Below are 101,892 nucleotides of genomic sequence, written 5' to 3'. Positions count from 1 at the left end.
GAGGGAGATGTGACCGTTGCTCCAGCGGTATGCGGGCGGTCTTGTTCTGTGGCGGGAGGGTCGGTGGCCTCCGGGCTCACCTCCTCACGGACGGCAGAAGTGGGGGTCTTCTTTAGGAGACCCGTCTCTTATCCGCCGCCCTCCCCCAAAGCTGCCTTTGGGGGGACCCCCAGGGGGCGACCCTGCACCCCCCGACCACGCCGACCGCACCTGCCCCCTGGGGCTGGAGCCCGTCCCGGGGGAGGGGAGGGTGCCACCTGGTGTCGGTGGTCCACCCGCTGGTCGCGCAGTTTCCCGTGCCCCTGACGGGGCCCGTCCTCCTTTACGAGGTCGGTGAGAGGGAGAGCATTTAGGGGCGCGGGGAACTGCGCGAACGGCCCACTACGGCCCGCGGTCGCCCGACGGCACACGCCCCGCAGGGCGGAAGGCGCGGGCCTCACCCGAAGGGCCGGTCCCCCATCGCCGAAGGCACAGGCGGGCCGCGGGCCGCCGACAACGCCCGGTCGCCGGGCGCCGCCCGGGGAGTGAGGCGGCGACCCGGTGGCCCTCCGGCGCGGCGCTCCCCGCAGCGGCGAAGCCACGTCAGCGGTCGCGCTCCAGGGCCAGGAGGCCGAAGGCCGTTCGGCCGTCGAGGGATTCGCGGATGATGTCCGCATGGCCCGCGTGCCGGGCCAGCTCCTCCACCAGGTGGATCAGGAACCACCGCATCGACACCTCCTCGCCCTGCGGGAACCACGGCGCGTCCGGGAGCGGGAAGGTGTCGTCCATCGAGTCGACGGACGCGATGAACTCCGCCGTCTGGGCCGATACGTCCGCCCAGAACTTCAGCGTCTCGTCGACGGTCTCGCCGTCCTGGAGGCGGAAGGCGTCGCCCCAGGTCTCCTGGGTGCGGGCGCGTTCGTTCTCCCGCTGTTGGGCCAGCCGGAGCCAGTTCAGTTCGACCTCGGCGACATGCTTGAGGAGTCCGCCGAGGGTCAGCTCACTGGCGCTGGGGCGGCTGGTCGCCTGCTCGTGGGTGAGGCCGATGACCGAGCGGCGGATCGCGCCCCGCTGGGCCTCGACGAAGGCGAGGAGGGCGCCGCGCTCGTCGCCGCGGGCTTCCGAGGGGACGTGAGTGACCATGGTCTTCGCCTTCCGGACGGTTCCAAGGAGAGGCTCGCCCCCTCCTTCCGACACCGCAAACGCTACGGGCCCTTGCGGACAGATGCTGTCCGCAAGGGCCCGAGGGGCGGCCTCAGAACGGGAAGCGTGAGCGGCCGTGCTGGACGGAGATCCACTTCTGGGTGGTGAACGCCTCGATCATCGACTCGCCGTTCAGCCGTCCGCTGCCGGAGTGCTTCTCCCCGCCGAACGGCACGATCGGCTCGTCGTGGACCGTGGAGTCATTGATGTGGATCATTCCGGTGTTGATCCGCTTGGCGATCGCCACGCCGCGTTCCACATCGGCGGTGTGGACGGCGCCGCTGAGGCCGTAGGGCGTGTCGTTGGCGATGCGTACCGCCTCCTCCTCGCCGTCGAAGGGGACGATCAGCGCCACCGGGCCGAAGATCTCCTGGCCCAGGACCGGGGAGTCGACGGCGAGTCCGGTGAGGACGGAGGGCTCGACCAGATTGCCGTCCGAGCCGCCGCGCAGCAGGGCCGTGGCGCCCGCCTCGACGGTCTGCTCGACCAGGGTCGTGACGGCGTCCGCCTGCCGGGAGTTGATCAGCGGGCCGATATGGGTGGCCGGGTCGGCGGGGTCGCCCACCTTGAGGGTGCGGACCTTGGCCACGAACTTCTCGGTGAACTCCTTCTCCACCTTGCGGTCGACCAGTACCCGGTTGGCGGCCATACAGACCTGGCCCTGGTGGACGTAGCGGCTGAAGACCGCCGCGTCGACCGCGTAGTCGATATCGGCGTCGTCCAGCACGATCAGCGCGCTGTTGCCGCCGAGTTCCAGGATGGCCCGCTTGAAGTTGGCCGCGCAGACGGTGGCCACATGCTGGCCGACCTTGTCGGAGCCGGTGAAGGAGATCGCCTTGGGTACCGGGTGTTCGATGAGCGCGTCGCCGATCTCGGCGATATCGGTGATCACGACATTGAGCAGGCCCGGCGGCAGTCCGGCGTCCTCGAAGACCTTGCCGACCAGGGAGCCGCCGCAGATCGGGGTGTTCTGGTGCGGCTTGAGGACGACGGCGTTGCCGAGCGCGAGGGAGGGCGCGACGGATTTGATGGAGAGGAGGAAGGGGAAGTTGAAGGGACTGATCACCCCGACGACCCCGACCGGGAGTCGGTAGACGCGGTTCTCCTTGCCGTCCACCGGGGAGGGCAGGATTCGCCCTTCGGGCCGGAGGGACAGCTGGATCGCCTCGCGCAGGAACTCCTTGGCGAGATGGAGTTCGAATCCGGCCTTGATGTGCGTACCGCCGAGCTCGGCGATGATGGCCTCGGTGATCTCGGCCTCACGGTCCTCGATGATGCGCAGGGCATTCTCGAAGACCTGGCGGCGCGCGTAGGGATTGGTCTCCGCCCACGCGGGCTGGGCCCGTTCGGCGGCCCGGTACGCCTGGTCCACCTCGGCGGCGGTGGCGACCGGAATGGAGGCCAGCTTCTCCCCGTTGAACGGGTTGAAATCGATGATGTCCCAGGAGCCGCTCCCGGGCCTCCACTCGCCGTCGATGTACTGGTGGGCCAGCTCGGTGAACAAGGACATGTTGATCCGATTCCTTACCCTCAGATACCCCGGGAGCGCATGACTGGTCGTGATGCTGATGTCACGTCACTATACGGTCGTGTTAATGGAGTTGGTGTAGACCACGATAATAAAAACCGCGGCGGGTCGGGGTTCGGACACCTCGGTACGCGGCGGTGCGCGGCCCCGGCGGACGGTGCCCGGCCGGCGCCTCGGGGCGTACGGAACCACCGCCCGGCGGCACGGCGGGCGGAGACGGGGCGGCGGGCCGGGCCGGGGAGCCTCGGCGCCCGCCCGGCGGATGCGAACCGCCGGTCGAATGGCCGGGCGGCCGTCAGGTGAGCTGGAGGAGTCCCCGCAGGATGTCCCGGCTCTCGGCCGGGTCCGGGCTGTCCTCCTGGAGGCGCTTCATCGCCTTCTCGTACTGAAGTACCTCGTCGCCCTTGTCGATGTAGAGCGCGCTGGTGAGCTGCTCCAGATAGACGATGTCGGAGAGGTCGGACTCCGGGAAGCGGAGCATGGTGAAGGCGCCGCTCTCGCCGGAGTGGCCGCCGAAGCTGAAGGGCATCACCTGGAGGGTGACGTTCGGCATCTCGGAGATCTCGATCAGATGCCTCAACTGGCCCTGCATCACGCCCCGGTCGCCGTAGGGGCGGCGGAGCGCGGCCTCGTCGAGTACGGCGTGGAGGTGCGGGGCGCGCTCGGAGACCAGCACCTTCTGGCGTTCGAGCCGCAGGGCGACCCGGCGGTCCACGTCGGCCGGGGTCGCGTTGGGGGTGCCTCGTATGACGACGGCGTGGGCGTACGCCTCCGTCTGGAGCAGTCCGTGGACGAACTGCACCTCGTAGATGCGGATCAGGGAGGCCGCCGCCTCCAGACCGATATATGTCTGGAACCAGCCGGGCAGTACATCGCCGTACCGCTGCCACCAGCCCGCGATATTGGCCTCCTTGACCAGGCCGAGCAGCGCCTCCCGCTCGGTCTCGTCGGCTACTCCGTAGAGCGTCAGCAGGTCCTCGACGTCCCTCGCCTTGAAACTCACACGACCCAACTCCATGCGGCTGATCTTCGACTCCGACGCACGGATCGAGTAGCCGGCCGCCTCCCGGGTGATGCCGCGCGACTCCCGCAGCCGCCGCAGCTGTGAACCCAGCAGGATGCGCCGCACCACGGATCCGCCACCCGGGCCCTGAGCCCAGGACTCGCCTGCGGTCACGACTCGACCCTCCCCATCCCTCTGTCCGTCCTGTCGCCCGACTGCCGGGAGCCGTTGGCTCCTCGGTTCCGGTGCTCCGGGCTGATCCCCGTAGCTCCATCTCTACAGGTTCTTCACCACAGCGTGGAGTACCCCCGGACTCCAAGTGCCGGATTCTGCCACCAAAACACTCCGGGCCGTACTCACCCGGTTACTTAAATAGGAAGCACTTGGGGAGACCATGGAACAGGCCGGAGGAAGATATCCCCCTCAATACCTACAAGAACGGACAGGGAGCCCGCGTGCACGTGCATCTGCCCTTGCATCTGCCCTACGCATTGGGAACCATGGTTCTCGCGCACCTGCGTGCCCGTTCGTGTTGAAACGTCACTGAAGCGTCACAGCCGCGATTCCCGGGAGTGCCTCGCATGGGGACGAATGGATCGACCATGCTCGAGCCTTTGAGGCAGGGGCCGCCACCCGTGGATCCCGCGAGCGCCCTCGGCTCGGCCGCCTGCTCGCTCTCCGCCCGCTACGAGGCGGTGCGCGGGGCGCGGGGGTTCACCCGGGCGACCCTCAAGGACTGGGATCTCTACGACCACTTCGACGACATCGCCCTGGTCGTCTCGGAGTTGGTGACCAACGCGCTGCGGCACGCCCTGCCGGACGAGCCCGCCCGGGAAAGCTTTCTGCCCCCGGTCCGGCTGCATCTGATGCGCTGGCCCGGCCGGCTGGTGGTGGCGGTACGCGACCCCAGCGCGGAGGGCCCCGGCACGGGCGCCGTCGCACGCCGTAATCCCGCTCGCGCCTCGCGCGCCCTCGGCGCACCCCGCCACGGAGTGAGCCCGCTGAACGGAGTGGACGCCCTGGACCGGAGCGGCTCCCGCGAACCCCTGGGCGCCGTCGAGGGGTTCGACGGCAAGGGCTTCGGCGGCGAGAGATTCGAGACCGACGGATTCGGCACCGAGGGGTTCGAGCAGTCCTTTCCCGATCCTGACGGCACCGCCGAATCCGGCCGGGGGCTCTTCCTGGTCGACGCCTACGCCGACAGCTGGGGATGGCACCCGCTCGCCGGGGCGCTGCACGGCAAGGTCGTGTGGGCGTTGTTCAGGCTGGCTTGAGCGGCGCGGGGCCGGAGGCGGGCGCGTCGGGGGCGCGCCGTCCCGGCCGGGGAACGGGTCCGCCCACGGGCGGACCCGTTCCCATGATCCGGCGGCCCGCGTCGTCATGGCCCGGCCCGTAACGGTACGGGCCCGTAACGCCCTTCGGCCCGTACGGCGCTGACCCGGGCCGCCGTCGGCGCCCGGGTCGGTGAGAGGTCGGGTCCCGGGGCCCGCGGCGTTTCGCCGTCGCGGTCCGGGACGCGCGGAATCAGTTCTCGGCGATCAGATGGTCGAACTCGCCGTCCTTCACACCCAGGAGCATCGCCTCGATCTCCGCCGGGGTGTAGACGAGTGCCGGTCCGTCCGGAAAACGGGAATTGCGGACCGCCACCCTCCCTCCCGGCAGCTTGGCGAATTCCACGCAGGAACCCTGGGAGTTGCTGTGCCTGCTCTTCTGCCAGACGACCCCGTGAAGCTCCGCGGCCGCCATGCCGTTGTACGCGTGGTGCACGAGTAGCTCCCGAAGTACAAGGTGCATGTGTCAACAGTCGGGGATCATAGCTGTGTTTCACGTGCGAATGCATGAGCGTTCGCACGGGCATATGCACGTGCACGCGGGGTGGCGTTCCGGTTACGCAGGTGAAGGGCGCTCAGGTCACGGCCGGCCGTCCCACGGCCGCGGCCCCGATGCGTGGCGGATCGAATCCCTCGTACACAGGGAGAGACGCGTAAGGGGGCTGCAAGGCTCCCGAATTCAGGTAACAGTCCGGGCAGCCGCCCGCCCCGGGCCGGAGTGTTCATCGCGACCGGTCCCCCTTCGGCGGCAGCGCGTCGGAGAGTTCGGTGAGGGCCGTGCCGATCAGGGCGGCCCCGGGTTCGAGTACGTCGTGCGAGTCCTCCCAGCGCGCCAGCGCCTCCTTGACCCGCCCCCATTCGGGGCGCCGCCGCTCCCGGACCGCCCGGGCCGCGCGTTCGGCGTCCGTCCGCAGGGCTTCGGCGAGTTTCGCGGCGCCCGGCACCGGCGTGTCCCCGTGCGCGGGCAGATGAGCCTCCATCAGCATCGCGCCGCGCCCGATCCCGCCGAGCGCCTCCCCGGCGGCGTCCGCCGCCGCGTGGGACAGCCCCCGGCTGCGTACCGGCTCGTCGGCGGCCCTGGCCAGCGCGTCCCGCCAGGCGATCCGGGCGTCCCGGGCGGCCAGCAGCGCGGCCCGGATCTCCCGTTCGGCGGCCTCGGAGGCGTCGGGGGCGGCGTAGTGGTCGACCACGGCCGCCGCGTAACGGCAGTCGGCGAGCAGCCAGTCCGCCAGCCGGTTCCGCAGCCGGGGTGTCTCCCAGGCCGGGTAGAGCGCGTACGAGAGCATCGCCAGCAGCCCGCCGATCAGGGTGAGCAGAATGCGTTCCGGCACGGTCTGGCCGGCCTCCTCGCCGCCCATCCAGAGCAGACAGACGACATAGGCGGAGATGCCGACATTGGCCGCCGCGTACCCGGTGCGCAGCACGAGATACGTACCGAAGGCGCAGAGCACCGAGAGCGCCGCCGCCGCGTAGACGCCCGGGTCCGCGGTCTCCACCAGGGCCGTCGCGACCCCGACGCCGATCAGGGTGCCGCCGAAGCGGGCCACGGAACGGGCGTACGTCTGCGAGAAGTCGGGCCGCATCACCATCACGGCGGTCATCGGCGCCCAGTAGCCGTGGCCGAGCGGCAGGGCCGCGCCCGCCAGATAGCCGGCGACGACGACCGCGGCGACCCGGATCCCGTGCCGCAGTACGGGTGAGCCGCGCCGCAGTTCGGCCCGTACGGTACGGATCGCGCCGGGCAGCAGCCGCAGCAGCGACGGCCGGTCCCGGAAGCCGGTGCCGCCGCCCTCGCCGCGGGCGGTCTCGGTGACATCGGCGAGCAGCGCGGCCAGCCGGACGGCGGCCCGGCGGGGCGGCCCGGTGAGGATCGCGCCGGTGTCGGGGGTGCGGAGGGCGGCGAGGGCGGGCGCGGAGAGCCGGGGCGGTTCGCCGTGCCGGACGGCCTGCGCCGCCGCGTCCAGTACGGATGCGGCGGCGGCCAGCAGTTCCCGTACCCGCTCCCGGCCCGGCCCTTCCTCCGGTACGCCGAACGCCGGGTCGGCCAGCGACGCCAGTACGGGCCGCAGCCGCTCGGCGATGCCCCGGGCGCCGTGCAACTCGGCCGGGCGGCGGCGGGCCTGGCGGGGGCTGACGGCCGCGGCGCTGCGGGCCAGCATCAGGGGCGCGGGGTCGAAGGCGGCGGTCGGGTCGCGCCGCAGCTTGCGGGCGTACTGCGCCTCGGCGGCGAGCGCGTCGGCCAGGGCGTCGCGCTGGGCGCCCCAGCGGCGGATCGGCAGCAGCACGATCAGCGCGGCCTGGACGATCCCGCCCGCCGCGATCACCGCGGCGTGTCCGGCGGCGGTCGCCACCGAGGTCGGCAGGGTGATCGTGACCAGCATGATCGCCACATTGGACGAGGCGATGATGCCGACGGTCGGCCCGAGCGCCCAGGCCAGCCCGGAGGCCAGCGCCCAGACCGCCAGCAGCACGGTGAAAAGCGGGAGACGGCCGACCGTGAGATAGCCGACGAAGGTGGAGACGGCGAGCGAGCCGCCGGAGGCCAGGGCCAGTACGGGCCGGGGCCGCCAGCTCCGCTGGAAGGTCGCGATCACGGCCTGGAACGCCCCGAAGGCCGAACTGACGGCGGCCAGCGGGCCGAAGAGGGCGAGGGTGGAGCCGACGACGAGGGCGAGGCCGAGGGCCCCCCGGAGGGCGAGGAGGGGTTCGAGTCCGGAGCGGTCGACGGCGAGCCCGGAGCGCGCGGTCTCCCTCAGCGCGCGGAACCAGGTCATGGCGGTGAGGTTATCTGCCCGAGTTTGTATGGTTATGACGCGGCGCGCGGTTCCGGGGTTCTCAACGGCGGGCCCGGGGTTCCCGGCGACACCCCCCAACCTCCAAATAATTGTTTGACGGTGAGGCGGAGGCGGTCGGAGACTGCTCGCCATGGTCGAAGCCGAGCCCCGCAGAGCCACCGAGCTGCGTTCCTATCGCGCCCTGGCGCACCCCTTGCGCCTCAGACTCCTCTCGCTGCTCACCGGCGCCCCGCTGAGCAGCGCCGAAGCGGCCCGCGAACTGGGTGAGACCCAGGCGAACATCAGCTACCACATACGGCTGCTGTACGACGCCGGGCTCCTCGAACTGGCCGAGGAGACCACCGTCCGGGGCGGACGCGCCAAGCGCTACCGCCATCCCGTCGACGGCCCCACCCTCCCGGCGGGCAGCCCGGAGGACCATGTCGCGGTGGCGTCCGCCCTCGCCTCGGAGATGGTCCGGCGCAGCGGTCACCGCGTCCCCGGGCTGCCCGGCGACCTCACCGACGCCGAGCTGACCGTACGCCCCGAGACCTGGGAACGGGCCCGCGCGCTCGCGGCCGAACTCGGCCGGATCGTGCACGAGGAGGCGCTGCCGCCGGGGACGGAGGGGGCGGTACGGATGAGCGCGACGGTATTGCTGTTCCGGATGGCGGACGAGGAGCGGGGCGCGGACCCCGGCGGGGAACCGGGTACGGACCCGGGCGCGAGTGCTTCCGGCGGCGCTGCCCGGGAGGCCCGGTGAGCGACGGGCGCGCGATCGCCAAAGGTGCCCTGTTCGCCCCGCTGCGGCACCCCTCGTTCCGCCGTCTCGTCATCGGCCGGACCACGACCCAGCTGGCCAACGCCATGGCCCCGGTCCTGCTCGCCTTCGCCGTACTCGACCTCACGGGCTCCGCCGTGATGCTGGGTCTGGTGGTCGGCGCCCGGTCGATCGCCAACGTACTGCTGGTCCTCTTCGGCGGGCTGCTCGCCGACCGGCTCCCGAGGGCCGTGATCCTCCAGGGCGCGAGCGTCGGCGCGGCCCTCGCCCAGGCGGGCGTCGCGGCCGGGCTGCTGCTCGATCTGTCGTCGATGACGCTGCTGGTGTTGCTGAGCGTGATCAACGGCGCGCTGTCGGCGGTCTCGCTGCCCGCGACGTCGGCGCTGATTCCGCAGGTCGCGCCGGAGGGCATGCTGCGCGGCTCGAACGCGGTGATGCGGATGGGCGCCAATCTCGGCGTGATCACCGGCGCGTCCCTCGGCGGGCTGCTGGCGTCGGCGCTCGGCTCCGGCTGGGGCATGGCGCTCAACGCGCTGGTGTTCCTGGGCGCGGCGGTGGCGTACCAGGGCGTCCGGGTCCCCCCGGCGCCGGGCGACGCCGCTCCCCCGCCCCGGGCCCGGCCGCTGAGAGAACTGCGCGAGGGCTGGACCGAGTTCACGTCCCGGGCCTGGGTGTGGGTGGTGGTCTGTCAGTTCTTCGTGGTCAACGCGGTGATGTCCGGCGGGATCCAGGTCCTCGGCCCGGCGATCGCGGACGACACCTTCGGCCGTACGGCCTGGGGTCTGGTGCTGGCCACCCAGATGGCCGGGGCGTTCGTCGGCGGCTTCCTGGTGGCCCGGTCGCGCTCCCGCCATATGCTGCGGATCGGGGTCGCGGTGGTCGCCCTCGACGCCCTGCCGCTGATCGCGCTGGCGGAGGCGGCCCCGGTGGCGCTGCTGATGGCGGCGATGTTCGTGAACGGGATGGCGATCGAGCAGTTCGGGGTGGCCTGGGACCTCTCCCTCCAGGAGAACGTGCCGCAGGACCGGCTGGCCCGGGTCTATTCGTACGACATCCTCGGCTCCCTGCTCGCCCTGCCGGTCGGCGAGATGGTCGCGGGCCCGCTGGCGGAGCAGTACGGCACCCGGGCGACGCTGCTGGGCGGGGTGGCGCTCACCACGGCGGCGACGGCGGCGGCCCTGTGCAGCCGCCAGGTCCGGTCGCTGACGGTCCGGGGCGCGGGGGCGGAGACCCCGGTGGCGGCGGGCGGTCCCGGAACGGGGACGGAGACGGAGAAGGTGGCCGGGAAGCCGGGCGCCCTCCCGGAGAGCACGCCCTAGACCTGCGGGTCCCGCGCCGGGCCGCCCTCCCGCAGCAGGACCACGTCCCGGTCGACCGCGACCGCCAGCAGCCCCGGGGAGGCCCAGACGAGGTCGTTCGCGCCGTCGGGCAGGTCGATCAGGGCGAGGGGCCGGCCGGTGGGCCGGTGGTGGACGCGGAGCGTGTGGTCGCGCCCGAGGGAGAACACGGCGGGCTCCCCCGCGTGCCGGCCGGTGACGAGCTGCCGGAGCGCGCCCCGGTGCCCCCGCGTCGGTGCCCCCGACGCCTCTCCGGTGAGCGCGTCCCAGGTCCGGATCTCGCCGGTGCCGTCGCCCGTGAGGACCAGCGGCCCGCCCGGCCCCTCGGTGACGGTGGCACAGGTGACGGGCGCGGGGGCCGTGCCGACGGCGAGGAGGGTGAGGGCGTCGTCCGTGAGCTGCCAGAAGCGGACGGCGCCGTCCCAGCCGGTGGAGACGAGCCTTGGCGTCCCGGGGACGAACGCGAGTCCGGCGACCATCTCCCGGTGCGCGGACGGATGTTCCCCGATGAGCCTGCCGGTCGCGGCGTCCCAGAAGGCGATCGTCTCGTGGCTGCCCGCCGCGACGACGGTCCGTCCGTCGAGCCGTCCGGTGGCGAGCGCCGTGACCCGGCCCGCGTCGAAGGTCAGGGGGCGGCCCACCGGGGTGCCGTGTTCGAGGTCCCAGAGCAGGATCTCCCAGCTCGCGCCCGCCGTCACGACGACCGGCCGCCGCCCCAGCCGGGTGACGGCCAGGGCGGAGAGCCCGACCTGCCCGGTCGCCAGCCGCCGCAGGGTGCGGCCGGTCGCCAGCTCCCGTATCCACACCTCGCCCGCTACGCCGCAGACGACGACCCGCCGCCCCCGGACCGTGCCGGTCGCGAGGGCCGTGACCGGGCCGGGGTGGCGTACCCCGGAGTCGGGGGCGGGCGGGGTGTCGAGATCCCAGACCCGTACGGCCCCGTCGGCGGCGCCGCCCGCCAGCAGCCGACGCCCGCCGGAGCGGGCGAAGGTGAGGGCGCTGACCGAACGGGCGCCGCCGCCGAGTACGCGTACGGGCCCATCGGTGTCCCGCAGGGAGTGGAGGGTGACGGAGGGGCCCCGGGCGACGGCGAGCATCGGCTCGCCGAGCGGGTCCGGCAGCAGGGCCGGCGGACCGGAGTCGTCGTGCTCACCGTCCGGGTCGGGGATCGTGGTCAGTTCGTCGTACGGCAGGTCACCGGTGGTGTCGACGGTCCAGACGACGGTTCCGGCGGGGGCCCGGGCGGCGACGACCGTCCGGCCGGGCCGGACCGCGTAGACGACCATGGACCGGACCGGGCCTCTGATCCAGTTGCTGCTCGTCGCCACCAGCAGTTCATCGGTGTCCAGGTCGAGCAGGTGGAGACGGGGGCGCAGCGGTGAGCCGGACGCGATGGCGACGACGGGGGTCCCGTGTCCCCCGTACGCGAAACGGTAGGCACGCTCCACCAACGGAATCGGCTCCGACCCGTCGAGTTGAAACCGGACCGTCTCGCCCGGGCCGGGGTGCCACATTCTCAGCCGTCGCCCGTCGGGCCGGAGGTATCCCGTTTCGGTCCTCAGCCCCAGCTCCGCCTCCGTCATGGGCACCGACTCCATCAGCGTCGTCATCCGCCAGGGCAGCCGGAACGAGCGCTCTTCTGCCGGAAGCCGCTGCCCACTGGCCAGGTCCCAGCGGGCCTCGACACCACTGAGAACATTCGTACCCGAGGAGATCTCCGTACGTCCCGACCCCTCCGCCTGACTGACACTCAGCCACTTCACCGGCCCCGGGCCGCCCCGCAGGACCGTCGCCGCCGCCTCCTCGCCGGCCGAACCGGATGCCCACAGCGGGGTCCAGCCCCCGGCGGGCGGCCGACCGTCGGCGAGCAGGGGCAGGAGACCGCCCCGGCCGGACCGTACGGCGTCGATGGCGAGCAGGGACCGGCGTCCGGTGGCATCGACGGCCGAGTGCCGGACGCCTGACTTCCGGTAGACGGCGGCCAGTTCCCGGGCCGTGCCGTCCCCCGCGTACTCCATGGTCACGAACGGCGGGCCCGTGTGGATCAGGAACCCGGGGTCGGCGATGAGTTCATCGGCCCGCCGGGCGTCGACGGCGTGTTCGAGGGCGTGGCGGGCGTGGTACGGCAGGGCGAGATCCCAGCGGAGTGGTGCGCCGGGCGTGGTACGCAGCGGATTGAGCAGCCCGTCGAGGACGGTGACGGCGGTCCGGTAGTGGCGGCCCGCGAGCTGGTCGACCAACTGCTGATGGAACAGCCGGTAGAGGGTCGGGCCTTCGGGATCGGCGGTCCGGCGCAGATAGAAGGTGAGCCGGTCCAGGGTGGCGGCGGTCTGCTCGGCCGTGGGTCCGTCCGGCAGGGGCTGCCGGGCCGCCTCGGGTTCGGTCAGCGGTCCGTCCGGCGGCGTACGGTCCCGCCATGCCCTGGCCTGAATGAACTCCGTGGCGACCGCGCGGATCAGCGCGGCGGGCATCCCCGGGTGCTTCGCGTACGCCAGCGCCTTCAGCAGCGGCCGGGCGAACGGGTCCTTCAGTCGTACGAGTTCCAGCTCCAGCATGTCCATGACGGTGCGCGGCGCCCGGGCGACGACCGCCGTGATCTGGTCGGGTGCGACGGGCGCGGTGGCGGCGAGGAGTTGGTGGAGGTAGAGCCGGGCCAGGAGGTACGGGCCGGGGGCGGCGCCGTCCTCCGGGGGATCGTCGGGGACGAGGGCGGCGGCCAGTTCGGTCGCCAGCCGTTCCCGTACAACCGCTTGCCCCTTGGCGTCGTACAGCGGCGACAAATCCAGATGGCGGCGGACGAACCCGGCGACGTCGGTCCGGAGGACGCCCGGGTCGGCGTCGTCGAGGTCGACGAGGAGCCCGACCGTCCGCGCCTCGGCCACGATCCGGGACATGGTGTCCGTGGTCCGGGTCCCGACGAGCAGCCGGCAGACGGGCCGGGGGCCGCTCCTGCTGTGCTGGTCGACCCGGGTCAGCGCCAGCGGCAGCAGCAGTACCTCGACCAGTTCGCCCGGGTCCAGCGCCTCGTCCAGGGCGTCCACGACGACGGTCGGGACCGGGCCGCGTCTGCGTTCCGCCGTCCCGGTCAGGCGCCGGACCAGTTCGGCCGGGGTCAGCCCCCGCGGCGGGAGTGAGGAGAGCCGGAGCTGTTTGCCGATGGAGGTGGCGAGCTGTCCGGCGTCCCGGCCCCGGGCGTGGACAGCGGCGAAGGTGTCGTCGCGGCCGGGGAGCGCGACCGGCGGCAGCCGCTGGAACAGGGCCTCCCTGAGCTGGGGCTGGGCCGCGCAGACCAGCAGCCCGAGCAGGGCCGACTTGCCGGTACCGGGGCCGCCGGTGACCACGGCGAGGCTGTCCGTACCGGCCCCGTCGACCCACGGCGTCAGGATGTCCAGCTCCGCCGTCCGACCGCTGAACAGGCAGGTCGTGGTGGCCGTCGCCGACGACGTCCCGCCGAACGCCCGGGTGATGTAGTGGTGGGCGTCCAGGACCGGGTCGAGTTCGGCGAGGATGCTGCGCAGCGACTCCTCGGCCGACTGACGGAGCCGGGCGAGCGGCGTGGGCGCGTACCGGGGATTGCGGAACAACCGCAGCGACGGCTCGTCGCCGAGGGCGATCGGGGTGCTGTCGAGATGCTGCGCGTAGCTCTGCGCCTCCTGCCAGAGCGTATGGAGGGTCGTCCGTATCTCCCGGGTGACCAGGGACAGCGGTACGTACTCCAGCGACGCGTCGGTGTCGAGGCCGTTGACGCTCAATCGGTCCAGGACGAGGGCGACGGCCTGGCTGAACCGGCCGTCGTACGCCTTCTCGTCCGGCGCGGCGGCCGCCAGCACCCAGGCCCGGCGGGCGGCTGCGCCCCGGGCTCCGGCGCGCAGCCCGGCGGACCAGGTCTGCCAGTTCTGCCACTGCCAGCGGACGGCGGCGCCCGCGTGGCAGACGTCGAGCAGGACGAGCGCGGCGGACTGCTTCGAGTTCTCCAGGTCCCGCAGCAGCGACTCGATGTCGAGGCCCTGGTTCGGCTCGCTGTCCGCGAGGGCGATCCGGAGGGCGCCGGTGGAGTCCGTCCAGCCGTGGCTGATGACATGGAGGACGAGCCCGCCGTCGGGGCGTTTGTCGGCGATGACGTCGTCGAGGGTCGCGCGGGCGACGGTCCGGGTGGGGTCGGCGAGGACGCCGTCGCCGTGGAGCCGGTAGCCGAGGCCGGTGAGGGAGGCGCCGACGGCCTCGGCCCGGGAGCGGGCGAAGCCGAGCCGGGCGTAGCCGGTGGTGTCGGTGAGCGGCGGGGCCTCGGCGTGCGGATCGACGACGGAGGCGTGCAGGAAGTCGCCGACGGAGAGGACGAGGGCGGTGCCGGGACCGGGACCGGTATCGGGGGCGGTCGCGGGGGCCGTGGCGGTCGTCGGGGCCGCCGGGGCCGCCGCGAGGACGGGTTCGGCTGATTCAACCGGTTCTGCCGGGTCGACGGGGGTACGGGGGCCGGGCGGGGTCCCCCCGTACGTCCTGTGGCGCTCCGGCGGCGCCGCGTCGGGCGTGGCGGTCATGGGAGCGGGGCCCTCGGGTCAGTGGTCCTCGCGGTGGCTGCCCAACAGCCGCTCCAGCTCGCGAATCCGGTGTACGAGACGCCGTTGATCCACGCGCTCCCGCTCCTGCTCGGCCATCAACTCCGCCAGGACGTCGTCGTCCGCCCTGCGTGCGATACGGGCCCCTTCCTCCGCCCGGGACTCGGAGTCCCAGGTGGCCTTGATCCGGAAGTGCCCATTGGCCGCGTCGGAGACGACCGTGGCGCCCGCCTCCGCGCTCAGCCGGACGTTGAACTCGATGGAGAGTTCGCGTGGCCGCCGCCCCGGCCCATGGCTCTCGATCAGGCTCTCCACGGCCTCGGAGACCGCTTGGCCGATGGTGCGCATGGTGTGTGAGAACGGCGCCCTGGCCTCGTATCCGGCCGGGCCCCGGTAGGCGAGGTCGACCGAGTCGTCGGCGTCGACCTCCATATTGACGACACCGCCGTCCGACAGCCGGAAGCGGGAGACCTCGCGCATCGTTCTCCGTAAGTCGTCGGTCGGCGAGTGGCGGCACGTACCGCCCCAACATAGCCGTGCGAACCGGACTTTGGGCAGCGGATCCGCCCCTTGAACGGCCGGAAGGCCAGCCCCCGAGCGACCACTGGACAGCGGGGTGGCGCCCCGGCATGCTCACCGCCGGGCCGTGAACGGTCCGGCCCGAGCTGGAACACCGTACGACCGTACGAGGGGGGCGGATCCGGGATGCGGATTCTTGGTGTGCACGGGATCGGCAACTACTGGGAGGGCCTGGACCCGGGCCCGGCGGCCGAGCGGATGGCCGGGGTCTGGCGGCGCAATCTGGCGCGCGGCCCGCTGGGCGAGGCGGCGGAGTCGTACGACCTGACGGTCGCCTACTACGCCCATCTGCTCCAGGAGGCGGGCGGTCAGAGCGTCGGCGGCGGGGTGCCGCTGGCCGCTCTCAGCCCCGATGAGGAACAGGCCCTGCGCTACTGGCTGGACGAGCTGGAACTGCCCGCCGAACCGCCGCAAGGGCTGCTGACCTGGCCTTTCCGTCAAGCCTTGAGCTTTGTCGCGAACCGGGAGAAGCTCGATCCGGAGCGGGTGGAGGCGTTCGCGGACCGCCATGTCAAAGAGGTCGCCGCCTACTTCTCGACGGCGAACGGGTCCCGGCGCCGGACGCGGGCCCGCGATGTGGTCCTGGACGCGCTGCGGGACCGGTCGCCGCGGGTGGTGATCGCCCACTCGCTCGGTTCGGTGGTGGCGTACGAGGCCCTGTGGCGGTACGGCGACGAGGGCGGGGCGCCGGTCGATCTGCTGATCACCCTGGGGTCGCCGCTGGCCATCCCGCACGCGGTCTTCCACCGGCTCGACCCGGCGCCCTCCGCCGACGGCCTGGGCGCCCGGCCGCCCGTCGTCCGCCGCTGGGTGAACATCGCCGACACCGGGGACGTGGTGGCGGTGCCGAAGGGCGGGGTGGCCCGGCGGTTCCTCGGGGTGACGGAGGACATCACCCAGCGGATCCACGCCTTCGACTTCCACCTCGTGGCGAACTACCTGGCGACGGGGGCGGTGGCGCGGACGCTGGACGCGGTCTCGGTGGCCGGGGAACCGGCGGGCTCGTAGGCTCGTGGACCGGTGACGGCGGCCGGGTGGCTATCCGGCCGCCGCCGCGTCTTCTTTGAGGGTGTACGCGACCAGGGCGTTGGCGTGGCCGTGCCCCAGCCCGTGCTCGGATTTCAGCCAGGCCACCAGCTCCATGTGCTTGGTCAGCGGCGACGAACGGATCAGCTCCTGCCATTCGGCGACGGGCCGTCCGTACTTCTCCTCGATCGCGGGGAAGTAGGACGCGGGGCCCTTGGGCTGGGCGTTCTCGGCCATGGAAACCTCCGTACGGGTCATGCGACATCGTGGCGACCCGATGGCCGCAGCACTCATCATGACCGGCGGCGGCCCGGAAACTCATCGGCTTTCCCGGAGTCGCCGTGGAAGACTTCGCGCCATGTCACATGATCACCACGGCGCGGTCCTCAGCGTCGGCCACCGCGACACCGAGCTGAGCAAGGCCCTGTCGGACGGTCTGGACGAGGTCAACTTCCCCGCCACGGGCACCACGGCCGCCGACCAGACCAGTCTGTCGGTGAAGATCGTCGGCGACGACGGCGAACTGATCGGCGGGCTGACCGGCTGGACGTGGGGCGGGCTGTTCGGGATCGAGATGCTGTGGATCCGCGCCGCCAGCCGCCGCGACGGCTGGGGCGGCCGGCTGCTGCTCGCCGCCGAGGAGGAGGCCAGGGCGCGCGGCTGCGACCGGGCGTGCGTCTCGTCGTTCACCTTCCAGGCCCCCGGCTTCTACCAGCGCCACGGCTACCGGGAGACGGGCCGCACCCTGGGCTTCCCGGGCGGGGCGGAGGACGTGCATATGTTCAAGCGGCTGGTACCGGAGGCGGATTCGGAGTCACAGTCCGTCGGCTGATGCCGTACGCCCGTACGCGCCCCGGCCGCGTGGCCGCGAAAACCCGGCTGCGCGGATCGACAAAGTCATTGCGCGTACGGACAAGGCGGCGGACCCCGGCGCCGGTGAGGATGAGGTCGTACGCCGGTGCCGTCACCGCCGGGTCGCGCGGGATCGACGGTGACAACGACCCCCGTCTCCGCGTGGGAGCCGGGGGCCGAGGAGGACGGCCGGACCGTACGACGAACGCCGGGCGGCTGGGGAACGGGGGACGCCGGGGCGCGGTCGAACGGTCCGGCTCCCCCGCCGGCGCACCCCGGCGCGCCGCCGACCCCGGCAGCCCGCCGTCACGGCCCGGCCGGGAATCCCTTCCGGCCGGGCCGGTCCACGGGCGCCGGATCCCGCAGTCCCGCGTTCCCCGGAAGCCGGGTCACCCCACGGGCTGTCGCACGGACGCGGGCGGCGCCGTGAAGTCGATCCCGTCGGCGGGCAGCACCCGGATGGCGCGCCCCGGATAACGGATCGTCTTGAAGATCTCGTTGTGGTGGGCGACGGCGGCGTCCGGGGCTGCGTACGGGGAACCCTCGGGACGTACGGACGTCATATGGCCGTCCGCGACGAGCAGGACGTCATAGCCGTGGCTGAGGGCCTGCCGGGCGGCGGTGTCGACACAGATCTCCGTGGCGAAGCCGGTGACGACGACCTCCGTGACACCCGACTCCTTCAGTACGGCGTCGAGTTCGGTGCCGAGGAAGCTGTCGGCGCTGGTCTTGTGGACGACGGTCTCCCCGTCCCCGGGGGCGACGGCGGGGGCGATTCGCCACGGTTCGGTCCCGGGTTCGAGCCCGCCGCCGCCGTGCTGCACGGTCACCACCGGCACCCCGGCGGCGAGGGCCCGCTCACGGAGCCCGGCGATCGCGGCGAGGACCGGGGCGGGGCGGTGGGCGATCTCCACCACGGCGTTCTGGACGTCGATGACGAGAAGCGCTGCTCGGTGCGACATGGCCCCACCGTAGGGCCCGCCCCGGCGGCGGACGAAGACGTTTTCCCGCCGGGGCGCGGCGCCGGGCCGGCCACGGTAACCGGCTGGGCGGCGCCGGGCCCGGGACCGGGCGGTCAGTCGTGGTTGTGGGTGGAGGTGGTGTCCGCCGGGGGCTCCTCGCGGCCGCCGTCCCGGCCGGAGACGACGACGGCCAGGATGACGGCGATGATCGCCACCGCCGCGAGCCGGCCGGTCACCCGCAGCGTCCACAGGGGGCGGGCGGCGGGCTCGGTCGCGGTGAGCGCCGGGAGGCGTTCGGAGCGGCGGGCCGGGCTGAGGAGGCGGACCAGGAAGAGCAGCGCGATCGGGAGCTGGAGCAGCCAGACCGTGGTCCGGAACCAGCCGTCGTACCAGACGTTCGTCCCGTAGAGCAGGGTGTGCCAGACGCTCAGCACATAGACGGCGATGACGAAGCGGTGCATCACCCGCCAGGTCTTGGGGCCGATCCGCTGGCGGACGTAGAAGAGCAGTCCGAGCGGGATCGCGAGATAGAGCGCGGCCTGGCCGATCGGGATGGCGATCCGGCCGGTGCCGCTCTCGTACCCGCCGGGTACGAACGACTCCACGAAGGCCGTCCAGGTCGCCCCGTACCAGCTGTCGGTGTCGTGCCGGATCAACTCGGCGGCGAAGAGCAGGGCGTGGGCCGCGATGAGGGCGATGGTGTTGAGGCTGGTGGTGCGGTGGAGGCGGGTCAGGCGCGGCCCGCTGAGCGGGAACCAGTCGGGCCGGGAGCCGGAGACGAGCAGCCCGAGGATCACGGTCACCCAGGCCCACAGCAGCGCCGACCAGCCGAACGCCTGGCTGAGGAAGTAGAGCCAGAAGGCGCCGGGGTCCTCGCCCATGAAGGGCATCACGGTCGTGGTGGACGAGGCGCCGGACTTTATCCGGGCCCAGATCAGGACGAAGAGCCCGGCCGTGATGACGAGGGCGATCAGTCCGTCGAGCCAGGCGGCGCGGAGGTCGGAGCGGAGGGTGATCTTGTTGGAGCCGGGGGCCGGTCCGGAGCCGCCGCCCGAACAGGGGGTGCCGTTGGCGGCGTTGGGGCAGGAGTCGCCGGACCCGGCAGGTGGTGCGGGTTCCGGTGCGGGGTCCGGTGCGGCGCCGGGGCACGTATCGCCGGATGCCGTACGGGGCTCGGGCGCCTTGCCGCTGCCGCCGCAGGCGGGCGGCTCCGGCACCTGGTCCGGCTCGGGCGCCGGGCGGGACGCGGGCACGGTACGGTCGCCGGAGGCTCCGGGTCCCGTACCGCCGCAGGGGGTTCTGTCCCCGTCCGGCGCGGCCCCGCCCGCCGGGTCCGAGGACACTCCGGACTCCGTCGCGGCGTCTCCCGGCCCCGGCTCGGGAATCCGTACCAGCTCGGGGGCGGAGTCGGGGGCCGTGCGCTCCTTGGGGGGCTGCATCGCGTCCGCTCCTTACTGGTGGCTGACCAAGAACTGTCCACCAGTGGTCGTCCGGCGGACGGAATGAGTTCCCCCACCATCTTTGTGACGTGCGTCACAGGCCGTGAAGTCATGGCAAAGCATCCGATGCCCCGACATCCTCGGATCGGCCGGTACTCCCTCAGCCGCCCGGCGCGCTGGCACCATGAGCCGCATGGGAGCCGGATCCGCACTCCGCCTCACCCACACCGCGGCACTCGCCGCGGTGTGCGTCGTGGTGTCCGGAGCCGGGCACACGCTCGCCTCCGGCACATCCCCACCCCCCACCTCCTACGCCGTCGCCGTCCCCCCGGTCTGTCTGCTGGCCTGGCGCCTCACCCGAAAGGAACGTTCCGCCGGGGCCGTTGTCACCATCAGCGCGCTCGTCCAGGCCGCACTCCATCTCCTCTTCGGACTCTTCCCCCACGAGGGGTCCGGAGGGCCGGGCGGCCCGGCGACCGCCCATCACGCGGCACCCGGCCCGGCGTCCGGGGCCGTCGACCCCGCCGTACTGCTGCCCGGACTGTTCTCGGGAATGACCGCCGCGCACGCCGTCGCGGGCGCGGTCTGCGGCTGGTGGCTCTGGCGCGGTGAGCGCGCGCTGGCCCAACTAGCCCTGGCACTGGCCCTCTTCGCCGGGGGTCGGCTGCGGTTCGCGTACGCCGTACTGCGCGGCGCGTACGCCGCCCCCGCGCCCCGGGCCGTACGCCCGCGGCGCGCCCCGGAGCGGCACGTACGGCTGCCCGCGTCCCTGTTACTCCTGCGGGCCGTCACCCGCCGCGGCCCCCCTCTCCTTCCGTCCTGACGCACCACCCCCTTCCCCAACCCCCGCACCGCCGGGGACTGCTCGGACGCGAAGGACCTTTTTGTCATGCTCTATTCACCCCCCCACGCCCCGGTACGTACGCCCGCCCGCGCCGCGACTCCAGCGACCGCAGCGCCCGCCCCCACGGTCCCTGCCGCCCCCACGAGACCCTCGCGGCACGGCACCGGCCGCCGGGACGCCCAGATCACCGGCTGGGCCCTGGCCGCCGGGTCCGGCGACCGCCGGGCCACCGAACTCTTCGTCGAGGCGACCTACGAAGACGTCCGCCGCTTCGTCACCCACCTCACCCTCGGCTCCCGCGGCTCGTTCGACGCGCCCGGCGGCGCGGACGACCTCGCCCAGGAGACCTACGCCCGCGCCCTGACCAGCCTCAGCGGCTTCGCGGGCCGGTCGTCGGCCCGGACCTGGCTGCTGACGATCGCCCGCCGGGTGGTGGTCGACGGCATCCGCAGGGCCGCCGTACGCCCCCGGATCGCCGACACCGCCGACGACTGGCTCGACGCGGCGGAACGCGCCCACCACCGCCACCAGGCCCCGGGCTTCGAGGAGTCCATCGCCTTCCAGGACGCCCTCGACGCGCTGGAGGAGGGCCGCCGGGAGGCGTTCCTGCTCACCCAGATCCTGGGCCTCTCCTACGCGGAGGCGGCCGAGGCGCTCGACTGCCCGGTCGGCACGATCCGCTCCCGCGTGGCCCGCGCCCGCCGCGACCTGGCCTGCGCCTGGCTCCCCCAGGAAGCGGAAGGAGTCCTCGCGGCGGCCTGACCCTCACGCGGCGCCCCGTCAGCCCGTCAGCCCGGCGGGGCGCCGCGCCCTCCTGTCGGCCGCCGGTGCTCCGGGCACCGGCGGCCGACGGGGTTTCAGACGGGTGGGGTGCCCGGTGGGGACTTCGGGGTCGGTTTCGGCGGGTGAGGCCCCGGGTCCGGGGGAAGTTGCGGTTTCGGCTTGCCGTGCTTGCCCATGTCGATTCTCCGGTGGGTGAGTCGGTAGATGCCGAGGGGCGGGAAGAGGATGGTGCGGGGCGGGGCATCGGTGTGGACACAGGGCGCGCAGAGCAGATCCCGCCCGGTGTCCGTGATGCGTGCGGTGGTGACGGGGTTACGCCAGCAGGCTTCGCAGGTGGTGACGTCGGTGGCGGTACGGGGGAAGTGGGGGGCGAGTATCACGCGGGTGCTCCGGGGGGAGTCAGGGCGTCGAGGATGTGCTCGGGGCAGGTCACGCGCCCCGGGTGGACTTCGACGGGTGCGGTGGTGGTTCTCCGGCAGAGCCCGCATTGGGCGGTGTCGGGCGCGGGTTGTAGCTCGGTGAGGAGGCCGTCGCGGGTCACCGGATCCATGTCCAGGCGGGTCCGGGGCGGGCGGCGCGTACGGCGACGGGTTGTTCGAAGTGGAGCCCGTTGCGGGCGATGATCAGCCTTCGGGCACCGGGCGGTGCGGTGGTTCCGGTGATGGTGGCGGTGGCCCGCTGCCGGAGGATGACCTGGGCTTCGGCCCGGGTGGGGCTGGCCCAGGGTCGGGCCCACGGATCGGCCGAGGGCCGGATCACCACGATGACGGTGGGTCGGCTTCGGCGCGGCTTGAGTAAAGCCCGTACGAGGGTGATGAGGCTGGGGATAAGGTCACGCATACGACAGGTCAGCTCCTCTGAAGCTGGTCGGTTGAGCCCCGAGTGACCGCTGCATACGGTCGGTCGGGGCGTCTTTGGTTTCTGAGGGTGGTCCCGGCTCCGCGCCGCAGGGGATGTTGTACGGAGCCGGGACCCGTTCCCGGGCCCGGGGCGTAGACCACCGAGCCCGGGAGGCTTTCACACGTGCCGTGGCCGGGCCGGGGCCCGCTTACGCGGCTTGGGACACTCCGGATGCGCGTACAACGACGGTCGAGCGCCGGAGGCGGAGAACCCGAGCATCAACAAGGTCTCCTCGGTCCGCTCCACCAACCGCTCGCAGTACACGCAGTACTCCGGAAACCCGCCCAACACCGGGGTAGGGCTATCGGTCATCTTGCGCCGTCACTTCAGCCATGTGCCCTCCTTGCATGGGCTGGTTACATCAATGCTCCGGCCGGACGGGTGCCCGCCGAGCGGAGAGGATGATCAACAGGTCCGGCCGTCAGGCTGACGACTGTCGACCGCTCGTATAGATGTATCCGTGCCAACTTGATTACGGAGGGGCACCGAGAGGGGCATCATCTCCCGCATGCCGATCGGACAGCTCATCCGCGACTTACGCGGGGCAAGAGGCTGGACTCAGGCCCAGCTCGCCGACCAACTCACTCTCTCTGCCGAAGAACCCAACGGAGCACCAGGGCGTGATGCCGTAAAGCGCTGGGAGAGCGGGAAAGTGGTCCCTGGAGGTTTCTGGCTGGATCACTTGGCCAAGGTCTTCGACGTCCCTTTCGATCCGCTGAAGGGTGAAGCTACGCTCGACCGCGTGAATCGACGATCCTTATCGGCCTGTCAGCTCTCGTCGCGGCGCACGGACATCTCGCTTCACAACTGGTGACAAGTATCGCCGGGCGCGATTCGGCGCCCCTGGCGACAGCCCAGACCACACACGGCACTGACGTCGTCATCGCCTCCATGGTCGACAGAGCGTCAGCGTCACACCTCATCCGATGGATGCAGGATGAGGCGACCCCGGTGTTACGCGTGAACGCCGCCGGGATCGTGGCGAAACTGCCAGGCTACGACCATGCTTCCAGAGTCGCGCAGGTCCTCACCCACGACGCCGAGGTGCGGCACCTTTATATGACCGCTGTGACCTCGCGCGTATGCGCCGTCGACTGGACAACGGCCGGGCGTATCGTCACCAATCCCGGGGCCTACCAGCCCAGGGCCCAGTTCCTCGCGTCCAGATTCGCACACGAGTCCACCAACGCCCGTGATACTGGCGCCCGTTGGTGCTCATCCGTCATGCTGCGTGAACTCTCGCCCATGATCGGATGGAGCTGACCGTGCTGGTCTTCGAAGTGAAGAACGACGAACTCATGGACTCCGTGAACCAACAGGCAGCCAAGGCAGGAATCACGGACGCCGCGATCGTCTCCCTGATCGGGGCCGTGGACCGGTTCACCATCTCCACCATGCCCGAGGGCGACGCCCTCAAGGACGACATCAGCTCCTACGAACTACCGGCCGAGATGTCCGGCACCGGAGAGATCCGAAACGGATTCGCCCACATCCACGCAGTCATGGGCGTGGAAGGCGACCGAGCAGTCACGGGTCATCTCCACGAAGCACACGTAGGGGTCCACTTCGCCCGCGTCTACCTCATTCCCTGCCCCTGAAGCCAAGGCAACAGCCGACCTGAGGCAGACGGAGGACATGTTCGGCCGTCTCACATCGGAAGACCGGAAGTACAGAAGAGGAGGCGTACCGGATCGCGGGCGAGGCGGTCACATCCCTGCCCGCGGGGCACCGTACCGGCATGGTCATGCGCTATGCCGGTGACTTCGCGGCGGTCGCGGGGCACCCGGAGCTGCCTGCCGGAAGGCAGTTCGCCGAGCTACTCCGTGCCTGAGGTGACCGTGTTTCTGATGGTGCCGATGTGTTCGATGAAGACGGAGACCCAGTCGCCCGGTCGGACGGGGCCCACTCCGGCGGGGGTTCCGGTGAGGATGATGTCGCCGGGTTCTAGGGTGACGGCCGTGGTGATGTACTCGATGAGGTCCGGGACCGGGGTGAGCATATGGCTCGTACGCGACCGCTGGCGGTACTCGCCGTTGACCATGGCGCCGATGGCGAGGTTCCCGGGGTCGATCCCGGTCACGATCCAGGGGCCCAGCGGGCAGAACGTGTCGAACGCCTTGGCCCAGGAGGGCTGGCCGTCGGCCTGCTGGATGTCCCGGGCGGTGACGTCGTTGGCGCAGGTGTAGCCGAAGACGTACGCCGCCGCGTCCGCCGCCTTCACCTTCCGGGCGGTCCGGCCCATCACCACGGCCAGCTCGGCCTCGTGCTCCACCCGGCGCGACTGCTCGGGATAGACGATGTCCGTATCCGGTCCGGTGACGGCCGACGGGGGCTTGAAGAACAGCCGTGGCACCGGCGGCGCCCCCAGACCGGTTTCCGCGATGTGGTCCGCGTAGTTGCGGCCCACCGCGACGATCTTCCCCGGGACCACCGGGGCCAGCATCCGCATGACCTCCATGGGCAGGAGTTCACCCGTGGCCACCACGTCAATACGGGCCGGATCGCCGGTCAGGACCTCCACCGGGGTGTGATCGTCCACGGTCGGCGCGACCCGGCCGAACCGCACCCGGCCCTCGTACTCGAACCTGACGTACCGCCGCCGCTCCACCATGACCGTCCCGCCGATCGTCTCCGTCGCCGCACTGCCGGACGACAGCATCCCAGCAGCACGCCGACAACACCCCACCACCCCCTGACGGCGGCAAGTCCACCCCGCGACCCACGACACCATGTGCCGGTGAGCGACCCGCTTTCGCACCGGACTCCCGCCAGGAGGTTTGCTGTGATGACCGTGGCTGTTCTTCATCCCGGTGCCATGGGTGCCGCTGTCGCCGGGCAGGCGGTGGGGGCGGGGCACCGGGTGGTGTGGGTGTCCACCGGGCGGGGTGAGGCGACCCGGGGGCGGGCCGGGGCGGCCGGGCTGACCGAGTGCGCTTCGCTGTCCGAGGCTCTGGCCGTGTCGGGCATCGTGCTGTCGGTGTGCCCGCCGCAGGCGGCCGAGGAGGTCGCGGCGGCCGTGGCCGGGCACGGATACGGCGGTGTGTACGTGGAGGGCAACGCGATCAGCCCCCAGCGGATGCGGTCCATCGCCGACCGGATGCCACCCGCGTGCACCGTGCTCGACGGCATGCTCAGCGGCCCTCCCCCGGCCGCGTCCCGCCCGGTCCGGTGCTATCTGGCGGGCGATCCCGACGCCCGGCGCGAGGTGGAGCGCGTCTTCGCCGGTACGCAGGTGCTCGTACGGGCCACGGAAGGCGATATCGGGTCCGCCTCCGCCCTCAAACTCGCCATCACCGGCTACCAGAAGATCTCCCGGGTGCTGGCAGGTGTCGCCTACGCGCTCGCCACCGACCACGGCGTCGCCGACCTGCTGCGGACGGAGGCCGGGCTGATGCACAAGGACATCCTCGACGACCCCAACTACCTGCCCAGCGTCGCCGCCCGCGCCTGGCGCTGGGGCCCCGAGATGGAGGAGATCGCGGACACCCTCCGGGCCACCGGCCTCCCGCCCGACCTCGCCGAAGCCGCCGCCCACGTCTACACCCGCTGGGCCCCGTTCAAAGATCAGGACCCGCCACTGGGCCCACTCCTCGACCACCTCCACGACACCCACCCCACCACCGACACCGACACCCGGGGCCGCAACGGGTAACCCGCATGAAGACGATGTACCTGTTCGGCCGTGAGCCGTCCTTTGGCGTCGACGGGGACCGGCCGGTCCGGGAGTAGGTTCGGCCTATGCCGGAGAACGAGCACGAGCAGCGTATGGCGCGACCCCGGGTCGCGGCGGGTGTCCTTTTCTTCGACGGTGTGGGGCGGGTGCTGTTGGTGCGGCCTTCCTACAAGCCGGGGTGGGAGATTCCCGGGGGCTATGTGGAGACCGGTGAGTCTCCGCTGGCGGCCTGTCGGCGTGAGGTGGCCGAGGAGTTGGGGATCAAGCCGGTCATCGGGTCGCTGCTCGTGGTCGACTGGGCGCCCGCGTCCGCCGAGGGGGACAAGATCCTCTACGTCTTCGACGGCGGCGAACTCGCCCCGGACCTGGCAGCGTCGGTCCGGCTCGCCCCCGATGAACTACTCGCAGCCGACTTCCACCCGGTGGCCACCCTCCACGAACTGCTCGTACCCCGGCTCGCCCGCCGGGTCGAACAGGCCCTCGCCGCCCGCCAGGAGCAGCGCACCCGCTACCTCGAACACGGCACACCACCAGAAGGATGACGGTCCTCTGATCAAGGCCGAGTTGCAGTAAACCGTTCACGGTGGTGCAGGGTCCCTGATCGGGCCTCCCTCGGATCGAATCGGTCCCCTGCGGCACCCGACCGGCTGCGGGTCTTCACCGTGACAGTTGCAGCGTCGCGAGCAGGTCCTCGTGGAGTTCGAACCAGACCCGGTGGCAGGAGTCGCGGTCCGTGCCCGTGATCCATTTGGGGTCGGAGGTCGCGCGGTGCAGCGCCGCCGTGAAGCGGTGGTGGTAGCCCGTGAACCGGGGGAGGCGGGCCGTCAGGCGGGATTCCAGGCGGGCCAGGACGCGGGCGTGCCGGTCCAGGGCGGTGATCGTGGCGGAGAGGGTGACCCGTTGCGCGCCGATCGACATCTCCGTGAGCTGCCAGGCCGTGCAGGCCGCCGCCACCTGGTCGTTGAGGGGGAGGAAGTCCCGGTAGACCTGCTCCACCTCGGTACGGGCTCCCGCCGCGTCGAGTTCGGCGGCCAGCAGGCCCTCGCCGTGGCGGATGCCGGATTCGGTCAGGGACCAGCCGTTGTCGCCGCCGAAGCCGGTGTAGGCCGCCCAGCCCCGGGCCTCCGCGTCCAGCAGGTGTTCCTCGGTTTCGGCCGGGGTGAGTCCGGCCCGTTCCGCCAGTCGGGCGGCGGTGGCGTGGCCGAGGGTGCGGGTGGCCTGGAGGACCAGGAGTTCGGCGGGGGTGGTCCGGTTCGTCATCGGTCCGTCCGTTCGTCTGCGGCGGTCACGGTGCCTCGGGTGCCGTCCACGGTCACGGGCCGCCCATGGGCGATGAGGGTCATGGCGTCGTCGGCCGCGAGGACGGCGGGGATGCCGAACTCGCGGGCCACGATCGCGGCATGGGCGAGCATGCCGCCGGTCTCGGTGACCACCGCCGCCGCGCGGGCCAGCAGCGGGGTCCAGACCGGTGAGGTCGTACGGCAGACCAGCACACCGCCGGGGGTGAACCGGTCGAAGTCGTCGGGGCCGGTGATGACCCGGGCGGGGCCGGACGCGATGCCGGGTCCGGCCGGTGTGCCGGTGACCAGCGGCTGCCCGGCCGGGACCGCCGGTGGTGGCACAGTTCCGGGCACCGTGGTGACGGGGCGGGCCTGGAGGATCCAGGTCCGGCCGTCCGCTACGGCCCATTCGACGTCCTGCGGGCAGCCGAACAGGTCCTCGATCCGCCGCGCGGTCCCGGCGAGTTCGGCCACCTCCCCGGCCGTGAGGACGCCGTCGGCATCAGGGCCCGTACGCGCCCCGGCGCCGACGATCCAGCGCTCCGGGGTGACGGCGCCCGACACCAGACCCTCCCCCGGCCCGGCGACCGCCTCGATCACCGTTTCGTCGGCGCCGGTGACCGGGTGCCGGGTGAAGATCACCCCGGCGGTCTCGGCGGCCACCATGAGCTGTACGAGCACCCTCGGTTCCGGTGCCGGGCCGCCCGTTCTGGCGGCGTAGGCGGCGGCCCGGTCGCCGTCGGCCGACTCCGAGCAGCGGCGTACCGCGTCGGCGACCTCGGCCGGGCCGGTGGCGTCGAGGGTGGTGTGGAGCTGGCCCGCGTACGACGCCGCCGCCCCGTCCTCGCCGAGCGCGGAGGACCGTACGGCGTACGGCCCCGGGCCCAGGGCCCGCAGGGCGGCGGCGAGTTCCCGCTCCCAGCCGGGATCGCGGGGGTCGGTGATCACGAATCCGGCCGGGACCGCGAAGCCCGCCCGCAGCAGCCGGGCGAGGTGGGCGGCCTTGGTGCCGCAGTGCGCGGTGGCGTCGGAGAGGGCGACGAACACCGGTCAGCCCTGCTCGATCGGGCCGGTGATACGGGCCTGCAACCGGTTCAGGCGCTGCTGGGCGGCCTGCGGGGAGTCCAGGCCGAACGCGCCCGCGATCCGCGGCCAGGTCATTCCCTCGGCCCGGGCGGCGAAGAGCAGTCCCGTCTCGATCTGGTCGAGTTCGGAGCGTGCCGACGCCAGCAGCTTCAGCCCCGCAGCCAGCACCTCGGGTCCGGCGTCGGGTTCGCGCGCGAGCCAGGCCGCGAACCGTACGAGATCGGTATCGGCGGCCGGGCGGCCCGGGGGCTGCCACGGCCTGCGCGCCAGCTCCTCCGCTCCGGCGGCGTTGAGGACCGCGCGGGCCCGGTCGAGTTCGGCGGCGTGGTCGCGGTCGGCGCTGCTGCTCATGCGCCCATTGCAGAGCATCAACATCGCATTGTCAACGTGATGTTGAGACGACAGATGGCGGCCGGGGCGCTCTCGTCACAGGCGCCGGCGCTGATGCCGGTGGGGGTACCGGAGCCGGAGGGGGACGTACCGGGGCATCACACCGTGATCGTCCGCGCCCGCCCCCAGCGGCTCACTTCGCGTCCGCGTAGCACTCCACGACCGCCGTCGTGAACGGGAATCGGACCGGTGTCTCACCGAACGCGATCCGGCCCGCCAGCGCGCCCGCGTCCCGGACCGCCGCCGCGACGGCGTCCGTCTCGTCCGCCGGGCAGTGGACGATCACCTCGTCGTGAAGGAAGAACACCAGTTCGGCACGCATTCCCGTGAGGGCTTTGCGCAGGGCCGCGAGCAGCAGCAGGGACCAGTCCGCCGCCGCGCCCTGGACCACGAAGTTACGGGTGAACCGGCCCCGGGCCCGCGCGCCGGAGAGGTCGGACGGCGACACCGTCTCGTCGTCCTGCGGCAGCCCCGCCTCTTCGCTCTCCGCCGCGCCCGACACCGGGGGGCAGGTCCGGCCGAGCCAGGTACGCACCAGCCGGCCCTCCTCGCCCGCGCGGGCCGCGTCGTCGACATAGGCGACCGCCGCCGGGAAGCGGCGGCGCAGCGCCGCCAGGTTCTTCAGGCCGTCGCCGGACGTCTGCCCGTAGACCGCGCCGAGCAGCGCCAGCTTGGCGTCCTCGCGGTCGCCGGAGAAGCCGCGCGCGGCCAGGGTCGTATACAGATCGCCGTCATGGCCCGCGACCTCCATCAGACCGGGGTCGCGGGAGACCGCGGCCAGCACCCGGGGCTCCATCTGGTCGGCGTCGGCGACGACCAGCCGCCAGCCGTCGTCCGCGACGACGGCCCGGCGGATCACCTTCGGTATCTGGAGCGCGCCGCCGCCGTTGGTGGTCCAGCGGCCGGAGACCGAACCGCCGGGCAGATAGCCGGGCCGGAACCGGCCGTCCCGCACCCAGTCGTTCAGCCACGACCAGCCGTGCGCCACCCAGATCCGGTAGAGCTTCTTGTACTCCACCAGGGGGGCGACCGCCGGATGGTCGATCTCCTCCAGCTCCCAGCGGCGGGTCGACCGCAGCCGGATCCCCGCCTCCCCGAACGCCTTCACCACATCGGCCGGGAGATCCGGCCGCACCCGCCGCCCGAAGGCCGCCGACACCTCGTCCGTCAGCTCCGCCAGCCGCCGCGGCTCGCCGCCGCCCGCGTACCGCTCGCCGAGCAGGTCCGCCAGCACCTGCCGGTGGACATCGGCCCGCCACGGCAGCCCGGTGCGGTTCATCTCCGCCGCGACCAGCATTCCCGCCGACTCGGCCGCCGTCAGCAGCCGCAGCCGCCCGGGGTGCGCCGAGGCGTCGTGCCGCCGCTGCTGCTCCGCGTAGACCTCCAGCAGGGACTCCAGCGACAGCGGGACCGGTCTCGGCTCGAAGAGCGACGACTGCGCGCCGGGCTCGGCGGCCCTCGGCGGCGGATCCGGCGGCACGGGTCCCTTCCGCAGCCGGGCGAGCGCCGCCGCCGCGGACCGGGGCTCCCCGGATCTGCCCTCGTGGCCGAGGAGCAGTTGCTCGGCCACCTCCATGTCGTAACACCGCTCGACGCGGACCCCGGCCGCCAGCAGCCGGGGGTAGCTGTCGAAGGTGGACCGCCATACCCAGCGGTCCACCTCCGGACGGGACCGGACCGCCGTCACGAGATCCCGCTCCTCGACCACGGGCCCGGCGGGCAGCCCGTCGGGGCGGAGGGGGACGAGTCGCGCCCCGTCGCCCTCCGCCGCGGTCGCCACCGCCCATCGCTCCGCCATACCGGAAGTCTTCCACCCGGGTCTGACAACGACCGGTCGACAAGCCCGTGACCTGCGGAAAGTTCATCGGAGGCGGGCCGTCAGCAGGCTTGTGCCCGAGGATCCGGGCGACGGGGTACGGAACCGGCCACCGCCCACGGGAATGGCGCCCCGGCTGTCGGGCCCGACCCCCTATGATGACCCGTTCACACGGCGGCGCAGGGGGCGCCGACCGTCCGTCCCCGGTGGTCTCACCCGGGGGCCTCGCGTGGGGGGATACCTGAATATGGCACGGCACGGCATGCGTCACGGCGTACGGACGGCTCTCACGGGCGGGACGGCGGTCATCGCCCTCCTCGCCACCGGATGCTCCGGCTCCGACGAGGACTCGAAGGCCAAGCCCGCGTACGACACCAAGACGAAAACCCAGCGGATCGGCGCGGCCGGGAGCACCTGCGCGCTGCCCGTCACCTTCGAGATCCCGGCCGACTGGAAGACCGCCGCAGCCCCTTCCGAGGCACAGCACCTGCTGACTGTGGGTCTGTCCGAGATCGTCTGCGAACTGGACGCCCGGCACGGCGGCACCACCGGCTTCGTCCGGGTCTACCTCGACCGGTCGCGGTCCTCGACTCCTCGGTTCGCCGTGGAGCGCTTCGTGACCGAGAACAAGCTCGCCCAGCGGAAGAACGTCGAGTACCGCGACACGAAGGTGGGCCCGTACGAGGCGGTCGAGGTCTCCTACGAGGGCCACAACGAGACCTGGGACGCCCGCCAGAAGGAGACCCACATCGGTTTCAGGACCCCGAAGGGCCTGCTGGTGCTGGACGTCGACGCCCAGGACCCGATCGACCACGATGCCCTCCTCCCCGAGCTGGACCGCATCAAGGACAGCCTCAAGGGGGCGTGACGGGCCCCGGGGACGGGTGTAAATCACGTCGTCACCCGCCGACCGACCGCCTACGATGACGCGTTCACGTCGTGGCGCAGGGGGCGCCGGGCGCCCGTTCCCGGCGGGTTCACCCGGGGTCTCATCGACAAGAGGACGACAGAACATGGCCCAGCGCGGCATCGGAACGGGGATCACGGTCGGCGCGGCGGTCATGGCACTGCTCGCCACCGGCTGCTCCGGCTCCGACAAGGACTCGAAGACCGAGGCCGAGCCCTCGTACGACACCAAGGTCAAAACCCAGCGGATCGGGGCGAAGGGGAGCACCTGCGCGCTGCCGTTCACCTTCGACACCCCGGCCTCATGGAAGGTCACCGCGGCCAACGCCGCCCTCCAGGAAGTGATGACCATGGGCATGGCCGAGATCCTCTGCGAACTGGACGCCCGACATGGCGGCACCTCGGGGTTCATCCGGATCTACCACGACCCTTCGCAGTCCACGACGGCCCGGCTCGTCGCGGAACGCGCCGTCGACGACAGCAAGCTGACGAAGCGGAAGAACGTCGTCTACCGCGATACGAAGGTGGGCCCGTACGAGGCGGTCGAGGTCTCCTACGAGGGCTACAACGAATTCTGGGAGTCCCGCCAGAAGGACACCCAGATCGCCTTCAGGACCCCGACGGGCTTCATGGTGCTCGACATCGGCGCCATGGACCCGATCGACCACGACGCCCTCCTCCCCGAGCTGGACCGGATCAAGGACACGATCGAGGAGTCGTGACGGGCCCCGCCAGCGGGCGGGACGGGCGGGCGGGGCCGGGGTGTAGGGCCGCGCACCGCATGATGGGGGGATGAGCAGCACAGCCCCACCCGGCCCCGGGCCCGGCGATCAGCCCCGGACCACCGTCGAGCGCGCCCTGGCGACGGCTCTGTACGCCGAGGGCGCCGGGGCGCGGGCCGACGGAAGAGGCGGGAAGACCGGGAAGGCCGGGGCGCGGAAGGCGGGGTCGTCCGCCGTCGACGCCGCGATCGATACCGCCGCGTCCCTGCTCGCCGCCGATCCGGGCGCCGACGCGGAGCTGTCGCGGCGCGGTGAGGAGTTCGTCCGGCGGGCCTGGGAGCGGGGGTGGCAGCCGGCCGACGTCGTCCGGCTGGTCCGGCGCGATCTCGGCGATCAGCATGTGCGGATCGTGGCGGAGCTGGTCCGTACGGAGGCCCGGCGCTATCCGGCCGCCGGGCTGCCGCCCCGCTGGGCCGCGCAGCTCGGCGACCTCGCGGCCGGGGCCGTACCGCCGTGGCGGGCGCCGGACCGGTTCTCGTACGGCACCGCCGTCCTGGAGCTGTACCGGCTGCTGCTGCGGCTGCCCTCGATCGAGCCCGTCGGACCCGTGCCGGGGACCGTATCGGGCGGCCTACGGGGAGCCGCGGTGACCGCCGCCGCGGCCGTACCGCCGTCCGCGTACGAGCCGAAGGCGCTGACCCGGATACGTGCCCTGCTCGCCAAGGCCGAGGCGACCGACTATCCGGAGGAGGCCGAGGCTCTTTCGGCGAAGGCGCAGGAGCTGGCGGCCCGCTACAGCGTCGACGCCGCCGCCCTGAGCGGCGCGGGCGGGGACGCGGCCGGGCGGGCGGTGCCCGGGGCGTGCCGGATCGGCGTGGAGCCGCCGTACGAGACGGCGAAGGCGATCCTGCTCGACGCCGTGGCCGGGGCGAACCGCTGCCGCGCCGTCTGGAACGGGGAGTTCGACTTCTCCACGGTCGTCGGATACACCGCCGACCTCGACGCCGTCGAGCTGCTGTACACATCCCTGCTGGTCCAGGGGACCGCCGCGATGACCCGGGCGGAGGCGGCGCAGCGCGCGGGCGGACGGCGGCGGACGAAGACGTTCCGGCAGTCGTTCCTGATGGCGTACGCGGCCCGGGTCGGCGAGCGGCTCACGGCGGCGGCCGACGCGGTCACCGGGGCCGCGCCCGCCGATCTGCTGCCCGTGCTGGCGACCCGCGAGGTCGCGGTGGCGGCCCGGGCGGACGAGCTGTTCCCCCGGACCACGACGACCCGGGTCCGGGGCGTGGACGACACGGCGGGCTGGAACGAGGGCCGGGCGGCGGCGGACTCCGCCCGCGTCGGCCCGGACCGGCCCCCGCTGCGGGGACCCGACCGGGAGCGGGAGTGAGCGTACGGCGGCTCCGAACGGCCGCTCCGTGTGTTCCGTGTGCCGGGGCCGTACGCGGGACAGCGGGGCGCAGCGGGGGCGCTGCGGCCGGGGGCGACTTCCGGCCGCCGGACCGGTCCATCCGGCGGGAACTCGACGCCCGGACCGGCCGACCACTGTCGGGACGGACACGTTTCACCGGACACGTTTCACCGGACACGGCGGACCCGCCCCGGCGGCCGGGGCCATGTCACCGCCTCTGCCTCTACCCGTGCCCGCGTCCGTGTCCATGTCCGCGTCCGTGCCGGACCACGACAGCGGGAGGCCACCGCGATGGAGCAGAAACCCCGGGCCCGGGCAGCCCGGGAGAGCCATGAGCCATGGGGGACCCCGGAGGGCCCCGGTGTACCGCGGGCGGTGCGGGAGGCCCCGCCCGGCGGCCCCGACCCGGCCCCCTGGTACGCGGACGACGCGCTCTGGGTCGACTTCGCGCCCGCCATGTTCTCCGACCGGCGGGCGGGTGCCGTCGCCGGTCTCGTCCGTGACTCCCCGCTGCTCGACTTCCCCGCCGGGACCCGCGTCCTCGACCTCTGCTGCGGGCCCGGCCTCTTCCTCGGGCCACTGGCCCGGCGCGGCTACCGGGTCACCGGCGTCGATCTGAGCGCGCCGATGCTGGCCCGGGCCCGTACCGCCTGCGCCACCGGGACCGGTCCCGGGACCGCGACCGCGGGACCCGGTGAGGAAGTCGAGCTGGTCAGGGCCGACATGCTCGACTTCGTCCGGCCCGGCGCGTACGACGTCGTCCTCAGCCTCTTCACCTCCTTCGGCTACTTCGCCGACCCCGCCGACAACCTCCGCGTCCTGCGCAACGCCCGCCGCTCCCTCGCCCCCGGCGGGCGGCTGCTGGTCGACGTCATGGGCAAGGAGGTGCTGGCGGGCTGGATCGGCCGGCCGCAGGTGGTCGACCTGCCCGACGGGTCGTACGTCGTCCAGCGGGACACCGTCCTCGACGGCTGGCGGCGGCTGCGCACCGACTGGACGCTGGTCCGCGGCGATACCGCCCGTACCGCCGCCCTCCACTCCTTCCTCTACAGCGGCGCCGAACTCCACGACCTCTTTATGACGGCCGGGTTCACCGGTGTGGAGTGTTACGGCGGTTTCGACGGCGGCCCGTACGACCAGCACGCCCGGCGGCTGATCGTCGTCGGCCACGCGCCACCCGCGTAACGCGGCCCGCGTAGCGCCGGACGGGCTGCGTCGCGTCCGGACGGGCGCCCCCTCCCCGCCACTCCCGTAGAAGGAGCCCCACGCCATGCCCGCATCCGCATCCGCACCTGTGAGAGCACCCGCAACACCCACAACATCCGCCCCCGCTCACACAACCGTCCACGAGCACATCACCGACGCCCTGAAGGACCCCGCCTTCGTCCGGCTCAGCCCGACGACCGTCCTCGCCAGGTTCGAGACGATGAAGGTCTACGCGGCCCTGGGCGCCGTCCGGTCCCTGCTGGAGTCCGGCCGGATCGCCCCCGGTCAGACCGTGGTCGACAGCTCCAGCGGGATCTACGCCCTGGCCCTCGCCCTGGCCTGTCACCGCTACGGGCTGCGCTGTCACATCGTCGCCTCCACCACCGTGGACGCCGCCCTCCGCGCCCAGCTCGACGTCCTCGGCGCGACCGTGGACCGGATGCCCCCGTCGCGCAGTCTGCGGCTGGACCAGGAACGGCGGGTACGGCGCGTCCGCGCGCTGCTCGCGGAGCGGCCGGGGTTCCACTGGATGCGGCAGTACCACGACCGGATCCACCACGCGGGCTACCGCGACTTCGCCGGGCTGGTGGCGGCCGCGCTGCCGCCGGGGCCGCTGACCGTGGTCGGCGCGGTCGGCACCGGCGCGTCCAGCGGCGGGCTGACGGCGGCGCTCCGCGAGGGCGGGCGGGCGGTACGGCTGGTCGGCGTCCAGCCCTTCGGCAGTGTGACGTTCGGCAGCGACCGGTTCAGCGACCCGGAGGCCATCATCGCCGGGATCGGCAGCTCGATCCCGTTCGGGAACGTCCGGCACGAGCTGTACGACACCCTGCACTGGCTCGACTTCCGGCATGCGATGGCGGGCGCGGTCGCCCTGCTCCGGCGGCACGCCGTCTTCGCGGGGCTCTCCACGGGCGCCGCGTACCTGGCCGCAGACTGGGAGGCCCGGGACACCAGAGGTGTGGGAGATGTCAGGGGTATAGGAGACGTCAGTGACGCAAGGGGCGATCAAAACCCTCAGGGGATGACATATCTCGTGCTCGGCGCCGACACCGGACACCGGTACACGGACCGGGTATTCGCCCGGCACGCCGAGGCCCCCGACCCGGCCGGACTGCGTCCGGAGGTGATCACCGGTCTGGAAGCACTGCGTCCGCCGTGGGCGGTGCTGGAATGGGCCGGGCGCCCCGCACCCCCGGGAGCCCGTACGGACGGAACGGCGGCCGACCCCGCGTCCCGTACCGAACCGGTCGCGGAAGCCCCCGTGTCCCGTACCGAACCGGTCGGGGACGGCACCGGCCCCCGCGCCGAGCCGTTCGGGACCGGGGCCGGGACCCGTACCGGACCGGCCGGCGCGGGGGCCGGGACCCGTACGACCGGTGCGGGGCCCGGACCTCGTACGACCGGTGCGGAGGCCGGACCTCGTACGACCGGTGCGGAGGCCGGGACCCGTACGGCCGGGGACACCCGCGCACCCGGCGCGGCCCCGGCGGCGGCCGGACCCCGGGCCGCGAACGGCCGTTCTCCCTCCCGAGCCCTCCGAGCCCCCCACACCACCCCAGGAGCCCCCCGGTGACCATCGCAGCCCTCGAATCCCTCTCCTTCGGACTCGAACGTCTCGCGCTCTCCGCCGCCGTCGCCGGGCACCGGCTGGCGCTGCTCACCGGCGACCGGAGCTACTACCGCCACGAGCTGGCCACCATGCCCGAGGGAGTCCTCGACATCGTGGACGTCGACACGGCTGACCCGGTCGCGGTCCGCCGCGCCCTGGCCGGACTGCCCGACCTGGCCGGGCTGGTGAACATCACCGACACCTGGAGCGTCCCGGCCGCCGATCTCGCCGCCGAACTGGGGCTGCCGGGGCCCGATCCGGCGGACGTACGGGTACTCCGCGACAAGTCCGTCGTCCGGCGGCGGCTGCACGCCGCCGGGCTGAGCCGGATCCTGCCCGCCGCGCATCCGGCGCTGGTCCGGCTGCCCGCCGTGCTCAAGGACTCGGCGGGCACCTCGTCCCAGGGTGTGTGGATCGTCCACGACGAGACCGAGTTGCGGGCGGCGCTGGCCGAGGCCGCGGCGGGCGGCACCAGCTTGAAAGGACGGCTGTTCGCCGAACCGTTCCTCCCGGGGCCCCTGTACAGCGCCGAGACCCTCAGTTGGAAGGGCGAGACCCGGCTGCTGGGCGTCTCCAGCCGGTATACGTCCCGGACGCCCGCCGTCCGGGAGGAGAGCGCCGCCTTCCCGGTCGGGCTGCCGCCGGGCCGGCACGAGACCCTGGCCCGCTGGGTCGCCGACGTACTCGCCGCCGCCGGACACGACCAGGGGTTCGCCCATGTCGAGTTCGTCGACACCGCCCACGGCCCCGAACTCGTCGAGATCAACCGGCGGATCGGCGGCGCGCTGATCGCCGAGGCGCTCTGCCGGGCGCTGGGGACGGATGTCTACGACGCGGTGATCGAGGGCGCCCTGGGGCTGCGGCCGACCCTGATGGACGGCCCCCTGGTGGCGCCCTTCACCGGACCGGCCGTCGCGTTCGTCCTGGTCTACCCGGACCGGCCGGGCACGCTGACGGGATGGCGCGGGCTGGAGCACCTGGCCGCGTTCCCCGGGAACGTGGAGTGGTTCCCGGTCCGCGCGCCCGGTGAGGCCGTCCACGACATCGGCGACCAGCGCGGCTGCACGGGCATGGTGCTGGCGGAGGCCGAGACCGCGGAGCTGGCCCAGCACCGGGCGTGGAGCGCGGCGACGACCGTACGACCCCTGATGGGGCCGCTGCCCGCGGACGGCTGACCGCCGCCGACGCCCGACCGCCCGCGCCGGGCGGCAAGGCCGTCGCCCCGCCGGGCCGTGGAAGCGTCGCCCCGCCGGCCGGCGAGCGGATCAGCGCCGCGCCCGGTGGCCGGGGCGGCCTGCGCCAGGAGCGGCCCGACGGCCGTGAGCAGTCCCCCTGATGTTCCAGACCGGCGGCGGGCGCACCCCGGCCGTACCGCTCGACGCGGCGGCCGGTCTCACGGCCGAGCGCCCGGACCGACCGTGAGTACGTCCCCCACCGGCCTGCGCCGGGTGACCGGGCCCGGGGGGCCGTAGCCGAGCCGGATGACCATGTGGACATGGCCCATCGCGGACGCCGGGTCGCGGACCGCCCAGCGCAGATCGCTCCACTCCAGCGCCTGGGAGGCGACGGAGGTGGCGAGGCCGTCGAGGGTGGCTTCGAGGAGGACGCGTTCCATGGCCTGGCCCGCGCGCAGCCAGTCCGCCGGATGGTCGCGGACCGTGCCGAGCAGGGCCAGCTGGGGGGAGTCCTCGAAGACGGCGGACTCCCGGACGAAACCGGGATCCGGGCCGGGGGCCTCCGCCGACCCGGCCACGGCGGCGGGCGGCGGCCCGGGGTCGGCGATCCGGTCGCCGGGGGCCGGGGGACGCGGATCGGCCGCCGACGGGCCGGGCGCGAAGTCGCGGACCGGGGCCCCGCCGCCCCGGCGCCGGGGGCCCAGGGCGTACCGGGGAATGCCGTCGTCCGCCACGCCGCCCTCCGCCGGGTCGCCGATCCAGTGGGCGATCTCGGCCCGGTGCGCCGGATCCTCCTGTTCGCGGGCGAGCGCCTCGCCGCTGAGTTCGAGGATGGTCCGCCGGTGGAAGGCGTCGGGGAAGGCGAGTCTGGCGCCCTCCATCAGGGCCGCCCGGCCCAGCACGTCGAGCAGCGACGACTCGATCCGCTCGGCGTCGAAGGGGGCGCGGCTGGTGTGGCGGCGGCGCAGCGCCGGATACAGCTCGGCGAGTTCGTCGTACGACTCCGGGCGCCGGGCGACCAGGGAGACCTCGGCCAGCAGATCGGGGTCCTCGGGGTCCGGCAGCAGTTCGGTGACCGCCTGCCACCCGGCGTGCGCGGCGGCGACCCGCAGATTGAGCACGGCGGCGGCACAGCTGATGTGCAGGGCGCGGCGCTCGGGGTCGGTCGACGGCAGTTCGCGGGCCGGATCGGCGCGGATCGTGAACGTCCGGCCTCCGGGGTCGTAGCGGAAGAGCCACGGCTGGGCGTTGTGCAGGGAGGGGGCGAGGGTGGCGTCCTCGACGAGCGACGCGATCAGCGCGTCGTCGAGGGGCAGGGCCTCGGCGGGTGCCGCGGGGGTCGGGGACACGGGTATCGGCTTCCTGCTGGGGGCCCCGCCCGGGTCGCGGCGGGGTCCTTCCAGCGTCGCCGGGGGCCTGCCGGAGCGAAAGGCCAAAAGTCTTATATGGTAAATAAACCAATAGAACTGGATTTTTACCCGGCTTTTTATCGGCGCCGGGTCTCCGGTGCCGATCCGGTGCCGGGGCGGGGGCGGTCGTGAGGACAGCGGCACGTTCCCCGGGGAGACTGGTCCGGACGACCAGCCCGTGAGCGACGTCCCTCTCCGTGAGGAGGTGGCGGCAGATGACGGCCGAGGAGTACGGCAGGAGTACGGAAACGGACCCGGGGACGGCCCCCGGAACGAATCCGGACCCGGGAGCGGCAACGGACGCGAGCCCCGGGGCCGGATCCGGAACCGAGGCCGGGGCCGGGGCCGGGGCCGGGGGCTGGGCGAACCGGCTGCTGACCGCCCCGGACCCGGCCGCCCTGCTGACCCGCGCGCTCACCGACGGCCTGGCCGGTCTGGGCGCGTACGGCGGCTCCGTCTTCCTGCTCGACGGGGACGGCTGGCTGCGGCTCACGGTCCACGAGGGCACCGACGAGGAGAGCATCCGGCGGTTCCCGGTGGTCGCCCCGGACTCCCCGCTGCCCGCCGCCGTCGCCGTACGGGAGCTGCGAACGGTCTACGGGGTCTCCGACGAGCTGGTGGAGCGCTATCCCGATCTCTCGGCGATGCGGACCTCGGTACGGTTCGCGGTCGTACCGCTGACCGCCGACGGCCGGACCTTCGGGGTGCTGGTGGTCCAGTACGACGGGCCGGTACCGCTGCCGCCCGGGGACGACGCCCTGCTGACCGCCGTGGCCGAGGTGTACGCGCACCGGCTGGAACGGCTCCTCCTACGGGACCGGGACCGGGACCGGGACCACGGCCACCGGGACCACGACCGGGACCATGACCGGGGCCTGGACCACGACCGGGCCGGGGAGTCCTCGGGGCAGCCGGAGCCCGGCCCGGGCACCGTCCCCGGACCGTCGTCGTCGGCAGCGGCAGCGGCAGCGGCAGCGGCGATGAAGGCGGCGCCTCACAAGAGGACCGGGAGAACCGGGAGGACCGGGGGATCCGGCAGCCCGGAGCGGCCCACCGGCCGTACCCGGCTCGAACTCGCCATGTCCAGCGGCAATATCGGCTCCTTCGAGTGGGACATCCCCTCCGGTACCGTCATCGCCGACGAACGCGCCATCCGGCTCTTCGGCCTCGACCCCGACCGCTTCGACTCCCTCGCCGAGTCGTTTCTCCGCACCATCCACCCCGACGATGTCGACCGGATCCGCGATGTCATCGCCGACAGCCTCCAGACGGGCGAACACCACGCCGCGCACCGGGTCGTCTGGCCCGACGGCTCCGTCCACTGGCTGGAGTCGAAGGGCGCGGTGGAGCGCGACCCCCACGGCGGGCCCCGGCTGATGATCGGGGTCGTCTGGGACGCCACCGACGAGCGGGAGCGGGCGAAACGGCGGGAGACCCGGCGGGAGTTCGTCCTCAAGGTGACCAACTCCTTCGCCTCCGCGCTCTCCACCGAGGACGTGGTCGACACCATGACCGGCACGGTCCTGCCCGAGCTGGGCGCGAGCGCGCTGGCCATCCATATCGAGCACGAGGGGCGGCTGCTGCTCGCGGGCGCCGTCGGCTATCCCCGCGAGACGCTGGACCGGCTGCGGGTGATGGGAACAGTGGACGACAACCCGCTGGCGGAGGCCCTGCGCGCCGGACACCCCCTCTTCTTCCGGAACCGCGCGGAGTACGTCCGGCGCTTCCCCGACCCCCGGGTCCGGCCGTCCGAGGAGCACGGCGCGTACGTCCTGATCCCGTTGACCTCCGCCGACGGCACGGTCGGCAGCTGTCTCATCTCCTACGAACACCCCCGGGAGTTCGGCGCCGACGAGCAGATCGTGACCGCCGCCATCGCGGGCATCCTCACCCAGTCACTGGCCCGCGCCCGGCTCTCCGACCTGTTCCGGCGGCGGATGACCGAACTCCAGGAGCTGATGATGCCGCGCGCGCTGCCCCGGCTGCCCGGCTTCGAGATCGCCGCGCGATATGTTCCGGCGGCCGAGGGCATGCAGGTCGGCGGGGACTGGTTCGATCTGCTGCCGCGCGAGGACGGCGGCGCGTCCCTGGTGATCGGGGACGTGGAGGGGCACAGCGCGCAGGCGGCGGGCGTGATGGGCCAGCTGCGGACGGCGCTGCGGGCCCACGCCGACGACGGCTACCGGGCCGAACGGCTGATGGCCCGGGGCAATCGCACCCTCTGGGGCCTCGATACGGACCGCTTCGCCACCTGCTGCATCGTGGACGTCTCCCCCCGCTCCGGACACCTCCAGATCGTCCGGGCCGGACACCCGTCGCCGCTGCTCGCCGAACCCGACGGCACGGTCCGGGAGCTGGAGGTCCCCGGCGCGCTGCCGCTCGGCTACACCCCGGCCGACCGCTACCCCGTCTACCACGGGCGGCTCGCGCCCGGGGCGGCGCTGCTGCTCTTCACCGACGGGCTGGTGGACACGCCCGACCGGCCCTACGAGGACGCGGTGGCCGCGGTCTCCCGGCGGCTCTCGGCCTGGATGACCCGCCCGCAGCACGGCGGTACGGACCGGACGGCGGATCTGGAGGCGCTGGTGGAGAGTCTGGTCTCGGACGGACCGGCGCATCCCGGCTACGACGACGTGGCGGTGCTGGTGGTCCGCCGGACGTCGTGGGAGTCGGGCCCGGTGAAGCTGGCGGGCTGACCGGCCCCGCGCCACCCGGAACCCGGCCGGCCCTCGCGCCCGCCGCCCGGACACCCGCCGCTCGGCCACCCTTCGCCCCGTTGCCCGCTAGATATGCCCGGCGCCCATGCCCCATGGCACAAGCGCCGCCGTCCCGGGGTGGAAACGGCCCTTTCCGTCCGATGAGTTCACCCGCCGGAGGAGTGTGGCGGACGGGGGGACGTACCCACTGACCGAGACGGGTGGCTCGTATGACACAGCGGGATACCGGCGCAACAGAGACCACGCAGACACCAGGTACGCGGACCCGGCGGACGGGGACGAAGGCCGGGGACACCATGGGACGGGCCGCACGGGACGCCCGTAAGGAGGCCACGGCGACACCGTTCGCCCAGGACGGGACGACCGGACCGGAGACCGCGTCGCGGAACCGGACCGCGAAGGACGACTCGCCCCCGGGGGGCAAGGGGGGCAAGGCGGCGACCGCCCCCGGCGGACACGTCAACGGCGGCCCCGGCCCCCGTACGAAGGAAGCGGGCGGCCCCGGCCCCCGTACGGACAAGGCGGGCGGCCCGGCGAAGGACTCCGCCGGGCCCGGCCCGGCCGACGCGAAGTCGTCCCGCGAGAAGACCGGCCGGACACCCGGCGAAACCCCCGAATCCCCTGAAACCCCCGAGGCCCCCGAATCACCCGATCCCCCCGAGGAGGTATCCGAGTCCGAACGACTCCTCTTCGGCGGCCCCCTGCGCTACGAGGCGGGCTGGAGCACCCATGACGGATCGTTCCTCGAACTGAACCTCCGGGCCATGATCGTCCGGATGCCGGGGCTGATCGCCGCCACGATCGGACTGGCCAACCGGGCCGATCCGCGCGCCCTGCGCCGGGTCGCGGGCGCCGAACTCGGCGGCGGCATCGCCCAGGCCGTCGGTCTGATCGCGGTCAACCAGGTCCTGGTCCATCTCCTCGGCGGCGGCGCGACCGTCGACCGGCTGATGGCCGCCGTCCCGGCGCTGATCGCGGTCGCGCTCACCGCGGTCGTCGGCGCGCTGCTGCGGTCGGTCTCCACCGCCGGTACCGGCCGGCTCGAACCCAAGGTGTTCCGGGTCGCGACCGAGGAGTATCTGGAGCGGGTCGCCCGGGTCGAGCTCTCGGCGGTCGAGGACGAGCAGTTCCACAAGCTGCTGGACTCGGCCCAGTGGGGCGCGGAGTCCGCCCGCCGGATGATCCGCTTCTCCACCTCGGTGGTGAACGCGGGCATCTCCCTCGTCGCGGCGGCCGGGGTACTGACCGTGCTCCATCCGGCGCTGCTGCCGCTGCTGATGCTGATGACGATGCCCAGCGCGTGGAGTTCCCTCACCATCGCCCGCCGCCGCTATGTCTCCTTCCATACCTGGGTGCAGCACGCCCGGGCCGGTCAGCTCCTCGGCCGGCTGCTGATCGACGCCCAGGCGGCGCCGGAGGTACGGGTCCACAACATCGGCCCGTTCCTGCTGCGGCACTTCCGGATGATGGCCGAGACCGGGGAGCGCGAGCAGACCCGGCTGGCCGGACTCGCCGCCCGTACCGGACTGGTCGCCTCCGGCTGGACGGGGCTGGCGACGGCCGGCACGTACACCACCCTCGGACTGCTGCTCTGGACCGGCACGATGGATCTGGCGGTCGCCGGGACGGCCGTCATCGCGATCCGTACCGGCTCCGCCAACCTGGAGTCGCTGGTGGTCCAGCTCAACCTCCTCTACGAGGAGAGCCTCTTCGTCTCCGACCTCGACACCCTCTGCAAGGAGGCCGACCGGCGGCTGATCCCCGTCACCGGCCGCCCGCTGCCCGAACACGTCGGCGCCGTCCGGTTCGAGAACGTCAGCTTCACCTACCCCGGCGACCACGGCACCCCCGCCCTCGACCGGGTCGACGTCACCATCCCCGCCGGGCGGATCGTCGCCCTCGTCGGCAACAACGGCTCCGGCAAGTCGACCCTCGCCAAACTGCTCTGCGGGCTCTATCCGCCCGACACGGGCCGGGTGATGTGGGACGACGTGGACGCCACCGAGGCCGACCGGGCCCAGCTCTTCGACCGGGTCGCGGTCGTCGCCCAGGACTTCTTCCGCTGGCCCTTCACCGCCCGGGTCAATGTCGCCATCGGCCGCCCCGACGCCCCCCACGACGAACCGCTGCTGGACGCGGCGGCGGCCTACGCGGGAGCCGACGAGACGGTCGCCTCGCTCCCCCGCGGCTGGGACACCCTGCTGGCCCGCGGCTACCGGGGCGGCCACCAGATCTCCGGCGGCCAGTGGCAGCGCCTCGGCATCGCCCGCGCCCGCCACCGCGACGCCCGGATCCTGGTCGTCGACGAACCCACCAGCGCCCTGGACGCGGAGGCCGAACAGCGCGTCTTCGACCAGATCCGCGACATGGCGGCGGACGGCCAGACGATCGTCCTGATCACCCACCGTCTGCACAGTGTCCGCCATGCCGATGTGATCTACGTCCTCGACCAGGGCCGGGTCGTCGAACACGGTTCGTTCGGCGAACTGATGTCCCCCGAGGCGACCGGCGCCTTCCGCCGGATGTACACGGTCCAGTCCCGCCAGTACGCCTACGAGGAGGAACCGGCCCTGGACTGACCCGTACCGCCCCCTGATCCGTACGCCCCGTACCGCCTCCCGCCCCCGGCCCGGTCCCCTGCCCCGGCCGGGGGCGCGTACGGCCGAGGCGGCACCCGTTACGACCAGCCCTCCTTGTTCGTATACGACTCGTAGGAGTAGCGGGTCGCCCGGTCCCACTGCTCGCCCGTGAGGTGTTCATGGGCCCGGTCCGGGACGTAGAGCAGGGCTTCGGCCCAGACGAGGTCCCCGGCGTACGGGGCGAAGAGGGCCGGATCGGCGAGGACCCTCTCGTAGACGGCGCGGCCCTCGGCGACCACCGCCGCGCGGGTGTAGAGGAAGGCGTCGCCCGAGAGGTCGGCGCCGAACTCCCGGCGGTCCAGCCGGTACAGCGCGTGCGAGAGTATCTCCGCGAAGCCGGTGATCTCCGACAGATGCCCCCGCGAGAGCCGGGCCGTCAGGGCGTCGGCCAGCAGGTCGGCGTCCGGGTCGTCGCCCACGGGGCGGCATTCCTCGATGAGCTGCCAGAAAGAGTCCTCGTCCATGGAAACGAGGATGCACCGGACCACTGACAACGGGGCCGTACCCGGATGAATCCGCTTCCGGGCCGCCCCATCCGCCGCTTCCCGGCCAGCCGGTGGCGGGGTGGTGACGGCCGGGTGACGTCCGGAGTGACAGAGCCCTCGGCGGTTCGGTGACAGTCGAGGTAGTGGGGGTTACGGACCGCGTCACACCCCGGTGACACGGGGCGTCCCGGCCGGTGTCGGGGGCGGGTTCACGGTCCGGGTGACAGGTGTGTGACGGTCGGCGTGACGGATTCCGTGACGGTTCGGGGCGGGCCGGTCCGGGTGCCCTCCGACGCCGGATCCGGATCGTCCGCCGGGGAAGTCGGGCGACTGCACACCGGGCCGGGGGCCAGTAGCCGGCGGATGCGCGCGTACTCGGCCGCCATCTCCGGTGTGGCGAGGAAGTCGTCGAGGGAGGCGGACACCTCATGGTCGATGTCCTCGATGGAGCGGACGGCGAGTTCGCAGAGCTCGCCGCGCCGGTTCTGCTCCAGGTAGTTCTTCCAGTGCTCCAACGCGGTGACGGCGGTGAGGACTCCGGTGTCCAGGCCGTCGTCGGCCAGGATTCCGCCGTCGATCGTCACCAGCAGGTCGTGCAATTCGGCGGCGCTCATCATCAGGACGTTCGCGCACCCGGTGGTGAGTGCCGTACGGGCATCCTCGGTGAGCTCGTCCTCGGCGGCGCGCAGCAGCTCCGGCCGCACCAGGCGGGTGACGGTCCGCTCCGCGAAGGCGCGGGCACTGTCCTCGGTGGCCTCGGTGACCAGCCGGAGAATGCTTGCCTCGACCTCGCTGTAGTTCACCGCCGCAGCCTACGGCGTGCCTGACGCCCCAAGTTGGCCGGCAGAGGACACCGGGCTGTCGCGAGGCCGTACGGCCCGCCGGGCGGCGGGCGGTCCCGCGGCCGGGGCTCAGTCCCAGCCCGGGTCGACGAGCCGGGAGTCGAAGAGATCGGCCGGGGCGGCGCCCGGGGAATCGGCCGAGGTGGCGCTGTCGAAGAGTTTCATCGCTCTGCTGAGGTCCGTTCGGAATCGGGGTCGGCGGTCGGATCGGGCTCCCCGCCGGGCGCGGCCGACGGCTCGGGGGCCAGCTCCAGCAGGTCGTCCTCGTACGGATACGGCTCGTACGCGGACCGTGGTCCGGGGGCGGGAGGTAGGGGGGGCGCGGGGGTCGCTGTGTTCTCGGGGGTCGCGGGGATCGCGGGGGCGGCGGGGCTCTCACCGGAGCCGTCGGCGGGCGGCGGGACGGACATGGGCTTCTCCTCCTCGGACCGGGGTTCGGGGCCGGGTCGGGGGCCGGGTTCGGATCGGGGCGAGGGTCGGGGGCCGGGTTCGGGGCCGGGCGATTTCCGGTCAGGCAGCCCCGGCGCCGACTCCGTACCCGCTCGTTCGACGGGTACCGCGCGCCCGGCTCGGCGTACGGTGCGAAGGGACGGGGCGGGCAGGGTCGAAGGCATGGAAACCTCACGGTGACGGAGCGTCGGGGCGGGCCGGACGCGGTCCGGCCGCCGACGGACGACGGCGACCGGACCGTCACCGTGCTACAGGGCGAAACGCGCCGCCGGGTTCCCTGTCGGGGCGGCTTCTCCCCAATCGTGTCCGGATTTTATGCCTGGCGGACCGGCAGCGGGAGTGGTCTCGCGATCGTCCACGCGATCCACCGGGCGCCACCACATATCCGTTCGCCCCCTTTTCGATCCCCTGCGATCCTTTCCGCGTCCGCCGTCGGATCCACCCGCCCATGAGGTCATATGACAACCGATGTACAGAACTTCGCCGTCGCCAACCTGCGTCGCCGCCCCGAGCCGGTCGAAGTCGGCGGTTTCGTCGCGGGGTTCGACCCGTCGACCAAGGAGCCCTATCTCAACTACGCGACTCCGCTCGCCGGTTGCCGCCCCGCGGATGCCGATGTCGCGGCGCTGATCGGGGCGTTCCGGGAGCGGGGGCTGGTGCCCCGGCTGGAGTTCGCGCCGGACGCGGCGCCCGAGGTGGCTCCGGCGCTGCGCCGGGCGGGGTTCGTGACGGAGGCGACGCACAGCTATCTGGTCTGTACGCCGGAGGCCCTGACGCCGCCCGCCGGGCCCGGGGCGCCGGTGGTGGAGACGCCCGGTTCGGACGAGGAGTACGCGGCGGTGGACGCGGCGCTCTCGGCCGCGTTCGGCGGGGAGTTCGCGCCGTCCGCCGAGGGTGTGGCCCGGCTGCGGCGTACCGAGGAGTCCGGGGGCGCGACCCGATTCGTACGCGCCCCCGGCGGCCTGGTCGCGGGGGCGGGGACCTGTTCGCCGCCCGCCGAGGGGACGTCCGAACTGGCGGGGGTCGGGACGCGGCCGGAGTTCCGGGGCCGGGGCGTGGCCGGAGCGGTGACGGCGGCGCTCACGGCGGCCCTCTTCGGCCGGGGCGCGGAAACGGTCTGGCTGGAGGCGTCGGGGGACGGTTCGCGGCGGGTCTACGAACGCCTCGGCTACCGGACCTCGGGGACGCGGCTGTATCTGCGGCTGCCGTAGCGGGCCGGAGGCCGGGTCCGGCACGGAAGGCCGGACCGGCACAGAGGTCCGACCCGATGTGAAGGTCCGACCCGATGACCCTAAATGCCCTCTATGCCGGATATCGTGGATATGCAAACTTTCCCCGTTCGGACGATCCTTTTCGAACATTTCTTCGAAAGGGTTTATCGTGGGCCCCGACGACACGGGAGGGAGAGTTGTGGCTGGTGAGAGGAGGTACGGATGTCCTTTACGCATCTCCGTACCGCCTCCGGGTTCTCCCTCCGCTACGGCGCCAGCCATGTCCACGACCTGGCCCGCCGCGCCGCAGAGCGCGGTCTCGACGCGCTGGCGCTGACCGACCGGGACAGCCTCGCGGGCGCGGTACGGCACGCCAAGGCGTGTGCGGCGGCCGGGATCCGGCCACTGTTCGGCGCCGACCTCGGGGTGCCCGCCGCCCCTCGCCCCGGCCCGCCCGGCGGCCCCGGCGGCCCCGGTCGGCAGCACACCAGGACACCCGCGAAAGGCGGCGTCTTCGTCGCCGAGCCGGCCCAGCGCGCGACCTTTCTGGCCCGGGACGCGGCCGGATGGGCGACGCTCTGCCGACTCGTATCGGCATCGGCGTCGATATCGGATCCGGCGGCGGGTGACGGTGCCCGGGGGCCCGGGGAATCCGGCCTGACCTGGGCCGATCTCGACCAGGCGGCACAGGGTCACACCCCCGCCACCGGATCCGTCACCCCCGTCACGTCCTCCGTCACGCCCCCGGTCACGTCCTCCGTCCCGCCCGCCGCCTCCCCCGCCGACGCCTCCGGCCCCTCCGGCCTCTTCGTCCTCCTCGGCGCCGATTCCGAGCCAGGCCGCGCCCTGGCCCAGGGCCGCCCCGATCTGGCGGCCCGGCTGGCCGAGCCGTGGCGCGAGCGGTTCGGCGACGCGCTGCGGATCGAGGTCGTCTGCCATGACCGCCCGGGTACCGGCCCGGGGTCGCTGCGCCTCGCCGCGCGGCTGCTCGGCTTCGCGGAGGAGCAGGGCATCACCGCCGTACTGACGAACGCCGTCCGGTACGCCGACCCCGGCCAGGGCGAGATCGCCGACATCCTCGACTCGGCGCGGCTGCTCGTTCCCGTGGACACCCGCGACGGCTCGGCGCTCGACGGCGGGGAGCGCTGGCTCAAGGACGCCGGTGACATGGAGCGGATCGCCGAGCGGATCGCCGAGGCCACCGGCGGCGGCCGGACCACGGACCGGGCCCGGCGGCTGCTGGCGGCGACCGAGGAGACCGCCGCCGCCTGCGTGGTCGACCCGGGCGACGCCTTCGGCCTCGGGCGGCTCCATCTGCCCGAGCCGCATCTCATCGGCGCCACCCGGGCCGGTGCCGACCGCGAGCTGGCGGCCCGGTGCGCGGCGGCCATGATGCACCGGGGCCACCACCGCGACCCCGGCCGCTGGGACCGGCTGGAGAGCGAGCTGCGGATCATCGCGGGCCTCGGCCTGGCCGGGTACTTCCTGACCATGGCGGAGATCGTCCGGCTGGTGAGGGAGATGGGCGTACGGATCGCCGCGCGCGGCTCCGGCGTCGGCTCGCTCGTGGTCCATCTGCTGGGGATGAGCCCGGTGGACCCGGTCGAACACGGACTGGTGATGGAGCGGTTCCTCTCCGCGTACCGCACCGCCATGCCCGATATCGACCTCGATGTGGAGAGCGCCCGGCGGGTGGAGGTCTACCAGGCCGTGCTGAAACGTTTCGGCAGTGATCGGGTGGCGACCCTCGCCGTCTACGAGACGTACCGCGCCCGGGGCGCCATCGAGGCCGTCGCCCGCGCCCGGGGCCTGGAGCCCGACGAGGCCCGGCGGCTGGCGAAGGCCTTCCCGCAGATCCGGGCCCGGGACGTCCGGGCGTCCCTGCGGGAGCTGCCCGAACTGCGGGAGGTCGCGGGCGAGGACCACGGCAGGCTCTGGGCGCTGGTGGAGGCGCTGGACGGACTGCCGCACGGTACGGCCATGCACCCGTGCGGGCTGCTGATCTCGGACGGCGGGCTGCTCGACCGCGTCCCCGTGGTCCCCACGACGCTCGACGGCATCGCCATGACCCAGTTCGACAAGGAGGACGTCGAGGACACCGGTCATATAAAAGCCGATCTGATCGGCGTGCGGATGCAGTCGGCGCTCGCCCACACCGTGACCGAGATCGACCGGGTCACCGGCGAGCACCTCGACATCGACGACCCGGCGCAGGTGCCGCTGGACGATCCGGAGACATACCGGCTGATCGCCTCGGCCCGGACCATGGGCTGCTTCCAGATCGAGTCGCCGGGCCAGCGCGACCTGGTCCGGCGGCTGCGGCCGCGCACGATCGACGACATCACCCTCGACATCAGCCTCTTCCGGCCGGGGCCGGTCGCCGCCAATATGATCGATCCGCTGATCGCGGTCCGCGACGGCCGGACCCGGGTGAGCTATCCGCACGAGGACCTGCGGGACATCCTGGCCGAGACCGGCGGCCAGGTCGTCTTCCACGAGCAGGTCATCCGGATCATGGAGACGATGACCGGCTGTGATCTGGGCCAGGCGGACGAGGCCCGCCGGGCGCTCTCCGACCGCGACCGCAAGGGCCGGCTGCGCGCCTGGTTCGCCGACCGGGCCGGGCGGCGCGGCTATCCGCCGCAGGTGGTGCGGGATGTGTGGAAGGTGCTGGAGGGGTTCGGCGCGTACGGCTTCTGCAAGGGCCACGGCGCGGCCTTCGCCCGGCCCACGTACCAGTCGGCCTGGCTCAAGACCCATCGGGCGGCGGCCTTCTACGCGGGGCTGCTCACCCATGACCCCGGGATGTACCACAAGCGGGTCTTCGTCGCGGACGCCCGGCGGAACGGGGTGCCGCTGCTGCTGCCGGAGGTGAACGCGTCCCACGGCGACACCAGGATCGAACTGGTGTCCGGCGACAAGGGTGAGAAATGGGGCGTACGGCTGGGTTTCGCCCAGGTCCGTGGCATCAGCGACAAGGAGACCGGGCGGATCGTCGCGGGGCAGCCGTATGTCTCCCTCACCGACTTCTGGCGCCGCGCCCACCCCAGCCGCCCGGTCGCCGACCGGCTGGCCAGGATCGGCGCGCTCGACGCGCTGGGCACGGGCGGCCGGGCGGGCCGCCGCGAACTGCTGCTGGAGCTGGCGGAGTTGCACCGCCACGGCCGTACGGCACTCGACCCGGGCCAGTTGCCGCTGGAGGAGGCGTCCCGGGACCGGGAGGAGCCGGAGGGCCCCGGCGTGCCACGGGGCCCCGGCCCCCTGACGACGTACACCCCCCTCGACACCGAAGGCACGGAAACCCCCGCCACCGGAACCCCGGCCACCCCCGACGGGCTCCCCGCCATGGACGACTGGGACCAGCTCGCCGCCGAACTCGACGTACTCGACATGGACGTCAGCCGCCATCTCCTGGACGACCACCGGCCCCTGCTCACCGATATCGGCGTGACCCCGGCCGCCCGGCTCGGCGAACTGCCGCACGGCACAACGGTCCTGGTCGCCGGGGTGAAGGCGGCCACCCAGACCCCGCCGATCCGGGGCGGCCGCCGGGTCGTCTTCGCCACCCTGGACGACCCCACCGGCCTCTCCGACCTCGCCTTCTTCGAGGACAGCCACGACCGGTGCGCGGCGACGGTGTTCCACAGCGCGCTGCTGCTGGTACGGGGCACGGTCTCCCGCCCCCGGAACCGGCCCGGCAGCCTGAGCGTCACCGGCGTCGCCGCCTGGGACCTGGCCGAGTTGATCGAACTCCACCGCGACGGGGGCGCGGCGGCCGTCGCCGACCGGCTGACCGGCGCGACCCCGACCTCGGCAAGGGACGACAGGCGGAGCAGCGCCCGGAGCCGTACCCTCACCGAACCCACCGGCTATGTGATGAACGCCTGGGCCGATCTGCGCCCGCCGGGCGTGCCGCTGGTCGGCGGCCGCACCCTCCATCACGCCAGCCGGGGAAGCGCGGGGTGACCGGCGATGATCCTCTATGTGCACTTCGGACTGCGGACGGTCGCCGAACTCGGCGACACCGAGGCGGTGTACCGGCGGCTGGTCGGCCTGGTCGGCGGGATCACCCCGATGACGCAGCCGCTGCCGCCGGACGCGCTGCTGGCCGATGTGGCCGGGGCCCGGCGGTACTTCGACCGCGACGCCCGCGATCTCGCGGCACTGGTCCGGCTGCGGGTCGCGGCGGTCCACGGCGTGGACTGCACGATCGGCGTCGGCCCCAACCCGCTGCTGGCCAGGATCGCGGCCCAGGCGGGCCCGCCGGGCACGATCCGCTGCGCGCCGGAGGACCCGGCGGAGATCGCGGCGTATCTGGCGCCGCTGCCGGTGGCCGTCCTGCCCGGGGTGGGCCCGGCGACGGTACGCACTCTCGCGCCGTACGGTCTGACGACGGTCGGCGCGGTCCACGACACCCCGGCCGCGACCCTCCGGCGGATCCTCGGCGGCCCGGCGGCGAACCGCCTCGGCGAGTACGCGCGGGGCGCCGACGCCACCCGGGTCGTCCCCTCGGCGCCGCCCGAGACGGTCTCGGCGAGCCGGGACTTCCCCCGCGACGAACTCGACCCGGACCACCACCGCCGGGCCCTCCTCGGCTGCGCGGAGGACTTGGGCTGGCGGCTGCGGCGCGACCACCGCGCGGCGGCCGTCCTCACCCTGACGGTCGGCTACGCGGACGGCACGACGACGGTACGCACCCGTACGCTCCCCGAACCGACCGCGCACTCCCGGGCACTGGCCGACGAGGCGTACCGCCTCCACGCGACTCTGGCCCTCCAGCGCGCCCGGGTCCGTACCGTCACACTCCGCGCGGACCGTGTCACCACCGAGTCACACGCCACCCACCAGCTCACCTTCGACCCCTCGGACGACCGCGCCCGCCGCCTTGAGGCAGCGGCGGACCGCGCCCGCACCCGCTTCGGCCCGTCGGCGGTCCACCCGGCGTCCCTCACCCCACCGGCCCCGGGCCGCCCGGACGGACACCGGACCGGCTGACGGCCGGTCCTCCGGAGGCTCGGTTCAATCTCCTCGACGCGGCGACGGCAGGAAGACAGGTGCAGGAACCATCTGGGTGACGATGCGCCAAACGGCGGTATTGGGGTTCTCCCCCGGCGGCACCTGGTCCCCGTCGCGTTTCCTCGCGCACTCGATCGCCCTGTCCACACCGGCCAGATAGTCGGCGATCCGGATACCCGTCTTGTCGTAGGCGGGCAGGTGGGGCTTCAGCCGTTCCTTCACAGCGCGGTACTCGGGCAGATGGCCGACGTGATCGCAGAAGTGCAGCAACAGCCAGTACTCGAAGCAGGGGTTGGATATGGCGAGGCGGACCTGTTTCCGGTCCGCCTCGGTGATGCACTGGCGTACGTCGAAACTGTCGACGTCGAAGACGGCCCAGCACTCGTCGAAGTCGTCCGGGGCCTTCTCGAAGAGGTCGGCGGCGGTGCGGACGACATGCAGAGGCGACCGGCTGTCGGTCTTCACCCTGACCGTGACGGTCGAGGCACGGAAGTGGTCGCGTAACGCCTCGAAGTAGTCCTTCTCGGTCCTCCGGCCCCCGCAGACGACCAGCAGCCGTTTCTTGATCTCCCTCTTCGCCGTGCTCGGCCTGCGGCCATGTGATCTGGTCGTACGGAAACGAGAAGCCACGCACCCTCCCCTGGTACACCCCGCCGGCCCAGGAGCCCGGCGGCCGGACAGCGTTCTGGACGTCTGGACCTGATCAGGAGAAGGCTTCCTCGAAACCGTTCTCACTGAGGTAGGGAACTCCGCCCACGGATCCCCCCAGATAGCGCTTCTCCCAGTTCAGCCCCTCCCGCGGTTTGAAGTCCGTCAGCGGATACAGCTCCGTACTGCCGGTGTCGGGGTTCTTCTGGGTGAACCAGATCTCGTCCCGGCGCAGCAGCTCCTCACCCCGGTTGCGGCCCATCAGGGACGCGTCATGGGTGGTGAAGATCAACTGGGCGTTGCGGGGGTTGGAGTCCGGCCGCTGGAACAGCTTGATCATCTGGGCCAGGAGAAGGGGGTGGAGACTGGTGTCCAGCTCGTCGACTACCAGGGTGTTCCCCTCGTCGAGGGCCCTGACGACCATGCCGGAGATATCGAACCAGGTCTGGGTGCCCCGGGACTCCTGGTCGAGCGTGAAGTCGTGTTCCGCCGCGCCCCGGTGCCGGAAGGCCAGCGCCGATTCCGTTTCGATCAGGGTCCTGAGCTGGTGCGGAAGCTCGGGGCGCGTACCCCGGTAGTGGACGGTGGCCTTTCCGTTCCGATGGGAGACTCGGAAGGCGGTACTGGGGCCCGTACGGTCGGGATCCTCGCGGAACTCGATCTCGAAGTCCTCCACCCGGGTCTCGCTGATACCCAGATCGGCCGCCGCGATCAGCTTCTCGACCCGGCCCCGCCGCTCCTCGTCGCGGAGAAGCGCGATGGTGTTGCGGCGCTGGGTCGACCGGCTGTTCTCCGTGTCGTCCGCGAACCAGAGCCGCCGGGCGAACCAGTCGTGGACGGCTTGGGATTCAGGGTTGTTGGCCTTGGCCGATGTGGAGATATAGAGACCGGTGTCCGGGGTGATCTCCTTGACCACCTCGGCCCGGGCGGAGGCGAAGCTGGGCCCGAAGTAGTACTCGTCCTCGGCCCGCTCGGAGTCCCGCTCGAACAGCACGCGTTTCTTCTTCTTGGGGAAGGCGTGCAGCCATTCCTCGGTGATGCGCTCGGTGGTCGCGGAGAACCCGTAGGCGTACCGGATCCCCTCGATGTCCAGTTCGACGGCGAACGAGGTCGGCTGCCGGGCGGATTCCTGGTCCAGGAGGAAGGGGGTGAGACGGATCCGGCCCCGCCGGTTCCAGCCGCCCTGGTCGGTCACCGCGTCGTGCAGGAACTCCAGCGCGCGTAAGACATTGGACTTCCCAGACGCGTTCGCCCCGTAAACGGCGGAGACATTGAGCGGGGTGGTGCCGTCCCGGTAGACGGGGCGGAGGTCAAGCTCCTGCGGCTCTTTCAACGATCGGTAGTTCGCGACCCTGAAATTGATCAACACAAGCTATCCGCCTCCTCCATTCTGCCCACCAACTCGCCTTGTGAACAAGTGAATTGCAAGATAGGTCTTCACTCAGGCTAGGGGGCGGGGAGTCGACCGTAAAGCGAATCAGAGTCGTGATCGGTGCCGCGCATGTGTTCGGAACGGATGACGCGGCGCCCGTACGCCCGGGGGCCGTACGGGTCGAGCCCCGCTCAGGCCACGATCAGCCGGAGGCCGAGTTCCGCCGCGCCCAGACCGGCGAGTTCGGGGTTGCGCTCGGCCCACCGGCCGGAGTCGAGATCGGCCCGGAGCGCGGCCACCGCGCGCCGTTCGGCGGCCGGCCCGACCCGGGTCCAGACCGAGACCGCGCGGCGGACCTCCTCATCCAGATACGCCTCCGGCCGCCGCCAGTGGGCCTCGAAGAAGCCGTCGGCGCAGTCCCAGGGCACCAGCACCGGCTCCGTACGGCCACCGACCGCCCGGACCAACCGCTCCAGCGGGGGCCGCCCGGCGACCAGCCCGGCGACCTCGGGGAGATAGTCGCGGCTCAGCCAGAACCGGTGCCGCCAGCCGGGGTCGCCGGTCTCGTGGGTGAACACCACCACGCGCCGGGCGACCCGGCGCATCTCGCGCAGCCCGGCGATCGGGTCCCGCCAGTGGTGCACGGTGCTGAAGGCCATGGCGGCGTCGAAGGTCTGGTCCTCGAACGGCAGCCGCTCCGCGTCGGCGGCCACACAGCGCGCGGCGCCCGGAGGCCGCCGCGCCCGCATCACGGCGGACGGCTCCACGGCGGTCACCTCACGGTCCGGGGGTTCGTAGGACCCGGTCCCGGCCCCCACGTTCAGTACGGTCCGCGCATCCCCGAGGGCGGCCCAGACCTGGGCGGCGATCCTCGGCTCGGTCCGCCGGGTCGCCGGATAGGCGGCCCCGATCAGGTCGTACAACCGCCCGCCGGACGATGTCGTTCCGTTCTCCGTCACCCGTGCCTCCAGCTCTCTGTCGACCGCCGCCACCATGGCGGCGGCATGGTCGCGCCGCTCCAGCAGCAGCCCGCGCAGCCGCCGCAGCCGGGCGACGGGGTCGGTGCCCGGGTCGTCGACCAGATCCGCGATCTCCCGCAGCCCGAACCCCAGCCGCCGGAAGGCCAGCACCTCCCGCAGCCGCTCCACGTCGTCCGCCGAGCAGGCCCGGTATCCGGCGGGGGTCCGCGCGGAGGGCCGTACGAGCCCGATCTCGTCGTAGTGGTGCAAGGTACGAACGCTCACCCCGGCCAGCTCGGCCACGCGCCCCACGGTCAGGTCTTCCGCCATACGAACGACGATGCGGCATCACGTGACGTGAGGGTCAAGGCGTCGAGGATGTGCTCGGGGCAGGTGATGTGCCCGGGGTGGACTTCGACGGGTGCGGTAGTGGTTCTTCGGCAGAGCCCGCATTGGGCGGTGTCGGGCGCGGGTTGCGGCTCGGTGAGGAGCCCGTCGCGGGTCACCGGATCCACGTCCACGCGGGTCCGGGGCGGGAGGCGCGTACGGCGACGGGCTGTTCGAAGTGGAGCCCGTCGCGGGCGATGATCAGCCTGCGGGCGCCGGGTGGGGCGGTGGTTCCGGTGGTGGTCGCGGTGGCGCGCTGCCGGAGGATGGCCTGGGCTTCGGCCCGGGTGGGGCTGTTCCAGGGCTGGGCCCACGGATCGGCCGGAGGCTGGACCATCACGATGACGGTGGGTCGGCTTCGACGCGGCTTCAGTAAAGCCCGTACGAGGGTGATGAGGCTGGAGATAGGGTCACGCATACGACAGGTCAGCTCCTCGGGGGGCTGGTCGGTTGAGCCCCGAGTGACCGTTGCGACCGGTCGGTCGGGGCGTCTTGGTTTCTGCGGCGTGGGTGGTCCCGGCTCCGTGCCGCGGGGGACGGTTGTACGGAGCCGGGACCCGTTCCCGAGCCCGGGGCGCGGGGCCACCGAACCCGGGAGCCTTCACGCGCGCCGAACCCGCTTCGGGACCGGCTTACGCGGCTTCGGACACTCCGGATGCGCGTACAACGACGGCCGAGACCCGGACGCCGAGAACCCGAGCATCAACAAGGTCTCCTCGGTCCGCTCCACCAACCGCTCGCAGTACACGCAGTACTCCGGAAACCCACCCAACACCGGGCCAGGAACGCCGGTCACCGTATCGGTGTGTCGCCCAGGGCACAGGGCTTCGACCAGATGACGCCGGATCTCCTGGCCGTGCGGAAGCAGAATCGGGTGCCCGGTGCGGTCGTGCCACGGCGGTGTGTCCCACCGGGTCCGATGGGACGGCGGAAGGGCGATCCAGCCGGTGGGTCCCGTACGCAGTTCGACGGTGGGCAGTACCCCGTTCTCCAAGGCGTGCTGCCCGGTCGCGGCACGGACCAGGAGCACCGCGCGGGTGTCGTCGACCACGCACGGCACCACCACGGCCTCGCCCACAGCCGCCAGCGTGGCGAGCCCCGTCTTCTTCGGCATCACCAGTGCGTCGAAGTATTTCGTGGTCGCGATGAGAGCACCGCCGAGGGCGACCTCGTCGCCGGTCAGCACGGCGACTTCCCGTCGCGGATGGGCGCCGGGGGTAAGGCAGTCCCGTTCGCCGCAGGTACAGCCGGACCGGGGCCGGTAGCGGTGTCCCGTCGCCACGGGCCAGCCGAGGAGTTCGCGGTAGGTCCGCGAAGCGCGTTCCGGAACGCTGGTGTTGATCGGCCCCATGGCCGCTCCCCTGAAATGATCGCTCGAACACGGAGGGTGACAGCTCCGAGAGTGGCCCGGGGAAACGGCGACACCCCCTAGAAAATCTAGGGGGTGTTTCGGATTAGGCGCCGACCAGCCGTTCAGTACACAAGTTCCATATTGCGGACCAGGAAAGAAAGCTGCGACGCCTGGGTCGGTACGCCTTTCATGGCCATATCCGTGACTGCGGCCCGGGCCATGGGATCGCCGAAAACATAGGCGGGCGCGTCCTTCGCGGCCTCCCGCAGTTTGAGCACCGCCGAAGCGCTGCGTCCCATCCGGTGCAGCGCCCTGGCCTCGTCGATCCGGTAGTGGACCCGGCGCTCCTTGCTCGGCACCGTACTGATGTCGACCTCCGGCACCCTGCTGAGGCCGGTGTCCGGCTGGTCGACCTCCACACCGGCTTCGGCCGCGTGCACCGCCACCGTGCCCCGGCCGAAGACGGTCTGGGAGCGCAGATCGTAGTAGCCGGGGCCGAGCCGGTCGGCGTCCTCCAGGGCGGCGGAGATCCGGGCCCACGCGTCCGGGCCGTCGGCGCCGCGTGCGAAGGCGATCGCACACCGCAGATGCAGGGCGCCCCGCAGGGACAGCGCCTCAGTCGGCGCGTGGGCCGCCGAGGCGATCGGTTCCAGATCCCGCAACGCGGCCTCGGCGACGACGACGGTGTCCCGGAGGGACGCCTGGTGGAGCAGGGCCCCGCAGCGGTCCCAGGCGACGGCCGCCTTCACCAGCGGGTCATCGAGCAGGGTGGCGGCCCCGGCGGCGACCTCCGCCGCAGCCCAGGCCAGATCCGGGTATCCCAACTGGTTGAGGCACATCCGGGCCGTACGCGCGGCGTCGACCAGCAGCCGGAGCGCATCCGCCCGGGCGGCGCCTTCCGCGACCAGGAGCGCCGTGTTCAGATCCTCGATCATGACCGGCAGCCGGGTCGCGAGGGCGGGCAGATCCGCCGCCTGCCGCTCACGGTTGGAAGCGGCGGAGTTGGCGTCCATCACGGCATCGGTCGGAGGCGCGCCCTGCGGGATGAGGCCCGGGTGTCCCGACAGGATGAGCGACGACCGCCGAAGCCCCGTACGGAGTGCGGGGATATGCGCATGGGCCAGGGACCCGCCACCGCGCCGGAGCCGGAACGGCTGACCGAGCAGCCACACCACATCCACATCGCATTGATGTGCGATGGCCGTGATGACGGAGTACCGGTCGAGCGGTTGACGCCCGGACTCGACATTCGCCATCCACGACTCGGTCCGCCCGAGGAAATCCGCGAGTTGGACCTGGGAGAATCCGGCGGCGTTCCGGGCGATACGTACCCGGGTACCGATGTGATCAGTGACAGGAAAGTGCATTTCGGGCTCCGTTCCGTCCTCGGCCTTCAGAACGGTACCCTCACTGCGCACCATCCAGGACAGGGCGAACACCGGTCTTGTTATGGCCGGTTGTGCGAATGACAACCGAAATTTCCGAGCCCTGTAGCCCGTGTCTCTCGGCACCCGGACGAGGAGCACCCGCCTACGGCGCGAGGAGAACACCACATGACACGCACACTGGAGATCACCCCCATCGGGGTTGTCGTCGGCGGGCGCACCGAGCCCACCGACGACCGCTGGACCGGCACCGCGATCATCCGGCTGGACCCGGACTTCCCGGCCGAAGTCGTCCAGGGCCTGGCGGAGTTCTCCCACCTCGTCGTGGTCTGGCACTTCCATCTCGCGTCCCCGGACGATGTCGCCCTGCACGCCCGCAGCCCAAGGAACGACCCCCGCTGGCCCGCCACCGGCACGTTCGTCCACCGCAACCACCGGCGGCCCAACCAGCTCGCGCAGTCCTTCCCCCGGCTGCTGAAGGTCGACGGGCTCGATCTCCACGTTACGGACCTCGACGCCGTCGACGGATCCCCCGTCTACGACCTCGCCCCCTACTTCCACGAAATGGGCCCCCGGGGCACCGTCCACCAGCCCGCCTGGCCCGGCGAGATGCTCGCCGACTACTGGGCGGACTCGTGAACTCCCGTCACCTCGATGCCCCTCGGGGCGGCGGGTCAGCGGGACGGCAGGGTGGCGAGGAGGCCGACGCTCTCCGCCAGGGCGCCGGGCTGGCTGAGGGCCCGGAAGTCCGCCTCGACCTCCGACAGGTCGAGGACACCGGCGCGGATCGCGTGGTACCGGACGAGCGACCATACGAAGACATCGAGGTTGTCGAACTGCGTACCGTCCTCGATGACCTCCTCCTCGTGGAACCACACCGCGATCCGGCCACTGGCGAGGACCACGTAGTAGTTGCCGCCGCCGTCCGCGCCTATGGACCAGACGTCGTCGTCGGACAGCTCCGTCTCGTAGTCGGAGTCGAGGATCCGGCAGTCGTTGGCCTCGAATTCGAAGGCGTACGACCAGTCGTGGATGTCCAGGCACACCGGCAGTGTCCCGGCCCGGACCCGGCGGTCGTAGGCGGCCAGGGCGGTCGCGGCGGCGGGCAGCAGCTTCGCGAGGAAGGGAGCGACGGGGCGGGTCGACTCGGGGACGGAGACGCGTTCCTGGTCGGGGAACCAGCGCGCCAGATCGCCGTCCAGATCCCGGTCCACGTAACCGGCCAATTGCTCAACGGTGAGAGACATGCGGCGAAGATAGCGGAGGGGTCCGACATCCTCGGGCCGTCCGATTCCGCTCCCTCCTCCTGGTCCGGTTCCGCGCGCTTCCCAGCGGCTTCGGACGGTCCGGGGCCGCCGATACCGGTGGTCGTCGGAGGTGTGCGGGCGGAGTCGCCGCCCTACGTCTCGGCGATCTCCCGCCGGAGCTGATGGGTGAAGCGGCGCAGCAGATCCAGCGTCTCGGCATGCTCGGCCCGGCGGTCGTCCCGGCCCCTACTGGGCCGAGCGTCCCAGGCGCGGCGCGCGAGGGCGTCGGCCAGTTCGACGGTCTCGTCGGCGCAGAGCAGATATATGGCCGATCGGGCTTCCTGCATACGGTCCGCCAGCTCGTTGGCCCCGGCGCCGTCGTCGCCCAGCCGGGTGCCCCGAAGGTGGTCGATGAGCTGGGAGACGGCAGTGTTGAAGCCGATTCCGGCTTTCAGTTTCTGCTCCCGCAGCCACATGCGGTCCTGTCTGCGCGCGGTGAACCAGGCTCCGAACACAGCCCCTACGAGGCCAAGAGCGGCCCCCACGGCCACCGGCACGATATTCACGACGTCAGCTCCCCCAGCGCCACGACTCTCCGGGCCCGAAGAGCAGATCGATATCTTCTCGGATCATCGGCAAGTCCGCGTCGGCCCGCTGAACGGAACCCGATGTCAGAGAAGTGGTCGCGGCGACGGCCGAGCCGAACCGGCGGATCGATCTCCACTACGACAGCGATTTCGACAGGATCGCCGACAACACCGGCCGACCCGCCGAATGGGTCGTACCGCCCGGCGCCGCCGACCGCTGTGGACGGACGTGAGGCGAACCCGTACACACCGTCTGTAACGGGAAAAACACCCCCACGCCGCTTCGATAACATGATCGGGCTACCAGCATCGCCTGCCCATCCGTCCTTTACCGGAATACGTGCCATCGAGCGCGAAGGGCGACTCTTCACCCCCACCAGACTCGAAGACATCGGCCGGAAAATTGATACGAATACATAACGGAACGACGCCCGCGGGTTGGCGCCGACCCCAGATACTCCTGTGGGCCGCGGCAGGCGCCATCGCTCTCGGATTCGTGATCGCGCTGGAGATCGCCGCGCGTCATCACGGTGCCCCGGGGCCGATCACCACCCAGTGGCGCGAGGCGATCTTCCGGCCCGTGTCGGGGCCCCTGCTGTACGCCAGCATGGCGCTGATGATGGTCGTCCTGAGCTGGCGGCAGCGGGCCATCGCGTTCTCCGTCGCGGTCGGGATCGATGTCGTCTTCGCGCTCGTACGGCTGCCCTTCGGGGCCGCCCAGGGGTACGGCAACGGCGCCCTCTGGGTGATCATCGGGGTTGCCGTGCTGGCGATCACGCGCCGGACCGGGGCCGAGCGGACGCTGATGCTGAAGGGCGTCGGGCTGGGGCTGCTGCTGGTGACCGGGCGGAAGACCGGTGACGCCTGGCTGCTGATCACCTCGAAGACCAAGCCCGAGGTGCTGGACCCGTATCTGGTCGTCGCCGACCAGGCGCTCGGCAGCCCGTCGTGGGTGGTGGGCCGGATGGTCGAGGCGACCGGGTCCGTCGGGCACAACGTCCTGGACTGGGTCTATGTCCAGCTCGCGGTCGCCGCGGTCTGTGCCGCGCTCTACCAGCTCCGGCATGTCGCCCGGGACGGCCGGTTCCCCGGGCATCACCTGGTCCGCACGTTCCTGGTGATCGGGCTGCTGGGGCCCGGTATCTACATGATCTTCCCGGTGGTCGGACCGATCTACGCGTACGGCGTCGAGGGCGGCGCCTTCGCCGCGGCCAACGTCTGGCCGGAGACCCTGCCGTCGATCGGCACCCCGGTGCCCATCCCGTTCGACGAGATCACGCCGCGCAACTGCATGCCCAGCCTGCACACCGCCTGGGCGACCGCGATCTACATCCACACCCGCCGCAGCCCTCGCCCGCTGCGCTGGGCGGGCACGATCTGGCTGATCGCGACGCTCGCCGCGACCCTCGGCTTCGGCTATCACTACGGTCTCGACCTGGTCGCCGGTGTCGTCTTCACCCTCACCATCGAGGCGGGGATGCGCGCCCTGGACCGCGGCTGGAACCGCCAGGTCGTCCAGTTCGTGGCGTACGGCACCGCCGTCTTCGCCGCGCTCCTGGTGTCGTACCGCTTCCTGTCCGTCCCGATGGGCGACCACCCGTGGCTGTTCGGGCCGCTGGTGCTGCTGGCGATGGCCTCGGTGATCTACGCCTATGTACGGCTCACCAGGCGCTGGGACCGGGACGCCGAGGCGGAGGCCGGTAAGGAGACCGAGACCGCGGCGGTCCCGGGCCCGAGGACCGAGGTCAAGGCCGACACCAAGTCGAAGTCGAAGCCGAAGCCCGACTCCGAGCCGGAGGCCGAGGCCGAACTCGTCTGATCCGCACCCGCGTCACCGCACATCCGAGGCGCCGCCCCCGATATCACGGGGGCGGCGCCTCGCGTTGTCCACAGGCTCCCGCACCGGCGGCGGATGCCGGATACCGTCAGGATCATGGAATCACCGAAGGGAAACCTCACCGACCAGGCGCCCGCGAACCCCGCCGCCACCGACGACATGCTGGCCACCCAGCCCGTCGGCTACTGGACCGGGCTCGCGCACGCGACCGTCACCCGGCATCTGCGGGACGCCATGGCGAGGACGGACGTCACCCAGCCCCAGTACTGGGTGCTGAACCTCGTGCACGGCCGCCCCGCGCCTCCCGTCGCGGCCGAGGTCGTCGCCGGGCTGACACCGCTCGCCGACGGGCCGTACGAGATAGCCAGAACCGTCGACCAACTGCTCCACCGGGGCTGGCTGCACACACTCCCCGACGGCCAGGGGCTGGCGCTCACCGACGCCGGGGAGACGGCCAGGGTGCGGCTGCGCGAGCTGGTGACCGAGGTGCGTGCCGTGGTCCACCAGGGGATCGACGACGAGGAGTACGTGGCCGCCCTCAAGGTGCTGCGCCGCATGGTGGCCAATGTGGAGGACGCCGGGCGTCCCTGATCCCCCCGGGGATCTGCCGGGGTCCCCCGGCTATCGTCCCGGGCCGAAGGCGCCCGTGGGGAACCACAGGCCGCGCGCCTGTCCCGCCTGTCCCGCCTGTCCCGCCTGTCCCGGGGCCGTCGCCCGGACGTGCTCCAGCAGCGCCGGGAGCGACGGGTGGGGGTTGTCGCGGTGCCAGAGGACGGACCAGGGGTAGGCGGGGGTCGGCGGTGCGATCCGCAGCCGTCGCGGGGGCGGTCCCGCGTCCCGGGTCAGCCGGGTGCCCCGGCCCGCGAAGGTGACCAGGGTGCGGGAGTCGGCCACCGTGTCCAGCAGGGCCGGCCAGCCGAAGTCGGGGCCGCCGCCGTCGACCGTGAGGCCGAAGACAGCGGTCAGCTCGCGGTAGAAGTCCGACCATTCGCGGCCGTCGCGGAGGCCGGGCATCCAGATCGTGTACGGGGCGAGACCGGCGAGGGTGACGGTACGGGCCCCGGCCAGCGGATGGCCGGCGCCGACCACCGCGTCGAACTCCTCCAGCCGGGCCGGGGCGGCGGCCAGCCGGGGATCGGTCAGGGCGACCGGGCGCCGGGGGTAGCCGAACGCCGCGTCGATCTCCCCCGCCGACAGTGCCCGGGCCGCCGCGTCGGCGCCCTCCAGGGTCACCGTCTCCAGCGGCACCCCGGGGTGGTCCCGGTGGAAGTCGTGGAGGAGCCCGGCGGGGGCCAGACCGGGCCGCAGGACGTCGACCCGGAGCGGGCGGGCGGGTTCGGGTCGTACGGACGCGGCGGCCCGGCGGATCGCGGCGAGCACGGACCTGGCGTGCGGCAGGAACGTCCGGCCCTCGTCGGTCAGTACGGCACCCGACGGCACCCGCCGCAGCAGGGCGACGCCGAGGGACGCCTCCAGGGACGCGACGCGCTTGGAGACCGCCTGCTGGCTGATCCCGAGCCGTCCGGCGGCGTACCGGAACTGGCCCTCCTCCGCGACGGCGACGAAGGCGCGTACGGCTTCCGGGTTCATCGGACCGACGGTACCGGGCCCGGGCCGGGCGGGCTGTTCGGACCCGGGGCGAGGGGACGGCCGGGAGGCCGACCGGGGACGGCCGGGGACGGCCGGGGGCGACAACCGGCGGTGGTACGGAAGGCCCGGCGGTTGTTTGCCGCCCCGCGCCCGGCCGGACTTGAATGCGGATCCCGCCGCGCCGACCCCGGGAGTACGGGAATGCCCCGACCGCCTTTCACCCATCTCCATGTCCATACGCAGTATTCGTTGTTGGACGGTGCGGCGCGGTTGAAGGACATGTTCGACGCGTGCGACGAGATGGGGATGACCCATATCGCGATGACCGACCACGGGAATCTGCACGGGGCGTACGACTTCTTCCATACGGCGGTGAAGGCGGGGGTGACGCCGATCATCGGGATCGAGGCGTATGTCGCGCCCGAGTCGCGGCGGAACAAGCGGAAGATCCGATGGGGTCAGCCGCATCAGAAGCGGGACGACGTCTCCGGTTCCGGTGGTTACACCCATAAGACGATCTGGGCGTCGAACAACACCGGTCTGCACAATCTCTTCCGTCTGTCGTCCGACGCCTATGCGGAGGGCTGGCTCCAGAAGTGGCCCCGGATGGACAAGGAGACCATCGCCCAGTGGTCCGAGGGGCTGATCGCCTCCACCGGCTGCCCCTCGGGCGAACTCCAGACCCGGCTGCGGCTCGGGCAGTTCGACGCGGCGCTGAAGGCCGCCGCCGACTACCGGGACATCTTCGGCAAGGGCCGTTATTTCCTGGAGCTGATGGACCACGGGATCGAGATCGAGCGCCGGGTGCGGGACGGGCTGCTGGAGATCGGGAAGAAGCTCGGTATTCCGCCGCTGGTCACCAATGACTCGCATTACACCTATGAGCACGAGTCGACGGCGCATGACGCGCTGCTCTGCATTCAGACGGGCAAGAACCTCTCCGATCCGGACCGGTTCCGGTTCGACGGCTCCGGTTACTACCTGAAGTCCACGGACGAGATGTATGCCGTCGACTCCTCGGACGCCTGGCAGGAGGGGTGCCGCAATACCCTGCTGGTCGCCGAGCAGATCGACACCACCGGAATGTTCCGGCCCCGGAACCTCATGCCGAAGTTCGACATCCCCAAGGGGCATACCGAGGTCACCTGGTTCCGCGAGGAGGTCTTCGCGGGGATGCGCCGCCGGTTCCCCGGCGGCTGGGGCGAGCGGTACGGGCGGCAGGCCGAGTACGAACTCGAGGTGATCGTCGAGATGGGCTTCCCCGGCTACTTCCTGGTCGTCGCCGACTTCATCATGTGGGCCAAGCGGAACGGCATCGCCGTCGGCCCGGGGCGCGGCTCGGCGGCCGGGTCCCTGGTCTCGTACGCGATGGGGATCACCGACCTCGACCCGATCGAGCACGGACTGATCTTCGAGCGGTTCCTCAACCCCGAGCGCGTCTCGATGCCCGATGTCGACATCGACTTCGACGAGCGCCGGCGGGTCGAGGTGATCCGCTACGTCACCGAGAAGTACGGCGCCGACAAGGTCGCCATGATCGGCACCTTCGGCACCATCAAGGCCAAGAACGCGATCAAGGACTCGGCCCGGGTCCTGGGGTATCCCTACGCGATGGGCGACCGGCTCACCAAGGCCATGCCCGCCGACGTCGGAGGCAAGGGCATCGAACTCGCCGGGATCACCGATCCCGCCCACCCCCGCCACCAGGAGGCGGGGGACATCCGGGCGATGTACGAGAACGAGCCGGACGTACGGAAGGTGATCGACACCGCGCGCGGTGTGGAGGGCCTGGTCCGGCAGATGGGCGTGCACGCGGCGGGCGTGATCATGTCCAGCGAGCCGATCGTGGACCACGCACCGGTCTGGGTCCGGCACACCGACGGCGTCACCATCACGCAGTGGGACTATCCGCAGTGCGAATCGCTCGGCCTGCTGAAGATGGACTTCCTCGGCCTGCGGAACCTCACCATCATGGACGACGCCGTCAAGATGGTGAAGGCGAACAAGGGCGTCGACCTCGAACTCCTCGGCCTCCCCCTCGACGACGCCCGGACCTTCGCCCTGCTGGGCCGGGGCGACACCCTCGGGGTGTTCCAGTTCGACTCCGGCGCCATGCGGTCCCTGTTCCGGCTGATGAAACCGGACCAGTTCGAGGACATCACGGCGGTCACCGCCCTCTACCGGCCGGGCCCGATGGCGATGAACTCCCACACCAACTACGCGTTGCGGAAGAACGAGCAGCAGGAGATCGTCCCCATCCACCCCGAGTTGGACGAACCGCTGCGGGAGATCCTCGATCTCACCTACGGCCTGGTGGTCTACCAGGAGCAGGTCCAGAAGGCCGCCCAGATCCTCGCGGGCTACTCCCTGGGACAGGCGGATCTGCTGCGCCGGGCCATGGGCAAGAAGAAGAAAGAGGTACTGGACCGGGAGTACGTCCCGTTCCGCGACGGCTGCCGGGAACGCGGCTACTCGGACGAGGCGGTCCGCGCGGTCTGGGACGTCCTGGTGCCCTTCGCGGGGTACGCGTTCAACAAGGCGCACGCGGCGGCCTACGCGCTGGTGTCGTACTGGACGGCCTATCTCAAGGCCCACTACCCGGCCGAGTACATGGCCGCCCTGCTGACCTCGGTCAAGGACGACAAGGACAAGTCGGCGGTCTATCTCAACGAGTGCCGCCGGATGGGGATCAAGGTCCTCACCCCCGATGTCAACGCGTCCCGGGCCGACTTCGCCGCCCGGGGCGACGATGTGATCCTCTTCGGCCTCTCCGCCGTCCGCAATGTCGGCACGAACGTCGTCGACGCCATCATCCGGAGCCGGAAGGCCCGAGGCGGGTATGCCTCCTTCCCCGACTACCTACAGAAAGTGGAGGCCGCCGCCTGCACCAAGCGGGCCACCGAGTCGCTGATCAAGGCAGGTGCGTTCGATGCGCTCGGGCATACCCGGAAGGGGCTGCTGGCCCATCACGAACCCATGATCGACAGTGTGCTGGCGGTGAAGCGGAAGGAGGCCGAGGGCCAGTTCGACCTCTTCGGCGGCGGCCCGGACGGACCCGGCGGACCCGGCGGACCGGACGGATCCGCCGGCCCGGACTCCGCCGTACGGGGTGTCCCCGGACTCGATCCCGTCTTCCCGGCCGACGAGTGGGAGAAGCCCCAGCTGCTCGCCCAGGAGCGGGAGATGCTCGGCCTCTACGTCTCCGACCACCCCCTCTTCGGGATCGAGCACGCACTCTCCGCCGCGAGCGACACCCCTGTCGCCCGGCTCGGCGACGACGGCCGTCCGGACGGTTCGGTGGTCACCGTCGGCGGGATCGTCTCCGCCCTCCAGCGCAAGACCACCAAGCAGGGCAATGTCTGGGCCATCGCCACCGTCGAGGATCTGACGGGATCGATCGACTGCCTCTTCTTCCCCGCCGCCTATCAACTGGTCGCGGCCCGGCTCGCCGAGGACACCGTCGTCCTGGTCAAGGGGCGGCTCGACAAACGCGAGGACCTGCCCAGGCTGATCGCCGCCGAGCTGCGGATCCCCGACCTCGCCGCCGCCGACGGCACCGCGCCCGTCCGGCTCGACATCCTCGAATCCCAGGTCACCCCGGCCGCCGTGGCCGCCCTCAAGGAGGTGCTCCGGGCCCACCCGGGTCCCGGTCCCGTACGGCTGCGGATGCGCGGCCGGAGCCGTACCACCGTCTACGAACTCGGCTACCGCGTCGCGCCCGGACCGGCGTTCTGGGCCGATCTGAAGGCCCGGGTCGCGGTCACCCGCACCCCGGCACCGGATCAGCCGGCCGGCGGGCCGGTGTGATCCGGGGGTGCGCCGGTGTGATCCGGGGGTGCGGTACCGAGGCCGCGGACGGCGGAGTCGTATCCGGCGAGCAGGTCCCGGAGTTGGCTGACTGCCTCGGGCGGGACTTCGGCGGGGGCCGTCTCCGCGACATAGCGGGCGGCGGCGGTGAGGGCGGCCAGCTCGTAGGTGTGGAGGGTGATCCGCAGGACGGTGGGGCGGACGCGTTCCAGTTCCATCGCCGGGGCCCGTCAGGACGTGTCCTCCTTGGCCCTGACATAGGCGGCCACCTCGGCGAGTTCGGCCGCGAAGGAGTCGTAGTCCTCCTGCATTCCGTTCAGGTAGGCGCTCCAGCCGAGGGACGCCTTGGCGTAGTGGACCGCTTCCTGGATCTCCTCGTCCGTGGCGCCGAAGAGTTTGGCGGCCTCGGTGTGGAAGAGGGTGCAGTAGCGGCACTTGGTCTCGGCGTGGATGGCCACGCCCATCAGTTCCTTGTACTTGTTGGGGATGAGCGTCTCGCCGAGTTCGAGCCGCTTGAAGATCTCCCATTCCGGACCGAGGAGTTCGGTGGGGATCCGGGAGAAGAAGTGCGGGACGAGTCCCAGGGCCTCCTTGATCTCGGCCTCGATCTCACCCCGGTTGACCGTGGGGGTGGTCATGGCGCGTCGCCTCCTGTGGCTGGTCGCAGGGCCCTGACGCACCCGGTTCCGGGCCTCGCCGGGCCCTCGTTTCCCAGCCTAGACCCGTTTCGGGTACGCGTCACCGAGCGGTGACCGTACGCGGTCCGGCCTCCCCGGACCGTCATCCCCCGCCGCCGGGCCAACCGCCCCGCCCGGGTCCCGCCGACCGGGATCAGCGGGATGCGGAATTGCAAAATTCTGCAATTCGCAGGATGCTGGGGCGTCGGATCGGCCGTGCCCGCAGGTAGCCGCGGGCCCGGCCGCCTACGCCCCGGGCCGGGGCCCGGACGGACGAGGGGGCGCGAACACTGTGGCGCTCCCCGGTCTCGACGCTCTCCGCGCGCTGCCCCGCCGCCTCGTACTCACCCTGCCCGCCACCGGGCCCTCCGTCCGGGTCGCCCGCGAGAACGCCGAACAGGCTTTGCGGGAGTGGGGGATCGCACCCCGGCACCGGGTCGCGGACCCGGCGCTGCTGATCCTCGCCGAACTGGTCGCCAACAGCGTCCGGCACGCCGCCGAGCTCTCCCCCTCGGTCACCGTCGTCCTCGGCGCGAGCCCGGCGACACTCGCCCTCGGGGTCCACGACCGCCACCCGGAGCAGCCGGTGCTGTCGCCGGAGCGGACCGGGCCCGGCGGCGGTCTCGCGACCGTGCTGGAGCTGACCCGGGACCTCGGCGGTACGGCGTCCGTCCTGTCCGATACCGAGGACGACGGCAAGACCGTCTGGATCGACCTGCCGCTCTGACCAAGGGTTTCCGGTCCGGACCGGGCGGCTTCGGACCGGCGCCCCGCCCGCCGGCCGGGGCCATGCCCGATGATGAGCGCATGGCGAAGAGTTCACAGGGGCCGCGATCCGAGATGCGTACACGTCCGGCGGGGCCGGTCCGATGAGTACACCGCTGTACCAGCTCAAGGCGGAGTTCTTCAAAACCCTGGGTCACCCGGTCCGGATCCGCGTCCTGGAACTGCTGAGCGAGCGGGAACACGCGGTCTCCGAACTGCTCCCGGAGATCGGGGTGGAGGCCGCCGCCCTCTCCCAGCAGCTCGCCGTGCTGCGCCGGGCCCGGCTGGTGGTGACCCGGCGCGAGGGCTCGACCGTGATCTACGCCCTGGCCAGCCCCGAGGTCGCCGAACTCCTCCGGGTCGCCAGGACCATCCTGACCGGGGTACTGGCCGGGCAGGCCCGGCTGCTGGAGGATCTGCGGGCCCGCGACGACGGTCCGATACGTCCCCGGGAGTGAGCCGCCGGGAAGGTCTCGGCCCGCCGCCGGGACCCACCGGGCTCCGCCCGGAGTCCGCCGGGCAAAGGCCGGGGGCCCGTACCGCTGTTACGGCGGTACGGGCCCCCGGCCGGTTTCCCGGTCGGCTCACCGAGCCCGGGTCACGAACCCCGGGTCACGGGGTCTTCTTCGTGATCTGGAGGTCCGCCGTCGGCCGTTTGACCGTGCCGCCCGGCGTACCCGTCGTACTGCTGTTGTTGCCCGCCACCGGGTCGCGGGTCGTCGCGTCGACGGTCGCCGTGTTCCGGATGTCCGAGCCGTCGCCCGTGTAGTCCGGCGCCAGCTTGACCCGGAAGACCCAGGTCACGGAAGCGCCGGGGGCGAGGGTCGGCAGCGGGCCGCAGACCACCGCGTCCTCCGACAGACAGTCGTCGTCGGACGACACGAAGGTCAGGGCGGTCGGCAGGACGTCCCTGACCTCGACGTCCTCCGCCTGCGACGGACCGTTGTTGGTGACCGTCACCTGGTACTCGAAGGTCTCGCCCGGCGCGACCGGGGCCGAGGTGACGGGCCGCTTGACGATCCCGAGGTCCGCCGACGGCTGGGCGACCGTACCGCCGGGGACGGTGGCCGTGTCGGAGTCGTTCCCGCTCGCCGGGTCGATGTTGTCGGCGGTGACCCGGGCGGTGTTCAGCAGATCGCCGCCGTCGCCCTTGTACGCCGGGTCGACCCGGACCGTGAGGATGTACTCGACCGTTTCGCCGACCCCCAGCGGGGCGGTCCGGCGGCAGGAGACCGCCTGGCCGGAGGCCGTGCATCCGGCGGGTGACGACGAGACGTACGTCAGCCCGGCGGGCAGGTCGTCGGTGAGCCGGACGTTGAACGCGTCCGCCGACGGGCCGTTGTTGGTCACCGTGATCCGGTAGTCGAACCGCTGGCCCGGGATCGGCGACGCGGTGCCGACGGGCTCCTTGGTGACCGCGAGGTCCGCGTACGGCTGGTTGACCGTGCTGCCGGGGAGTCCGGCGGGCGGGCTGGTGTTGTTCCCGGGCACCGGGTCGGCGGTGTCGGAGTCCACCACGGCCACGTTCTGGATGTCGGTACCGTCGCCCCGGTAGTTCGGGTCGAGCCGGACCGTGAAACGCCAGGTCCTGGACGCGCCGGGGGCGAGCGTCGGCTGCGGGCCGCAGCTCACGTTCTGCCCGGTGGCGGTGCAGCCGTCCGGCGACGAGACGAAGGCCAGCGGCCCCGGGAGGGTGTCGGCGGCGGTGACGCCGGCCGCCCGCGACGGGCCGTCGTTGGTGACGGTGACCGCGTATTCGAAGGTCTCACCGGGCGCGATGACCGTACCGCTGGTGGGCCGCTTGGTGACCCAGATATCGGCCTGCGGCTCCGTGACCCCGCCGGGCGGCAGGACCGGCGGCGAGGTGTTGTCCACCGGGTTGGGGTCCTCCGAATCGGAGGTGGCGGTCGCGGTGTTCCGCAGATCGGTGCCGTCACCGGTATAGGAGTCGCTCAGTTTGACCCGGAACGTCCAGGTGACCGTGTCACCGGGCGTGAGCACCCCGCGCGGGCCGCAGGTGACGCGCCGGCCGGAGGCCGTACACGGGTCGCCGGAGGAGACGAAGGTCAGCCCGGCCGGAAGATCGTCGGTCGCCGTGACGTTACGGGCGTCGGACGGGCCGGTGTTCTCCACCGTGATCCGGTACTGGAACTCCTCGCCCGGGGTGGTCGGGCCGGTCCCGATCGCCGTCTTCAGGGTGTTGAGGTCGGAGACCGGGTCGAACGGCCCCGGCGGGGTGACCGGGTCGGTGGTGTTGTTGCCCGGGTCGGGGTCCACGGCCTCGGACGTGCCGGTGGCGGTGTTCCCCAGATCGGAGCCGTCACCTTGGTAGGAGGGGCTGATCCGGACGACGAACGTCCAGGTCTTGGTCTCGCCGACGACCAGCTCCGGCTCCGGGCCGCAGGTCACGGTCAGTCCGGCGGCCGTGCAGCCGTCCGCCGACGACACGAACTCCAGACCCTCCGGCAGGGTGTCCGTGGCCACCACGTCACGCGCCACCGACGGGCCGTTGTTCCGGGCGGTCAGGGTGTACGTCACCAGCCCGCCGGGCGGGATCGCGGCGGCGGCCACCGCGGGGGCGAGGGTGCCCAGCTGGGTCACGACCCGGGCGGGCGCGGCCAGGTTTACGGCGCCGGCGGTCCCGGCCCCCAGGGGCAGGGCCGCTCCGGCCAGGACGACGGCGACCGCGGCTCTCACCACGGATCTCGGGCGCCGCCGCCCTTGTCTGCTGCTCGGTCTCATCTCGTCTCGGATCCGTTCGTCGGGGTCGGGGAAGGGGGCGGGGTCGGGTCGGGAGTCGGAGGGCGTAGGGCGTAGGGCGGGGGTCCAAGGAGCCGGACGGCGGGGGTACGGCCGGTCCGGTGACCGGGGTCGCCGGGTCACCGGACGGCCGGGTCCTGGGGCGCCGCGCCCGGCCGGGAGGGCGGCGCCCGCTCGCGCGGCCCGGTCAGTCGGCGCGTTTGGCGAGCGTCACATCGGCCGTCGGCGGGGTGACCCGGCCGCCCGGAACGCCCGCCGTACCGCTGTTGTTGGCGGGGTCCGGGTCCTGGGTGGTCGCCGTCGCGGTCGCGGTGTTCCGCAGGGCGGTGCCGTCGGCCGCGTACCCGGGATCGATCCGGACCCGGAACGTCCAGCTCACCGACGCCCCGACGGCCAGCGGGGCGGCCGAGGCACAGCTCACGTCCTGACCGCTCGCGGTACAGCCGTCGGGTGACGAGACGAACGAGAGCTGGGCGGGGAGGGGGTCGGAGATCCGGACGCCCCGGGCCACCGACGGGCCGTTGTCGGTGACGGTCACCCGGTAGTCGAAGGTCTGCCCGGGGGAGACGGGGGTGGAGGTGACGGGCTGTTTGACGGTCCGCAGATCGGCCCGGGGCTCCGTCACACCGCCGGGCGGGGTGACCGTACCACTGGTGTTGTTGGCCTGGTTCGGGTCGGTGACGGCATGTGTCACGGTCGCCCGGTTGCCGAGGTCCGTGCCGTCCCCGGTATAGGTGTCGGCGAGTCTCACCCGGAAGGTCCAGGACTGGGAGCCGCCCGCCGCCATGGTCGTGGCGGCCGGGCAGGTGACGGTCTGGCCGCTCGCCGTACAGCCGTCGGGTGACGAGACGAAGGTCAGCCCGGCGGGCAGGGTGTCGGTGATGGTGACGGCACTGGTGCCGGAGGGGCCCGCGTTGCTCGCGGTGATCCGGTAGTCGAAGGTCTGACCTGGTGTGACGGGTCCGGTGCCGAGGGCCGTCTTGGTGACGGAGACATCGGCCAGGGCCAGGACCGTGGTGGTCGTGGAGGCGCTGTCGTTGGCCGCGTTGGTGTCCGTCCGGTCGGCGGGCGGGAAGACGGTCGCGGTATTCGCATACGTTCCGGCGACGGTGGGCGCCCGGCCCCGGATGGTGTAGGTGACGGAGCCGTCGCGCGGCAGATTGCTCGTGGCGACGATGCTGTTCCCGCTGCCCGAGGTCTGGAGACAGGTACTTCCGACGGCCGCCGCACAGGTCCAGGTGACACCGGTGAGACCGGGGACGTTGTCCACCAGCCGGGCGCCCATCACGTCGTTGGCACCGCTGTTGGCGACCGTGACGGTGTAGGTGACGGGGTCGCCCGCGTAGACGGTGGCCGGGCTGCCGGTCTTGGTGACGGAGAGATCCGCCGGGACGTTGATCTTCAGATCGCCGATCTCGTGGATATTGGTGGCGAGTCCGGTACCGCCCGAGAAGCCGACCTTGAGGGTGGAGGGGAGGGCGGGCTGGCCGGTGATGGTGGAGACGTCGTAGTTGCTGACGACCTGGTTGAGCGGGGTGCCGGGGCCGGTGTCGGACCAGATGGAGACCATCAGCCGGCCGCCGCTGGGGGTGACCGTGACCCGGACCGTGCGGTAGTCGCCCCGGCCCAGGGTCTCGACGGTGCCGCCGGGACCGGCGACGGAGGTGCCGAAGCGGTAGCCGGTGGTGCCGTTGCCGCCGCCGCGCAGCACGATCCGGTTGGCCTGGCCGCCGGGGCCGCCGTTGCCGACGGCGTTGGAGGAGAAGTTGCCGAACTCGTCCAGTCCGATGCCGAGGAAGGCGCCGGGGACACCGGGCCGGTTGCAGGGCGGGCCGCCGCCGCAGGCGTAGCCGAGGCTGCCGCCGGTGGCCCCCGTGCCGTTGGCGGCGTTGCCGTCGGCGAGGAAGAAGGTCAGACCGTCGCCGCGTTTGCCGTCGAAGGTGGTGCCGCCGTAGGTGGCATAGGTGAACTCGGCGACGATTCCGAGGCTGGTGGGGAAGGAGTCGTTCATCTCCCAGCCGCCCGCCTGCTGGATGGCGGCGCTGGTCAGCCGGAGCCAGCCGCCGCTCTGATAGCTGGCGGTACCGGTGAGGCTGCCGAGGTTGCCGGTCGGCCCGTCGAAGGGTTCGTGGACGGGGAAGCTGAGGGCGCGCGGGGCCGCCGCGTGGGTCGGCGGCGGGGCGAGCAGCAGGGCGGCCAGTACGGCGGCCAGGGTGAGGGCGAGTACGGATCCGAACCGGGCCGGGGGCCCGGACCGGCGGACGCGGGTACGGTGCCGGGCCGTACGGAGTCGGGCCGGGTGGCTGCTCATGGCCGGGGGCCCTCCTCCGGGGTGCCGGACGGGCCGGGGGCGCGCAACTGACGCCGGGAGAGCAGGACGAGGGCGCCGCCGGTGGCCAGGGTCAGCCCGGCGGACCAGGGCAGCCAGCCGGGGACCTCCCGCCCGGTCTGGGCGAGCTGATGCGGCTTATGAGGCTTGTGGGGTTCTTGGGGTTCATGGGGCTGGTTCGGTTCCTGCGGGTGGTGCGGTTCGTGCGGGTTCTGCGGGCCGTTGTCGTCCGGGTGCTCCAGATAGAGGGGGCCGCCGTCCGGGCCGGTGGTACCGGGCCGGTTGTTGTTGTTCCCGGGTACGGGGTCACGGGTCACGGCGGTGACATAGGCCGTGTTCTCGATCTCGCAGCGCCGGTGCTGGTGGGCGGGGTCGTCGCCACCGCCACCGTGGTCACCGCCGCCGCCACCGCCGCCTCCCCGGAGGTCCGCGTCCTCCCGGACCCGTACCAGCAGTTCGTAGCTGGCGGACTCCCCGGCCGGGAGCCGGTCCAGGACCGGGCAGAGCACCGTACGGTCGTCGTCCGGGGACGGCGCGCAGCCGTCCGGCGACGACTCGAAGGCCAGTACGGCGGGGAGCGCGTCGGTGACCCGGACGCCGACGGCCGTCGCGGGACCGTTGTTGCGGACGGTGATCCGATAGGTGAACCGGTCGCCCGGCAGCACGGTGTCGGTACGGCCCGGGGGCAGGACCGAGGTCTTGGTCAGGGCGAGGTCGGCCCGCCCGGTGTCGGGGGGAACCGGGACGCCGGTGTGCGTGGCGGTGTTGTTCTCCTCGTCGGGGTCCTCGGTGCCGGAGCTGACCACGGCGACATTGGTGATGTCGGAGCCGTCGCCGGTGTAGTCGTCGGCGGGCCGGACCGTGAGCAGCCAGGTACGGGTCTCGCCGACGTCGAGGGTGGCCAGCGGGCCGCAGGTGATGTTCCGGCCTTCGGCCGTACAGCCGTCGGAGGACGAGACGAAGACCAGCGAGTCGGGCAGCCGGTCGGTGACGACGACGTCCACGGCCTGGGAGGGGCCGTGGTTCACCACCGAGACGCGGTAGGTGTACGGGGTGCTCTCGGTGGCCGCGGTCTCCGGTGCGCCGCCCTGGTCGGTGGCCTCGGACCGGGCACCGGGCGCCCCGGCGGCGGCGGAACCGCCGGGTCCGGTGACGGTGACATCGGGCCCGGGGCCGGGGCCGGGCCGGGGTTCGGGGCCGGGGCCGGGGCCGGGGCCGGGTCCGGCAGCGCTGGTGTCTGTGCCGGTACCGGTGCCGGTGCCCGTACCGGCCGACGCCGACGCCGGACCGGAGCCGACCGGTTCCCAGCTGACCGCGAGATCGGCGCGCGCCGGGGAGAGGGGCCGCGTCCCACGGGCCGTACCGTCGGCCCCGGGTGACGCCCCGTCGCCCGGCGCGGCCGGGGTGACCGTACCGGCGCGGCCGTCGGCGCCCGGGGCCGTACCACCGCCGGACGAGACGCCCCGGCCGCTCTGACCGGCGCCATCCGTACCGGCGCCGCTCTGCTCGGTACCGCCCGGCTCAGCGCTTTCGGCCGCCCCCGCCGGGTCCGCCCCGCTCGCGGCACTCCCGGCACTCGCGCCGACCGGCGGGGCCAGGGCGATGAGCCCCGCGCCCAGCGCGCAGCAGACGGCGGCCAGACCGCGTCCGCGTCCGCGTCGGGCGCCCGGTACGGGCCGTCGCCCGGGGATGCGTCTCATGGGGGGTGCCTTCCGTGCTGACCGGTCCTTGGTCCACGGACTGCACCCTCCCCACCCATGATCAGTTCATCGTATAAATACGGCTTAAATACCTCTGACGGTGGTATCGATGACAGCCACTCAGGTGCCGGCCGCCGCCCGCCGCCCGTACTACCAACGGACTCGCCGTCAGACGAAGGCGCCGAGCGCCACTTCGGCCGCCTCCGCGATCAGCGCGTCCTCCCGCTTCGCGTCCTCGACGTCCTTCTTGGAGAGCACGGAGAGCACGATCGGGGCGCGGCCCGGCGGCCAGGCGATCCCGATGTCGTTACGGGTCCCGTAGCCGCCGGAGCCCGTCTTGTCGCCGACGGTCCAGCCCGCGGGCGCCCCGGCCCTGATCAGCGCGTCACCCGTGGTGTTCCGCTTCAGCCAGTCGACGAGGACGGCCCGCCGGTCGGCCGGGAGCACGTTCCCCAGGGCGTACGCCCGCAGATCGGCGGTGAGGGCGCGGGCCGTACTGGTGTCCCGGAGGTCGCCGGGCACGGCGTCGCTCAGCTCGGTCTCGTAGCGGTCGCAGCGGGTGACCCGGTCGCCGATCGCGCGCAGCGCCCTCTGGAGCCCGGCGGGCCCGCCCAGCTCGTCGAAGAGGATGTTGGCCGCCGCGTTGTCGCTGTAGCGGACGGTCGCGTCGCAGAGTTCGCGCAGGCTCATCCCCTTCCCCACCCTCGGCTCGGTGATCGGCGAGTGCGGCTCGATCACCTCCGGGCCGAAGACGATCCGCCGCTCCATCTGGCGCAGGGTGTTCCGTTTCAGTACGGCTCCGGCGATGAGCGCCTTGCAGGTGGAGGCGTAGGCGAACCGCTCGTCGGGCCGGTGGGCGACCGTACGGCCGCTGCCGGTGTCGATCGCGTACACGCCGAGCACCGCGCCGAACCGCCGCTCCAGCGCCGTGAAGGCGGACCCGGTCGCCCCGGCGGCCGGGCCGGAGGCGGTGGCGGCCGGGCCGGAGGCGGGGGTGCCGCCCGGCGGAGCCTTGCGGCCGGGCGCCGGGGACGTGTCCGCGTCGCAGCCGACGAGGGGCACGGCCGCGAGCCCGGCGACGGCGGCGAGCGCGCCCCGGCGCGAGAGATCCCGGCGCGAGAGGGGGTGTCCGGTCATGGTGAGTACGTCCTTCCGTACGGCTGTCCTGGCCCTTTCCGGGCCGAGCAGAACAGCGGGCCCGCCGTCGCGTCCAAGACCGATAGGGCTAACGCGGTCATCCGCGGACGGCTATGACCGCAGGTCACGGGTCCGGACCGGGGCGGTCGGCGGCGCCGGGCGGAGCCCGGCCGTAGCAGAGGAGTGACATTCCGGCGGCCGGGCGGCTCGGCCGGGCCGCCCGGCCGTCGCGGGCCGTCGCGGGCGGCCCCAGCAGAGGCGGCCCACCGAATATCTGGATAAAAAAGGCTCATGGTGCGATCCGGGCGCTCCTCCGGGGCGGATGGCGGCGGGGCACGGTCCGTTCTCGGGCCGCGCAGCGTCGTGGGGCAGATGTTCGCGCTCCAGCTCGTCGTCGTCATCCTGCTCACCCTCGGCGCCGTCGTCCTGCTGCTGGTCATGGCCCGGCAGGAGAGCCACCAGGAGGCGGGCAGCCGGTCCCTGGCGATCGCCGAGGGGTTCGCCCACGCCCCGGGGACGGCCGCGGCCGTCCTGTCGCCGGATCCGACCGCCGTACTCCAGCCCAGGGCGGAGGAGGCCCGCAAGGGGGCCGGGGTGGATTTCGTCGTGGTCCTCAACCGGGCCGGTACCCGGCTCACCCATCCGTTCCCGGACCGGATCGGCAAACCGACCTCGACCGATATCGAGCCCCTGCTGGCCGGGGAGACCGTGGTCGAGGACTGGGTGGGCACCCTCGGACCGCAGGTCAGGGCGTACGTCCCGGTACGCGGGCCGGACGGCGCGGTGGTCGGCGCCGTCGGCGCGGGCGTCACGGTCGCCCGGATCCAGTCCGCCGCCCGGGAGCAGCTGCCCGCCGTCCTGGGCGGGGCCGCCGCCGCGGTGGCCCTCAGCACCGGCGGCACCGCCATGCTCAGCCGCCGGCTCCTGCGCCAGACCCACGGTCTCGGACCGGCCGAGATCACCCGGATGTACGAACACCATGACGCGGTGCTGCACTCCGTCCGCGAGGGCGTCGTGATCGTGGGTCCGGACGGCGGGCTGCGGCTCGTCAACGACGAGGCGCGGCGTCTGCTGGACCTGCCGCCGGACGCGGAGGGCCGGGAGGTGGCCGGGCTCGACCTGCCCCCGGAACTTGCGGAGCTGCTGGTGTCGGGCCGGGAGGCCACCGACGAACTGTTCCTGGTCGGGGAGCGGACCCTGGCCGTCAGCCAGCGGCCCACCCGGGGCCCGACCGCCCCCGCCACCACCCCTGCCGGCCGCCCCGCCGGCAAGCCCGGGAGCGCCGAGGCCCGGAGCGGCGCCGGGCGGGTCGCCACCGTACGCGACACCACCGAGCTGCTGGCGGCGTCCGGCCGGGCCGAGGCGGCCCAGCGGCGCCTCCGGGTCGTCTACGAGGCCGGGATGCGGATCGGCAGCACCCTGGACGTCCGCCGGACCGCCCGGGAGCTGGCCGAGACGACCGTCGGCCGGTTCGCCGACTTCGTCACCGTCGACCTCGCGGACGCCGTGCTGCGCGGCGACGAACTCCACGGCGCGGAGCGGGACGTCCGCCGGATCGTCGTCGCCGGGATCCGCGACGACGCCCCGTTCTACCCGGAGGGCTCCCGGATCGAACTGGCCTCCGCCACCCCGCAGGCCCGCAGTATGGCCACGGGCCGCCCGGTCCTGGAGCCCGGGCTGAGCGCCGCCCGGGACTGGCAGACCCAGGACCCCGGAGGCGCCCGGCGGCTGGTGGAGTACGGGGTCCACACCCTGCTCGCGGCCCCGCTCGCGGCCCGGGGCACCCTGCTCGGCGTGGTCTGCTTCTGGCGCGCGGACCGGCCCGAGCCGTTCGACGCGGACGATGTGGCGCTCGCCGAGGAGGTCGCGGCCCGGGCCGCCGCCTCCCTCGACAACGCCCGCCGCTATACCCGCGAGCACACCATGGCCGTCACGCTCCAGCACAGCCTGATGCCGCGTTATCTCCCGGCGCAGGAGGCGGTGGAGGTCGCGTACCGCTATCTGCCCGCCCAGGCCGGGGTCGGCGGCGACTGGTTCGACGTGATCCCGCTGCCGGGCGCCCGGGTCGCGCTGGTCGTCGGCGACGTCGTCGGCCACGGGCTGCACGCGGCGGCGACCATGGGCCGGCTCCGTACCGCCGTCCACAACTTCTCCGCCCTCGATCTGCCGCCCGACGACATCCTCGGCCACCTCGACGAACTCGTCGACCGGATGGACCAGGAGCGCACCCCCGGCGACACCGGACCGGACGTCACCGGCGCGACCTGCGTCTACGCCGTCTACGACCCGGTCACCGGCGACTGTGTGATGGCCAGGGCCGGACATCCGCCACCGGTCGTGGTCGACCCCGACGGCCGGGCCCGCGTCCTCGACGTACCCGTCTCACCGCCCCTGGGGAGCGGCGGCGGACTGCCCGTCGAAACCACCCGGTTCAAGCTGGCGGAGGGCGCCCGGCTGGTGCTGTACACGGACGGCCTGATCGAGCGCCCCGAACGGGACATCGACACCGGGCTCGACCTGCTCTGCGACGCCGCGTCGGGCCGCCCCGGCCTCGACCCGGAGGAGACCGTACGGGCCGTGCTCGCCGCGCTCCCCGGCGCCCAGCCCCGGGACGACATCGCCCTCCTGGTGGCCCGGACCCACCGGCTGGACCCCGGGCGGATCGCGGAGTGGGACGTGCCGTCGGACACGTCCGCCGTCGCACCCGTACGGGCCCGGTGCTCGGCCCGGCTCCGGGAGTGGGGGCTGGAGAACATCTCCTTCACCACGGAACTGATCATCAGTGAGCTGATCACCAACGCCATCCGGTACGCCGCCCAGCCCATCACCGTACGGATGATCCACAGCACCTCGTTGATCTGCGAGGTCTTCGACGGCAGCAGTACGGCACCGCATCTGCGGCGGGCCGCGATCACCGACGAGGGCGGCCGGGGGCTCTTCCTGGTGGCGCAGCTCGCGGACCGCTGGGGCACCCGGTACACGGCCCGGGGCAAGGCGATCTGGACCGAGCAGAACCTCCACGGGCCGGGCGGCGGCACCCCCGGCGGCCCCGATCTGACGGACGCGCTGCTGGACCAGTGGAGCCTCTGACTCCGCCGCGCCCGGCACACCGCTGTCGCGGGCCTACGGCCTACGGGCCTACGGGCTGCCGCCGGGGCCCGGCGCCCTCGCCGAAGGCGGGACCGGGGCCGGAGCCGAGGCCGCCGCCCCGGACGGACGCGTGATGGGACCCGGGGGCGGTACGTCCCGCCGGAGCCGCGCCCGTACCGCCTGATCCGCGCCCGGAGCCGGAGCCGTACGCGGGCACCCGGTGCGGATCCCCGACGGGAACGTACGCCGGGCCCGGAGCCGGGGCGGTGTCCGCGACCGTGGTCCAGTCCGCCACCGTCGCCGGGCGCCCGGGACCGCCGTCGGCGATCGCGTACGGCAGGGTCGAGGCCAGCGCCCCGACGAGCGCGAGGGTCACACAGCTGCGGTAGGCCACGATCGCGGGCGCGGTCGCGGTCACGGTCCGGCGGGAAAGTTCGATCACACCCCCGATCCTTCCGGCCCGGCCCCTCGAAGTCGTCCCCCTTTCCGCCGTACTCCGGCCTCCTCCTCAGGACGGACCGGGCGTACGGCAACCCGGGCGACCCGGCAGCCCGGCAGCCCGGCGGTCCGGTGGGCGGACCCGGGCGGACCGGCCGGGCGCGAGGAGCCGCCCGATAGGCTGGCCCGACCATGCGCACCGTCGACCCCGTCAAGCACGCCGCCCGGCGCGGCCGGATCCTGGAGTCCGCCGCGGCCTGTTTCGCGGAGAAGGGCTTCCACGCCACCCGGACGGCGGACATCTCGGCCCGGGCGGGCATGAGCCCCGGCAATCTCTTCCACTACTTCCCGACGAAGCACGCCATCGTGCTGGCCCTGATCGAGAAGGAAGGCGCCGACACCGCGGCCCATCTCGCCGAGCTGGCCGCCGCCGACGACCCGCTGGCGGCGCTCTTCACCCTGGTCGACACCGCGGCGGAGCTGGCCGCCGACCCCGCGTACGCGAGCCTGACCCTCAGCACCGCGTCCGAGGCGCAGCGCGACGAGGCCGTGGCCGCCCTGCTCTCCCGCAACGACCTCGAACTGCGGACCGCGATCGCCGGTCTGCTCCGCCGCGCGGCCGACGCCGGACGGGTGGACCCGGATCTCGCCCCGGAGGCGGCGGCCACCTGGGTCGCGGCCCAGTTCGACGCGCTCTTCGCCCGGGTCGCCACGGACCCCGGATTCGCCCCGCTGGACCAGGCGCCGCTGCTTCGGCTGCTGCTGACCCGGTTCCTCGCCGTACGCGAAGCCTGACGTACCACCAAAAACCCGGCGTTCGTGCGCCGTCGCGTACCCCCTCGCCTCCGCCTGCCCGGGGACTCGGCACGCCCCGCCCCTTGACTTCGATAACGCCATTATGTTGATAATCGCGTTATCGAACGACCGTCAACGGGAGTGAGAGCATGGGGAATTCGCCCGGAAACAACCGCCGCACCTTTCTCCGCACCACTGGTTCGATCGGCGCGATCGCCGCCGTCACCGCGTCCAGCACGGGATTCACTCCGGGATCCGCCTCGGGATCCACCACCGGCTCCGGATCGGACTCCGGCGCCCGCCCAACACCCGCCGCCGGGAGCTGGGATGCCGAGCTTCCGGAAATGCGCCGGTATCCGGCCCTCCGGGAATTGCACGGCGCCATCAGGGCCGTCGCCCGCTCCCATCCGCGCCGTACCGAACTACGGACGATCGGGCATTCCCGGGGCGGCCGGGAGCTCCTGATGCTCTCGGTCGGCAAGGGCCGGGAGAACGCCCTCGTACTCGGCGGACCCCACCCCAACGAACCGACCGGCTTCCTCACGGCCCTCCACCTGGCCCGACTGACGGCCCGGCGGCCGGAGTTCGCCGAGGGGCTCGATCTGACCTGGCACATCGTCCCCTGTATGGATCCGGACGCGGCGGCGCTGGGCGACGGCTGGTACGGCGGACCGCACACCGTCCGGAGCTACTACGGGAACTTCTACCGGCCGGCGTTCCGCAACCAGGTGGAATGGACCTTCCCGGTCCCCGGCGGCTTCGACCGCCCCCTACCGGAAACCCGCCGGTTGATGACGGTCATCGACGAACTGAGGCCAAAACTCGTCTACAGCCTGCACAGTTCGGATTTCTCCGGATTCCACTTCATGATGAACCGGCCCGCGCCGGCGCTGATATCCGATATCGAACGGACCCTGACGCGGCGCGGGCTGCCGTTCCATCGCGGCCCGGCCGACGGCGGCGCCGAACCCCTCGGTCCGGGCTCCTTTCTGCTGCTTCCGCCGGCCCCCGGGACGGGCGGGCAACTGCCACCCGGCACTTCGAGCTTCCACTACGCGGCCCGGCACGGGGCGCTCGGCCTCTTGCCCGAGACCCCGATGTGGCACACCCCCCAGCTCTCGGACGTCTCCGACAGCGGCCACCGCTACAGCACCCTGCTCGGCCGGGCCGCCGAACGCCTCACCCGGGACGGGGAGCTGCTGACCGCCGTGACCGACGGCGCGCGGGACCGCTTTCCGCCGGGCTCACCCCTCGCCGAAGCGGTCGACGAGGGCCTGCTGCCCATCGGCCGTACGGCCGGGGCGTACCGCGAGATGGCGGCGGACCCGGCGTGCGGGCGTCCGGCGACCGTCGCGGAGCAGTACGACCTCCGCTGGCTCACGTACACCCTGACCCTCCGCACCGGCGGCATGCTGAACCGGCTCGTCACCGACCCGGCGGCCGACGGCGCCGGCCCCGGCGACCGGGCGCGGCTGCGGAGCTGGTTCACCCGCCGGTGTGCGGAGATGGCCCGCGACTTCCCCGGCCGCGCGTACGACCCCCGGGAACTGGCCGCGGTCCAGATCGAGATCGGTCTCGCCGCCGCCGCGGCCCGGTAGTCTCGACGCGGGCACGACAGCGACGGCGTTTCCCGGAACCGCCGTTCGAACCTCCAGGGACTCTTCATGCGCCGCACCCGCGCCGAACAACGGGAACACAACCGCAGGGCCCTGCTGGCGTCGACCCGGCACCTCCTCACGACCCGGGGCACGAGCGTCCCCGTCGACACCATCGCCGAGGCGGCCGATCTCACCACCGGGGCCGTCTACTCGATCTTCGGCAGCAAGCGGGATCTCTTCCTCGCGGTGGTCGAGGAGGGCGTCGCCGAGTTCGCCGAGGGGGTCGCCCGGCTGGGTACGGACGGGGCGACCCTGCCCGGCCTGATCGAGGCGTACGCCCGCCGGGTCGCCGCCGGGGTGACCGACGACTTCCCCGAAGAGGCCCGGCTCGAAGTCCTGATGCTGCTGCTCTGCCTGGACGACCCGTTCTTCCGCGAGGAGTGTCTGCGGCTCCAGCGGGCCCAGCGGGACGCGCTGGCCGGGCTGCTCACCGGCCGGGCCGTCACCGACGGCCCGGCGGCCCGCCGGATCGACCGGGCCGAGGCGACGCTCATCGCCTCGTCGCTGCTGGCCGTCACCGCGGGTTTTCTGCTCCGGGGCATCCCGGACGGCCACCGGGACCTGGACGCCATGATCCGCGCCTGCTCGGCGCTCACGGCTCTCGCCGCGCCCTGAGAAGCCACGGCCCCGGCCGCGCCCCTCCCCAGCCTCCCGCGCGTCCTCCCGCAGACCCTTGCGAAAACGGATCGGCGTTCCGTATCGTCAAAACGGATCGAGGTTCCGTTTCGGTTCGGCCGCGTTCCCGTGCCCGGCGCCCCTCCCCCGCGAGGCGGCCACGGGCCGGGACCAGACTTCGGAGGACGACGACCATGACGACCATGCGGTACCGCACGCTGGGCCGGACCGGTGTCCGGGTCAGCTCACTGGCGCTGGGCGCGATGAACTTCGGCGCCCTCGGCCGCACCACCCAGGACGACGCCGACCGGATCGTCGGCGCCGCCCTGGACGCCGGGATCAACCTCGTCGACACCGCCGACGTCTACAGCCGCGGCCAGTCGGAAGAGGTGATCGGCAAGGCGATCGCCGGGCGCCGCGACGATGTCGTACTCGCCACCAAGGCCGCACTGCCCATGGGCGACGAACAGAACCATCAGGGAGCGTCGCGGCGCTGGCTCGCCAAGGCCCTCGACGACAGCCTGCGACGGCTCGGCACGGACCACATCGACCTCTACCAGATCCACCGCTGGGACCCGCTCACCGACGACGAGGAGACCCTCGCGGCGCTCACCGACTTCCGGCGCGCCGGAAAGATCCGCTACTTCGGCACCTCGACCTTCCCCGCGTACCGGCTGGTGCAGTCCCAGTGGGCCGCCCGCGAACACCGGCTGGGCCGCTACGTCACCGAGCAGCCGAGCTACTCGATCCTGCAACGCGGCGCCGAGGCCGAGATCCTGCCCCTCGCCCAGGAGTACGGCCTCGGGGTCCTCGCCTGGAGCCCGCTGGCGTCCGGCTGGCTCTCCGGCGCCGTCCGCGAGGGCCGGGAGATCACCACGAACAGGTCCGCGTTCATGCCCGGCCGCTTCGACGTCTCCGTACCGGAGAACCGGGCCAAGATGACCGCCGTCGAGCAACTGGCCGCGATCGCCGACGAAGCCGGTCTCACGATGATCCAGCTGGCCCTCGGCTTCGTGACCGCCCACCCGGCGGTCACCTGCGCCCTGATCGGCCCCAGGACCATGGAGCACCTGGAGTCCCAGCTGGCCGCCGCCGACACCGTCCTGTCCGCCGAGGTCCTGGACGCCGTCGACGCCGTCGTGGCGCCCGGGGTGGATCTCGCCGCCCATGAGAAGCACCCGACCGCCGCACCCGCGATCACGGACCCGGCACTGCGGCGCCGCGCGTCCTGACGGCCGCCGCCGGTGCGCGGTCTCAGGAGGCCGTACGCCCCCGGCCGCGGAACTCCGCCTCCAGTACGGCGTCCTCCGGCCGCTGCTCGCCCCAGTCCCCGTTCCGGTCGAGGGTGAGCACATGGCGGCCGTCGCGGGTCGCCGCGGCCCGGGAGAGGGAGCCCGGCACCTGACCGCCGTGGCCCCGGACGCTCACCCCGCGTAAGAGCCGGTCCGAACGGATACCCAGCCCGTACGCGGCGGCGGACCGCTCCCCGTCGCGGCCGGGACCACCGGGATCTCCACCAGGGTCTTCGTGGCCTCCGCCGACCGGGATCCCCTCCAGCATCCGGGCGAGTTGGCGGGCGGGGAGGAGCCGGCCCCGTTTCCGGCAGCCAACCGACAGCGACCGCCCGGCACATCGGGGATGTCCAGGACGGTGACCGCACGCGGCAACGACGACACCGGCACGCCGTACGAGCCCGACCGCGCCCCGGCACGACAGCGCCGCCCGGCCCCGTCTCCACGGACCCGGGCGGCGCGCGCCCCACTCGTTTCCCGCGTACGACCAACAGGTCCGCGGGTCCTGGAACCTACGGGCCTACCGGCCGAAGTAGGCGTCGTACACGGTCACGCTCCCCTTGCCGCCACGGGTGTCGGTGACCTCGCCGCGCAGAGCGACCGACTTCCCCTTGGCGGGGTTCCGCACGGTCACCCGGCCGTCCGTGACGGGGACGTCGTGCCAGCTCGCCCCGGCGTCGTAGGAGACGGAGACCGCGAGCGACGCCAGGCCGGAGCCCGCCGCCGGGCCCTGCACGGTGACCGGGAAGGTCGACACACGACCCGCCGGAACGGTCCCGTCCAGACCGGTCGAGGCGCCGAACCTGACCATGGACAGCGGGATCCGCGTGCTCTCCTCCTCCGGCGTCTCGCCGCTGCGGAAGGTCCACGAACCGTCGATCCGGGTCGAGGTCCGGTCGACCGCCGGGCTCCGCCGGACCGAGGTCGTCAGCGTGTACTCGGCCTCCTCCGGTCCCAGGCCGGGGAAGCCGTCCCAGCCCTCCAGCGCGTCCTCGATCTCACCGATCCTGGTGGCGCCCCGGTAGAGCGCCGTCTTCGCCGAGGTGTACGCGGACCAGCCCGCGTTGCCCCGGCCGTCGGAGAAGAGCGGCACCTCGGCCCAGAGGTCGTTGCCCGCCCGCTTGACCCCGCTGTACTCGTGCGTCAGCGGCGAGTGGACCCCCGTTCCGACCATCGTCACCTGGCGGGTCGTACCGGGCCGGAAGTGCCGGACCGGGGAGTCGTAACCGGCCTCGTCGGTGCCGTCGGCGCCGAACCGGACCACGTTCAGGCCCCAGGCGTTGACCTTCCCGGCGGTGGCGACATAGTGGTTCCGGGTGCCCGGCAGCTTGTACGTGTACTCCGAACCGAAGGAGACTCCGTCGAGCCCGGAGACCACCGCGGAGGCCGCCTTCCTGCCCTTGACGGTCGCCCCGGTGAGGGCGGAGACCCGGGCGAAGTCCGCCCGCTTGAACGTCGAGCTGTGGCCGTTCGCGAGCCGGTCCACCCGGCCCCCGGCCGCCGCGTTGTACTGGCTCCCGGCGCCGCTCCCCCACTGGCCGTTGAAGGACTCGTGGAGGGTGACACCGGTCGGCCGCGCCGGGCCGAGCTGCGCGATCCGGTAGTTGTCGAAGGCCCCCACGAACTCGGTGGAGCCCACGAGCCGACGGCCCTTGCTCACCTCGTACGTGGTCCGGGCGTCGGTCATCGCGACCCCGGCGTCCGGGGCGCTCATCCGGACCGGCTTGGCGAGCCTGGCGTCGACCTCGACGGTGGTGTTCCTGGTCAGGGCCAGCCTGGGATGGACCAGACGGTCGATGGAGAACCCGGCCGGGGTGTCGGACAGCCGCATCGAGTTCAGGACGTACTCGCCCTTCGGCAGCCGGAACTCGACCGTCGGCCTGCCCTCGCGGTCGAAGGCGCCGGCATCGGCCACCCCGTCGAGCTGCGCCAGATAGGAGACGAACTGCTTACTGGGCTTTCCGTCCTGGCCCTTGTAGTTGAGCGTCAGATCGTACGACTCGACCTCGCGGTCCACGGCGGCCGGGGTCCGGACGGTCTGGCCGCCGCCGGTCGCCACCAGGGTCGCCGTATAGGCGCCGTCGTTGTCGCCGCCGAGCCTGGTGTCGGCCGTCACGGCGACGGTGGCCGTACCGCCGTGGGGCACGGTGACCCGGTCGGCCCCCAGGGTGAAGAACCCGGCCGGGGCGGGCCGCCCCTTCGGGTCGAGGCCGCAGACCGTCAGATCCAGGGTGACGGGCTGGTCACCGAGATTGCGGTACGTCACATTCTTGGTGACGGGCCGGTCGTCGGTGTGCGGCCAGCTCTGCCGCCCGAAGGAGACCGACGGCTCGTCGGAGACCACGGTCTGGGCCAGCGCCCGGTCGACGGTGATCCGGCCGGTGCCCTGCTGGAACACGGAGTGGCCGCCGTCCTTCGCGGACGCGGTCAGCACCGACTTCAGCCGGGTACCCGACCAGTCGGGGTTCCGCTGCTTCAGCAGGGCGGCGGCGCCCGCGGCGTGCGGGGTGGCCATCGAGGTGCCGGAGATCGTCAGATAGCCCTGCGGGCTCTCCCCGTTCTGCCGGGCGAGCAGGCTGTCCCGGGCGGCGGCGGCGGTGATGTCCACACCCGGCCCGGTGACATCCGGCTTCACCCCGCCGTCACCGGCCCGCGGCCCCACGCTGGAGAACCCGGCCATCGCACCGGTGTCGTCCACCGCGCCGACGGTCAGGGCGGCCTCCGCACTGCCCGGGGAGTCGACGGTACCGGGGAACGGCCCCGAGTTCCCCGCCGCGACCGCGAACAGGACCCCCTTCTCCTTGGTCAGCTGGTTGATCCGCAGCTCCAGCGGATCCAGCCCCGGCGAGTCCTGGCCACCGAGGCTCATATTGATCACATCGGCGCCCTGTGCGACGGCCCAGTCCATGCCCGCGAGGATCCCGGAGTCCGTACCGCTGCCCTGGTCGTCCAGGACCTTGGCATTGAGGACCGCCGCCCCCGGCGCCACACCCTTGTACTTCCCGCCCGAGTGAGCCCCGGTACCCGCCGCGGTCGCCGCGACATGCGTCCCGTGCCCGTGCCGGTCCACGGCGTCGGGCGAGTCGGAGAAGTTGCCCGCCTTGGCGACCTTCCCCCGCAGATCGGCATGGCTCGCGTCGACACCGGTATCGAGTACGGCGATGGTGACGCCCGTCCCGTCGTACCCGGCCTCCCACGCCTTCGGCGCGCCGATCGCGCCGACACTGGTCTCCAGATTCGCGGTCCGCACCGCGTCCAGCCAGACCCGCGCCACCCCCGGCGCGGTCCTGGCCGACACCTCGCCCTTCGCGGTCCGGGTCAGCGCCGACCACAGCGCGCCCGCGTCCCGCTCCGCCACGGTCACGGCATCCGCGTTCAGCGACGACAGGGTCCGCCGCACCTCCGCGTCGGCCCGTACCCCCTGACGCGCCGAGACCTCGGCGGCACCCTCGTAGGCGACGATGACCTTGAGCCCGTCGCGGTACGCCCGCCGGCTCTCGGCCCGGCTGAGCGCCGTCACATCGAACAGCCGCCGGTCCACGGTGCCCCGGGCGATCAGCCGCTCGGCGTCGACCGGCACGACATACGTACGCCCCCGCTCGGTCCAGGTCCGTACGGGTATCTTCGCCCGCCCCTCGCCCCGCTCGACGGCGGTGACCCGCCCCCGCCCGTCGACCCCGACCCGGTCCCCGGTGATCAGCGTGACCCACCGGACCCCGCCCACGCCCCCGACGGCGGCGCTGCTCCCGGTTCCGCTCCCGCTCCCGCCGGTCTCGGCGACCGCGGTCGTACTGCCCATCCCCGCGACAAGTGCTGTCGCCACGAGCCCCGTGACGACCTGTCTGGTGGAGAACAACGTGACTCCCCGCTCCGCGGGGATTCGGACGCGGTACCGGAAGTGGCCCCGCTCCCCACTCCCACCCGATCAGAGTGATCAAGACCGGTCCACGTTGTCGCCGACCACGCCGATGGCCGAAAACCACCGCTCCCGTACACCCCGGCGGCCGACCCACCCCCCGCCCGCCTGGCCGAGCCGACCCCCGGCCGGACTCCGACAACGGCCGAATGCACCACCGGTACGGGCCCGAACGCCCCCGCCCAGGGGTCCTGCCCACAGAAAAAGCCAGGTCAGACGGAGTCTGACCTGGCTTTTGACTGAGCCGCCTTCGGGATTCGAACCCGAGACCTACGCATTACGAGTGCGTTGCTCTGGCCAACTGAGCTAAGGCGGCAAGCCGCGACGGCGCAGTGCGCCCCGCAGGAGAACACTGGCATCAGCAGCGGTGCTGAGTCTACAGGGTTCCGGTGGGTGCCCCGGACCATCCCGGCTCCGACCTGGGAGGACAGGCGGGGGCGGGGGTCAGCGGCAGCGTTTGCCGTCCTTGGGGGCCTGGCCTTCGAGGAGGTAGGTGTTGATCGCCGTGTCCACGCAGTCGCTGCCTCGGCCGTAAGCCGTGTGGCCGTCGCCGTCGTAGGTCAGGAGGCGGCCGGAGGAGAGCTGGGACGCGAGGGCGCGGGACCACTTGTAGGGGGTCGCCGGGTCGCGGGTGGTGCCGACGACCAGGATCGGGGGGGCTCCGTCGGCGGTGACGCGGTGGGGGGTGCCGGTGGCGGGGGTGGGCCAGTAGGTGCAGTTCAGGGCCGCCCAGGCGAAGTTCCGGCCGAAGACCGGCGAGACTCGTTCGAAGTCGGGGAGCGCCGCGTGCATCTCCGCCTCGCGGGAGAAGGCGGGCGGGGCGTCCAGGCAGTTCACGGCCGCGTTGGCGAACATCAGATTCGAGTACGTGCCGTCCGGGTCCCGCTCGTAGTAGGCGTCGGCGAGGGTCAGCAGGCCCTCGCCCCGGCCGTCCATCGCGGCGGAGAGCGCCGTACGGAGCTGGGGCCAGGCCGCTTCGTCGTACATCGCGGCCAGAACGCCCGTGGTCGCCAGGGATTCGCCCAGCTCACGGCTCTGGCCGGTGGGGACGGGGCGCTGGTCGAGGTCCGTGAAGAACTTCTTCAGGCGCTGTCCGGCGGCCGTCACCGAGGTACGGCCGAGGGGGCAGTCCTCGCGTGCCACGCAGTCCTCGGCGAACGACCGGAACGCCGTCTCGAAGCCCTCCGTCTGGTCCAGGTTGAGCTGCCGGGCCGAGAGCGACGGGTCCATCGCCCCGTCCAGGACCAGCCGACCGGTGCGGGCCGGGAAGAGTTCGGCGTAGGTCGCGCCGAGGAAGGTGCCGTAGGAGGCGCCGACGTACGTCAGCCTCGTATCGCCCAGGGCCGCCCGGAAGATATCCATGTCACGGGCCGTGTTGGCGGTGGAGACATGCGGCAGGACCTTGCCGGACTTCTTCTCGCAGCCGGCCGCGAAGTTCTTCAGGGCCGTGTGGAACGCCGACGCGTCCAGTGCCGTGTCCGGGGTCTGGTCGACCTGGGTGTGGGCGTCCATCGCCTTGCCGTCGAGGCATTCCACCGGCTCGCTCCGGGCCACGCCCCGCGGGTCCATCGCCACCATGTCGTAGCGGGCGCGGACGGGCGCGGGGTAGCCGAGGGCCGCGTAGGACTGGAGGAAGCCGACCGCCGAGCCGCCCGGGCCGCCCGGGTTGACGTGCAGGGAGCCGAGGCGGGAGCCGGGGCCCGTGGCCTTCTTGCGGGCCACGGCCAGCTCGATCTTCTCGCCGCCGGGCGCGTCGTAGTCGAGGGGGGCTTCGAGGGTGGCGCACTGGAAGCCGGAGGTGCCGCACTTCCGCCAGGACAGCTTCTGGCCGTAGAACGGCTTCAGCTCCGCCGACGGCGACGACTTCGCCCCCTGCCCCGACCCTCCGGCCGGGGCCGCCGACGCTCTGTCGCCGGTGCCCGAGCCGGTGCAGCCGGAGAGCAACAGGCCCGTGGCTGCCAGCGCGAGAGCGGAACTGCGGAGCAAACGGCGATGGTCCATTCCCGGAGCCTAGGCGACGAACCTCTCGTATCGGGCCCTCGCGCCGCCGCCGTACGGCTCGTAAGGGTGAATCACGGCGGGAGTGGCCGGACAAGGGAGCGAGGGGCGGTATGTCCGGGGACACGGGGTCCGCAGCGGGGCCCGTCAGCCCGCTCTGAGCGACATCGTCATCGCCTCCACCGCCAGCAGCGGCGCCACATTCGCCCCCAGCGCCTCCCGGCACGACAGGACCGCCTCGATCCTGCGCAGGGTGGCCTCGGGCGTGGAGTCACGGGCGATCCGGTCGAGGGCGTCCCGGACGTCCGTGTTCGCGAGGGCGAGACCGCTGCCGAGCTGGAGCGCCAGGACATCCCGGTAGAAACCCGTCAGATCGCTCAGTGCCAGATCGAGGCTGTCCCGCTGCGTCCGGGTCCGGCGCTTCTTCTGCCGGTCCTCCAGTTCCTTCATCGCCGAGGCCGTGCCGCGCGGCATCCGGCCGCCCTGGGCGGCGCCGAGCGCGGCCCTCAGCTCCTCGGTCTCCCTGGTCTCGACCTCGTCGGCGACCTGCTTGGCGTCCTCCGCCGCCGCGTCGATCAGTTCCTGGGCCGCCTTGAGGGCACCTCCGACGTCCGCGACCCGCAACGGGAGTTTCAGTACGGTCGCCCGGCGCGCCCTGGCCCCCTGGTCGGTGGCCAGTCTGCGGGCCCGGTCGATATGGCCCTGGGTGGCCCGGGCCGCCGCCCGCGCGGCGTCGGGCTCGATACCGTCCCGCCGGACGAGGATGTCGGCGACCGCGTCGACCGGCGGCGTCCGCAGCGTCAGATGGCGGCAGCGGGAGCGGATCGTCGGCAGCACGTCCTCCTGAGAGGGCGCGCAGAGCAGCCAGACCGTCCGGGGCGCGGGCTCCTCCACGGCCTTCAGCAGCACATTGCCCGCGCCTTCGGTGAGCCGGTCGGCGTCCTCCAGGACGATCACCTGCCAGCGGCCGCCGGCCGGGGAGAGCTGGGCCCGGCGGACCAGCTCCCGCGTCCCCTTGACCCCGATGGAGAGGAGGTCCGTACGGACGATCTCCACATCGGCATGCGTCCCGACCAGGGTCGTATGGCAGCCGTCGCAGAATCCGCAGCCCGGAACGCCGCCGAGCGCCCGGTCGGGGCTGACGCAGTGCAGCGCCGCCGCGAAGGACCGGGCCGCGGTGGCCAGGCCGGAGCCGGGGGGGCCGGTGAACAGCCAGGCATGCGTCATCTTGGACGCCTCCGGCGGAGCCGTGCCCTCCGCTTCGGCGGTCACCCGCGCGTCGGCGTCCCGCGCGGCGGTCGTGAGCTGCTCCGCCACCCGGTCCTGACCGACGAGGTCGTCCCATACCGTCATACGTCACCCCCTCCTTCCCAGCCCGCGGCAACGGACACGATCATGCCCGCGGCGCCGGTCCCGGGGGGTGGTCCGGAACCGTGCCGCGTGGTTCTCATTGTGGCGGGTGGGTGTGACAACGCGGGAACGCGCACGTCAGCGGCGGAGTGGGGCAGGGGCGTACGGCTCCGGGGCCGTACGCCCGCCGTACCGCTCAGCGCCTGCCGCGCGGACTGCCCTTGCCGCCCTTGCCGCCGCGCCCGCCGGGCTCGTCACCGTCGTCCCGGTGCCCCCCGAAGAGCTCGTCGGCGAGCGTCGGCAGATCGTCCATCGGCGTCTCCTCCGCCCAGTCGGGACGGCGTCGGCCGCCCTGCGCTTCGGCCGCCGCGCCGGAGCCGCCATCACCCGGGTCGACCAGCGGAAGCTCCCGCGTACGGTCGTTCGGTCCGACCTCGCCGGAACCGGCACCAGTACTTGTGCCGTCGTTCCCGTCGCTGCCGTCGCCGTCGTCCTTGCGGAAGATGTCCTGCGGTACGCGGTCGGCGGGCGAGTCCCCCCGTACGGGCGGAAGTACGGCGGTCTCCTCCGCGTCCCGGACCGGCGGCAGCACCGCCGTCTCGTCGGCGTCCCGGACCGGCGGCAGCACCGCCGTCTCGTCCGTGCTCAGGACCACCCGCCCCGTCACATGCCCTTCCGGCAGCGGCGCGACCTGCGGGATCTCATGCGTCTCGTCGTCCGGCCGGACGATCGGCGTCGGTACGGTCACCTCGTTCGCCGAAACCGCGTCCGAAGCCGATGCCGCGTCCGAAGCCGCATCCGACGGCGGCACCGGAAGCTCCGTCGTCCGGGTCTCCGCCCGGCGCCTGGCCTCCTCCGCCGCCTGCTCCTCGGCCCGCCGCCGCGCGTCCTCCTCGGCCTTCGCCGCCGCCGCGCGGACCGCCTCGGCCTCCGCCAGCAGCCGCGCGGCCTCCAGCTCGGCCGCCTGCCGGGCCTGCTCGGCCTTGATCAGCGCCTCTTCCGCCTTGCGCTGCTTCTCCAGCCGCCGCTCCTCGGCCTCGGCCCGCAGCCGGGCCTGCTCCTCGGCGAGTTTGCGGAGCCGTTCCTGCTCCTCGCGGTGGGCCTTCTCCTCGGCCTCCCGCCTGCGGCGCTCCTCCTCCGCGAGGCGACGGGCCTCCTCGGCGCGCTGCCGCGCCTCCTCCGCCTGCCGTTCGGCCTCGCGCTGCCGCGCGGCCTCCTCCTCGGCCTGGCGCCGCGCCTCCTCCTCGGCGCGCAGCCGGGCGAGCTGTTCCTGCCGCTCGCGCTCCAGCCGCTCCTCCTCGGCCTTGCGGGCGGCCTCTTCCTCCGCCTTCCGCCGGGCCTCTTCCTCGGCCGCCCTGCGGGCCTCTTCGCGGGCCTTGATCTCGGCCTCGGAGAGGGGCAGCATCCGGTCGAGCCGGTGTCGTACGACAGTGGTGACGGCCTCGGGCTCCTGGCCCGCGTCCACGACCACGTACCGCCCCGGGTCGGCGGCGGCCAGCGTCAGGAACCCGGCCCTGACCCGCTGATGGAACTCGACCGGCTCCGACTCCAGCCGGTCCGGCGCCTCGGTGAACCGCTCGCGCGCGGTCTCCGGCGCCACGTCCAGCAGCACCGTCAGATGCGGAACGAGTCCGTCCGTCGCCCAGCGGGAGATCCGGGCGATCTCCGTCGGCGCCAGATCGCGCCCGGCGCCCTGGTAGGCGACCGACGAGTCGATATACCGGTCGGTGATCACGACCGCGCCCCGTTCGAGGGCGGGCCGGACCACGGAACCGATGTGCTCGGCGCGGTCGGCGGCGTACAGCAGCGCCTCGGCGCGGCTGGTCAGACCGGCCGACGAGACGTCGAGCAGGATGGAGCGGAGCCGCTTGCCGACGGGCGTGGCGCCCGGTTCGCGGGTGACGACGACCTCGTGGCCCTTGGCCCGGATCCAGGTGGCGAGCGCCTCGACCTGGGTGGACTTCCCGGCCCCGTCGCCGCCCTCGACGGCGATGAAGAAACCGGTCGGCGAAACGGCCTGCTTCGGGTCGGCGCCGCGCCGCAGCGCGTCCCCGATGTCCCGGCGCAGCGGTACGCCGGACCGGTCGTCGCCCTTGGCGAGGACGACCGCGGCGACCGGCAGCAGCAGCGCGCCCGCCAGCATCAGTGTGAACGCGGCGCCGCCGTGTGCGAAGACGACATCGCCGCCCGCGAGCCGGTGCGGTCCGATGGCCGCGGCCACCAGGGGCGCCACCAGCGCGCCCAGGCCGATCGCGACCCGGGCGACGGCCTGGAGATGGTCCGTCATCCGGGCCCGCCGGGGCTCCTCGGTCTCCTGGTCGATCAGGGCGTGGCCGGTGGCGGCGGTGACCCCGGCCGCGTATCCGGCGGTCAGGGCGAGGAAGAGGACGGTCGCCGTGTCCGGCACCAGGCCCATCGCCAGCAGCGCGACACCGGTGACGGCGACGGCGATGGCGAGCAGCCGGCGCCGGGAGAGCGCGGGCAGTACGCCCCGCGCGGTCCTGATGCCGAGACCCGTACCGCCGGTCAGGGCGAGGACCAGCAGCGCGTAGGCGGCGGGGCCGCCGCCGAGGTCGTAGGCGTGGAGTACGGAGACGGCGACGGTGGCCGCGATCGCGGCGGCGACGGCCGCGCAGGCGAGGACGAACAGCGGTACGGCCCCGGTCCTGCCCTTGTCGGTGACCCGTCCGCCGTCCGGGCTTCCGGCCGCGAGCGGCCTGCGCAGCCCCTCCAGCGGGGAGCGCGGCCGGGGCGTCCGGCCGCCCGGCAGCTCGACGGCCCAGAGCACCGAGGCGGACGCGGCGAAGAGCCCGGCTGCGACATACGAGCCGAGGGCGGCCTGATGGGTCTCGAACCAGTCGGAGCCCAGGCCGATCAGTTCACCGGCGAGTACGGCGGCCAGCAGTACGGCGGCGCCGACCGGGATCACCGCGAAAGAGGTACGGAGCCACAGCCCGCGCAGCGCGTCGAGATGGTCCGGCAGCGGGCGGACGGCCGCGCCCTCGGGCGGCGGCGCGGGGAGCAGGGCGGGCGCGGCGCCGTCCCGCGCCACGGTCCAGCAGCGTTCCGCGCCGCCGGTGACGAAGACGGTCACCAGGAGGAGCAGGGTCGCGTTCGCGGGGGTCCAGTCGATCCACAGCGGCGCGACGATCAGCAGGGCGAGCCGGAGCCCGTCCGCGCCAAGCATGGTCCAGCGCCGGTCGAGCGGGCCCGGGGGCGTGGTGAGCTTGGTCAGCGGGCCGAGGAGTACGGCCCCGAACAGGACCGTGCTGAGGGCCCGTGCGCCGAGCACGGCGGCCACGGCGAAGGCCGCGCCCCGGTATCCGTCGCCGAAGGTGCCGTCGGAGATCGCCGCCTGAAGGGTCAGCAGAACGAGGACGAGGAGGGCCACGGCGTCCGCGACACCGCCCGCGATCTGTGCGTGCCACAGCCGTCGCAGCGACGGGATTCTCAGCAGGGCGCGCAGGGCGCGCTCCCGGGAGTCGGCGGCGAGTGCGTCGTCGGCGCCGGTGGGGTGTACTGCGGTCGAGCCCTCGGCAGTCTCTGAGTCGGCGCTCTCGACCGCCTTCGGCTCGGCTGGCTGCTCGGCTCGCGTCATCCGCCCAGCCTAGCCGGACAGCCACCGCCCCCGGAGTCGCGCCCGAACAGATGACCGCCCGGCGTGCCGCGCGGTCGAACCGTCCGATACGGGGTGTACGTCCCCGCTCACGCGGCGCGAAGGGCGAAGGGCCACGGGCGGGGAAGGGGGAGGGGCGCGGGGAGGGGCGCGGGGAGGGGCGCGGGGGCGCGGGAGCTGCGCGGCAAATCACCGATAGCGCGCGGGCCGCGGCTCCTCCGAAGGGCCCGTGCCGAATCTCCCGGAGGCCGGAGCCGCCGCGGAGAGGTTCAGGGGCCGCCACCGGGAGCGGTCGGCGCGGAGGTCCGTACGGGACGGGCGAGGGCGGCGAGGCGGAGTACCCGTACGGTACGGATCACCACAGCGCCGGAGCCCCGTACCGGACGGACCCCCGAAGCCCCCGGCCCCGTACATGCCGAAGGCCCGCGCCCCCCACCGGGGACACGGGCCTTCGGACATCACCGCTACTCGTCCGCCGACGTCTTCGACGCCGCCGTCTTCTTCGCGGTGGCCGTGGTCTTCTTCGCCGCCGTCTTCTTCGCGGCCGTCTTCTTGGCCACCGTCTTCTTCGCGACGGTCTTCTTGGCCGCGGTCTTCTTGACGGCCTTCTTCGCCGTCTTCTTCGCGGGCCCCTTCGCCCGCTTCTCCGCCAGCAGCTCGTAACCCCGCTCCGGCGTGATCGTCTCGACGCTGTCGCCGGTCCGCAGGGTCGCGTTGGTCTCGCCGTCGGTGACGTACGGGCCGAACCGGCCGTCCTTCACCACGACCGGCCGCTCGCTCACCGGGTCGGTCCCCAGCTCCTTCAGCGGGGGCTTGGCGGCGGCCCGGCCCCGCTGCTTGGGCTGGGCGTAGATCGCCAGCGCCTGCTCGAGGGTGATGGTGAAGAGCTGCTCCTCGGTCTCCAGCGACCGGGAGTCGGTGCCCTTCTTCAAATAGGGGCCGTACCGGCCGTTCTGCGCGGTGATCTCCACGCCTTCGCCGTCCGTCCCGACCACCCGCGGCAGCGACATCAGCCGCAGGGCGTCCTCCAGGGTGACCGTGTCGGGCGACATGGTCTTGAAGAGGGACGCGGTCCGCGGCTTCACCGCGTTCTTGCCGGTCTTCGGGGTGCCCTCGGGGAGGACCTCGGTGACATAGGGGCCGTAGCGGCCCGCCTTGGCGACGATCTCGTGGCCGGAGACGGGGTCCTTGCCCAGGGCGAAGTCACCGCTCGGCTTGGCCAGCAGCTCCTCCGCGTGCTCCGGGGTCAGCTCGTCGGGCGCCAGGTCTTCGGGGACGTCGGCCCGCTGGTGGCCCTCCTCGCCCTTCTCGCCGCGTTCGACATAGGGCCCGTAGCGGCCGACGCGGAGCACGATGCCCTCGCCGACGGGGAAGCTGGAGATCTCCCGGGCGTCGATCGCGCCCAGGTCCGTGACCAGGGCCTTCAGCCCGCCCAGGTGGTCGCCGTCGCCGTTGCCCGCGTCCGCGGCGGAGCCCTCGGCGGCCGCCGCGCCGCCGGCCGCCGCGCCCTCGCCGAAGTAGAAACGCTTCAGCCACGGCACCGCCTGGGCCTCGCCGCGGGCGATGCAGTCGAGGTCGTCCTCCATCTTGGCGGTGAAGTCGTAGTCGACCAGCCGGCCGAAGTGCTTCTCCAGCAGATTGACCACGGCGAAGGAGAGGAAGGACGGGACGAGCGCCGTGCCCTTCTTGAAGACATAGCCGCGGTCGAGGATGGTGCCGATGATCGAGGCGTACGTGGACGGCCGCCCGATCTCGCGCTCCTCCAGCTCCTTGACCAGCGACGCCTCGGTGTAACGGGCGGGCGGCTTGGTGGCGTGGCCGTCGACGGTGATCTCGTCGGCGCGCAGCGCGTCGCCCTCGCCGACCTGCGGCAGCCGCCGTTCGCGGTCGTCCAGCTCGGCGTTCGGGTCGTCGGCGCCCTCGACGTACGCCTTCATGAAGCCGTGGAAGGTGATCGTCTTGCCGGAGGCGGTGAACTCGGCGTCCCGGCCGTCGGAGGCCGTGCCCGCGATCCGGACGGTGACCGAGTTGCCGACCGCGTCCTTCATCTGGGAGGCGACGGTCCGCTTCCAGATCAGCTCGTAGAGCCGGAACTGGTCGCCGCTGAGGCCGGTCTCGGCCGGGGTGCGGAAACGATCACCCGAAGGACGGATCGCCTCGTGCGCCTCCTGGGCGTTCTTCACCTTGCCCGCGTACGTCCGCGGCCGGTCGGGCAGATAGTCGGCCCCGTACAACTGCGTGACCTGCGCCCGGGCCGCGGCGACCGCGGTGTCGGAGAGCGTCGTGGAGTCCGTACGCATATAGGTGATGAAGCCGTTCTCGTACAGCTTCTGGGCGACCTGCATCGTCGCCTTCGCGCCGAAGCCGAGCTTCCGGGACGCCTCCTGCTGGAGGGTCGTGGTCCGGAAGGGGGCGTACGGGGAGCGGCGGTACGGCTTCGACTCCACCGAGCGCACCGCGAACGCGGCGTTCTCCAGCGCGGCGGCCAGCGCCCGCGCGTTCGCCTCGTCCAGGTGGAGCACCTGACCGGCGGAGGCGGACTTGAGCTGCCCGTCGGAGCCGAAGTCCCGGCCCTGGGCGACCCGGCGGCCGTCGACCGAGGCCAGCCGGGCGGTCAGGGACGACGGGTCCGAGGCGTCGCCGGTCCGGCCGGTGGCGAAGGTGCCGGTCAGATCCCAGTACTCGGCGGAGCGGAAAGCGATCCGCTCCCGCTCCCGCTCGACGACCAGCCGGGTCGCCACGGACTGCACCCGGCCCGCCGACAGCTTCGGCATGACCTTCTTCCACAGCACGGGGGAGACCTCGTAGCCGTAGAGCCGGTCGAGGATCCGGCGGGTCTCCTGCGCGTCGACCATCCGCTGGTTCAGCTCGCGCGGATTGGCCACGGCGGCGCGGATCGCGTCCTTGGTGATCTCGTGGAAGACCATCCGGTGGACCGGGACCTTGGGCTTGAGGACTTCGAGGAGATGCCAGGCGATGGCCTCGCCCTCGCGGTCCTCATCGGTGGCGAGGAAGAGTTCGTCGCTCTGGGCGAGCTGCTCCTTGAGCTTCCTGACCTGGGCCTTCTTATCGGCATTGACGACATAGACCGGCTGGAAGTCGTGCTCGACGTCGACACCGAGGCGACGGACCTCGCCGGTGTACTTCTCGGGCACCTCCGCGGCGCCGTTGGGGAGGTCGCGGATGTGCCCGACGCTCGCCTCGACGACATAGCCGGGGCCGAGGTAGCCCTTGATCGTCTTCGCCTTGGCAGGCGACTCGACGATCACGAGTCGGCGACCGCCCTGTGCGGTCTCGCTGGTCGGGGACAACGTGGTTCTTCTCTCCGGTCGTCGCGCGGTGGGCGGGTCCGGGCCCACCGCGTGCTGGGCCCGCCGCGTCTTCGGCGTGTTCGGTCTTCGTCTTGGGGTGGAGCGGTGGAACGTATGCGGTTCACGGCCCCGGGTTGGGACCGGGCCGGCGGCGCGGGCGCGGTGTGGCGCGGCGCGCTGGTGCCGTCGCTGCGGAGTGTGACGGTACAACCCGCCCCCGTGTCAAACGGCGAAAGCCCGCAACGGCCACTCGAACGGTAACCCGAGACCGGCGGTTCCTGCCGCCCGGACCGGTACGCCGGTGGGCTGGATCCCTCCGGCGGGCCCGGGGGCGGATCCGGCCCGGCCCCTGATGGGGACATGTTCACACGGGTGATTCCGGCGGGCGCGGCGACGGGCGGGACGGGGACGGGATCCGGCCCGGGCGGGGCCGGGGCGATCCGGTCGGGACGGGTCCGGGCGGTCGGGGCGGGGTGGGGGTGGGGGTGGGGTGGTCCGGCGGCGGGTGAGAGGGGAGAGGGCCGCCCGGGGGCAGCGGCGGGTCCGGGTCGGGTCCGGCGCGGGGCCGCCCGGGTCGGCTCCGGGTCAGATCCGGGTGAGGCACCACAGTCCGAGGCCGAGGCAGACCGCCCCGGCGAGGGCCGTGACCGCGGCGGCCCTGACGGGGCTCACGCCTGCGGCGACGGGAGACCGGTGGGCCGTCCGTACCCCTGTCCAGACCAGCAGTGCCGCCCCGAACAGCCCGAATGCCAACGCCGCGAAGATCGCCGGACCGCTTTCCATGCCCGCTTCCCGCCCTTTCGTCACCCTTTCGAGGCCGTCTGCGCCCTGGGGCGTCCGGCGCCGGGGCCGTTACCGGACGCTCGGGTCCGGGGCCGTATCGGACTCCCGAGGCTGGCAGCTCCGAGCGGCGGAGTCGCGAATTCCGGGTGAACGGCCCGGGGGTTCACCCGCGTGGCCCCGCCATGCGTCCACGGGCCGGGACCGGGCGGGGCCGGGCCGGGACCGGGGCGGGATTCGGGGCCGGATTCGGAGCGGGATCGAGTCGGGCCCGGGCGCGGCGGTACGTACGGAACAGGGGTCCGGACCCCGAGCCGAGGCATCGGGTTCGCGTCGGTGCCGTCTACACAGAACGGAGTACGGGTCACGGCGCCGACCGGTCGACCCGCCGCCTACCGGACGGCCGGACCGCCGAACGCAGGTCCTTACGACAGAACAAGGCTCGCGGGCAAGGCCGCCACGCCGGTGCGGCACGGGGTACGACCCGTTGCCTCACGGATCACTCGCATGTGACGGCCATCGAATTTTGGCCGATTCGCCGTCCCCGGCCCGGGGTGTACGCCCGCCCGAAAGCACCGGCCCAGCCCCGGAACGGCCCCTGAAGGGCCTCGGGGACGGAGCCGGACGCCTGGCCGAGTCGCGGCCCTCGCCACGGCCGCGCCCGGAGAGCCGGGCCGGGACTCGGGACGGGCGCCGCGCCGACGCCCTCCGGGCCCGGCGGACCGAAGTACCGGCCCGTCAGGACCCGGCGAGGCGGAGTACCGGCGCCCCAGGGACCCGAAGGGCTGAAGTCCGGCGCCCTAGTGACCCCGTACATCCAGCGGCTCCAGGAACCCCTCCCCCACCAGCGCCCGCAGCGCCGCCGGGGTGCGGTCCCGCAGCAGCACCGGGTCCTCGCCCAGGAGCTGGGCGATGGCGTCGAGGATCCGGCCGGCCGCGAGCGTCCCGTCACAGGCGCCCGCGAACCCCGCGCCCACCGTGTCGACCCTGGTCGCCCGGCGCATCCCGCGGTTCTGCCGCAGCACCACGTGCTCGGGATCCTCCGCGCCCGGCGGCCCGACCTGCTCCTGGACGACCTCCGGCGCGAGCACGAAGTGATCGGCGAGGAGCGCCGCGTCGTCGTACGTCCGCAGATAGTCCTGGCGGGCGAAGTGCGCCACGACCGTGTCGCCGAGCGGCTGCTCCACCGGATGCGGCCACTCCTCCACCACCACCGACGGCCGGTCCGCGCCCGACTTGCGCAGGGTGATCCAGCCGAAGCCGACCGCCTTGGTGCGCCGCGCCTCGAACTCGTCGAGCCACTCCTCGTACCGCGCGGCGTACCGCCCGGGGTCCCCCCGGTGGTCGCCGCTGTCCCGCAGCCACAGCTCGGCGTACTGCGTCACGTCCTGCACCTCGCGCTGGACGATCCACGCGTCGCAGCCCGCGGGGACCCAGGAGCGGACCCGGTCCTGCCACTCCTCGCCCTCGACGTGCTGCCAGTTGGCCAGGAACTGGGCGTACCCCCCGTCGTTCAGCCGCTCCCCCGCCTGCCGGACCAGCGTGCGGCAGAGGTCGTCGCCGCCCATTCCGCCGTCCCGGTACGTCAGCCGGGCGCCGGGCGAGATCACGAACGGCGGGTTGGAGACGATCAGGTCGTACGCCGCCCCGGCCGGGACCGGCTCGAAGAGGGAGCCCTCCAGCAGCTCGGCCTCCGGCATGCCCGACAGGGCGAGGGTGAGCCGGGTGAAGGCGAGGGCCCGCGGGTTGAGGTCGGTGGCGGTGACCCGGGTGGCGTGGCGGGCGGCGTGCAGCGCCTGGATGCCGGAGCCGGTGCCCAGGTCGAGGGCGGTGGCGACGGGGGTCCGTACGGTGATTCCGGCGAGGGTCGTGGAGGCGCCGCCGACGCCGAGGACGACGCCCTCGTCCTGGCCGCCCGCGCCCGCCGCGCCGCCGACCGCGCAGCCCAGGTCGGAGACGATGAACCAGTCCTCGCCCTCGGGGCCGCCGTAGGGCCGGACGTCCGCCGCGGCACGGACGGTCGCACCGCCGGAGCCCGCCGGGCCGTCGGAGACGAGCCAGCCGTCCGCCAGGCACTCGTCGAGGGGGAGAACGGCCCGGACCGCGTCGGCGGCGACGGAACCCTGGAGCAGGAAGAGCCGGACGAGGGCGTCCAGCGGGGTGTCACCGCGGGTGGCGCGCACGGCGGGCACCGTCTCGCTCCGGGCCAGGGCGGCATAGGCGGTGGCCCCCAGCCGGTCGAGCAGGCCGTCGGCGGTGAAGTCCGCGGCGACGAGCGCCTCACGGAGCCGGGCGGCGCGGTCGGGCGAGGGGATGGTCGGGGTGACACCGGTCGTACTCACCCGGCCATTGTCCCCGCCGCCACCGACAACCGCGGCCACCGGCGGGGCGCGGTGCGCCACGGGTGGCCGCGGTTCCCCGCCCGGCCCCGCGCGAAGGGCGTGGCCGGGCGAGGGATGCTCGATCAGCGGGGCGGACTAGGGCGTGTCTGACGGATCAGGCTGGATCAGCGAGCGGGGTCTGGTGCCGTGGATCGCAAGGCGGAGGAGGGAGTCCACGCGGTGGGGGTACG

General features: G+C 72.8%; 78 protein-coding genes, 1 tRNA gene and 2 pseudogenes. 35 read left to right on the top strand and 46 right to left on the bottom strand.

Features of this window, described 5'->3' with window-relative positions; genetic code table 11:
* Window positions 1–582: 582 nt before the first annotated feature.
* The 3 genes from ABZ714_RS20905 to ABZ714_RS20895 form a co-directional block, all read right to left on the bottom strand.
* On the bottom strand, window positions 583–1,122 hold the full coding sequence (locus tag ABZ714_RS20905) for a DinB family protein (RefSeq protein ID WP_358826764.1): 540 nt from the start codon (window positions 1,120–1,122) through the stop codon (window positions 583–585).
* Window positions 1,123–1,234: 112 nt separating this feature from the next.
* Window positions 1,235–2,692: an aldehyde dehydrogenase family protein gene (locus tag ABZ714_RS20900; protein WP_358826763.1), complete on the bottom strand. Its 1,458-nt coding sequence runs from the start codon at window positions 2,690–2,692 to the stop codon at window positions 1,235–1,237.
* Window positions 2,693–3,005: 313 nt separating this feature from the next.
* Window positions 3,006–3,839, bottom strand: coding sequence for a helix-turn-helix transcriptional regulator (locus ABZ714_RS20895; RefSeq protein WP_358826769.1), 834 nt, complete (start codon window positions 3,837–3,839; stop codon window positions 3,006–3,008).
* A 455-nt stretch (window positions 3,840–4,294) separates the two neighbouring features.
* On the opposite strand from ABZ714_RS20895, the gene ABZ714_RS20890 reads away from it, so the two are divergent.
* Complete coding sequence (locus ABZ714_RS20890) at window positions 4,295–4,987, top strand: ATP-binding protein (RefSeq protein WP_358826762.1); 693 nt, start codon at window positions 4,295–4,297, stop codon at window positions 4,985–4,987.
* 250 nt (window positions 4,988–5,237) lie between these two features.
* Here the strand turns inward: ABZ714_RS20890 and ABZ714_RS20885 are convergent, their stop codons facing one another.
* The gene (locus tag ABZ714_RS20885; protein WP_358826768.1) at window positions 5,238–5,480 is read right to left on the bottom strand and encodes a DUF397 domain-containing protein; all 243 of its coding nucleotides are present in this window, start codon (window positions 5,478–5,480) and stop codon (window positions 5,238–5,240) included.
* A gap of 286 nt (window positions 5,481–5,766) precedes the next feature.
* Window positions 5,767–7,818, bottom strand: a complete 2,052-nt coding sequence (locus tag ABZ714_RS20880) for an FUSC family protein (RefSeq protein ID WP_358826761.1) — start codon at window positions 7,816–7,818, stop codon at window positions 5,767–5,769.
* 151 nt (window positions 7,819–7,969) lie between these two features.
* Between ABZ714_RS20880 and ABZ714_RS20875 the strand changes: the two genes are divergently transcribed.
* Together ABZ714_RS20875 and ABZ714_RS20870 are read left to right on the top strand one after the other, a co-directional pair.
* On the top strand, window positions 7,970–8,581 hold the full coding sequence (locus ABZ714_RS20875; RefSeq protein WP_358826760.1) for a helix-turn-helix domain-containing protein: 612 nt from the start codon (window positions 7,970–7,972) through the stop codon (window positions 8,579–8,581).
* Entirely contained in the window at window positions 8,578–9,918 is a 1,341-nt protein-coding gene (locus tag ABZ714_RS20870) for an MFS transporter (RefSeq protein WP_358826759.1), read from the top strand. Before ABZ714_RS20875 ends, ABZ714_RS20870 begins: the two co-directional genes overlap by 4 nt.
* Here ABZ714_RS20870 and ABZ714_RS20865 read toward each other — a convergent pair.
* Window positions 9,915–14,474, bottom strand: coding sequence for a hypothetical protein (locus ABZ714_RS20865; RefSeq protein ID WP_358826758.1), 4,560 nt, complete (start codon window positions 14,472–14,474; stop codon window positions 9,915–9,917). The genes ABZ714_RS20870 and ABZ714_RS20865 overlap by 4 nt on opposite strands.
* Before the next feature lie 18 nt (window positions 14,475–14,492).
* A complete protein-coding gene (locus ABZ714_RS20860; protein WP_358826757.1) occupies window positions 14,493–14,972 on the bottom strand; it encodes a CU044_2847 family protein in 480 nt (159 codons plus the stop codon).
* Between the two features lie 225 nt (window positions 14,973–15,197).
* Here ABZ714_RS20860 and ABZ714_RS20855 point away from each other — a divergent pair, with 225 nt between their 5' ends.
* The gene (locus ABZ714_RS20855) at window positions 15,198–16,079 is read left to right on the top strand and encodes a serine peptidase (RefSeq protein ID WP_358826756.1); all 882 of its coding nucleotides are present in this window, start codon (window positions 15,198–15,200) and stop codon (window positions 16,077–16,079) included.
* Between the two features lie 30 nt (window positions 16,080–16,109).
* On the opposite strand, the gene ABZ714_RS20850 is transcribed toward ABZ714_RS20855, so the two are convergent.
* Entirely contained in the window at window positions 16,110–16,334 is a 225-nt protein-coding gene (locus tag ABZ714_RS20850) for a DUF4287 domain-containing protein (protein ID WP_358826755.1), read from the bottom strand.
* 121 nt (window positions 16,335–16,455) lie between these two features.
* Between ABZ714_RS20850 and ABZ714_RS20845 the strand changes: the two genes are divergently transcribed.
* The gene (locus ABZ714_RS20845; protein WP_358826754.1) at window positions 16,456–16,929 is read left to right on the top strand and encodes a GNAT family N-acetyltransferase; all 474 of its coding nucleotides are present in this window, start codon (window positions 16,456–16,458) and stop codon (window positions 16,927–16,929) included.
* 409 nt (window positions 16,930–17,338) lie between these two features.
* Here the strand turns inward: ABZ714_RS20845 and ABZ714_RS20840 are convergent, their stop codons facing one another.
* Window positions 17,339–17,911, bottom strand: coding sequence for an isochorismatase family protein (locus ABZ714_RS20840; RefSeq protein ID WP_358826753.1), 573 nt, complete (start codon window positions 17,909–17,911; stop codon window positions 17,339–17,341).
* 113 nt (window positions 17,912–18,024) lie between these two features.
* Window positions 18,025–18,930: pseudogene (locus ABZ714_RS20835) on the bottom strand (ferric reductase-like transmembrane domain-containing protein); the annotation flags it as partial.
* A 613-nt stretch (window positions 18,931–19,543) separates the two neighbouring features.
* Here ABZ714_RS20835 and ABZ714_RS20830 point away from each other — a divergent pair.
* Window positions 19,544–20,173, top strand: coding sequence for a hypothetical protein (locus ABZ714_RS20830; RefSeq protein ID WP_358826752.1), 630 nt, complete (start codon window positions 19,544–19,546; stop codon window positions 20,171–20,173).
* Between the two features lie 66 nt (window positions 20,174–20,239).
* Window positions 20,240–20,956 (top strand): sigma-70 family RNA polymerase sigma factor, encoded by a 717-nt coding sequence (locus tag ABZ714_RS20825; protein WP_358826751.1) that lies wholly within the window; start codon window positions 20,240–20,242, stop codon window positions 20,954–20,956.
* A gap of 95 nt (window positions 20,957–21,051) precedes the next feature.
* On the opposite strand, the gene ABZ714_RS20820 is transcribed toward ABZ714_RS20825, so the two are convergent.
* Window positions 21,052–21,357, bottom strand: a complete 306-nt coding sequence (locus ABZ714_RS20820) for a hypothetical protein (RefSeq protein ID WP_358826750.1) — start codon at window positions 21,355–21,357, stop codon at window positions 21,052–21,054.
* 157 nt (window positions 21,358–21,514) lie between these two features.
* A complete protein-coding gene (locus ABZ714_RS20815) occupies window positions 21,515–21,817 on the bottom strand; it encodes a hypothetical protein (RefSeq protein ID WP_358826749.1) in 303 nt (100 codons plus the stop codon).
* Between the two features lie 568 nt (window positions 21,818–22,385).
* Here ABZ714_RS20815 and ABZ714_RS20810 point away from each other — a divergent pair.
* The 3 genes from ABZ714_RS20810 (at window position 22,386) to ABZ714_RS20800 (ending at window position 23,475) form a co-directional block, all read left to right on the top strand.
* Window positions 22,386–22,691 carry a helix-turn-helix transcriptional regulator gene (locus ABZ714_RS20810; protein WP_358826748.1) on the top strand — a complete coding sequence of 102 codons (306 nt, stop codon included), beginning with the start codon at window positions 22,386–22,388 and terminating at the stop codon, window positions 22,689–22,691.
* A gap of 116 nt (window positions 22,692–22,807) precedes the next feature.
* A complete protein-coding gene (locus tag ABZ714_RS20805) occupies window positions 22,808–23,140 on the top strand; it encodes a hypothetical protein (RefSeq protein ID WP_358826747.1) in 333 nt (110 codons plus the stop codon).
* A complete protein-coding gene (locus ABZ714_RS20800) occupies window positions 23,131–23,475 on the top strand; it encodes a DUF296 domain-containing protein (RefSeq protein ID WP_358826746.1) in 345 nt (114 codons plus the stop codon). The genes ABZ714_RS20805 and ABZ714_RS20800 overlap by 10 nt, the downstream gene beginning before the upstream one ends.
* A 218-nt stretch (window positions 23,476–23,693) precedes the next feature.
* On the opposite strand, the gene ABZ714_RS20795 is transcribed toward ABZ714_RS20800, so the two are convergent.
* On the bottom strand, window positions 23,694–24,536 hold the full coding sequence (locus ABZ714_RS20795; RefSeq protein ID WP_358826745.1) for a fumarylacetoacetate hydrolase family protein: 843 nt from the start codon (window positions 24,534–24,536) through the stop codon (window positions 23,694–23,696).
* Between the two features lie 126 nt (window positions 24,537–24,662).
* Between ABZ714_RS20795 and ABZ714_RS20790 the strand changes: the two genes are divergently transcribed.
* Together ABZ714_RS20790 and ABZ714_RS20785 are read left to right on the top strand one after the other, a co-directional pair.
* On the top strand, window positions 24,663–25,529 hold the full coding sequence (locus ABZ714_RS20790) for a DUF1932 domain-containing protein (protein ID WP_358826744.1): 867 nt from the start codon (window positions 24,663–24,665) through the stop codon (window positions 25,527–25,529).
* An 86-nt stretch (window positions 25,530–25,615) separates the two neighbouring features.
* Window positions 25,616–26,092: an NUDIX hydrolase gene (locus ABZ714_RS20785; protein WP_358826743.1), complete on the top strand. Its 477-nt coding sequence runs from the start codon at window positions 25,616–25,618 to the stop codon at window positions 26,090–26,092.
* Window positions 26,093–26,207: 115 nt separating this feature from the next.
* On the opposite strand, the gene ABZ714_RS20780 is transcribed toward ABZ714_RS20785, so the two are convergent.
* The 4 genes from ABZ714_RS20780 to ABZ714_RS20765 form a co-directional block, all read right to left on the bottom strand.
* Entirely contained in the window at window positions 26,208–26,810 is a 603-nt protein-coding gene (locus ABZ714_RS20780; protein ID WP_358826742.1) for a transcriptional regulator, read from the bottom strand.
* Window positions 26,807–27,877, bottom strand: a complete 1,071-nt coding sequence (locus ABZ714_RS20775) for a PEP/pyruvate-binding domain-containing protein (protein WP_358826741.1) — start codon at window positions 27,875–27,877, stop codon at window positions 26,807–26,809. The genes ABZ714_RS20780 and ABZ714_RS20775 overlap by 4 nt, the downstream gene beginning before the upstream one ends.
* Window positions 27,878–27,880: 3 nt before the next feature.
* Window positions 27,881–28,267, bottom strand: coding sequence for a DNA-binding protein (locus ABZ714_RS20770; protein ID WP_358826740.1), 387 nt, complete (start codon window positions 28,265–28,267; stop codon window positions 27,881–27,883).
* Window positions 28,268–28,439: 172 nt separating this feature from the next.
* Complete coding sequence (locus ABZ714_RS20765; protein WP_358826739.1) at window positions 28,440–30,104, bottom strand: bifunctional 3'-5' exonuclease/DNA polymerase; 1,665 nt, start codon at window positions 30,102–30,104, stop codon at window positions 28,440–28,442.
* Between the two features lie 265 nt (window positions 30,105–30,369).
* Between ABZ714_RS20765 and ABZ714_RS20760 the strand changes: the two genes are divergently transcribed.
* From ABZ714_RS20760 to ABZ714_RS20735, 6 genes and pseudogenes are all read left to right on the top strand, one after another.
* Window positions 30,370–30,990: a lipoprotein gene (locus ABZ714_RS20760; RefSeq protein WP_358826738.1), complete on the top strand. Its 621-nt coding sequence runs from the start codon at window positions 30,370–30,372 to the stop codon at window positions 30,988–30,990.
* Between the two features lie 145 nt (window positions 30,991–31,135).
* On the top strand, window positions 31,136–31,750 hold the full coding sequence (locus ABZ714_RS20755) for a lipoprotein (protein ID WP_358826737.1): 615 nt from the start codon (window positions 31,136–31,138) through the stop codon (window positions 31,748–31,750).
* A 70-nt stretch (window positions 31,751–31,820) separates the two neighbouring features.
* Window positions 31,821–33,143, top strand: coding sequence for a DUF2786 domain-containing protein (locus tag ABZ714_RS20750; RefSeq protein WP_358826736.1), 1,323 nt, complete (start codon window positions 31,821–31,823; stop codon window positions 33,141–33,143).
* Between the two features lie 477 nt (window positions 33,144–33,620).
* Window positions 33,621–34,349, top strand: coding sequence for a class I SAM-dependent methyltransferase (locus ABZ714_RS20745; RefSeq protein ID WP_358826767.1), 729 nt, complete (start codon window positions 33,621–33,623; stop codon window positions 34,347–34,349).
* A gap of 85 nt (window positions 34,350–34,434) precedes the next feature.
* Window positions 34,435–35,577 (top strand): annotated as a pseudogene (locus ABZ714_RS20740) (pyridoxal-phosphate dependent enzyme); the annotation flags it as partial.
* A 362-nt stretch (window positions 35,578–35,939) separates the two neighbouring features.
* Window positions 35,940–37,154 (top strand): ATP-grasp domain-containing protein, encoded by a 1,215-nt coding sequence (locus tag ABZ714_RS20735; RefSeq protein WP_358826735.1) that lies wholly within the window; start codon window positions 35,940–35,942, stop codon window positions 37,152–37,154.
* A 218-nt stretch (window positions 37,155–37,372) separates the two neighbouring features.
* Here ABZ714_RS20735 and ABZ714_RS20730 read toward each other — a convergent pair whose 3' ends face one another.
* Window positions 37,373–38,503: a nitroreductase gene (locus ABZ714_RS20730; RefSeq protein ID WP_358826734.1), complete on the bottom strand. Its 1,131-nt coding sequence runs from the start codon at window positions 38,501–38,503 to the stop codon at window positions 37,373–37,375.
* Window positions 38,504–38,778: 275 nt separating this feature from the next.
* Between ABZ714_RS20730 and ABZ714_RS20725 the strand changes: the two genes are divergently transcribed.
* Complete coding sequence (locus ABZ714_RS20725; RefSeq protein WP_358826733.1) at window positions 38,779–41,259, top strand: SpoIIE family protein phosphatase; 2,481 nt, start codon at window positions 38,779–38,781, stop codon at window positions 41,257–41,259.
* Between the two features lie 317 nt (window positions 41,260–41,576).
* Window positions 41,577–43,859: an ATP-binding cassette domain-containing protein gene (locus tag ABZ714_RS20720; RefSeq protein WP_358826732.1), complete on the top strand. Its 2,283-nt coding sequence runs from the start codon at window positions 41,577–41,579 to the stop codon at window positions 43,857–43,859.
* A 98-nt stretch (window positions 43,860–43,957) separates the two neighbouring features.
* Here the strand turns inward: ABZ714_RS20720 and ABZ714_RS20715 are convergent, their stop codons facing one another.
* The 3 genes from ABZ714_RS20715 to ABZ714_RS20705 form a co-directional block, all read right to left on the bottom strand.
* Window positions 43,958–44,383 carry a DUF4240 domain-containing protein gene (locus tag ABZ714_RS20715; RefSeq protein WP_358826731.1) on the bottom strand — a complete coding sequence of 142 codons (426 nt, stop codon included), beginning with the start codon at window positions 44,381–44,383 and terminating at the stop codon, window positions 43,958–43,960.
* Window positions 44,384–44,613: 230 nt separating this feature from the next.
* Window positions 44,614–45,207: a hypothetical protein gene (locus ABZ714_RS20710; RefSeq protein WP_358826730.1), complete on the bottom strand. Its 594-nt coding sequence runs from the start codon at window positions 45,205–45,207 to the stop codon at window positions 44,614–44,616.
* Between the two features lie 200 nt (window positions 45,208–45,407).
* Entirely contained in the window at window positions 45,408–45,656 is a 249-nt protein-coding gene (locus ABZ714_RS20705) for a hypothetical protein (protein WP_358826729.1), read from the bottom strand.
* A gap of 498 nt (window positions 45,657–46,154) precedes the next feature.
* Here ABZ714_RS20705 and ABZ714_RS20700 point away from each other — a divergent pair, with 498 nt between their 5' ends.
* The 3 genes from ABZ714_RS20700 to ABZ714_RS20690 all read left to right on the top strand — a co-directional run bounded on the left by ABZ714_RS20700 (window position 46,155) and on the right by ABZ714_RS20690 (window position 51,902).
* Window positions 46,155–46,907 (top strand): GNAT family N-acetyltransferase, encoded by a 753-nt coding sequence (locus ABZ714_RS20700; protein ID WP_358826728.1) that lies wholly within the window; start codon window positions 46,155–46,157, stop codon window positions 46,905–46,907.
* 222 nt (window positions 46,908–47,129) lie between these two features.
* Window positions 47,130–50,873, top strand: coding sequence for a DNA polymerase III subunit alpha (dnaE, locus tag ABZ714_RS20695; RefSeq protein WP_358826727.1), 3,744 nt, complete (start codon window positions 47,130–47,132; stop codon window positions 50,871–50,873).
* A 6-nt stretch (window positions 50,874–50,879) separates the two neighbouring features.
* Window positions 50,880–51,902 (top strand): hypothetical protein, encoded by a 1,023-nt coding sequence (locus ABZ714_RS20690; protein ID WP_358826726.1) that lies wholly within the window; start codon window positions 50,880–50,882, stop codon window positions 51,900–51,902.
* 24 nt (window positions 51,903–51,926) lie between these two features.
* On the opposite strand, the gene ABZ714_RS20685 is transcribed toward ABZ714_RS20690, so the two are convergent.
* From ABZ714_RS20685 to ABZ714_RS20660, 6 genes are all read right to left on the bottom strand, one after another.
* A complete protein-coding gene (locus ABZ714_RS20685; RefSeq protein WP_358826725.1) occupies window positions 51,927–52,553 on the bottom strand; it encodes an RloB family protein in 627 nt (208 codons plus the stop codon).
* A 73-nt stretch (window positions 52,554–52,626) separates the two neighbouring features.
* Window positions 52,627–53,904: an ATP-binding protein gene (locus ABZ714_RS20680; protein ID WP_358826724.1), complete on the bottom strand. Its 1,278-nt coding sequence runs from the start codon at window positions 53,902–53,904 to the stop codon at window positions 52,627–52,629.
* A gap of 230 nt (window positions 53,905–54,134) precedes the next feature.
* Window positions 54,135–55,232: a MerR family transcriptional regulator gene (locus ABZ714_RS20675; RefSeq protein ID WP_358826723.1), complete on the bottom strand. Its 1,098-nt coding sequence runs from the start codon at window positions 55,230–55,232 to the stop codon at window positions 54,135–54,137.
* Between the two features lie 172 nt (window positions 55,233–55,404).
* A complete protein-coding gene (locus ABZ714_RS20670; protein ID WP_358826722.1) occupies window positions 55,405–55,707 on the bottom strand; it encodes a hypothetical protein in 303 nt (100 codons plus the stop codon).
* A 183-nt stretch (window positions 55,708–55,890) separates the two neighbouring features.
* Window positions 55,891–56,640: a hypothetical protein gene (locus tag ABZ714_RS20665; RefSeq protein WP_358826721.1), complete on the bottom strand. Its 750-nt coding sequence runs from the start codon at window positions 56,638–56,640 to the stop codon at window positions 55,891–55,893.
* 122 nt (window positions 56,641–56,762) lie between these two features.
* Window positions 56,763–58,007 carry a helix-turn-helix domain-containing protein gene (locus ABZ714_RS20660; protein WP_358826720.1) on the bottom strand — a complete coding sequence of 415 codons (1,245 nt, stop codon included), beginning with the start codon at window positions 58,005–58,007 and terminating at the stop codon, window positions 56,763–56,765.
* Between the two features lie 186 nt (window positions 58,008–58,193).
* On the opposite strand from ABZ714_RS20660, the gene ABZ714_RS20655 reads away from it, so the two are divergent.
* Window positions 58,194–58,664, top strand: coding sequence for an SAM-dependent methyltransferase (locus ABZ714_RS20655; protein WP_358826719.1), 471 nt, complete (start codon window positions 58,194–58,196; stop codon window positions 58,662–58,664).
* Between the two features lie 35 nt (window positions 58,665–58,699).
* Here the strand turns inward: ABZ714_RS20655 and ABZ714_RS20650 are convergent, their stop codons facing one another.
* Together ABZ714_RS20650 and ABZ714_RS20645 are read right to left on the bottom strand one after the other, a co-directional pair.
* Window positions 58,700–59,272, bottom strand: a complete 573-nt coding sequence (locus tag ABZ714_RS20650; RefSeq protein WP_358826718.1) for a hypothetical protein — start codon at window positions 59,270–59,272, stop codon at window positions 58,700–58,702.
* 152 nt (window positions 59,273–59,424) lie between these two features.
* On the bottom strand, window positions 59,425–59,838 hold the full coding sequence (locus ABZ714_RS20645) for a hypothetical protein (protein WP_358826717.1): 414 nt from the start codon (window positions 59,836–59,838) through the stop codon (window positions 59,425–59,427).
* Between the two features lie 113 nt (window positions 59,839–59,951).
* Here ABZ714_RS20645 and ABZ714_RS20640 point away from each other — a divergent pair, with 113 nt between their 5' ends.
* The 3 genes from ABZ714_RS20640 (at window position 59,952) to ABZ714_RS20630 (ending at window position 62,287) form a co-directional block, all read left to right on the top strand.
* Complete coding sequence (locus ABZ714_RS20640; RefSeq protein ID WP_358826716.1) at window positions 59,952–60,092, top strand: hypothetical protein; 141 nt, start codon at window positions 59,952–59,954, stop codon at window positions 60,090–60,092.
* Between the two features lie 221 nt (window positions 60,093–60,313).
* Complete coding sequence (locus ABZ714_RS20635) at window positions 60,314–61,678, top strand: phosphatase PAP2 family protein (RefSeq protein ID WP_358826766.1); 1,365 nt, start codon at window positions 60,314–60,316, stop codon at window positions 61,676–61,678.
* A gap of 114 nt (window positions 61,679–61,792) precedes the next feature.
* A complete protein-coding gene (locus ABZ714_RS20630) occupies window positions 61,793–62,287 on the top strand; it encodes a MarR family winged helix-turn-helix transcriptional regulator (RefSeq protein ID WP_358826715.1) in 495 nt (164 codons plus the stop codon).
* A gap of 30 nt (window positions 62,288–62,317) precedes the next feature.
* On the opposite strand, the gene ABZ714_RS20625 is transcribed toward ABZ714_RS20630, so the two are convergent.
* Complete coding sequence (locus tag ABZ714_RS20625) at window positions 62,318–63,286, bottom strand: LysR family transcriptional regulator (RefSeq protein WP_358826714.1); 969 nt, start codon at window positions 63,284–63,286, stop codon at window positions 62,318–62,320.
* 201 nt (window positions 63,287–63,487) lie between these two features.
* Here ABZ714_RS20625 and dnaE (ABZ714_RS20620) point away from each other — a divergent pair, with 201 nt between their 5' ends.
* A complete protein-coding gene (gene dnaE / locus ABZ714_RS20620) occupies window positions 63,488–67,093 on the top strand; it encodes a DNA polymerase III subunit alpha (RefSeq protein ID WP_358826713.1) in 3,606 nt (1,201 codons plus the stop codon).
* Here dnaE (ABZ714_RS20620) and ABZ714_RS20615 read toward each other — a convergent pair.
* Together ABZ714_RS20615 and ABZ714_RS20610 are read right to left on the bottom strand one after the other, a co-directional pair.
* A complete protein-coding gene (locus tag ABZ714_RS20615) occupies window positions 67,069–67,311 on the bottom strand; it encodes a hypothetical protein (RefSeq protein ID WP_358826712.1) in 243 nt (80 codons plus the stop codon). The genes dnaE (ABZ714_RS20620) and ABZ714_RS20615 overlap by 25 nt on opposite strands.
* A gap of 12 nt (window positions 67,312–67,323) precedes the next feature.
* Window positions 67,324–67,731 carry a carboxymuconolactone decarboxylase family protein gene (locus tag ABZ714_RS20610; protein WP_358826711.1) on the bottom strand — a complete coding sequence of 136 codons (408 nt, stop codon included), beginning with the start codon at window positions 67,729–67,731 and terminating at the stop codon, window positions 67,324–67,326.
* Window positions 67,732–68,062: 331 nt separating this feature from the next.
* Here ABZ714_RS20610 and ABZ714_RS20605 point away from each other — a divergent pair, with 331 nt between their 5' ends.
* Both ABZ714_RS20605 and ABZ714_RS20600 read left to right on the top strand, forming a co-directional pair.
* Window positions 68,063–68,497 (top strand): ATP-binding protein, encoded by a 435-nt coding sequence (locus tag ABZ714_RS20605; RefSeq protein WP_358826710.1) that lies wholly within the window; start codon window positions 68,063–68,065, stop codon window positions 68,495–68,497.
* A 142-nt stretch (window positions 68,498–68,639) separates the two neighbouring features.
* Window positions 68,640–68,993 carry a metalloregulator ArsR/SmtB family transcription factor gene (locus ABZ714_RS20600; protein ID WP_358826709.1) on the top strand — a complete coding sequence of 118 codons (354 nt, stop codon included), beginning with the start codon at window positions 68,640–68,642 and terminating at the stop codon, window positions 68,991–68,993.
* Between the two features lie 154 nt (window positions 68,994–69,147).
* Here the strand turns inward: ABZ714_RS20600 and ABZ714_RS20595 are convergent, their stop codons facing one another.
* From ABZ714_RS20595 to bla, 4 genes are all read right to left on the bottom strand, one after another.
* Complete coding sequence (locus ABZ714_RS20595) at window positions 69,148–71,232, bottom strand: DUF11 domain-containing protein (RefSeq protein WP_358826708.1); 2,085 nt, start codon at window positions 71,230–71,232, stop codon at window positions 69,148–69,150.
* A 250-nt stretch (window positions 71,233–71,482) separates the two neighbouring features.
* Window positions 71,483–73,606 (bottom strand): hypothetical protein, encoded by a 2,124-nt coding sequence (locus ABZ714_RS20590; protein WP_358826707.1) that lies wholly within the window; start codon window positions 73,604–73,606, stop codon window positions 71,483–71,485.
* Complete coding sequence (locus tag ABZ714_RS20585; protein WP_358826706.1) at window positions 73,603–75,324, bottom strand: hypothetical protein; 1,722 nt, start codon at window positions 75,322–75,324, stop codon at window positions 73,603–73,605. The genes ABZ714_RS20590 and ABZ714_RS20585 overlap by 4 nt, the downstream gene beginning before the upstream one ends.
* A 168-nt stretch (window positions 75,325–75,492) precedes the next feature.
* Complete coding sequence (gene bla, locus ABZ714_RS20580; RefSeq protein WP_358826705.1) at window positions 75,493–76,461, bottom strand: class A beta-lactamase; 969 nt, start codon at window positions 76,459–76,461, stop codon at window positions 75,493–75,495.
* Between the two features lie 291 nt (window positions 76,462–76,752).
* Between bla and ABZ714_RS20575 the strand changes: the two genes are divergently transcribed.
* Complete coding sequence (locus ABZ714_RS20575; RefSeq protein ID WP_358826704.1) at window positions 76,753–79,551, top strand: SpoIIE family protein phosphatase; 2,799 nt, start codon at window positions 76,753–76,755, stop codon at window positions 79,549–79,551.
* 40 nt (window positions 79,552–79,591) lie between these two features.
* On the opposite strand, the gene ABZ714_RS20570 is transcribed toward ABZ714_RS20575, so the two are convergent.
* Window positions 79,592–79,993 carry a hypothetical protein gene (locus ABZ714_RS20570; protein WP_358826703.1) on the bottom strand — a complete coding sequence of 134 codons (402 nt, stop codon included), beginning with the start codon at window positions 79,991–79,993 and terminating at the stop codon, window positions 79,592–79,594.
* A 188-nt stretch (window positions 79,994–80,181) separates the two neighbouring features.
* Between ABZ714_RS20570 and ABZ714_RS20565 the strand changes: the two genes are divergently transcribed.
* The 4 genes from ABZ714_RS20565 (at window position 80,182) to ABZ714_RS20550 (ending at window position 84,289) form a co-directional block, all read left to right on the top strand.
* On the top strand, window positions 80,182–80,784 hold the full coding sequence (locus ABZ714_RS20565; RefSeq protein WP_358826702.1) for a TetR/AcrR family transcriptional regulator: 603 nt from the start codon (window positions 80,182–80,184) through the stop codon (window positions 80,782–80,784).
* A 149-nt stretch (window positions 80,785–80,933) separates the two neighbouring features.
* On the top strand, window positions 80,934–82,382 hold the full coding sequence (locus tag ABZ714_RS20560; RefSeq protein WP_358826701.1) for a M14 family zinc carboxypeptidase: 1,449 nt from the start codon (window positions 80,934–80,936) through the stop codon (window positions 82,380–82,382).
* Window positions 82,383–82,448: 66 nt separating this feature from the next.
* Entirely contained in the window at window positions 82,449–83,057 is a 609-nt protein-coding gene (locus tag ABZ714_RS20555) for a TetR/AcrR family transcriptional regulator (protein WP_358826700.1), read from the top strand.
* 203 nt (window positions 83,058–83,260) lie between these two features.
* On the top strand, window positions 83,261–84,289 hold the full coding sequence (locus tag ABZ714_RS20550; protein WP_358826765.1) for an aldo/keto reductase: 1,029 nt from the start codon (window positions 83,261–83,263) through the stop codon (window positions 84,287–84,289).
* A 22-nt stretch (window positions 84,290–84,311) separates the two neighbouring features.
* Here the strand turns inward: ABZ714_RS20550 and ABZ714_RS20545 are convergent, their stop codons facing one another.
* The 9 genes from ABZ714_RS20545 to ABZ714_RS20505 form a co-directional block, all read right to left on the bottom strand.
* Window positions 84,312–84,617, bottom strand: a complete 306-nt coding sequence (locus tag ABZ714_RS20545) for a hypothetical protein (protein ID WP_358826699.1) — start codon at window positions 84,615–84,617, stop codon at window positions 84,312–84,314.
* Between the two features lie 252 nt (window positions 84,618–84,869).
* Window positions 84,870–88,205: a S8 family serine peptidase gene (locus tag ABZ714_RS20540; RefSeq protein ID WP_358826698.1), complete on the bottom strand. Its 3,336-nt coding sequence runs from the start codon at window positions 88,203–88,205 to the stop codon at window positions 84,870–84,872.
* A gap of 302 nt (window positions 88,206–88,507) precedes the next feature.
* Window positions 88,508–88,581: transfer RNA gene (locus tag ABZ714_RS20535), tRNA-Thr, on the bottom strand.
* A gap of 128 nt (window positions 88,582–88,709) precedes the next feature.
* Window positions 88,710–90,266, bottom strand: coding sequence for an alpha/beta hydrolase (locus ABZ714_RS20530; protein WP_358826697.1), 1,557 nt, complete (start codon window positions 90,264–90,266; stop codon window positions 88,710–88,712).
* Between the two features lie 144 nt (window positions 90,267–90,410).
* Window positions 90,411–91,616, bottom strand: a complete 1,206-nt coding sequence (locus ABZ714_RS20525; protein WP_358826696.1) for a DNA polymerase III subunit delta' — start codon at window positions 91,614–91,616, stop codon at window positions 90,411–90,413.
* Window positions 91,617–91,809: 193 nt separating this feature from the next.
* Window positions 91,810–95,211 (bottom strand): dTMP kinase, encoded by a 3,402-nt coding sequence (gene tmk, locus ABZ714_RS20520; protein WP_358826695.1) that lies wholly within the window; start codon window positions 95,209–95,211, stop codon window positions 91,810–91,812.
* Window positions 95,212–95,693: 482 nt separating this feature from the next.
* Window positions 95,694–98,540 carry a type I DNA topoisomerase gene (gene topA, locus ABZ714_RS20515; protein ID WP_358826694.1) on the bottom strand — a complete coding sequence of 949 codons (2,847 nt, stop codon included), beginning with the start codon at window positions 98,538–98,540 and terminating at the stop codon, window positions 95,694–95,696.
* A 585-nt stretch (window positions 98,541–99,125) separates the two neighbouring features.
* Window positions 99,126–99,323 carry a hypothetical protein gene (locus ABZ714_RS20510; RefSeq protein WP_358826693.1) on the bottom strand — a complete coding sequence of 66 codons (198 nt, stop codon included), beginning with the start codon at window positions 99,321–99,323 and terminating at the stop codon, window positions 99,126–99,128.
* A 797-nt stretch (window positions 99,324–100,120) separates the two neighbouring features.
* A complete protein-coding gene (locus ABZ714_RS20505) occupies window positions 100,121–101,662 on the bottom strand; it encodes a methyltransferase (protein ID WP_358826692.1) in 1,542 nt (513 codons plus the stop codon).
* Window positions 101,663–101,892: the final 230 nt, after the last annotated feature.

It is taken from the genome of Streptomyces sp. NPDC006798 (genome assembly GCF_040635975.1).
Classification (GTDB): domain Bacteria; phylum Actinomycetota; class Actinomycetes; order Streptomycetales; family Streptomycetaceae; genus Streptomyces.
This window is presented reverse-complemented; position numbering and strand designations above follow the sequence as displayed.

Excerpts from the sequence above, each read along its gene's own strand:
- ABZ714_RS20905 (WP_358826764.1), bottom strand. The coding sequence starts at position 1,122 with ATGGTCACTCACGTCCCCTCGGAAGCCCGCGGCGACGAGCGCGGCGCC.
- ABZ714_RS20900 (WP_358826763.1), bottom strand. The coding sequence starts at position 2,692 with ATGTCCTTGTTCACCGAGCTGGCCCACCAGTACATCGACGGCGAGTGG.
- ABZ714_RS20890 (WP_358826762.1), top strand. The coding sequence starts at position 4,295 with ATGGGGACGAATGGATCGACCATGCTCGAGCCTTTGAGGCAGGGGCCG.
- ABZ714_RS20880 (WP_358826761.1), bottom strand. The coding sequence starts at position 7,818 with ATGACCTGGTTCCGCGCGCTGAGGGAGACCGCGCGCTCCGGGCTCGCC.
- ABZ714_RS20875 (WP_358826760.1), top strand. The coding sequence starts at position 7,970 with ATGGTCGAAGCCGAGCCCCGCAGAGCCACCGAGCTGCGTTCCTATCGC.
- ABZ714_RS20865 (WP_358826758.1), bottom strand. The coding sequence starts at position 14,474 with ATGACCGCCACGCCCGACGCGGCGCCGCCGGAGCGCCACAGGACGTAC.
- ABZ714_RS20860 (WP_358826757.1), bottom strand. The coding sequence starts at position 14,972 with ATGCGCGAGGTCTCCCGCTTCCGGCTGTCGGACGGCGGTGTCGTCAAT.
- ABZ714_RS20855 (WP_358826756.1), top strand. The coding sequence starts at position 15,198 with ATGCGGATTCTTGGTGTGCACGGGATCGGCAACTACTGGGAGGGCCTG.
- ABZ714_RS20850 (WP_358826755.1), bottom strand. The coding sequence starts at position 16,334 with ATGGCCGAGAACGCCCAGCCCAAGGGCCCCGCGTCCTACTTCCCCGCG.
- ABZ714_RS20845 (WP_358826754.1), top strand. The coding sequence starts at position 16,456 with ATGTCACATGATCACCACGGCGCGGTCCTCAGCGTCGGCCACCGCGAC.
- ABZ714_RS20840 (WP_358826753.1), bottom strand. The coding sequence starts at position 17,911 with ATGTCGCACCGAGCAGCGCTTCTCGTCATCGACGTCCAGAACGCCGTG.
- ABZ714_RS20830 (WP_358826752.1), top strand. The coding sequence starts at position 19,544 with ATGGGAGCCGGATCCGCACTCCGCCTCACCCACACCGCGGCACTCGCC.
- ABZ714_RS20825 (WP_358826751.1), top strand. The coding sequence starts at position 20,240 with ATGCTCTATTCACCCCCCCACGCCCCGGTACGTACGCCCGCCCGCGCC.
- ABZ714_RS20815 (WP_358826749.1), bottom strand. The coding sequence starts at position 21,817 with ATGCGTGACCTTATCCCCAGCCTCATCACCCTCGTACGGGCTTTACTC.
- ABZ714_RS20810 (WP_358826748.1), top strand. The coding sequence starts at position 22,386 with ATGCCGATCGGACAGCTCATCCGCGACTTACGCGGGGCAAGAGGCTGG.
- ABZ714_RS20805 (WP_358826747.1), top strand. The coding sequence starts at position 22,808 with ATGCAGGATGAGGCGACCCCGGTGTTACGCGTGAACGCCGCCGGGATC.
- ABZ714_RS20800 (WP_358826746.1), top strand. The coding sequence starts at position 23,131 with ATGGAGCTGACCGTGCTGGTCTTCGAAGTGAAGAACGACGAACTCATG.
- ABZ714_RS20795 (WP_358826745.1), bottom strand. The coding sequence starts at position 24,536 with ATGCTGTCGTCCGGCAGTGCGGCGACGGAGACGATCGGCGGGACGGTC.
- ABZ714_RS20790 (WP_358826744.1), top strand. The coding sequence starts at position 24,663 with ATGACCGTGGCTGTTCTTCATCCCGGTGCCATGGGTGCCGCTGTCGCC.
- ABZ714_RS20785 (WP_358826743.1), top strand. The coding sequence starts at position 25,616 with ATGCCGGAGAACGAGCACGAGCAGCGTATGGCGCGACCCCGGGTCGCG.
- ABZ714_RS20780 (WP_358826742.1), bottom strand. The coding sequence starts at position 26,810 with ATGACGAACCGGACCACCCCCGCCGAACTCCTGGTCCTCCAGGCCACC.
- ABZ714_RS20770 (WP_358826740.1), bottom strand. The coding sequence starts at position 28,267 with ATGAGCAGCAGCGCCGACCGCGACCACGCCGCCGAACTCGACCGGGCC.
- ABZ714_RS20765 (WP_358826739.1), bottom strand. The coding sequence starts at position 30,104 with ATGGCGGAGCGATGGGCGGTGGCGACCGCGGCGGAGGGCGACGGGGCG.
- ABZ714_RS20760 (WP_358826738.1), top strand. The coding sequence starts at position 30,370 with ATGGCACGGCACGGCATGCGTCACGGCGTACGGACGGCTCTCACGGGC.
- ABZ714_RS20755 (WP_358826737.1), top strand. The coding sequence starts at position 31,136 with ATGGCCCAGCGCGGCATCGGAACGGGGATCACGGTCGGCGCGGCGGTC.
- ABZ714_RS20750 (WP_358826736.1), top strand. The coding sequence starts at position 31,821 with ATGAGCAGCACAGCCCCACCCGGCCCCGGGCCCGGCGATCAGCCCCGG.
- ABZ714_RS20745 (WP_358826767.1), top strand. The coding sequence starts at position 33,621 with ATGTTCTCCGACCGGCGGGCGGGTGCCGTCGCCGGTCTCGTCCGTGAC.
- ABZ714_RS20725 (WP_358826733.1), top strand. The coding sequence starts at position 38,779 with ATGACGGCCGAGGAGTACGGCAGGAGTACGGAAACGGACCCGGGGACG.
- ABZ714_RS20720 (WP_358826732.1), top strand. The coding sequence starts at position 41,577 with ATGGGACGGGCCGCACGGGACGCCCGTAAGGAGGCCACGGCGACACCG.
- ABZ714_RS20715 (WP_358826731.1), bottom strand. The coding sequence starts at position 44,383 with ATGGACGAGGACTCTTTCTGGCAGCTCATCGAGGAATGCCGCCCCGTG.
- ABZ714_RS20705 (WP_358826729.1), bottom strand. The coding sequence starts at position 45,656 with ATGTCCGTCCCGCCGCCCGCCGACGGCTCCGGTGAGAGCCCCGCCGCC.
- ABZ714_RS20700 (WP_358826728.1), top strand. The coding sequence starts at position 46,155 with ATGACAACCGATGTACAGAACTTCGCCGTCGCCAACCTGCGTCGCCGC.
- dnaE (WP_358826727.1), top strand. The coding sequence starts at position 47,130 with ATGTCCTTTACGCATCTCCGTACCGCCTCCGGGTTCTCCCTCCGCTAC.
- ABZ714_RS20690 (WP_358826726.1), top strand. The coding sequence starts at position 50,880 with ATGATCCTCTATGTGCACTTCGGACTGCGGACGGTCGCCGAACTCGGC.
- ABZ714_RS20675 (WP_358826723.1), bottom strand. The coding sequence starts at position 55,232 with ATGGCGGAAGACCTGACCGTGGGGCGCGTGGCCGAGCTGGCCGGGGTG.
- ABZ714_RS20670 (WP_358826722.1), bottom strand. The coding sequence starts at position 55,707 with ATGCGTGACCCTATCTCCAGCCTCATCACCCTCGTACGGGCTTTACTG.
- ABZ714_RS20665 (WP_358826721.1), bottom strand. The coding sequence starts at position 56,640 with ATGGGGCCGATCAACACCAGCGTTCCGGAACGCGCTTCGCGGACCTAC.
- ABZ714_RS20660 (WP_358826720.1), bottom strand. The coding sequence starts at position 58,007 with ATGCACTTTCCTGTCACTGATCACATCGGTACCCGGGTACGTATCGCC.
- ABZ714_RS20655 (WP_358826719.1), top strand. The coding sequence starts at position 58,194 with ATGACACGCACACTGGAGATCACCCCCATCGGGGTTGTCGTCGGCGGG.
- ABZ714_RS20650 (WP_358826718.1), bottom strand. The coding sequence starts at position 59,272 with ATGTCTCTCACCGTTGAGCAATTGGCCGGTTACGTGGACCGGGATCTG.
- ABZ714_RS20630 (WP_358826715.1), top strand. The coding sequence starts at position 61,793 with ATGGAATCACCGAAGGGAAACCTCACCGACCAGGCGCCCGCGAACCCC.
- ABZ714_RS20625 (WP_358826714.1), bottom strand. The coding sequence starts at position 63,286 with ATGAACCCGGAAGCCGTACGCGCCTTCGTCGCCGTCGCGGAGGAGGGC.
- dnaE (WP_358826713.1), top strand. The coding sequence starts at position 63,488 with ATGCCCCGACCGCCTTTCACCCATCTCCATGTCCATACGCAGTATTCG.
- ABZ714_RS20615 (WP_358826712.1), bottom strand. The coding sequence starts at position 67,311 with ATGGAACTGGAACGCGTCCGCCCCACCGTCCTGCGGATCACCCTCCAC.
- ABZ714_RS20610 (WP_358826711.1), bottom strand. The coding sequence starts at position 67,731 with ATGACCACCCCCACGGTCAACCGGGGTGAGATCGAGGCCGAGATCAAG.
- ABZ714_RS20600 (WP_358826709.1), top strand. The coding sequence starts at position 68,640 with ATGAGTACACCGCTGTACCAGCTCAAGGCGGAGTTCTTCAAAACCCTG.
- ABZ714_RS20590 (WP_358826707.1), bottom strand. The coding sequence starts at position 73,606 with ATGAGCAGCCACCCGGCCCGACTCCGTACGGCCCGGCACCGTACCCGC.
- ABZ714_RS20585 (WP_358826706.1), bottom strand. The coding sequence starts at position 75,324 with ATGAGACGCATCCCCGGGCGACGGCCCGTACCGGGCGCCCGACGCGGA.
- bla (WP_358826705.1), bottom strand. The coding sequence starts at position 76,461 with ATGACCGGACACCCCCTCTCGCGCCGGGATCTCTCGCGCCGGGGCGCG.
- ABZ714_RS20575 (WP_358826704.1), top strand. The coding sequence starts at position 76,753 with ATGGTGCGATCCGGGCGCTCCTCCGGGGCGGATGGCGGCGGGGCACGG.
- ABZ714_RS20565 (WP_358826702.1), top strand. The coding sequence starts at position 80,182 with ATGCGCACCGTCGACCCCGTCAAGCACGCCGCCCGGCGCGGCCGGATC.
- ABZ714_RS20560 (WP_358826701.1), top strand. The coding sequence starts at position 80,934 with ATGGGGAATTCGCCCGGAAACAACCGCCGCACCTTTCTCCGCACCACT.
- ABZ714_RS20555 (WP_358826700.1), top strand. The coding sequence starts at position 82,449 with ATGCGCCGCACCCGCGCCGAACAACGGGAACACAACCGCAGGGCCCTG.
- ABZ714_RS20550 (WP_358826765.1), top strand. The coding sequence starts at position 83,261 with ATGCGGTACCGCACGCTGGGCCGGACCGGTGTCCGGGTCAGCTCACTG.
- ABZ714_RS20545 (WP_358826699.1), bottom strand. The coding sequence starts at position 84,617 with ATGCTGGAGGGGATCCCGGTCGGCGGAGGCCACGAAGACCCTGGTGGA.
- ABZ714_RS20530 (WP_358826697.1), bottom strand. The coding sequence starts at position 90,266 with ATGGACCATCGCCGTTTGCTCCGCAGTTCCGCTCTCGCGCTGGCAGCC.
- ABZ714_RS20525 (WP_358826696.1), bottom strand. The coding sequence starts at position 91,616 with ATGACGGTATGGGACGACCTCGTCGGTCAGGACCGGGTGGCGGAGCAG.
- tmk (WP_358826695.1), bottom strand. The coding sequence starts at position 95,211 with ATGACGCGAGCCGAGCAGCCAGCCGAGCCGAAGGCGGTCGAGAGCGCC.
- ABZ714_RS20510 (WP_358826693.1), bottom strand. The coding sequence starts at position 99,323 with ATGGAAAGCGGTCCGGCGATCTTCGCGGCGTTGGCATTCGGGCTGTTC.